At 58.7% G+C, this 85,297-nt stretch carries 74 protein-coding genes and 1 pseudogene; 45 read left to right on the forward strand and 30 right to left on the reverse strand.

Features of this window, described 5'->3' with window-relative positions; all coding sequences use genetic code 11:
- Positions 1-126: 126 nt before the first annotated feature.
- The 9 genes from waaC (at position 127) to PHQ58_RS16555 (ending at position 11,691) form a co-directional block, all read left to right on the forward strand.
- A complete protein-coding gene (gene waaC / locus PHQ58_RS16515) occupies positions 127-1,137 on the forward strand; it encodes a lipopolysaccharide heptosyltransferase I (RefSeq protein ID WP_300112865.1) in 1,011 nt (336 codons plus the stop codon).
- 9 nt (positions 1,138-1,146) lie between these two features.
- A complete protein-coding gene (locus tag PHQ58_RS16520; protein WP_300112868.1) occupies positions 1,147-2,538 on the forward strand; it encodes a 3-deoxy-D-manno-octulosonic acid transferase in 1,392 nt (463 codons plus the stop codon).
- Between the two features lie 41 nt (positions 2,539-2,579).
- Complete coding sequence (locus tag PHQ58_RS16525; protein WP_300112870.1) at positions 2,580-2,756, forward strand: hypothetical protein; 177 nt, start codon at positions 2,580-2,582, stop codon at positions 2,754-2,756.
- A gap of 149 nt (positions 2,757-2,905) precedes the next feature.
- Positions 2,906-4,207, forward strand: a complete 1,302-nt coding sequence (locus PHQ58_RS16530) for a cytochrome c3 family protein (protein WP_300112872.1) — start codon at positions 2,906-2,908, stop codon at positions 4,205-4,207.
- A gap of 12 nt (positions 4,208-4,219) precedes the next feature.
- A complete protein-coding gene (locus PHQ58_RS16535) occupies positions 4,220-4,852 on the forward strand; it encodes a cytochrome b/b6 domain-containing protein (protein ID WP_300112874.1) in 633 nt (210 codons plus the stop codon).
- Between the two features lie 141 nt (positions 4,853-4,993).
- A complete protein-coding gene (locus tag PHQ58_RS16540; RefSeq protein WP_300112876.1) occupies positions 4,994-5,338 on the forward strand; it encodes a c-type cytochrome in 345 nt (114 codons plus the stop codon).
- A gap of 539 nt (positions 5,339-5,877) precedes the next feature.
- The gene (locus tag PHQ58_RS16545; RefSeq protein WP_300112879.1) at positions 5,878-8,406 is read left to right on the forward strand and encodes an OmcA/MtrC family decaheme c-type cytochrome; all 2,529 of its coding nucleotides are present in this window, start codon (positions 5,878-5,880) and stop codon (positions 8,404-8,406) included.
- Positions 8,407-8,522: 116 nt separating this feature from the next.
- On the forward strand, positions 8,523-9,497 hold the full coding sequence (locus PHQ58_RS16550; protein WP_300112882.1) for a DmsE family decaheme c-type cytochrome: 975 nt from the start codon (positions 8,523-8,525) through the stop codon (positions 9,495-9,497).
- Between the two features lie 16 nt (positions 9,498-9,513).
- Positions 9,514-11,691 carry an MtrB/PioB family decaheme-associated outer membrane protein gene (locus tag PHQ58_RS16555; protein ID WP_300112884.1) on the forward strand — a complete coding sequence of 726 codons (2,178 nt, stop codon included), beginning with the start codon at positions 9,514-9,516 and terminating at the stop codon, positions 11,689-11,691.
- Between the two features lie 60 nt (positions 11,692-11,751).
- On the opposite strand, the gene PHQ58_RS16560 is transcribed toward PHQ58_RS16555, so the two are convergent.
- The 6 genes from PHQ58_RS16560 to PHQ58_RS16585 all read right to left on the reverse strand — a co-directional run bounded on the left by PHQ58_RS16560 (position 11,752) and on the right by PHQ58_RS16585 (position 19,231).
- A complete protein-coding gene (locus tag PHQ58_RS16560) occupies positions 11,752-13,071 on the reverse strand; it encodes a TolC family outer membrane protein (RefSeq protein ID WP_300113060.1) in 1,320 nt (439 codons plus the stop codon).
- Between the two features lie 63 nt (positions 13,072-13,134).
- Entirely contained in the window at positions 13,135-13,476 is a 342-nt protein-coding gene (locus tag PHQ58_RS16565) for a rhodanese-like domain-containing protein (protein ID WP_300112887.1), read from the reverse strand.
- 2 nt (positions 13,477-13,478) lie between these two features.
- Positions 13,479-14,141: a protein-L-isoaspartate O-methyltransferase gene (locus PHQ58_RS16570; RefSeq protein WP_300112891.1), complete on the reverse strand. Its 663-nt coding sequence runs from the start codon at positions 14,139-14,141 to the stop codon at positions 13,479-13,481.
- Positions 14,142-14,183: 42 nt separating this feature from the next.
- On the reverse strand, positions 14,184-17,390 hold the full coding sequence (locus PHQ58_RS16575; RefSeq protein ID WP_300112893.1) for an efflux RND transporter permease subunit: 3,207 nt from the start codon (positions 17,388-17,390) through the stop codon (positions 14,184-14,186).
- Complete coding sequence (locus tag PHQ58_RS16580) at positions 17,391-18,521, reverse strand: efflux RND transporter periplasmic adaptor subunit (RefSeq protein WP_300112895.1); 1,131 nt, start codon at positions 18,519-18,521, stop codon at positions 17,391-17,393.
- An 8-nt stretch (positions 18,522-18,529) separates the two neighbouring features.
- Positions 18,530-19,231 carry a TetR/AcrR family transcriptional regulator gene (locus tag PHQ58_RS16585; RefSeq protein WP_300112898.1) on the reverse strand — a complete coding sequence of 234 codons (702 nt, stop codon included), beginning with the start codon at positions 19,229-19,231 and terminating at the stop codon, positions 18,530-18,532.
- Between the two features lie 244 nt (positions 19,232-19,475).
- Here PHQ58_RS16585 and msrA point away from each other — a divergent pair, with 244 nt between their 5' ends.
- A complete protein-coding gene (gene msrA, locus PHQ58_RS16590) occupies positions 19,476-20,018 on the forward strand; it encodes a peptide-methionine (S)-S-oxide reductase MsrA (RefSeq protein WP_300112901.1) in 543 nt (180 codons plus the stop codon).
- Positions 20,019-20,036: 18 nt separating this feature from the next.
- On the opposite strand, the gene PHQ58_RS16595 is transcribed toward msrA, so the two are convergent.
- On the reverse strand, positions 20,037-22,307 hold the full coding sequence (locus PHQ58_RS16595) for a DUF3141 domain-containing protein (RefSeq protein WP_300112905.1): 2,271 nt from the start codon (positions 22,305-22,307) through the stop codon (positions 20,037-20,039).
- Between the two features lie 195 nt (positions 22,308-22,502).
- Between PHQ58_RS16595 and PHQ58_RS16600 the strand changes: the two genes are divergently transcribed.
- Positions 22,503-23,363, forward strand: a complete 861-nt coding sequence (locus PHQ58_RS16600) for an HDOD domain-containing protein (RefSeq protein WP_300112907.1) — start codon at positions 22,503-22,505, stop codon at positions 23,361-23,363.
- Positions 23,364-23,522: 159 nt separating this feature from the next.
- Positions 23,523-24,791, forward strand: coding sequence for a diguanylate cyclase (locus PHQ58_RS16605; protein ID WP_300112910.1), 1,269 nt, complete (start codon positions 23,523-23,525; stop codon positions 24,789-24,791).
- Between the two features lie 55 nt (positions 24,792-24,846).
- On the opposite strand, the gene PHQ58_RS23665 is transcribed toward PHQ58_RS16605, so the two are convergent.
- The 7 genes and pseudogenes from PHQ58_RS23665 to PHQ58_RS16640 form a co-directional block, all read right to left on the reverse strand.
- Positions 24,847-25,005, reverse strand: a complete 159-nt coding sequence (locus PHQ58_RS23665; protein ID WP_367187334.1) for a hypothetical protein — start codon at positions 25,003-25,005, stop codon at positions 24,847-24,849.
- Positions 25,006-25,100: 95 nt separating this feature from the next.
- Positions 25,101-25,253, reverse strand: coding sequence for a GTP-binding protein (locus PHQ58_RS16615; RefSeq protein ID WP_367187335.1), 153 nt, complete (start codon positions 25,251-25,253; stop codon positions 25,101-25,103).
- A gap of 41 nt (positions 25,254-25,294) precedes the next feature.
- Positions 25,295-25,450: pseudogene (locus tag PHQ58_RS16620) on the reverse strand (GTP-binding protein); the annotation flags it as partial.
- Positions 25,451-25,638: 188 nt separating this feature from the next.
- Positions 25,639-26,556, reverse strand: a complete 918-nt coding sequence (locus tag PHQ58_RS16625; RefSeq protein ID WP_300112916.1) for a metal ABC transporter substrate-binding protein — start codon at positions 26,554-26,556, stop codon at positions 25,639-25,641.
- A 26-nt stretch (positions 26,557-26,582) separates the two neighbouring features.
- Positions 26,583-27,467, reverse strand: a complete 885-nt coding sequence (locus PHQ58_RS16630; RefSeq protein WP_300112918.1) for a metal ABC transporter permease — start codon at positions 27,465-27,467, stop codon at positions 26,583-26,585.
- The gene (locus tag PHQ58_RS16635) at positions 27,464-28,201 is read right to left on the reverse strand and encodes a metal ABC transporter ATP-binding protein (RefSeq protein ID WP_300112920.1); all 738 of its coding nucleotides are present in this window, start codon (positions 28,199-28,201) and stop codon (positions 27,464-27,466) included. Before PHQ58_RS16635 ends, PHQ58_RS16630 begins: the two co-directional genes overlap by 4 nt.
- Complete coding sequence (locus tag PHQ58_RS16640) at positions 28,195-28,410, reverse strand: hypothetical protein (protein WP_300112923.1); 216 nt, start codon at positions 28,408-28,410, stop codon at positions 28,195-28,197. Before PHQ58_RS16640 ends, PHQ58_RS16635 begins: the two co-directional genes overlap by 7 nt.
- 137 nt (positions 28,411-28,547) lie before the next feature.
- On the opposite strand from PHQ58_RS16640, the gene PHQ58_RS16645 reads away from it, so the two are divergent.
- The 7 genes from PHQ58_RS16645 (at position 28,548) to PHQ58_RS16675 (ending at position 33,444) form a co-directional block, all read left to right on the forward strand.
- On the forward strand, positions 28,548-29,195 hold the full coding sequence (locus tag PHQ58_RS16645) for a Fur family transcriptional regulator (protein WP_300112927.1): 648 nt from the start codon (positions 28,548-28,550) through the stop codon (positions 29,193-29,195).
- The gene (locus tag PHQ58_RS16650; protein ID WP_300112930.1) at positions 29,192-29,845 is read left to right on the forward strand and encodes an ABC transporter ATP-binding protein; all 654 of its coding nucleotides are present in this window, start codon (positions 29,192-29,194) and stop codon (positions 29,843-29,845) included. The genes PHQ58_RS16645 and PHQ58_RS16650 overlap by 4 nt, the downstream gene beginning before the upstream one ends.
- 128 nt (positions 29,846-29,973) lie before the next feature.
- Positions 29,974-31,176, forward strand: a complete 1,203-nt coding sequence (locus tag PHQ58_RS16655) for an FtsX-like permease family protein (protein ID WP_300112933.1) — start codon at positions 29,974-29,976, stop codon at positions 31,174-31,176.
- Positions 31,177-31,181: 5 nt separating this feature from the next.
- Positions 31,182-31,430, forward strand: coding sequence for a hypothetical protein (locus PHQ58_RS16660; protein ID WP_300112936.1), 249 nt, complete (start codon positions 31,182-31,184; stop codon positions 31,428-31,430).
- A gap of 26 nt (positions 31,431-31,456) precedes the next feature.
- A complete protein-coding gene (locus PHQ58_RS16665; protein WP_300112939.1) occupies positions 31,457-32,020 on the forward strand; it encodes a DUF3299 domain-containing protein in 564 nt (187 codons plus the stop codon).
- A gap of 143 nt (positions 32,021-32,163) precedes the next feature.
- Positions 32,164-32,307 carry a DUF3149 domain-containing protein gene (locus tag PHQ58_RS16670; protein WP_300112941.1) on the forward strand — a complete coding sequence of 48 codons (144 nt, stop codon included), beginning with the start codon at positions 32,164-32,166 and terminating at the stop codon, positions 32,305-32,307.
- 177 nt (positions 32,308-32,484) lie between these two features.
- Positions 32,485-33,444, forward strand: a complete 960-nt coding sequence (locus tag PHQ58_RS16675; RefSeq protein ID WP_300112943.1) for an AEC family transporter — start codon at positions 32,485-32,487, stop codon at positions 33,442-33,444.
- On the opposite strand, the gene pdxH is transcribed toward PHQ58_RS16675, so the two are convergent.
- Positions 33,441-34,091 (reverse strand): pyridoxamine 5'-phosphate oxidase, encoded by a 651-nt coding sequence (gene pdxH, locus PHQ58_RS16680; RefSeq protein WP_300112945.1) that lies wholly within the window; start codon positions 34,089-34,091, stop codon positions 33,441-33,443. The two genes, PHQ58_RS16675 and pdxH, sit on opposite strands and share 4 nt — an antisense overlap.
- A gap of 119 nt (positions 34,092-34,210) precedes the next feature.
- On the opposite strand from pdxH, the gene PHQ58_RS16685 reads away from it, so the two are divergent.
- The 3 genes from PHQ58_RS16685 (at position 34,211) to eda (ending at position 37,455) form a co-directional block, all read left to right on the forward strand.
- Entirely contained in the window at positions 34,211-34,705 is a 495-nt protein-coding gene (locus PHQ58_RS16685) for an OmpA family protein (RefSeq protein WP_300112947.1), read from the forward strand.
- A gap of 191 nt (positions 34,706-34,896) precedes the next feature.
- Entirely contained in the window at positions 34,897-36,738 is a 1,842-nt protein-coding gene (gene edd / locus PHQ58_RS16690; protein ID WP_300112950.1) for a phosphogluconate dehydratase, read from the forward strand.
- A gap of 66 nt (positions 36,739-36,804) precedes the next feature.
- Positions 36,805-37,455, forward strand: coding sequence for a bifunctional 4-hydroxy-2-oxoglutarate aldolase/2-dehydro-3-deoxy-phosphogluconate aldolase (gene eda, locus PHQ58_RS16695; RefSeq protein ID WP_300112953.1), 651 nt, complete (start codon positions 36,805-36,807; stop codon positions 37,453-37,455).
- 50 nt (positions 37,456-37,505) lie between these two features.
- Here the strand turns inward: eda and gloA are convergent, their stop codons facing one another.
- A complete protein-coding gene (gene gloA, locus PHQ58_RS16700; RefSeq protein ID WP_300112956.1) occupies positions 37,506-37,916 on the reverse strand; it encodes a lactoylglutathione lyase in 411 nt (136 codons plus the stop codon).
- 118 nt (positions 37,917-38,034) lie between these two features.
- Here gloA and PHQ58_RS16705 point away from each other — a divergent pair, with 118 nt between their 5' ends.
- The gene (locus tag PHQ58_RS16705) at positions 38,035-38,418 is read left to right on the forward strand and encodes a hypothetical protein (protein ID WP_300112958.1); all 384 of its coding nucleotides are present in this window, start codon (positions 38,035-38,037) and stop codon (positions 38,416-38,418) included.
- A gap of 147 nt (positions 38,419-38,565) precedes the next feature.
- Here the strand turns inward: PHQ58_RS16705 and PHQ58_RS16710 are convergent, their stop codons facing one another.
- On the reverse strand, positions 38,566-40,404 hold the full coding sequence (locus PHQ58_RS16710) for a DEAD/DEAH box helicase (protein WP_300112961.1): 1,839 nt from the start codon (positions 40,402-40,404) through the stop codon (positions 38,566-38,568).
- A gap of 266 nt (positions 40,405-40,670) precedes the next feature.
- On the opposite strand from PHQ58_RS16710, the gene ettA reads away from it, so the two are divergent.
- Complete coding sequence (ettA, locus tag PHQ58_RS16715; protein WP_300112964.1) at positions 40,671-42,332, forward strand: energy-dependent translational throttle protein EttA; 1,662 nt, start codon at positions 40,671-40,673, stop codon at positions 42,330-42,332.
- 24 nt (positions 42,333-42,356) lie between these two features.
- Complete coding sequence (locus PHQ58_RS16720; RefSeq protein WP_300112967.1) at positions 42,357-44,651, forward strand: DUF1631 family protein; 2,295 nt, start codon at positions 42,357-42,359, stop codon at positions 44,649-44,651.
- On the opposite strand, the gene PHQ58_RS16725 is transcribed toward PHQ58_RS16720, so the two are convergent.
- The 11 genes from PHQ58_RS16725 to PHQ58_RS16775 all read right to left on the reverse strand — a co-directional run bounded on the left by PHQ58_RS16725 (position 44,638) and on the right by PHQ58_RS16775 (position 58,026).
- Positions 44,638-45,948, reverse strand: coding sequence for a TAXI family TRAP transporter solute-binding subunit (locus PHQ58_RS16725; protein ID WP_300112970.1), 1,311 nt, complete (start codon positions 45,946-45,948; stop codon positions 44,638-44,640). The genes PHQ58_RS16720 and PHQ58_RS16725 overlap by 14 nt on opposite strands.
- A 22-nt stretch (positions 45,949-45,970) precedes the next feature.
- Positions 45,971-46,417: a GatB/YqeY domain-containing protein gene (locus tag PHQ58_RS16730; RefSeq protein ID WP_300112973.1), complete on the reverse strand. Its 447-nt coding sequence runs from the start codon at positions 46,415-46,417 to the stop codon at positions 45,971-45,973.
- 140 nt (positions 46,418-46,557) lie between these two features.
- The gene (gene rpsU, locus PHQ58_RS16735) at positions 46,558-46,770 is read right to left on the reverse strand and encodes a 30S ribosomal protein S21 (RefSeq protein ID WP_075586606.1); all 213 of its coding nucleotides are present in this window, start codon (positions 46,768-46,770) and stop codon (positions 46,558-46,560) included.
- Positions 46,771-46,906: 136 nt separating this feature from the next.
- A complete protein-coding gene (gene ybiB, locus PHQ58_RS16740) occupies positions 46,907-47,836 on the reverse strand; it encodes a DNA-binding protein YbiB (protein ID WP_300112976.1) in 930 nt (309 codons plus the stop codon).
- Between the two features lie 76 nt (positions 47,837-47,912).
- Positions 47,913-50,825 (reverse strand): nitrate reductase, encoded by a 2,913-nt coding sequence (locus PHQ58_RS16745; protein ID WP_300112979.1) that lies wholly within the window; start codon positions 50,823-50,825, stop codon positions 47,913-47,915.
- 47 nt (positions 50,826-50,872) lie between these two features.
- Entirely contained in the window at positions 50,873-51,256 is a 384-nt protein-coding gene (gene nirD, locus PHQ58_RS16750; RefSeq protein WP_300112982.1) for a nitrite reductase small subunit NirD, read from the reverse strand.
- Positions 51,257-51,351: 95 nt separating this feature from the next.
- Positions 51,352-53,973: a nitrite reductase large subunit NirB gene (gene nirB / locus PHQ58_RS16755; protein ID WP_300112985.1), complete on the reverse strand. Its 2,622-nt coding sequence runs from the start codon at positions 53,971-53,973 to the stop codon at positions 51,352-51,354.
- 31 nt (positions 53,974-54,004) lie between these two features.
- A complete protein-coding gene (locus PHQ58_RS16760; RefSeq protein WP_300112988.1) occupies positions 54,005-54,841 on the reverse strand; it encodes an ABC transporter ATP-binding protein in 837 nt (278 codons plus the stop codon).
- A complete protein-coding gene (gene ntrB / locus PHQ58_RS16765; protein ID WP_300112992.1) occupies positions 54,838-55,770 on the reverse strand; it encodes a nitrate ABC transporter permease in 933 nt (310 codons plus the stop codon). Before ntrB ends, PHQ58_RS16760 begins: the two co-directional genes overlap by 4 nt.
- 32 nt (positions 55,771-55,802) lie before the next feature.
- Complete coding sequence (locus PHQ58_RS16770) at positions 55,803-57,047, reverse strand: CmpA/NrtA family ABC transporter substrate-binding protein (RefSeq protein ID WP_300112995.1); 1,245 nt, start codon at positions 57,045-57,047, stop codon at positions 55,803-55,805.
- Between the two features lie 331 nt (positions 57,048-57,378).
- Positions 57,379-58,026, reverse strand: a complete 648-nt coding sequence (locus PHQ58_RS16775) for an ANTAR domain-containing response regulator (RefSeq protein WP_300112998.1) — start codon at positions 58,024-58,026, stop codon at positions 57,379-57,381.
- Between the two features lie 82 nt (positions 58,027-58,108).
- Here PHQ58_RS16775 and PHQ58_RS16780 point away from each other — a divergent pair, with 82 nt between their 5' ends.
- From PHQ58_RS16780 to PHQ58_RS16875, 20 genes are all read left to right on the forward strand, one after another.
- Complete coding sequence (locus PHQ58_RS16780) at positions 58,109-59,200, forward strand: response regulator (RefSeq protein ID WP_300113001.1); 1,092 nt, start codon at positions 58,109-58,111, stop codon at positions 59,198-59,200.
- A complete protein-coding gene (locus tag PHQ58_RS16785) occupies positions 59,197-59,844 on the forward strand; it encodes a response regulator transcription factor (protein WP_300113004.1) in 648 nt (215 codons plus the stop codon). Before PHQ58_RS16780 ends, PHQ58_RS16785 begins: the two co-directional genes overlap by 4 nt.
- Positions 59,845-59,898: 54 nt before the next feature.
- Positions 59,899-62,049, forward strand: coding sequence for an EAL domain-containing protein (locus tag PHQ58_RS16790; RefSeq protein WP_300113007.1), 2,151 nt, complete (start codon positions 59,899-59,901; stop codon positions 62,047-62,049).
- Between the two features lie 137 nt (positions 62,050-62,186).
- Positions 62,187-64,463, forward strand: a complete 2,277-nt coding sequence (locus PHQ58_RS16795) for a transporter substrate-binding domain-containing protein (RefSeq protein WP_300113010.1) — start codon at positions 62,187-62,189, stop codon at positions 64,461-64,463.
- A gap of 180 nt (positions 64,464-64,643) precedes the next feature.
- Positions 64,644-65,075: a response regulator transcription factor gene (locus PHQ58_RS16800; RefSeq protein WP_300113013.1), complete on the forward strand. Its 432-nt coding sequence runs from the start codon at positions 64,644-64,646 to the stop codon at positions 65,073-65,075.
- Positions 65,072-66,220: a methyl-accepting chemotaxis protein gene (locus PHQ58_RS16805; protein WP_300113016.1), complete on the forward strand. Its 1,149-nt coding sequence runs from the start codon at positions 65,072-65,074 to the stop codon at positions 66,218-66,220. The genes PHQ58_RS16800 and PHQ58_RS16805 overlap by 4 nt, the downstream gene beginning before the upstream one ends.
- A gap of 12 nt (positions 66,221-66,232) precedes the next feature.
- Complete coding sequence (locus PHQ58_RS16810) at positions 66,233-66,601, forward strand: response regulator (RefSeq protein ID WP_300113019.1); 369 nt, start codon at positions 66,233-66,235, stop codon at positions 66,599-66,601.
- The gene (locus tag PHQ58_RS16815) at positions 66,598-66,906 is read left to right on the forward strand and encodes a lipid asymmetry maintenance protein MlaB (RefSeq protein WP_300113022.1); all 309 of its coding nucleotides are present in this window, start codon (positions 66,598-66,600) and stop codon (positions 66,904-66,906) included. The genes PHQ58_RS16810 and PHQ58_RS16815 overlap by 4 nt, the downstream gene beginning before the upstream one ends.
- A 7-nt stretch (positions 66,907-66,913) precedes the next feature.
- On the forward strand, positions 66,914-69,085 hold the full coding sequence (locus PHQ58_RS16820) for a chemotaxis protein CheA (RefSeq protein ID WP_300113062.1): 2,172 nt from the start codon (positions 66,914-66,916) through the stop codon (positions 69,083-69,085).
- Between the two features lie 67 nt (positions 69,086-69,152).
- Positions 69,153-70,811 (forward strand): methyl-accepting chemotaxis protein, encoded by a 1,659-nt coding sequence (locus PHQ58_RS16825; RefSeq protein ID WP_300113025.1) that lies wholly within the window; start codon positions 69,153-69,155, stop codon positions 70,809-70,811.
- 12 nt (positions 70,812-70,823) lie between these two features.
- Positions 70,824-71,387: a chemotaxis protein CheW gene (locus tag PHQ58_RS16830; RefSeq protein ID WP_300113026.1), complete on the forward strand. Its 564-nt coding sequence runs from the start codon at positions 70,824-70,826 to the stop codon at positions 71,385-71,387.
- Positions 71,388-71,479: 92 nt separating this feature from the next.
- A complete protein-coding gene (locus PHQ58_RS16835; RefSeq protein WP_300113029.1) occupies positions 71,480-73,282 on the forward strand; it encodes a methyl-accepting chemotaxis protein in 1,803 nt (600 codons plus the stop codon).
- A gap of 11 nt (positions 73,283-73,293) precedes the next feature.
- Entirely contained in the window at positions 73,294-73,848 is a 555-nt protein-coding gene (locus PHQ58_RS16840; protein WP_300113032.1) for a chemotaxis protein CheW, read from the forward strand.
- 33 nt (positions 73,849-73,881) lie between these two features.
- A complete protein-coding gene (locus tag PHQ58_RS16845) occupies positions 73,882-75,741 on the forward strand; it encodes a methyl-accepting chemotaxis protein (RefSeq protein ID WP_300113035.1) in 1,860 nt (619 codons plus the stop codon).
- 70 nt (positions 75,742-75,811) lie between these two features.
- Positions 75,812-76,621, forward strand: a complete 810-nt coding sequence (locus tag PHQ58_RS16850) for a protein-glutamate O-methyltransferase CheR (RefSeq protein WP_300113038.1) — start codon at positions 75,812-75,814, stop codon at positions 76,619-76,621.
- 1 nt (position 76,622) lies between these two features.
- Positions 76,623-77,153 carry a chemotaxis protein CheD gene (locus tag PHQ58_RS16855; protein WP_300113041.1) on the forward strand — a complete coding sequence of 177 codons (531 nt, stop codon included), beginning with the start codon at positions 76,623-76,625 and terminating at the stop codon, positions 77,151-77,153.
- The gene (locus tag PHQ58_RS16860) at positions 77,150-78,217 is read left to right on the forward strand and encodes a chemotaxis response regulator protein-glutamate methylesterase (protein ID WP_300113044.1); all 1,068 of its coding nucleotides are present in this window, start codon (positions 77,150-77,152) and stop codon (positions 78,215-78,217) included. Before PHQ58_RS16855 ends, PHQ58_RS16860 begins: the two co-directional genes overlap by 4 nt.
- Before the next feature lie 25 nt (positions 78,218-78,242).
- Positions 78,243-78,629, forward strand: a complete 387-nt coding sequence (locus PHQ58_RS16865) for a hemerythrin family protein (protein WP_300113047.1) — start codon at positions 78,243-78,245, stop codon at positions 78,627-78,629.
- Between the two features lie 167 nt (positions 78,630-78,796).
- Complete coding sequence (locus tag PHQ58_RS16870) at positions 78,797-80,242, forward strand: permease (RefSeq protein ID WP_300113050.1); 1,446 nt, start codon at positions 78,797-78,799, stop codon at positions 80,240-80,242.
- 29 nt (positions 80,243-80,271) lie between these two features.
- Positions 80,272-80,511, forward strand: a complete 240-nt coding sequence (locus PHQ58_RS16875) for a thioredoxin family protein (protein ID WP_300113053.1) — start codon at positions 80,272-80,274, stop codon at positions 80,509-80,511.
- Positions 80,512-80,523: 12 nt separating this feature from the next.
- Here the strand turns inward: PHQ58_RS16875 and PHQ58_RS16880 are convergent, their stop codons facing one another.
- Positions 80,524-81,981, reverse strand: a complete 1,458-nt coding sequence (locus PHQ58_RS16880) for an efflux transporter outer membrane subunit (RefSeq protein ID WP_300113056.1) — start codon at positions 81,979-81,981, stop codon at positions 80,524-80,526.
- A complete protein-coding gene (locus PHQ58_RS16885; protein WP_300113058.1) occupies positions 81,974-85,129 on the reverse strand; it encodes an efflux RND transporter permease subunit in 3,156 nt (1,051 codons plus the stop codon). Before PHQ58_RS16885 ends, PHQ58_RS16880 begins: the two co-directional genes overlap by 8 nt.
- Positions 85,130-85,297: the final 168 nt, after the last annotated feature.

Below are 85,297 nucleotides of genomic sequence, written 5' to 3' on the forward strand. Positions count from 1 at the left end.
CACCACGCCGGTGCTGGTGCTGCGCTTTGAAGGCCACACGCCTGAAGCGTTGACACGCATCCAAACCGCCATGATGGCGCTGCTGCACCAGGTGCTGCCCGGCGCTGTCACCGACGAGGCGGCACATTGAAGGTATTGATCGTCAAGCTATCCTCGCTTGGCGACGTAGTGCACGCCATGCCCGCCGTGCAAGACATCATGGGCGCGTTGCCCGGTGCGCAGATTGACTGGGTGGTAGAGCGCGGTTTTGTGCCCCTGGCGCGGCGCTGCAATGGCGTGCACCGGGTCATTGCGAGCGACATGCGGGGTTGGCGCAAAGCGCCTTTTAGCGCCGAAACGCGCCGCGCCTGGCACCTTTTCAAGGCAGAACTTCAGCAAGACACCTACGACGCGGTGATCGATTTGCAAGGCTTGACCAAATCTGCCCTGATTTCCTGGCTGGCCCGGTTAACGGTCACAGGCAAGCGCTACGGCTTGGCCAACCAGACCGAAGGTTCCAGCTTTGAAGCCCCGGCGCGTTGGGTGGCCGATGTGGCCGTGACCCTGCCAGCACACAGCCATGCCGTGACGCGTTCGCGCGAGTTATGCGCACAGGCGCTGCATTACACCTTGCCATTTTTTATGAGTTTTGGGCTTATAGCCCATACGGATAAAGCGCAAACAGCTATTAAAAATGTAGCATTCAAGCGCGGCCTTCGTGGCATGGTGGCGCTGGTGCATGGCACCTCGCGGGCCGACAAGCAGTGGCCCCTGGCGCATTGGCGTGATCTGGCCCAGCGGCTCAATGCGCAAGGTTTTGGCGTCGCCTTGCCGCATGGCAACCCGGCCGAGGCGCAAATGTCAAAAGAGATTGCGCAAGATCTGGAACATGCCCAGATTTGGCCCGGCATGTCGCTGGACGCGTTGACCGATGCATTGGCCACCTGTGCTGGTGTGATTGGTGTCGACAGCGGCCTGAGCCACATTGCCGTGGCGCTTGACTTGCCGCATGTGCAGCTTTACAACTTCGACACCGCTTGGCGCACCGGGCCGTTGGCGGCACAAGATGCGGCACCACGCCAAATTAGTGTGTTTGCCCAGCCGACGCCGACTGTTGATGCAGTCTGGCAAGCTTGGCAAGATGTGTTGCACGCCTGATTTTTTGCCATGATCCGCGGGCTTTATTCGGCGCTCATGTGGCTGGCGCAGCCCTTGCTTAAACGCAAGCTGTTGCGCCGCAGCCAGCAAGAGCCGGGTTACGGGCAGTTCATGGACGAGCGCTTTGGCCATTTCGCCAAGCCCGTGCCTGCGCACCAAGGCCCTATGGTCTGGATTCACGCCGTGTCGCTAGGCGAGACCCGCGCGGCTGCGGTGCTGGTGGCAACACTTCGCCAACAGTTGCCTCACATGCGTTTGTTGCTCACCCACGGCACCGCCACGGGGCGCGCTGAAGGCTTGAAAATTCTAGGCGACGGCGATTTGCAAGCCTGGCAGCCTTGGGACACGCCGGGTGCCGTGCAGCGCTTTCTGACGAACTTCAAGCCCGACCTGGGCATTCTGATGGAGACGGAGGTCTGGCCAAATCTGGTGTTTGGTTGCCAGCAAATGGGCGTCCCGCTGGTGCTGGCCAATGCGCGACTCAGTGACAAATCCTTACGGCAAGCAAAGCGCCTGGCCTGGCTGGCGCGCCCGGCATTTGCGGCGTTGACGGCGGTGTGGGCGCAAACGCCATTGGACGCAGAGCGTTTGCAGTCCATGGGTGCCAAGGTGCATGGTGTGTTGGGCAACCTCAAGTTTGATGCTGCGCCTGATGCCGATCAACTGGCGCTGGGCAGGACTTGGCGCGCGCAACTGGCCCAGCCCGTGGTCATGTTCGCCAGTTCGCGTGAGGGCGAAGAACTGGCCTTGTTGCAAATTCTTAAGCATTTTGAGCCTCTAGCCCTTATGGATAAAGCGCAAGTGGCTATTAAAAAAGTAGCAACTGGGGCGCACTGGCTGATCGTGCCCCGGCACCCACAACGCTTTGACGCGGTGGCCACGTTGATCGAATCGCAAGGCTTTGCCGTGCAACGGCGCAGCAGTTGGGGACCGGACGGGCCAATGGGGTCGGTCGCCTCGGCCGCTGATGCGCCTGCGAGTCCCACGGTTCCTTTACCCGCGAGTGCGCCGCCCACCATCTGGCTGGGCGACTCATTGGGTGAGATGGCGCTGTATTACGGCTTGGCCGACGTGGCCTTGTTAGGCGGCAGTTTTGAGCCGCTGGGTGGGCAAAACCTGATTGAAGCCGCAGCCTGTGGCTGCCCTGTGGTGATGGGCCCGCACACGTTTAATTTTGCGGCAGTGGCGCAACACGCTGAGCAAGTTGGCGCCGCGCTGAGGGCGCCGCACCTTTCGGATGCCATCCGGCAGGCCGCGGAGCTAGTGACAGATGTCGAGCGATTGGCAGCGGCCCGGCAGGTGGCAGAGTCATTTGCCCGATCGCATGGGGGTGCATCGGCGCAACTGGCTGGCGCAATAAAACAAATGCTGAATAAAAAGCCTACCTGTTGTAGGGTTTAGAATTCACGTCAGGCACAAAACTTTGATCAGGATCAATCGCCATGAGTGAATTACCGCAAGATGTGGCCATGTCAAACCCAAACAAAAACAGCAAATTAAAAAATATTGCGCTGTTCTTTGCGTCACCCTTTATTGGTCTTGTGTACGCAGTCTTGCTTCCAGGCAAGGTGTTCCAGATTGCCATGCGTGAGCTGAAAGCCAACTCTAAAAGTCAGTAATTTCGCGGTTTCCACTGAACTGTGGGTTGCGTGCGTCGTCGGTGAATGACTCGGATGCAGTTCTGCCGCTTGACAACCAGAAAGCCATGCCAATGAAGAATGTCTTAAAAACAAGCAAATGGACGCTGTCGTCTGTCAAGAACAGCTTGATGGGTTTAATCCTTATCTGTCTGGCGTTCGCTTTCATGGGGTCTGCGGCACATGCAGCTGAGGCTGCGCCTGAACTTGGTTCGGAAGACAAGGCGTGTCAGAAGTGTCATGACAGCGAAGACATCAAACCTAAGGTCACCGAAGCCGGTGAATCACTTTCTTTGAGAATTTCCACCCCGGAACTCCTGGCGTCCATGCACAACGAGACCAGTTGCACGGATTGCCACGAGGATGCCGATGGCAAAGACCACGGCAAAGTGTCTGTGCCCATGAAGAGCAAGCGTGACTACAGGCTCTCATTTCAGGATGCCTGCACCACTTGTCATAAAAAGAATGTGGCTGACTTCAAAGACAGTGTGCACGCCATTCTGGTCAAGGAGGGCAGCGACAAGGCGCCTACCTGCTCTGATTGCCACAACTCCCACACGGTGCGCTCGGTCAAGCTGGTAGAGCCCATTGCCAATGTGCCGTGCGCCAATTGCCACAAAGATATTTTCAAAGCGTACTCTGGTGATGTGCATGGGCTTGAGCGCGTTGCCAAGGGCAAGTCCGCCCCCTTGTGTGCTGACTGTCATAAGTCGCATGCGATTCAGGCCGCCACGCTGGGTGACGGTATTCGAGACGCTTGCCTGAACTGCCATAAGGACGCTGCCGTCAAACATGAAGTCTGGTTGCCTAATTCCAAGCTGCATTTCCAGGCCATCGAGTGCCAGGTGTGCCACGCGCCCAACGCCCAGCGGCGCGTTAACCTGCGTATGGTAGACGGCGTGGGTGGCAAACAGCTGGTCGAGAAAAAAGGTGTGCCGCAATTTGACCGTCTGCGCAAAGCGGCCGATGGCACGGCTCAGGGCTTTGATGAAAGCGAAATGCGCAGCTTTCTCAAGGCCTTCAATCTTGAGAGTACGGGGAACAAAGCCATTCTGAGTGGCCGTCTGGAACTGCGCTCCGGGCTGGAAGCTCACCAACTCAGCACCAAAGACAAGGCACTCAAGGACTGTAAGGTTTGTCACGAAAACGGCGCTGTGCCTTTTCAGAGTGTGGTGCTCACCATGGCGGGGCCAGATGGCCGCGCGTTGCGCCAGGGTGTCGAGAAAGAGGTCTTGACGTCAGTCACCTCTTTGGGCTCGCTGCGCGGGTTTTATGCCATCGGCAGCACCCGCATCAAGTTGCTGGACTACTTGCTGGTGCTGGTGATTCTGGGTGTGTTGGTTGTACCGATTGCCCACCTGAGCGCGCATCGCTTGTTCAAGGCCAAGCGCGACAAACTGCTGGCTGAGCGGACGTCGTCATCAACTAAATAACAAGTAGCAGCCATGAAAAAAATCTACATTCATCCGCTTCCTGTGCGCATCTGGCATTGGCTCAACGCGCTGGGTTTTCTGGCGCTGATTGCCACGGGCGTGCAAATTCGCTACCTGGACATGTTTGAGTTGCTCTCATTCAGAACGGCTGTGGTGGCACACAACTACATTGGCTTCGCACTGATTGCCAATTATTTTCTGTGGTTGGGTTTTTACTTGTTTACCGACAAGATCACCGTCTACTTGCCAGAAATGAATGCCAAAAAGTATTTTGAGGATTCATGGCGGCAACTCAAATTTTATGGATATGGCATTTTTCTTGGAGAAGAGAACCCTCACCATCCCACGATCTACCATAAGTTCAACCCGTTACAAATCATGATGTACCAGATCATCATGCTGCTGTGCATGCCCATTTTGTTTGTGTCTGGTTTGTTGTTATGGGATGTTCAGCAGTTTGCAAGCCTTGTGAACATGGTCGGTGGGGTGCGCGTGGTGGCGACCGTGCATGTGATGATGTTCATCGTGTTTGTTGGTTTCTTGCTCATGCATCTGTACTTGATCACGTTAGGTCACTCGCGGTTTGCGCACATCAAGGCCATGATCACTGGTTTTGAAGAGGTTCACGACAAGGCAAAACCATAGGGGTGTTGCGTCTGATGGTATTTTTGATTGATTTAGATCAAACGATGGGCAGTTTCACGCGATGGCCCTTGACTTGATCTAGCGCAAGTCCTCCAATCACAGTCACCGTTCCAAATAGCGAATTTTCAAAGGAATTTTCAAATGTTTAAATTTTCATTGTCAGCACTGACTGCTTCTGTTTTGTTTGCACTGAGTGCAGTTGCTCCGGCTCACGCAGCCATCGACGTGGACGCAGCCAAAGCGCTCGCTAAAAGCAACGATTGCCTCAAATGTCACGCTGCGGACAAAGACAAAAAAGGCCCTTCTATGAAGAAGATTGCCGCCAAGTACAAGGGCAAGCCTGACGGGCAAGAAAAAGCCATCAAGAACATGACCGAAGGTCAAATGGTCAAACTGACCGACGGCACCGAAGAAAAACACAAGATCATCGACACCAAAGACCCGAAAGAGTTGAAAAACATTGCGGATTGGTATTTGTCGCATTAATGACTGAGTAGATCCACGCCACTTTTCATGGCGATGCGACCTTTGGATGTGAGAATTTCCAAGAGCCCGGTAAAGACATCCTCCTGGGGGCTGGTGTGGCTTATCGTTTTGGGATGCAATTTCGCCAGCCCGGGCGGCCAATCTTGATGGAAGTCAGTTGTCGACAAGTGGTGATGTAAAACGATTGGTAGAAGGTTTTACCAGTCCATTTGGCTTGCTGCAGTCAAATCCGCTGTTGTGTTGTTCCAAGGGTCAGCCGATCTTTCTGAGTCCAATTCTGAGGTTCGATTGGGTTCATTGCCCTTTCGGGCAGAGCCGCGTTCGAAAGTTCTTTTGTGTAGCGGTTGTTGATATAAATTTCGGCTTATATATCAATTCAAAAAATTTCAAATAAATTGACTGTCGCATCCCATTTGACTTTTAGGGGTATAACATTCAAGGGGCTCGTGTTGTAAAGCCCAGGTAAATTTTTGTTAATGGGTTTCTGGACAACGGATGGTGCGATGCGTAGGCATATACAGTTGAAAAGGATTGTGAAAATGAAATCTTCAATATTTCGGTGGGGTACGGCGCTGATGGCATCATTGGTCATCGTGGGTTGCGGCGGTGGCGGTGGTGGTACAGCTGTGGTGATACAGCCGCCGACTGGCACATCGGTCAACGCAGCCATCACAACAGCTGCCGCAACTGCGGTGAATGACACGGCAACAAATCCCACGGCCGCCTTTACAGTGTTGCAGGCGGCAGGTGTTCCGGCTGTCACCATCAATAGCCCACCCGTGGTGAATTTCACAGTGTTTTCTGACGGTGCCGTCAAAACCGGGCTGGTTTTGTCGAATGTGCGCTTCGCCCTAGCCAAACTGGTGCCCGGCACCAATGGCAATCCGGATGAATGGAAAAGCTACATCAGCGTGAGTAAGACCGCTGCGGCAGGCATTGGGCCTGGTGGCGCAGCCTCTCCACGTGCAGTGGCCAAGCAGGCCACCACCGACGGATCAATGTCACTTGAAGAGGTGGCTGCAGCCAATCTGGTGGGTCAGCTGACCTACAACCCAGACGGCTACTATTCCTATGCCTTCAAGACAGATATCAAGGACATCACCAAGACCAGCGGTGTGACTTATGAGCCGTCGCTGACGCATCGCGTGGCGATCCAGCTGAGTTACAAGAACGCTGCTGGCGCAACCGTTCTCGTCAATCCATACTTTGACTTCACCATTGTGGATGGCAAGGCGGTGCAAGTTGCTGCCAGCAAGACACGCAAGATGGCTGACGTGGCCTCTTGCAACAGTTGCCATGAGAAATTGGCACTGCACGGTGGCGGTCGCGTGGACACGCAATATTGTGTGATGTGCCACAACCCTGGCACGGTGGACCCTGAAAGCGGTAACAGCCTTGACATGGCCAGCATGACGCACAGCATTCACGCGGGTCGCAGAATCAAGGCAAGCACAGGTGATGACTACACCATTTGGGGTTACGGCAACGCAAAGCACGATTACGCTGAAGTCGGCTTCCCACAAGACCTGCGTAACTGCACCAAGTGCCATTCAGGCGCTAATCCAGCCACACCGCAGGGTGACAACTGGAAAACTGCCGTCAGTACAAAGGCTTGCCTGACCTGCCATACACCCAAAGCCGGCGGCGCATGGGAAACCACGCACAAGGTTTATGCGGGCACATTGGTGGGCGCTGGCGCAGCTGCCTCTAGCTTGACCAATGCACAATGCGTGACTTGCCACAAGGCTGGGTCCAACATCTCTCCTGAAGTCGTGCATTGGAACCAGAATGAAGAAAATTCTGCCAAGTACAAGATGAACATCGAGAGTGCGACTTATGACGCAGCAACCCGCAAAGTCACTGTCAAGTATTTCCTGGCTGACACAACCAATGGTAATGCGGCACACAATTTGGTGACAACTGATTGCACAGCCGGCCCCACGTGTGCCACCACGACCAAGTTTGGTAACCTGCGTTTCTACGTGGCTTACCAATCCATGGTCGGGCAGACAACGGCCGTGACAGATTTCTCGTCGTACAACAACGGTGGCAGCGGAGCCAACCAGTATGCTTACAAGGGCACTAACGATGGCACCAACCATTACACGGTCGACATCGCGTTGCCTGCGGACACTGCCACGTCAGTCGCCACCGGAACTGCACGTGTACTGAGCATTGGACAAGTCAAAGAGCCACAGTTGATTCTTAAATCGATTGATCCACGCCCAGCAGTCGTACCTGCTGCACTGGTGAATGTGGTTGTGCAAAACACCCACAAGGATGTGGTCTTGACAGGCGTCATGAATCCGCGCCGTCAAGTGGTGTCTAACGACAAGTGCAATGCGTGCCATGGTTCGCTCGGGTCTACATCAGGTTCCAATACGCTTGCAGAGGCTTTCCACTCTGGCGCTCGCAACACGGTTGAAGCTTGTTCTTTGTGTCACGATGCAAATCGTGCCTCATCGACGGTCATGACCAATGGGTTGGCAATGAATGAGTCGTACCAGTTCAACCGCATGATTCACGGCATTCACGGCAACTCGAAGCGCGTCAGTCCGTTTACACATGGCAACAAGGTGGTGGCCGCATTCTGTAACCCAACCGGCACCACCGTGGCGGCCATCGATTTGTGCAAGACAAACGCACCCTTGGGAATTGTTGCGGGCTTGGAGAACTACGCTGCCGAGGTTGCTTATCCAGGTGTTGGCCTGAACTGCAACGCTTGTCACGTGAACAACTCGTACAAGAATGATCAGGGAACCTTGGGTGCTGTCGTCCTTAAGGGGCCTGCGACTGTGTCTGCCGCGGGTGCTTTGACGGTAACTGCCGATACAAATCCGAGTAACTGGCTGGTGATTTCACCAAAAGCTGCCAGCTGCACGGCTTGCCACGACTCCAGCGCCGCCATTGGCCACGTGACAGCATTCGGCGGTTCATCGTTCGGCAATCTGAAGCAAGGTGCAGTCGCAGGTCTGACGGGTTCTGCCGCCGCACCTCGCGAGACATGCAACGACTGCCACGCCAGCGGTGGTTTCAAAGGCGTTGACATCGTCCACGGCCAGCAATAGTCGCTGCAACGGTTAGAGCAAGCGGGAGGGTTTTCACGGGCCCTCCCGTTTTTTCATGACCAATGGCAAAGTGTCGTAGTGGAAATTTTCAAAATCGGACCTGCAGGGGAATTGGGATGCGTATTAAAGATGCCTTGGTTTTTGTCAGTGTTTGCCTTTTCGGCGCACTGGGTGTGGCGGGGGCAGCGGAGCCTGAACCGACAGGTGCGGCGTTTTGCGTCACCTGCCATGACTCCGAAGACCTGACAGACATGAGTCGGTCAGCACACGGCTTTGTCGCCGACAAGCGCGCGCCTGACTGCATCAGTTGCCATGGACCCAGCACGAAGCACGCATACGACAAGACGGGTTCTAGCCCGTTGCCCAAAGTTGATGTGTCCTTTGGCAAAGTCTTTGGCAAGCTCAGTACCAATGATGCGCATACCCGCAGCCAGGCTTGCCAGAGCTGCCATGACAAAGACCACAAGCGTGCGCTTTGGTCTGGTAGCCAACACGAGGCAGCCAATGTTGCTTGTGATAGTTGTCATAAAACACACGTCAACAAGGACAAAGTGATGACCAAAGCCGGTCAAACCGAGGTGTGCTACAGCTGCCATGCCGAGACGCGCAGTCAATTGGCCAAACCATCGCATCACCCTATCCCTGAAGGCAAGATGGCGTGTTCTGATTGCCACAACACGCATGGCTCTGCTGGCCCCAAGCTGATGAAGCGTGACAGCATCAACGACACCTGCTACACCTGCCATGCTGAAAAGCGCGGTCCGTTTGTGCAGCAGCATGCACCAGTGGCCGAGAATTGCGCCAGCTGCCATAACTCGCATGGCAGTGTGGTCGCCGGTATGCTCACAGCGCGGCCCCCTGTGCTCTGCCAGCAATGCCACACACCTCACGTCTCAGGTGCCGTGGGCGCGTTGGGCGGACAAAGTGGTGTGTTTGGACCGGCCGCTGCCGGCCAGGCGATTCCCCAGATCACCAACATGACAAACGGAAAAAATGTGATCAACATGTGGCAAGGACGCAGTTGCATGAACTGCCACACGCAGGTTCATGGTTCCAACAGCCCGTCCATCTCCAACCCATTGATGCGCTGAAGCACGGAGACACATCATGACCAAGCCAATTTCATTGATCCAATTTCAACGGTCTGCACTCGCCTTGGCGGTCTGTGCAGCATTTTTGCCGGCACAGGCGCAGTCCGACTTTGTCGAGACCACCATTTCGGCCGGTGTCGGAGTGGTCGACGGTTCGCGCAGTGACCGCGCCTTGTTTGACCAATACAGCGGCCTGCCAAAAGACCGCAGTGTGGCCGGTATGCTGGGCATAGATTACAGCCTGCGCAAGGAAGACACTGCCACCTGGGTGGAACTGCACGGCTCTGACCTACTAGGAGACACGCGTGAATTGAACCTGGTCTGGAAGAAGGCGGGTGACTGGAAGTTCACCGCAGACTACAGCGGCCTGGTTCACAATGACCTTCATGAAGTGAATACCGGCCTGATCAACCCGGGCTCTGCGATGCCGACGGTTGCGGCATTGACGGGCGGCGCAGGGACCGGTGCCATTTTTGATTTGCAGACCAAGCGTAGCCAAATGGGCGTGGGCTACACCAAAATCATCAACCCACGGATGCAGTGGTCGGTCAACCTGAAAAGCGAAAACAAGACAGGCTCACGGCTTTTTGGCATCGGCATGAACTGCCCCACAGCTTACGACCCTGCTTGCCTGGGCACCACCGGCATCAGTGTGGGTTGGGCCACCCTGATGTTGCCTGAACCGATTGACTCAAACCACAGTCAGATCGATGCGCGGCTGAGTTATGCGCTGGAAAAGCTGCGTTTGAGCGTGGGGTATTACGGTTCGTTCTATCGCAACGCCAACTCGGCCATGTACCCCAATGTGGCGGGCAATTTGTACAACCCGGTGGGCTCTCTTTTTCCGGCAAGCCCTGGTTTGCTTGGGTATCTGAACCAGGCGGTGTCTTTGCCGCCAGACAGTCAGGCACATCAACTGGACCTGACCGGCAACTATGCCTTTACAGATAAGACGCGCGGCACATTCAAGCTTGCCTACGCCACGGCCACACAGGATGACCAATTTGCTGGGGTGAGTCGCACGGGCTTGACGAGTTTGGGTGGGCGCGCGAACACCGCGCTTGTACAATTTGGCGTCACGTCCCGCCCCATCCCAAAACTGGCGCTGTCGGCAGACGTTCGGTATTTCAACAAGGAAGACGACACCCCCATTGCTGCTTACAACATCGCAGGGGTCACGCCTTATACGAATCAAAACCTTTCCAGCCGAAAGACCAACGCTAAATTGCAGGCAAGTTGGCAGTTCAACAGCGACTACCGGGGTACTTTGGGCGCTGACTACGAGTTGATTGACCGCGCTGCATTCACAGCTACAAGCGCCGCTGCAGGCATCACAGCACTGCGCGAAAACACTGACGAAACCGGCCTGCGGGCCGAACTGCGTCGCCGCATGTCGGACACTTTGAGTGGTGCCGTCAGTGTCTCAAGCAGTCGACGAAGTGGTTCTGCCTGGCTCAAAGACAACAGTGGTTTGGGCGTGTCGCCAGTGTCAGACTTTGCTGACCCGGCGATTGTCAATGGCATCTTCATGCCGACTCTGGCAGATCGTCAGCGCGACAAGGTCAAAATCTATGCGGATTGGATGCCCACAAAAGACTGGTCAGTTCAGTTCAGCGCGGAAGATGGCACCGATAAGTACAGTTCGCCAAGTGTCTATGGCTTGCGCGATGCCGGTTTGAATCAATTTTCTGTGGATTGGTCATACGCGGTTTCCTTCAGGTTGCAACTGAATGGCTATGCGTCCACGGGGACGCAAAGCTTCAACCAGTCGCGCCAAGCGGGTTATGTCACGGCGTTTGATAACCGCAACACCAGCTTTGGGGTGGGTTTTGCCGCCAAGCCAACCGGTCAACTCGAATTGGGTGGCGGTTTGTCTTATGTGGACGATGTCAGTAAATATGCCCAAACCCTCAATACCTCAGCGGATGCGTACACCATTGCGTCGCTGGCGGCCAGTGGTGGGCTGCCGGACATCATGTTCAGGCAAACTGCCTTGAAATTGTTCGGCAAATACGCGCTCGACAAGAAGTCCGCCGTACGTGTTGATTTTGTTCATCAAAAATCAACTTACAACGACTGGGCCTGGGGTTACAACGGGGTGCCCTACACCTATTCCGATGGCACAACTCTGGGTCAAAAAACAGATCAAAGCGTGAATTTCATTGGTATTACTTACGTTTACCAACTGCCATGAAAAACTGATTTTTCGTGTTTGGCACTGCGATGGGCCAGCCGCTCGCAGTGCAAAGGCAGCTTATTTGGCTAGAACGGCGTTGATCGTTGCCAAGTCGTCGGCAGCCAATGAACCACTGGCTTGACGCAGCTTCAAGCGGGCCAGCAATAAGTCGTAGCGCGCTTTGGCCAGTTTGGCCTTGGTGTCGAACAGCGCGGTTTGGGCGTTCAGCACATCAATGTTGATGCGTACACCCACCTGATAGCCGAGTTTGGTGGCATCTAGCGCACTTTGGCTTGAGGCCTCAGCGGCTTCCAGCGCCTTGACTTGACTTAAAAGCGAATCCACACCAAAAAATGCGGTGCGCGTGGCTTGCGCGACGCTGCGGCTTGCGGCATCCAGGTCGCTGCGGGCCTTGTCTTCCAGGGCCAGCGTTTCCTTGATACGATTCTGCGTAGCGAAGCCAGCAAACAGAGGCAGGTTAAAACTCAACCCGACCGAAGCCGCATTCGCGCGGTAGTCCAGTGCGGAACTTGTCGATCCATTGTTTTGGGTGACGTTATAGCTGCCAACCAAATCCAGCGTGGGCTTGTGGCCGGCCTGGGCTTTTTGGGTTTCGAGTTTGGCCACTTCCAACCCCAGTTTGGCTTGACGCACAGCCGGGTTTAATTCTTCGGATTGCGTGACCCAGAGGTTCACATCGTCTGGCGTGATGGGCGCTATCACCAGCGGTACCAGCAATGGCCTGGGAGTCGCCATGTTTTTGCCAGTGAGCTGATCTAGGGCAATTTTCTTCACGCGTAAGTCGTTTTCAACCGCAATTTCCTGCGCCACTGTCAGGTCAAAGCGGGCCTGGGCCTCACGCGTGTCTGTGATGGTTGAGGTGCCGACTTCAAACGTGCGTTTGGCGGATGCCAGTTGCTCAGACACGGCAGATTTTTGGGCTTTGACAAAGTTCAGATTGTCCTCTGCGGCCAATACGTCAAAATAGGCTTGGCTCACACGGAGGATCAGGTCTTGGTCAGCTATCCGCAATTGCGCTTGTGCAAGATCGACCGATTTTTTACCTTGCTCGGCAGTCGCCCAGTTGGCAGGACGGTACAGCGGCTGACTTGCGCTAAGGGTGGCGCCTTGGTTGCCGTAGGTACGCTCAAACGTTGCCACATCACTGGTGATGTTGGTGCGGTTCACGCCCATAGCCAATCCGACATTGGGTAACAAGCCGGCTTTCGCCTGCTCGGCCTTGTAAACATTGGCGTCATACAAGGATTTGGCCGACTGGTAACTGGCATCGAAGCTGCGAGCAGCGTCATACAACTCCACCAGACTTTGGGCCTGCGCGGGCAGCGTAAAGGCGGCAGTGAGGGCCAGAGCAAGGGGAAGTTGACGCAAGTTCATCATGATGTGCCTGAGGTAATTTGCCAAAAAGGAGGTGGGCAGGGGGCGCGATTGTCGTGCGCTGAATTAGTAGCGTGGCACGCTCGGGTCAACTTCAGAAGACCAGGCGTTGATACCACCTGCCACATTCGCCACATGTTTGAAGCCACGTGCCTTCAGAAAATTAGCCACTTGCATGCTGCGACCACCGTGATGGCACAAGCAGGCCACGGGCTGATTGGGGTCAAGCTCATTCAGGCGAGGCGGAATCACGCCCATCGGGATGGTAATGAGCTCAAACCCATCGGCCTTGATGCTGGCGGTGCGCAACTCATGGGGTTCGCGCACGTCGAGCACCACAGGGTTGCCATGGCCACGAACGGCCTCTAACCAGTCTTTGAGTTGAATGGGGCGAACGTGTTTAACCATGTTTAAAACTTGAAGGCGTTGGGTTGGGGAAAGTTGACCAAACGTGGGGCGTTGTCGTCCCACTTGTCGGTAGCTGTGAAATTGGTTTCGCTAGTGCGGGTGATGGTCTGGGCGTGCATGATGGGCTCTTCGCCCACGATGGCTACCAGGCGGCCGCCCACTTTGAGTTGCGACAGCAGTGCCTGCGGCACCTCAAAGACTGAGCCGCCGAGCACAATCACGTCAAACGGTGCGTCAGCCGGGGCGCCCTTACTGCCATCAGCTTGACGTACTTCGGCGTTGTGGATGCCCTCGCGTTGCAGGTTGGCACGGGCCATGTCGGCAATCTCGGGGTTGATCTCCAGCGAGATGACACGTTGGGCCTGGTGCGCCAGAAGTGCCGTCATGTAGCCGGAACCAGTGCCGATCTCCAGCACTTTGTCGGTGGGGCTGACGGCGGCATCTTGCATCAGCCGTGCTTGCACCCGTGGGGGCAACATGCTTTGGCCACCTGGCAGGGCTACGGCCATGTCGGCGAAAGCCAGAGATTTTTGTGCCAGCGGCATAAATTCTTCGCGTTTCACGGTGGCCAGCAGGTCCAGCACCGCAGCATCAGACACATCCCACGGACGAATCTGTTGCTCGATCATGTAAAAGCGGGCTTGTTCAATGTTTGACAAATTCATATGAGTACTCCGGGGGGTATGTTAATGCAATCTTTTTTGATTTTAGCGGGCAGGCTCGTCAATAGCCTTGCTGGACGCCGGAGATACAGCGGGTTTACGCCAAAATTTGGCCAGCCATTGCGCCAAATCATCCAAGTAGCAGTAGACCACGGGCACCACCACCAGTGTCAGCAATGACGAGGTGATGACGCCGCCAATCACGGCTTGGCCCATGGGGGCGCGCATCTCGGACCCTTCAGACAGCGCAAAGGCCAGCGGCACCATGCCGAAAATCATTGCCAGGGTGGTCATCAGGATCGGGCGCAGCCGCACGCGGGCCGCCATCAGCAGGGCATCGTGGCGACCCATACCCGCAATTGGCTGGCCAGCAGCACCCATAGAGGGCTCGCGGGCGCGAATGGCAAAGTCGACCAGCAAAATGGCGTTTTTGGTCACCAGGCCCATCAACATCACAACGCCAATCACAGAGAACATTGACAGCGTCGAGTTGAACAGCATCAGCGCCAGCACCACCCCAATCAGGGTCAACGGCAGCGCAGTCATCAGTGCCAGGGGTTGCAGAAAGCTCTTGAACTGGCTGGCCAACACCATGTAGATGAAGATCACCGCCATCGCCAGAGCCGAGAGTGCGTAGCCAAAAGCTTCAGCCATGTCTTTCACCGAACCACTGAATTTGTAGCTGTAACCTGGCGGCATGGCAATGCTGTCCATGGCGGTCCTGATGTCGGCAGACACCTCACCGGCAGAGCGACCCGACACATTGCCGGTGATGGCCACTTCGCGTGTCAGGTCACGTCTGTTGATCTGGTTGCTGCCGGTGGACTCAAGCACGGTGGCCACCTGGTCGAGCCGAACTACACGGGCGCTGCCGTCGGCCTGCTGAACCACCGTGAAGGGCAGGGCGTTCAAGTCTTCGGGCTGGTTGCGCGATTGGGGTGACAGGCGCACGTTCACGTCGTAGGTCTGGTCATCTGGCGCACGCCAGTTGCCTACGGTTTGGCCCGCGACCAGGATGCGCAAGGCAGTGCCAATTTGCGCCACACTCAAGCCCAGATCGGAGGCGATGTCGCGCTTGACTTGCACGTCCAGCGTGGGCTTGTCAGGTTTCAGGCTGGAGTCCACATCCACCAAACCAGGCACAGCGCGAATTTTTTCCAGCGCCAGCGTGTTCAAGCGCGACAGTTCACCCATGTCCGCGCCCTGGATCGAGAAAGAAATCTGCTTTTGTCCTCCCACCGGGTCCAGCAACCCGACGTGGGTCACGGTGATGCCTGGCACCTCGCGCAGGCGCTGGCGCAGCACGGTGGACATGTCGTCCACCCCCCGCGTGCGTTGCTTGCGATCCACCAGTCGGATGTAAATGCTGGCGTACATCTTGCCCTGCGCGTTGCCGGTGTTGATGGTGGTCAGGGTGTAGTTGACTTCAGGGAAGGACCGCAGAATACCTTCCACTTGCCGGGCACGTGCCTCAGTGACTTCCAGCGAGGAGCCAACCGGCGTGTTGAAGGTGAGGTTGGTTTCAGAAAAATCCGACTTGGGCACAAACTCGGTGCCCAAAAGCGGCACCATGAAAATGCTGCTGACAAAGACGACCAGCGCCAGCACCACGGTGCTGAGCTTGTGCTCAAGCGCCCAGCGCAGGATGTTTTGGTACACATCGACCAGCGCGTCGGTGCCGAAGTCAAACAGGGCGGTGACGCGGCCAATGGTTTTGTCGTACCAGTTTCGGGGTGCATGATGCTTGCCATGGGCTTCAATGCTGGGGTCGTGCCAGATGCTTGAGAGCATGGGGTCGAGCGTGAAGCTGACAAACATCGAGATCAACACCGCCGCCACAATCGTCAGGCCGAATTCGTGGAAAAACTTGCCGATGATGCCGCCCATGAAGCCAATAGGCAAAAACACCGCCACGATTGACAGCGTGGTTGCAAACACCGCCAGGCCAATTTCACGCGTGCCGTCCATCGCCGCATCAAACGTGCCTTTGCCCATTTGCACGTGGCGCACAATGTTTTCACGCACCACGATCGCATCGTCAATCAGCAGTCCCACGCACAAACTCAGCGCCATCATGGTGATCATGTTGATGGTGAAACCCAACAGGTTCATGAAGAAGAAAGTGCCAATCAGGGCAATCGGCAACGTCAGGCCGGTAATCACCGTTGAGCGCCACGAGTTCAAGAACAAAAACACAATAAGCACAGTGAGCAGAGCGCCTTCAAACAAGGTTTGTCGCACATTGGCCACCGACACGCGGATTTGCCGTGAGCCATCGGTGATTTGCGCCAGCTTGACACCCGGCGGGAGCTGTTTCTGCAACTCGACCAGTGTTTTGTTGAGCCCATCCACCACGGCGATGGTGTTTTCATCTTGCGACTTTTGAATGTTTAAAAGCAGCGTGCGCTGGCCGTTGTAAAGCGCCAGGCTCTCAATTTCTTGCGCCCCGTCACTGATCTGGGCCACCTGGTCAACCCTCACGGGCGCACCATTTTTGCGGGTGATGATGATGCGGCCAAAGTCCTCCGGGCGCTGCACACGGGCGGCAATCTGGATCACCCGGTCTTGGCGTATTGAGCGGATGCTGCCCACCGGGTAGTCCTGATTTTCGTTGCGCACGGCGCCGGCCACTTGCTCCGGTGTGATGCCAAACGCCGCTAGCGCCTGCGGGTTCAGGTAAATATTGATCTCGCGCTTGTTGCCGCCAACCAACGCCACTGAGCCGACACCGCGCACGTTTTCCAAGCGCTTTTTCAGCGTTTGCTCGGCCCAGTTGGTAAGCTCCACCGCGTTCAGCGCCTGACCCGCGCTGGCATCGGGCAGCACAGCCACCGACCAGATGGCGCGGCTCGATGGGTCAAAACGCATCACGCGCGGCTCTTTGACCTCAGTGCGCAGGGTGGGGCGGATCGCGGCCACTTTTTCACGTACGTCGTCGGCGGCTTTACGCCCATCAATGTGCAGACCAAATTCGATGATCACCACCGACTGGCCTTCATACGAGCGCGAGGTCAAGGCGTTGATGCCGGCGATTGAATTCACACCTTCTTCGATTTTCTTGGTGACTTCACTCTCAATGATCTCGGGCGAGGCACCGGGGTAGTCGGTGCTGATCACCACCACCGGAAAGTCGACATTGGGAAACTGGTCGACCTGCAGTCGCTGCATTGAAAACAGCCCCAACACCACCAGGGCCAGCATGACCATGGTGGCAAACACCGGGTTGTTCAGGCTGACGCGGGTAAACCACATCTACTTGGTTCCTGGTGCAGGCGCTGCAGTTGTTACCAATGTGCCCGCGCGCAGGCTGCCCACAGCGCCGTCAATGACCACGCTGCCTTCAGGCACGCCCGTCACGGCCACCATGGCCACACCGGCCAGTTCGCCGCGTGCGCCCAGTGTCACGTTCACATGCTGCACCTGTTTCTGGCTGATCAATTGGACGTACGGCTGGGGTTTGTCAGTGCGCACGGCGCTCAAGGGCAGCGCCAGGGCCTTGACGTTGCCGATGTTCAGTTCGCCCTGAGCGAACAAGCCGTGGCGCAGATTGGTACTGGGTGCGAGCGCCAGATAGACCAGCACGGCGCGACTGCCCACCACCGCGCTGGGGTTGATTCGCACCACCTTGGCTTGAAGGGCCTGCGCCGTGCCGTCAAGTTGCAATTGGGCGCTTTGCCCTACTTTGACTTGCAGCGAGTCGGCGGCGTTCAGGCTGGCTTCCAGTTCGAGTTGGCGGTTGTCGACAATTTCCACAACACGCGCCTCAACCGCCACCCGCTCACCGGTTTGTGCCAGACGCTGGGAAATCTGGCCTGTGATGGGTGCGCGCAGCACGGTGTCATCCAGCGCCTTGGCGGCCAGGTCGGCACCTGATTGTGCGGCGGCATAGTTGGCCTGGGCACTTGCCAGATTGGCTTGTGATGATTCAAGCGCCGTGCTGGAGATAAAACCCTGCGTCACCAAAGCGCGGTTGTTGTCAAAACTGCGTTGGGCAATATCGACCTGGGCCTTGGCAGCAGCCGCTTGCTGGCGCGCTTGACGCACCCGGGCGTCTGACTCGGTCGGGTCAATGCGGGCCAGCACCTGCCCGGCGCGCACGCTGTCGCCCTCACGCACCGTCAAATCACGTAACTCGCCGGGCACCCGGGCTTTGACCCAGGCGGTGTTGACCGCTCTGATGGGGCCTGAGATGGCCACGTTTTGCGTCAGCTCAAGTGCCTTGACCTGGACCAGATCGGCAACGGCCAAATCAATGCTGACTTGTATTTTTTGGGCGGCTTGTTGCGCCTCAAGCGCGCTTTGACGGGCTTTGCGGGCGGACAGGGTACGCACAGTGCCTGCTGCCAACAGGGTAAGCACCAAGCCTATGGCAGCCCATTTCATCCAGGGTCTCATGTGGGTACGTGCTCCGTGGGGGCAGAGGGTTGACGCGCCGGCGCCGTGAAGCCTTGCAGCAGCATGTCAAGTTGGGCGTTCAGGTATTTTTGTGGGTCAAGTTGCGCCTGAGTGCTGCAACAAGTGCCCAGTGAATGCTGCCACATGGCCAGAAACAGCATGGGTGCCAGCACCAGATACGCACCGTAAGTGATGTCCATGGCGCGAAATTCGCCACGCGCCACGCCGCGCTGCAAGATGCGCTCAATCAGGCTGTTGCCGGGCTGCATCACCTCGGCTTGGTAGAAGCTGGCCAGTTCGGGGAAGTTTCGCGCCTCGCTCATCATCAGTTTGGGGATGCCGCTGGCCTTGGTGGAGCCAAGGCGCTCCCACCAGCTGAACAAACAGTAACGCAGCATGTCCGGGGTTGAGCCCTCAAATTGGTCAAACTCGGCATTCCATTCGGCAAAACGGCCCGATATGTTTTCGCGAACCACGGCTTTGAAGAGTTCTTCCTTGCTGGCGAAATACAAAAACAGCGTGCCTTTTGACACGCCAGCGCGTTGCGCCACCTCGTCGACACGCGTAGCTGCAAAACCTTTTTCAACAAACAAATCCAGTGCCGCCGCCAGCAACTCGCCAGGGCGTGCCTCTTTGCGACGCGCGTGACGTGTTGGCGCGCTGGGCAAAGGGGGGGCGATGGGGGTAGAACGTGGCATGAAGTTAATGACTGGGTGGTTATTAATATAGCTTTCGAGCCCCGCATTGTCAATCCAAAGTGCCATGCAGCTGCCGATCCGGCGCTCAACCGCCACTCGGTCGTCATGGAGCGGCAGTGCCTGTGCAATGGCCTTGCATGTTCCGGGTAAAGACCTCTGGGCATCAGGTTTACAGCTTTATGGCTAGCATGCAAGCACTACTTGCGTGACAGGCTATTTCGTACATTTTTCAAGGAATCAAGACATGAACCCAAACCTGCAAACCCTCACCCTCGGAGGCGGCTGCTTCTGGTGCACCGAGGCGGTGTTTGTGCGTGTCAAGGGCGTGGTGGATGTCGAGTCTGGCTACTGCAACGGTCAGGCGCTTGAGCCTACTTATGAGGAGGTGTGCAGTGGCCGCACCGGCCACGCCGAGGTGGTCAAGCTGGTGTATGACCCGGCACAAATCAGCACGCGCGAGCTTCTGGAAATTTTCTTTGTGATCCATGACCCGACCACGCTCGACGCGCAAGGCAATGACCATGGCACCCAGTACCGCAGCGGCATTTACTTCAGCACGCCAGAGCAGCAGCAGGTGGCGTTGGCGATGCTTGAAGAGCTAAATCAAAGCGGCGTGTATCCACGCCCCGTGGTTACCGAAGTGCAGGCGCAAACCAACTATTGGCCAGCAGAGGCTTACCATCAAGATTTCTTTGAGAACAACCCGGATCAAGGTTATTGCATGGCGGTGGCCGCGCCCAAGGTGGCCAAGTTCCGCAAGACCTTTGCGCTTTTGGTGCGCGATTGATCACCTTTCAGGAATAAATCAAACCTTGCGCTTTTTGGCAGCCGGTTTGGCTTTTGTAGCGGCTGCAATCGGCTGTGTCGGTTGAATGCCTTCTTTGGGCGTGTCCAGTGCTTCCGTAAGCTCACGCGCCAAGCCAATCACCCGCTCCGGGTCTGCGCCCAGTGTGTTCATTAAAAACTCGATGATTTCCGAGCGCGGGTTGGTCAGCGTGGGTTCGATCATCATCACGGCGGCGGACACCGCCAGCGCGTTTTCCCGGCTGGCCGGTGTGGGCAGCAGTTGCTCCAGCGCGTTGAGTGCTTCGATGGGGGCCACGGCCGTGATGCAGGCCTGCGCCTTGAGCAGCGCAATCCAGTTGACCTGCTCGGTGCCGCTGCGCACGTTGGCGGGCAATTGCGCCAGCAAGCGCGCCAGGCGCAAACTGCGCCGCTCAAACGCACCAATCGACACCATGCCGGCCAGCACAATGCGGCACACCGCCTCGGGAAAACCACCTTCGGTGATGTGTGCAAGGGCCACCTCACGAAAGCTGGCCAGCTCAAGCAAGGCCCGCGCATGGGCAATGTCAGCATCCGGCACGTCTGGTTTGATGAATGCCCCGAGACCCTGAGGACCAAACATTTGCCGGGTTGATTTCACCGTGTCGGCATCACGTTGGTCACGGTATTTGTTCAGGGTCTCGTTGATCTGGCCCGAGATTTTCTTTTCCAACAGTTTGAGCGGGTGCTCATCAGCCACCGCCACACGGTGCTGGCGCGCCTGTTCGGCCTGTTGCCGGATCAGGCCCGCCAGCGGGAAGTTGTCAGAAAACAGCTGGCGTTGCAGCCGCATGCTGTTGAGTTTGCCCATGGCGTCACTCACCGGGCGCGTGGCCATGAGTTTGACCCACGGCCTGACCCAGTTTTTGTAGAACTGGGCATTGGCTTCAGACACCTTGCTAATGGTCGAAAACATGGCCTCTTCGTCGCGCCCTTCCGGGTTCAATGCCACGATGTCGGCCATGGTGCGGTATTCGTAATGCACGGTGTAGTCGCCGGGCTCCAGTTGGTCCCAGCGTTGCTCGTCCAGGCCGGCCTTTGCGGTCAGCTTCATTTCATACAGGCCCGGCGGCAGGCTTTCAATCACGTCCAGCGACGTCACCAACTGGTCATGCTCTTTGCGCGCCACATCACCGCCGACAAAAATACCCAGGTGCCCCACGCTTTCATGCAGCACGTAAATGATGGTGCGCCCGGCAGCCGCAATGGCGCGCTCGTCGCCCCAAGTGTCAATGATCCAGTTCAGAGCCTGCGGTGGCGGCGTGATGTTGTCGCCCCAGGACGCAAACACCACAATGGGTGCGGTGATCTGGCGCAGGTCAATGGCCTGGCCGTCTGCCATGACGGTGCCGCGCGCGAGCTTGTTGCCGACAAACAGGTTTTCGACAATCGACTCGATCTCTGTGCCAGTCATGCGGAAGTAGCCACCCCACCAGCGCTCGAATTCCAGAAAGCGCTCGGCCTCGGTGTCAACCTGGCTCCACAAGTTGTAATACTTGTTCCACCAGGTGTTGGCCGGGTTCAGTTTTTCAAAATTTTCCACCAAATGCACACCGTCAAAGCGGTCGGCGCCCATGTCACCAGCCAGCGAGGCCATCCATGAGCCGCCAAGTGAGGCCCCGGCATAGCGCATCGGGTTGAGTTTGGAGCTGCCGGCCCAGTAGGACACGGGTGCACCCATGATCATCAGCGGGCCAAACAATTCGGGGCGGGTGGCATTCAGGGCCATCATGGCCCAGCCGGCCTGGCAGTTGCCAATGACCACCGGTTTGGCCTTGCTTTGCGGGTGGCGGGCAATCACTGCTTCAAGAAAGCGCGCCTCGGCATGCATCACCGTGATCAAGGTTTGCCCGTCTTCAGGCTCTGGTCTGAAGGTGACAAAGTAAACCGTGTGGCCAGCGCGCATCGCCATGCCCACTTCAGAGTCCAGCTTGAAGCCGCCAATGCCGGGGCCATGCCCGGCGCGTGGGTCAACCACCACCACCGGGCGCGCCTGTGGGTTGACGGCGTACTCGGGCGGCGGCACCAGCCGCAACAAGGCGTAGTTGCAAGGCTCAGCCAGCGTGGCGCCGTCCAGCACCACCTCGTGCTCGAATTTCAACAGCGGTGGTGTGCCCTGGTCCAGATGCTCCAGGTAATTGTTGCCCCGGTTGAGCATGGTTTCCATGAACAACACGGTGCGCTGTGCGGCATCGGTCAAGTAGTCCTGGGTGGACGCCGTTGGGACTGTTTCGGTGGTGCGGTCGGTCATGGTGTTTACCTGAAGCAAAGTATGTCGGACAGGCTATCCATAATAGGCCAGAGCGCCGCCTTGGTTCATGTGGCTGGATTTCAATTTCACCAAATCTTGATGTAAGACAAGTTCCGGTGCAACAGCAGGGCTGGCTGGCAAAGCGCACTGCCATAATGAAATTTCCTTTTCCAAAATAGCGCAAGCGCCCCTCTCATGGACCTTAAAACCCTGATCGACCAACCCGGTAAGCTGCCCACCATTCCCAAAGTGGCCCAGCAATTGATCACCAGTTTCAGCTCTGAAGACGTGTCGGTCACCGAGATTGCCAACCAGCTCACCGCCGACCCGGCATTGAGCGCCAAGCTGTTGCGTTTGGCCAATTCAGCGTATTTTCATGTGTCGCGCAGCATCGGTACGGTGGATGCCGCCCTGCAAATGCTGGGCTTTGTGATGGTGCGTAACCTGGTGCTGGGCAACAGCGTGGCGGCTGCTTTCAAACAAGTGCAGGGCATCGACCTGAAACAGTTTTGGCGCTACAACCTGTACACCGCGTGTTCGGCGCGCTGGCTGGCGCACCGAGCTGATTTCAACTCTGATCTGGTTTTTACGCTGGGCCTGATGCACGGCATTGGCCAGTTGCAAATGCACGCCGTGATGCCCCAGGCGGTTGCACCGCTTGACAAACAAATGAGCGTGCTGGACGCAGAGCGCACCGCGCTTGAGGTGCAAATCTTTGGCTTCCACCATGTGCAGGTGTCAGCCGAGTTAGCCCGCATCTGGAACTTTCCGCAGCCGCTGATTGATGCACTGTGCCAAGTGGCCAATCCGCTGGCTGAGCCTGAGTTTTCAGAAGCCGCTGCCTGGGTGCACATGGGTGCCTGGCGTGCCCGCGCCGAGGTGTTGGGTTTGAGTCGTGAGGCTCAGGCCGCGAGTTACCCGGTGGAGGTAGCCAGACGTCTGCATCTGGATTCGGGCTGGACCGGCGCGCTGGCCAACCAACTGCCACAAGACGATTCCACCCTGATGCCGCCGTTGCCAGAGTTGACCGAAGGGCTTGAAGCAATGTTTGAGTAGTTATAAGTGTTTTAAGCCTCTAGCCCTTGTTAAATAAGCGCAAGTAGCTATCAGAATTGATTATTAGGCTACCGGACATGGTGACGCTTATGGCTGTTGTGTTTGGACGAAAAACCAGGGAGCAAAATACGTGTTCCCCGATCTTGAAAAGCAGAAAAAATGTCCTCTTCAGTCCAAATTTGCGCTGCCATTTTTGCCTCGCTTCCAGATGCGGTTTTTTTGATTGACCCAGAGACATCGTTTATTCTTGATTGCAATGAAGCTGCATTGAAACAGGTCGGCATGCCGCGTGAAGAGGTTTTGAACCATTCTGTGCTGACGTTGCAAAAAGATGTGGTGGGCATTGACCAATGGGCGAGCATTGCACAGGCCATTTGGGCCAGCGATGGGTTTGTATTCATTGGCCAGCATCGCCACGCCAGCGGGGCAGAAATGCCTGTGGAAATCAACACCAGCCACTTTGTTCATGACGGCAAAGCCTATTTTTTGTCGATTGCCCGCAATATCAACCAGCGTCTGGCCCTGGAGCAAGACCTGAGCAACCGTGACGCGCAATTACGCTTTGCGCTGACCGAAGGTTCTGACGGGATTTGGGATTGGAACCTGCGTACCGACGAAGTCTTTTTCAGTCCCCAGTTGGCGCGCATGATGGGCTATGGTCCACATGAAATGAAGCCGACGCTGGCAACCTGGACCGACAACATCCACCCCGACGACAACCAGCGCGTGCACAGTGTGCTGCAAGCCCATATTGCTGGCTTGCGTGAGCGCTACGACGCGCAGTACCGCTTGCGTAACCGCAATGGTCACTACCTGTGGGTGCATGACCGTGGCCGTGTCTGTGAGCATGACGCTCAAGGCAGACCGAGCCGTGTGGTGGGCATGGTTAACAACATCACCGATGAAAAGGCCAGAGAGCTCGCCTTGCTGAAGATCGCTTCTCACGACGCGCTCACCGGACTCCTGAACCGGCGCGAGTGCGACACGGTGCTGGAGCGACAAATTCAGCTTTGCCGTCGTTTGCAGGTCCCGCTGGGATTGTGCTTTTTTGATCTGGACCATTTCAAGCAGATCAATGACACCTTGGGTCACGCGGTGGGTGACCGTGTGTTGCAACACCTGTGCCGGGTGATTGAAGGAGAAATCCGCAACACCGATTATTTTTTCAGATGGGGAGGTGAAGAATTTTTGATACTTTGCACCGACACGCCGTTGGCTGATTTGCTGGCGTTAGCTGAAAAACTGCGTCGACGAGTTGAGCTGATCGACTGGAGTGGCATCGCCTTAATTGATCGTGTGACGTGCTGTTTCGGCATCGCCGGCATGCCCGCGCATGGTGTTGATGCATCAAGTCTTTTTATTGCTGCCGATGCGGCGCTTTATGCGGCCAAGGCCAATGGTCGCAATCGGGTTGAAATGGCAAGCTGAGGTTTGCTGAAGGGCTTGCCAGAGGCAACTTTTGCAGAGGGTCGAGAAGCGGCGCTCAGGTTGGCTCAGCGCAATCCCGAAATTGACCGTACAAGGTGAGCTCGTGGCCGTCCACCACGAAACCATCCGGGGCGAGTTGTTTCAAGTGCCCGGGACAACCAGGCTGACGAGCATCTAGGCCAATGACGGGTTTGTAGATGGGGGTCAGTTCCATCGGAATCCTCCAGTTGAATGTTTCGCACAAGAACCATCTCGTCATAGTCACCAGCTTCCTCAAACATGATCAAAACTGCTTGAGGCCTTGGGCCCTCATGTCGCCTTGCTCTTAATCGCGCCGAATATGCACTGGGCTAAGCCTTTTTCAAGAAGTTCCTGTGGCAGGTCTTTGCCGATAAACACCATCTTGGAGTTGCGTGTTTCGTCCTTCTTCCAATCACTTCCCAGCTCAGCGCCCATTAGCATGTGCACGCCCTGAAAGACGATGCGCTGGTTTTGCCCCTGTCCACCAGTGAGGCATCAATGTTGACCTCACTCATGTCATTGACGATGACAGCCACCCGCAAGCCGTCGCGGTTGGCCAGAATGTGGTTGAGCAGGGTGGTCTTGCCAGCGCCCAAAAAGCCGGAAAGTACGGTCACAGGCAGGCGGGTGTTTTGCATGGTGTTACCCCATAAATTTTAGAAAAAATAAGCCTACAACCCTTGTCATACAAGCGCTTGATGCTATGAAAGATTTTTCTGGTTTTCGAGGCAGCGTTGCTTAGTGATGCACACCCCGTGAGTCACACCAGCCGGGTTTTTTGGGTTAAAACCCAACTTGGCGGGGTGGTCTCACCGTTTCAAAGGCTTTAGTTCAGCTTCATGCCTGAGATCAATTGCGTCAGGTTGTGGTTCATCATCTTCAGGTAGGTGGGTGCCGGGCCACTGGCTTCTGACAAGGCATCTGAGTACAGCGTGGCACCCACGCTCACGCCTGCGTCTTTGCTGAGTTGCGCCATCAGTTTGGGATTGCTCATGTTTTCGACAAAGACGGCCTTGATTTTTTCACGCTTGATTTGGCGGATCAACTCGGCCACATGCTTGGCACTGGGTTCGCTGTCGGTGTTCACGCCCTCTGGCGAGAGCAGGGTGATACCGTACCGCGCACCCATGTAGCCAAACGCATCGTGCGAGGTGATCACCTTGCGTTTGACTGTTGCAATGGCGTCAAACTGCGCCTTGGCTTGCGCATCGAAGTCTTTCAGCTGCTTGGCATAAGCCTCAGCATTGGCTTGGTAAGTGGCTGCACCCGTGGGGTCGGCCTTGGCCAAACCGGCGGCAATGTTGTTCACAAATTGCACCACGTTGAGCGGGTTTTGCCAGGCGTGGGGGTCTGTCTCGGCGTGACCCTTGTCATGGCCGGCTTCGGCCGCCATTTGGCGCGGTTTCACGCCCTTGGAAGCCACCACGGTTTCGCCCTTGTAACCCGCGGATTTGGCCAACTTCTGCGCCCAAGGCTCAAAGCTCAGGCCATTGACCACAAACACGCGCGCGCCCAGCACGGCTTTGGCATCCGCTGGGCTGGGGGTGAATTCGTGCGCGTCGGCGTCAGGTCCGGCCAGGGTGGTGACCTTAACCCGGTCGCCACCCACCACCTGCACCAGATCACCCAAAATGCTGAACGAGGCCACCACGGGCATTGGCTCTGCGGCGTTGGCTTGGGCGGTAAAGAGGCCGCTGGCAGCCAGTGCGGACAGGGCGAAAATTTTGAGGGTTGTGCGTTTCATGAGTTTCCTTATGGAGGGTTTAAAAACTAGGCGACCCGGTGCGGGCGTTTAAGGATTTGCGGAAGCCATCCACCGGGTGAAATCAGCAGAGAAGTGACATACAACGCCCCGGCGCAGACAATGATGGTCGGGCCGCTGGGTGTATCAAGGTGGTACGAGATCAGCAACCCGGCCACACTTGCCAGTGCTGCTTGCACGCTGGCATTGACCAGTTGTGCCGCCAGACTTTCATGCCAGAGCCGGGCCGACACGGCGGGCAGCATCATCAAGCCGACAGCCATCATCGTGCCCAGGGTTTGAAAACCCGCCACCAGGTTCACCACCACCAGCATCAGAAAGATTTGTTGCCACAGCCAGGGCCGGCTGCTGGCTGAAGCGGACGCAGCCGCTAAAAACATGGGGTCAAACGTTTCCAGCACAAAGCCGCGGTAACACGTGGCCAAGGTCAACACGCTGACGCTGGCCACACCCGCCACCAGCAGCAAACCCTGCTCATCCACCCCGAGCGCACTGCCAAACAAGATGTGCAGCAGGTCCAACTGGCTTCCTTGGCGCGAGATCAGTGTCACACCCACGGCCAGTGCCAGCAAATACATGGCGGCCAAGCTGGCGTCTTCTTTGAGCGCCGTCGCGCGGCTGACCACGCCCGCCATCGCAGCCACCAACAAACCCGCCACCACCCCCCCCAGCGCCATGGCTGGCAGCGACAAACCAAACAGCATGAACCCCACCGCCACCCCTGGCAGCACGGCATGGGTCAACGCATCGCCCAGCAAACTCATGCGCCGCAGCGTCAAAAATACGCCCAAGGGTGCGGCACTGACTGCCAGCGCCAGTGTGGCCACCAGGGCGCGGCGCATGAAAGCGAATTCGGCAAAGGGTCCGACCAACACATCCCACAGTCCGGTCATACCGCGGCCTCATCGGTGTGGCAAATCTCGGCGTTGTCGTCCCAGGCCTCGGCCAAGGCGCGGGCGCGTTGCAGGTTGGGGTCCGTCAACACCTGTGCGGTCGGCCCCCATGCCACCAGTTCACGCGCCAAAAGCACAGTTTGCTCAAAGTGGGCCGCGACTTGTGCGTCGTCATGCAGCACGGCAATCACGGTGCGGCCCTGCGTGTGCCATTGATGAACCAGTGCCAGCAGGGCAGCGGTGGTGCGTGAATCCATGGCGTTAAACGGCTCGTCCAGCAAGATCAGCTGGGCGTCTTGCACCAGCAGGCGGGCAAACAACACGCGCTGAAACTGCCCGCTTGAGAGCGACCCCACGGCGCGATGCTCAAAACCCTCCAGCCCGACGGTGCGAATGGCTGCATCGGCGCGGCTTTGCATGCTGCGACTGATGCCACCCCATACCCCCACTGAACTCCAGCAACCCAACAACACGCAGTCGCGCACTTGCATGGGAAAAGTCCGTTCAATCTCGGTGAGTTGTGGCAGGTAAGCAATATGTTGGCGTGGCGTGGTGGTGCGCACTTCGCCACCCGCAGGCTTGAGCAGCCCCATGATGCTTTTGAGCAGTGTGCTTTTACCCGAACCGTTTGGGCCGATCACTGCGCTAAGAGAGCCAGCTGCAAAAGTGCCGCTGATATGGTGCAATGCCGGGTGCTGGCGGTAACTTACCGTCAGGTTGTCGACCGTCACCACAGGGCGGCTCCTTCATTGGCCCACAGCACGGCCAGCCACAGCAGCAGCACCATCGGCAACACCGCCAGCGCGCGCAACCAGGCTGGCCAGGCCAGCACGCTGCGGCGTGGCTTGGGAAGGAAGGGGGCCCGCAGGGGCTGACTGTGCGACGGGCCATGCGTATGCGAATGGCTTGACGCATGGGAGTGTTGCGGTGAATTGGTAGACATAGGTGATGCAAAAATGGGGTTGCGAACAAAGTGCAACTGAACTGCGGTATAGTTTACTGCAACTGGATTGCGTTAGAGTTTATCGCAACTCAATTGCACTAAGCCTTAAGCTGAAAAATTATTCACCCATCAACGCCATGTCCACCCCTCTGATCCCTCTTGCGCCAGATCCGATTGATGCCTTGCTGTCGGCCCACGGTTTGCGCCGCACGGCGGCTTCGCGGCGCGTGTTGGGCTGGCTGCTGGCGCACCCCGACACTAGCTACACCCATGCCCAATTGCAAAGCGCGTTGCAAGCTGATAGCGGTGAACCTGTTGCCAATCTCGCTGGGGCCAACCCGCAGTGGGTGAGCGATTCTGCTGGCGCGGGCCCTGTGGCGCTGGACCGCGTCACGCTCTACCGCCTGATTGACCGCCTGACACAAGTGGGCCTGCTGTTGTGCCGGGTCGATGCCAACCGGGTGCGCCGTTACCAGGCCATGCCGGCCAGTGTGCACGCCTTGCCGCACTTTGAGTGCCAAAGCTGCCACCGTGACCAGCCCCTGCAAGGCACGTTACAAGGCAGTGCGCTGGATCTGGAAGTGGCGGCGCAAAGCGCGCTGCAAGCCTTGAAAGCTTTGGGTTACCAGGGCCTGAGCCTGGATTTGGCAGTGCGCGGTGTGTGCGTGGACTGCGCCACCGCCACCACAGCGCCTGCTGGACAAAGAACAGCGCCCCTCACCGAGGCAAAGCCGGCCAAAAAGACAGCGCCGGTTGACAGGTCCACCCAGGGTGCCGGGCAATGATCTGCACCCAGAGCCTGGGCTACAGCTACCCGCAGGGCCCAACGCTTGTTTTTCCCGATGTGGATGTGCCGCAAGGCGCGGTGCTGCTGCTCAGTGGCCCATCCGGCTGTGGCAAGTCAACCTGGCTGGCGCTGGTGGCCGCGCTGGTGGCGCCCACAAAGGGCACGCTCACGGTTGCTGACCAGTCCTTAAATGATCTTGAAAATGTAGCTGCTGACGCATGGAGGGCAGGTGCTATCGGCTTTTTGCCTCAAAAATTGCACCTGAGCGGTGCACTCACTGTGGCGCAAAACCTGGCGCTGGCGCAATGGGCCAGTGGCACGCCTGAAGACCAAGCTGCCATTCAGGTGGCGCTGTCGGCCTTGGGCGTGGCAGAGTTGGCGCTGCGCTTGCCGGCCCAACTCTCGGGTGGCCAGGCGCAACGTGTGGCGCTGGCGCGCGCCGTGCTGCTCAGGCCGCAAGTGATTCTGGCCGACGAGCCCACCGCCAGTCTGGACGACGAGGCCGCGGCCGATGCCGTTGGCCTGCTGCTTGCCACCGCCCAAGCGCAAGGTGCCACGCTGGTCATTGCCACCCATGACGCGAGGGTGGCAGCGCTCATGCCCGCTGGTGTGGACGCTTGTAGGGTTGGGTTCAGCCGACCTGGTTGACCGAAGTCAGCCCTGCGAAGTCATGACCCTGGCATAGTCGAGGCAGTTCATTTCTTACATTAAATCAGCCTCTAGCCCCCATAAATAGTGCGAAGACAGCTATTAAAAAGTAGTATTTACCGTTACACATGAAAACCCTCACACTGGCTTGGACCTACCTTTGGTCGCGCCCATTGGGTGCTGCGCTCAACCTGCTGCTGCTCAGCCTGGGCCTGGCCTCAATCACTTTTTTGCTGCTGGTGTCCAGTCAGTTGAGCAAAGCCTTTGAGCGCGACCTGCAAGGCATTGACGTGGTGGTGGGCGCCAAAGGCAGCCCGATGCAGCTGATCTTGTCGGGCGTGTTTCACATCGACGTGCCACCCGGCAACGTGCCCCTGAAAGCGGTGCAGGCGCTGCAACAGCACCCGATGGTGGCGCAGGTGATCCCGATCAGCCTGGGCGACAGTCTGCGCGGCTTTCGCATCGTGGGTACTTCTACCGACTACATCAGCCATTACCAGGCCAAGTTAGCGCAAGGGCAGTTGTGGACAGAGCCCATGCAGGTGGTGTTGGGTGCCACGGCTGCGCGCAAGCTGGGGCTGGCGCTGGGCAACACTTTTGTCGGTACGCACGGCTTGGGCGAAGGAGGCCACGCACACGGGGACAGCACCTATGTTGTGGTCGGCCTCCTCGCGCCTAGTGGCAGTGTGCTCGACAGGTTAATCCTGACCGACACCGCCTCGGTCTGGAAGGTGCATGAAGACTACACCGCCGTGGACGACGAAGACCGCCAGATCATGATGGACGAGCGCGAAGTCACCATGGCCTTGATCACCTACAAGTCGCCACTGGCAGCGGTGAGCTTCCCGCGCTATATCAACACCAGCACCGAGATGCAGGCCGCCGCGCCCGCGCTTGAAATCACCCGGCTCTTGAGCATGCTCGGTTTGGGCACTGATGTGTTGCGCGCTTTTGCCGGGGTGCTGCTGTTGACCGCAGGCCTGAGCGTTTTCATCGCCCTGTGGAGTGCTGTGCGTGAGCGTCGCGGTGATTTGGCGCTGCTGCGCATGCTGGGCGCGCCACCCCGAAAAGTGGCGATCCTGTTGGTGCTAGAAGCCCTGTGGCTGGGGCTGGTGGCCGCCGTGTTGGGCGTATTGGCCGGCCAGGCCATGGCGGCGGGCTTGGCCTGGCTGCTGCAACTCGATCACTCGTTGCTCATTGGCGGTATGGCCTGGCCAGCCGAGTTGTGGGTGGTGCCCGCAGTGGCGCTTGGGGTGTCGCTGGTGGCTGCCATTTTGCCGGCACTGGCGGCTTATCGTGTTGGTGTGCTTGAACTTCTACAAGGAAAGTGATTTATATGAGAAATTTGACTCTAGCCCTTATTTTGATTGCGTCAGCAGCTATTTTTTCAGTAGCGTCTGCGGCCGAGCTGGACAAGGCTGCCAAAGAAGACATTGCGCGTCACCGGGTCATGGCCACGGCGCATGAAAACGCAGCCAAGTGCCTGGAAGCTGGCAAATCTGATGAGGTGTGCGAGAAGCAGTTGCAGCTGGAATGCAAGGGTGTTGCCATCGGCAAGTTCTGCGGCATGAAGCACCAGCATTAACATGGCGGGCTTCTTGAGGACCTTGTATGAAGCCATTTGAATTTCTTCGCCAGAAGCCCCGGGAACCAGCCGGTGGCGCCAAATCAGCCGCGTTGGCTCTGGTGTTGTCGGCTTGCCTGTTGCCATTGGGCAGCTTGGCGCAATTAAGTTCGCCTATTGCTGGCGGTGCGCCCGCTGGCACTGGCCCCGGCGTGCACAGCCCCAACAGCCCGTTTGCTCCCTTGCCGCAGCGCGCAGACGTGTTGCCTTGGTCGGTGTTGACCGATGTGAAAACCCGTGTGGTCAACAAGCGGCTGTTGCCCAGCTATTCAGCCGATGTGCAAGCCCTGAACGACAAGCCACAGCGCATTCAGGGCTTCATGATGCCGTTGGAGCCGGGGGAGAAGCAAAAACACTTTTTGCTCACCTCGGTGCCGCTCACCTGTTCGTTTTGCACCCCCGGTGGGCCCGAGAGCATGGTCGAGGTATTCACCAAAACCCCCGTCAAATACACCATGGAGCCGGTGGTGGTGGACGGCCGCCTGAGTGTGCTGGCCGACGACCCTTATGGCCTTTACTACCGCATCAAGGACGCTGTGCTGGTGAAATAGCCCCATCTGAGTGCGGGCCTTGGGGGAGGCATCTTATTTTTGAGTAATTTGATATATGTCAGCTTTGAAAATGCGGGCCTGTTGCATAGTTCGGTCACGGATTATTTTTGACTCTGTGATTTATCTTTTTAAGGACGCACGACATGAAAGCATTACAAGACCTTTTCTCGACTGACTACGGCGTGATGAGCATCGTCGGCATCGTCATGATGATTGTGGGCATGGGTTGGGCATATGTGGCGCTGAAATCAAAAATGGCCGAGAGCGAAAGAAAAGCCGGTAAGTAAGGTTTTTCCGGAGCTCAAGCAGTTCCAGTGAGGTCATGGCCCGTGTGCTCAGTGGGCCGTGAACTTTCCCCATCATACGGAGTTGGTTGTTTGATGCGCTTCGCACGGTTGTGAGCGTCATCGCAATCCGGTCTGGGCTTTCCTGTGAAAATCAGGGCAATTTTTTGATTGCCGCCTGTGAACAACCCCGTTCTTTCCTCCCTGCTCCCTGTTGTTTTACTGATTGCTATCGGCTTTATAGCTGGTCGCGTAGGTTGGGTAAGGGCTGAGGCCACAAAAGACTTGTCAAACCTGGTCTTTGTGGTGCTCACGCCGGCCTTGCTGTTTCGAGCCATGAGCTCGGTCCACATTGAACAACTGAACTTCAAACCGGTCGCCCTGTATTTTGTGGCCATCGGCATCCTGTACGCGGTGGTCTTCGTGTCGCAGGGGCGTAGCACGCGCGCCGCGGTGGTCGGTCTGGCGGCTACTTTCAGCAACACCGTGATGATTGGCATCCCGCTCATTGGCCTGGCTTACGGCCAAGCTGCGTTGGTGATGCTGCTGACGCTGATCTCGGTGCATGCGCTGATCTTGCTGACGGCAGTGACCATCGTGCTGGAAGTCATGGAAGCACGCCAACTCAGCGCCGCCCAGGCCACGGCTGGTGCGCCACCGCGCCACATCGCACAAACGGTACTGATGGCCATCAAGAACGGCATCATTCACCCGGTGCCCTTGCCAATCATTTTGGGTTTGTTGTTTGCCCAAACCAGCTTGGTGATTCCCGAGGTGGTGGACCGTCCGCTGCAGTTGTTGGGCAATGCCTTTGGCCCAATGGCGCTGCTGCTGGTTGGCGCCACATTGACCCAAGTGCGGGTGGGGCCACATTTGCGCGCGGCACTCGGCATCACCCTGCTGAAAAACCTGGTGTTGCCGCTGCTGGTAGCGCTGGTGTGCTGGTTGTCGGGCTTGCGCGGCTTGAATCTAACCGTGATGATCGTGGCCGCATCCCTGCCCATGGGCGCCAACGTATTTTTATTTGCGCAGCGTTATCAGGTGGCGCAAGAGTTGGTGACGGCCAGCATGGCGGTGTCGACCGCGCTGGGGCTGGCCACCATCACGTTGGTGATGTCGCTGGTAAGTCTTCTGGCCTAAGGCGCCAGACGCTCACGAATCCATAGCACATCAGCGCCCAAGGTGTCTGCAAGGCGGTACCGCAACCTGTCATGCAGACGGCTTTTGCGCCCTTGCCAGAACTGCCAGTTGTCGGGTTTAAGTCGGTAACCGCCCCAATGCGGTGGCCGTGGTGGGTTCAATAGAAACTGGGCACCGTAGCGGGCGGCGTTGGCCACCAGCACGCCGCGACCTGAAATCACTTGGCTTTGCGGGCTGGCCCAGGCGCCAATGCGTGAATCCAGCGGGCGGCTGCGGTAATAAGCGTCACTTTCTTCGTCGCTGACTTTTTCCACCAGGCCTTCAATGCGCACCACGCGCTCCAGCTCAACCCAGTGGAATTGCAGCGCCGCATAGGGGTTGCCCGCCAGTTCGTGGCCCTTTTGGCTTTCAAAATTGGTGTACCAGACGATGCCACGCTCGTCAAAACCCTTGATCAGCACCACGCGCGTGCTCGGGCGCAGATTGTTGCCGACGGTGGCCACGGTCATGGCGTTGGGCTCTGGCACCTCGGCTGAGATGGCTTCGTTCAACCAGTGCTCAAATTGTTTCAGGGGGTCAGCGTGTGAAGCGTCTTCATTGAGCTCGGCACGTTCGTAACTTTTACGTAGGTCAGCAATATTTGTCATGCAACAAGTATAAAGATGGGGCCCGTGCCAGGCCGGGTCAGCCGCAGTTGGCCTTTGTCAGTTGAGCCTCATGATGGGGTTATAAAATGCGCCCACTTTTTTTTACCAAAGGGAAATACATGTCTTCTCAAGCTGATGAAAACCAGGGCGTTGTTCTGGGCGTTGTTTTTGGTCTGATTGCCTTGGTGGTCGCGCTACTGATTGGTTTGACGGTGCATCAGGTTAACAAGCGTCATGCCGCTGTGGCTGCTGCAGCGCCTGTCTTGGCAGCTGGCACCAGCGCGGACGCCGCCTCGGTGGTGGTCGAAAACGGAGTGGTCAAGTTTTACTTTGCCTCAGGCAAGGCTGAGCTTGCAGCCGGTGCCAATGAGGCCCTGGCAGCCGTGGTCTCTGGCGCTGCCAGTGGCAAGAAGGTGTTGGTTAGCGGCTTTCATGATGCAACGGGTGATGCCGCCGTGAACGCCGAGCTGGCCAAACAACGCGCCTTTGCAGTGCGCGATGCACTGCTGCATCTGGGTGTGGCGCAAGACCATGTTGAGCTGAAAAAGCCCGAAGAGTCTCTGGCCTCTGGCCCCAGCGCACAGGCCCGCCGGGTGGAAGTAGCGTTTGAGTAGTTGCCCGCTCTGAACCCCAAAAAGCCCGATGTGTTCGGGCTTTTTTGCGTCTGGACCGATGGGGATAAGTTGGGATTGTGGTAGAGGTGTGGCCTGAATTGGTAACCCATTGGTAACCCGGCGGGCAGCCCTGCAGGCAAAACACGGTTACCATTGTTCATGTAATTTAGTTACCAAAACAGATTGGACCCATGAAACTTCATGACACCGTGGCCAAGGTCACCCAGCGCATCATCCAGCGCAGCCAAACCACCCGTACCGCCTATCTGGCTCGCCTAGATGAGGCGCTAAAACGCCCGCCGGGCGCTCAGCGCCTGGGCTGCGCCAATGTGGCGCACGCTTTTGCTGCGCTGCCGGGCAACGACAAGCTGCGGGTGGTCGCAGAAAAAGCCCCCAACATTGGCATCGTCACCGCCTTCAACGACATGCTGTCGGCGCACGCGCCACTCGAACACTACCCTGACCTGATCAAGGCCGAGGCACGCAAGCTGGGTGCTACCTCGCAGGTGGCTGGTGGTGTGCCTGCCATGTGCGACGGCGTCACGCAGGGCACAGCGGGCATGGAACTGAGTTTGTTTTCGCGCGATGTGATCGCCATGGCCACGGCTGTCGCCTTGAGCCATGACGTGTTTGCCGGTGCATTGATGCTGGGCGTGTGCGACAAGATCGTGCCAGGGCTGTTGATTGGTGCGTTGCAATTTGGCCATTTGCCAACCGTGTTTGTGCCCGCCGGGCCCATGACCACCGGCCTGTCCAACGACAAAAAATCCAAGGTACGTGAGCAGGCCGCGCAAGGCTTGGTGGGCCGCTCGGAGCTGCTGGCCGCTGAATCTGCGGCCTACCACAGCCCGGGCACCTGTACCTTTTATGGCACCGCCAACAGCAATCAAATGTTGTTGGAGGCCATGGGCCTGCATGTGCCGGGCACGGCCTTCATCAACCCTGGTGCCGCGGTGCGTGATGAGTTGACGCGTGAAGCCTTGCGCACGGTGCTCGGCAAGCAGACTGGCGGCGCGGCCCAAGACGTGAAGGGTACTTGCCCGCCGATAGGCCGGGTGGTGGACGAGCGCTGCATCGTTAACGCCATGGTGGCCTTGCTGGCCACGGGCGGCTCCACCAACCACCTGATTCATTGGGTGGCTGTGGCGCGGGCGGCCGGCATCGTGATTGACTGGAATGATTTCTCGGACCTGTCCGACGTAGTGCCGCTGTTGAGCCGCGTGTACCCCAACGGCAGTGCCGATGTCAACCAGTTTCAGGCGGCCGGTGGGCCGGGTTTTGTGATTCGCGAGCTGCTCGACGGCGGTTTCATGCATGCCGATGTGCTCACTGACCGGGCCGGTGGCCTGCGCGAGTACACCGGTATCCCGCACGCCGCTGATGACGGCAGCCTGCAATGGGTCACAGCGGAAGCCAGCCAGGACGAAGCGGTGGTGCGCCCGGCGAGCGCGCCGTTCAGCGCCAGTGGCGGCCTGAAGCTTTTGACTGGCAATTTGGGACGCAGCGTGATCAAGATCTCCGCCGTGCCGGATGACCGCCATGTGATTGAAGCGCCTTGTCGGGTCTTTGACTCGCAAGAGGCGTTGCACATTGCTTTTTCCGCCGATGAACTCAATCACGACCTGATTTGTGTGGTGCGCTGGCAGGGCCCGCAAGCCAACGGCATGCCCGAGCTGCACAAGCTCACGCCGCCGCTGGCCGTGTTGCAGGGAAAAGGGTTCAGGGTGGCGTTGGTCACCGATGGCCGCATGAGCGGCGCGTCTGGCAAAGTGCCTGCGGCCATCCATGTGTCGCCCGAAGCCGCTGCCGGTGGCCCGCTGGCACGTGTCCGCGACGGCGATGTGATTCGTCTGGATGCCAATACAGGCACGCTGCAAGTGCTGGTGCCCGAGTCCGAGTGGGCCGCGCGCGAGGTTTTGCCGATGCCCGACACCTTGCGCCAGGCAAACGGCGTGGGCATGGGCCGTGAATTGTTTGCCAACATGCGCCGCAATGCCCTGACCGCCGAAGAAGGCGCTTGCAGCTGGCTGTAACCTGACCGTCATTTCCAATGCTGTGACGACCTTGCAGATTTTTAACCTCGGTTTTTGAAAGACACCATGACGACTCCAACCCCTTTGACCGCTTTGCAGGTGATGCAAGACGCCCCGGTGATTCCGGTGATTGTGTTGAACGACGTGGCACATGCCGTGCCCATGGCCCGCGCGCTGCTGGCGGGCGGTATTCGCATGCTGGAAGTCACGCTGCGCACACCGCAAGCGCTGGCCTGTATCGAAGCCATTGCCCGCGACGTGCCCGAAGCCGTGGTGGGTGCCGGCACGGTGCGTTGCCGTGCTGATGCGCAAGCGGCCGCCAACGCTGGCGCGCGTTTTGCAGTCAGCCCGGGCTACACCTCAGCGGTCGGGCAGGCCTGCCGTGATGTGGGTCTGGCCTTGCTGCCCGGCGTGGCCACCGGCGGTGAAATCATGGCTGCCTGCGAAGATGGCTTGACCGAATTGAAGTTTTTCCCGGCTGTGCAAGCCGGTGGCGTGGCGATGCTGAAGGCCTGGGCCGGGCCGTTTTTTGATGTGAAGTTTTGCCCCACCGGCGGCATCACGCTGCAAAACGCACCGGACTTTTTGGCGCTGAGCAATGTGGTCTGTGTGGGCGGCTCCTGGTTGGTGCCGGTGCGTACCGCTGAAGAAGGTGACTGGGGCCGCGTGACCCGGCTCGCCAGTGAAACCAAAAATTTAAGAAATTTAGGCCGCTAGCCCATGTATTTAAAGCGTAGTACGCTATAAATAAAGTAGCATTGTCTGCGTTAACGCAGCCCAGCATCAGACGCGGTGTCTTTGCGCTCGATCAGCTCAATCTTGTAACCATCGGGGTCGGTGACGAATGCAATCACCGTGCTGCCACCCTTGACTGCGCCGGCCTCGCGTGTCACGTTGCCGCCAGCGGCGCGAATCTTGTCGCAAGCCGCTTTGGCATCCGGCACGGCCAGCGCAATGTGGCCGTAAGCGGTGCCCAGGTCGTAATGGTCTACGCCGTAGTTGTAGGTGAGCTCAAGCTCGGCGTGGTCTGGGTTGCTGCCATAACCAACAAAGGCCAGGGTGTACTTGTATTCCGGGTTGTCCGAGGTGCGCAGCAGGGTCATGCCCAGCACCTGGGTGTAGAAATCGATCGAGCGTTGAAGCTTGCCAACGCGCAGCATGGTGTGGAGGATTCTCATGACGCGCATTGTCGTCGCGCCGCCAAACCGCGCAAGCGGTAGGGAATAATCAAGCAGCAGAACGGTTAGAAAATTGTGCTGTCACTGGTTTTAAAAAAACATGCCCTAGGAAATCCCCATGCCCCACGTCACCAAAGTTGTTTTATTCACTGATACCGATGGCTTCGCCCGTTTCAAAGAAGAACCGGTGGTGCTGGACCAGGGTTCGCCGCAGAGCGCCTTGTCGACCCTGATGCCTTCAGGGGGGTTTCAGTTGCGCACCAGCCCGGTGGGGTTTCGCAGCATGCCGCATTGCACCACCGACCCACAATGGGTGTTCATCCTGGGCGGGCAAATGGAGATTGGCCTGCAGGACGGCAGCTCCCGCATTTTTAAACCGGGTGAGCATTTTTATTCGGCAGACCTGCTGCCAAATGCTGAGGCATTTGATGCACAGCGACATGGCCATTGGAGCCGCCAGGTAGGTAGTGACCCCCTAGTGACACTGTTTGTGCGTGGCTGAAGTCGCTTAACGGACGCGTGTGAGCGAGTCAACGCAATAAAAAAGCTGCTATTTATAAAATAGCAGCTCGCGCTTTATTTACAAGGGCTAGAGCCCAGAAATTCATATAAAACGAAGTTCAGGGCGCCAGGCGCAGAGCATGCTGGGTCAGCGTGGGCCGCCCGATCCGCTTGGGCCACCTGAGCGGCCGCGGCTACCTGAACGGTTGCCGCCACCGGTGCGGCCGGGGCCACCACCAAAGCCGGCACCGGGCGCGCCGGCGTTGCGGTTGCCGCCGCCAAAGCTGTTGCGGCGTGGGCCGCGGTCAGCCATCATGTCAACGCTGGTGCGCATCGGGTCGGGTTGGCCACCGGCACCTGAGCGTGAGGGGCCTGAACCCGGGTTGACCGGTCCACCATAGCCGCCACCGTTGCCACCGCCATAACCGCGCGCCGGGCGCTGACCTGGGCCACGAACGGCTTGCTCAGCGGCTGACAAGTGGCTGCGTGGCTCAGCCTCGCGGCCACCACCGTAGCTGTCACCGCCAGCGTTGGCGTTGCGGCCTTCGCCACCGTAGCCAGCACCGCTGTTACCAGCTTGACCGCCTGCAGCGCCTCGACCGCCACGGCTGCCACCGCGACCGCCTGGTGCCGGGCCTCTGCCACCACTTGGCGCAGGGCCTCGACCGCCACCACCATTGCCGCTGCGTGCTGCACCTGGCCCTTTGCTTTCACGAACACGGGTCAGCATTTCGGTCCGAGCTGATTTTGCCGCGGCCATCATCACTTCGCGGCTTGGCGGCTTGCCCGCACCGCCCCAAATGGTCTGGCGACCCATGGCAATCGGCTCGGCGTGTTCACCAGCCTCAGGCATGAATTCAGCGATGATTTCCACCGGAATGTCTTGCTTGGTGTAGCGCTCGATGGCTTGCATGAAGCCTTCTTCGTCCAGGCTCACCAGATTCACGGCGGTGCCGTCGGCACCCGCGCGGCCGGTGCGGCCAATGCGGTGCACATAGTCTTCACAGACATTCGGAATGTCGTAGTTCACCACGTGTGGCAGGTCGTCGATGTCAATGCCGCGGGCAGCAATGTCAGTGGCCACCAGAGCGCGCATCTCGCCGCTTTTAAAGCCGGCCAGCGCTTGCGTGCGGGCTGATTGGCTTTTGTTGCCGTGCAGGGCCATGGCAGTGATGCCGTTCTTTTCCAGGAACTCGGCCACATTGTTGGCGCCGAATTTGGTGCGGGTAAACACCAGCACTTGGCTCCAGCTTTTCGCTTCGATGATGTGGGCCAGCAAGGCCTTCTTTTTGCCGCGACCCACCGGGTGAATCAGCTGCGTGATGCGCTGCACCGTGGTGTTGCGCGGGGTCACTTGCACGCTCTGCGGGTCTTTCAGCAGGGTGGCAGCCAGTTCGCGGATTTCTTCGCTGAAAGTGGCTGAGAACAGCAGGCTCTGTTTGGCCTTGGGCACCGCAGCCAGCACCTTTTTCACGTCATGGATAAAGCCCATGTCGAGCATGCGGTCGGCTTCGTCGAGCACCAGAATCTGCACTTGGCTCAAGTCCATCATGCCTTGCTGCATCAGATCCAGCAGGCGACCCGGTGTGGCCACCAGGATGTCCACGCCTTTTTTCATGCGGCTGATTTGCGGGTTCATACCGACACCACCAAAAATGGCGGCGGAACTTAGTTCCAGGTACTTGCCGTAGGTTTTGACAGATTCTTCAACTTGCGCTGCCAGTTCGCGGGTTGGGGTGAGCACCAGGGCTCGAATGGCAACGCCACCGAACTTGCTGCGAGGTGCTTCCGTAGCGCTGAGTTTGTTCAGCATGGGCAGCACAAAAGCAGCCGTTTTGCCAGTGCCGGTTTGCGCGCCGCCAAGCAGGTCATGACCTGCCAGCACCAGCGGAATGGCTTGTGCCTGAATCGGCGTGGGGGTTTCGTAGCCTTGCTCAAGCACGGCTTTGATGATGGCCGGAGCCAGGTTTAGTTCTTCAAATTTCATTTAGTGGTGCACCCCGTCCAGGGCGCTAGGGCATCGGCCTGTTCTGGCGCTGTTCGCGTCAGTTCAGTCAAAGGCTGATGGGATCAAAAACAGAACCGCAGTGTCACTTGGGTTCCCAGCAAGGTGCTGACGTTGCAGGCAACTGAAGCCCCGCAACAGACCGTATTGTCGCATGGTCCGCGGGATCGGGTTGAGGCGGCGGGCAAGGGGCATGTGCAGAGCGTCGATAATGACGCCTTTCTATATCGCTGGATTGAACAAGACCCATGGCTCAATACGTATTTTCAATGAACCACCTCGGCAAGATCGTGCCGCCGAAAAAGTTCATTCTCAAAGACATTTCCCTCAGTTTCTTCCCGGGTGCCAAGATCGGCGTGCTGGGTACCAACGGCTCTGGCAAGTCCACCTTGCTCAAGATCATGGCCGGTGTGGACAAGGAGTTTGAGGGCGAAGCCATTCCCATGGCTGGCCTGAACATTGGCTATTTGCCGCAAGAACCACAGCTTGACCCCGATCAGACCGTGCGTGAAAGCGTGGAAGCGGGCATGGGCGATGTGTTCACAGCCAAAGCCCGGCTGGAAGAAATCTACACCGCTTACGGTGAAGAAGACGCCGACTTTGACGCACTGGCTGAAGAACAGGCCAAGATGGAAGCCATCATCGGCAGTGCCGGGACAGATTCCGAGCACCAGCTTGAGATTGCTGCCGATGCCTTGCGCCTGCCGCCGTGGGACGCCAAGGTGGGTGTGCTGTCAGGTGGCGAGAAACGCCGCGTGGCGCTGTGCCGCCTGCTGCTGTCCAAGCCCGACATGCTGCTGCTTGATGAGCCGACCAATCACTTGGATGCCGAATCAGTCGACTGGCTGGAACAGTTCCTGAAGCGCTACCCCGGCACTGTGGTGGCCATCACCCACGATCGTTACTTTTTGGATAACGCTGCCGAGTGGATTCTGGAGCTCGACCGTGGCAATGGCATGCCCTACAAAGGCAACTACAGTTCATGGCTGGAGCAAAAGCAGGCACGTCTGGAGCAAGAGCAAAAGGGTGAAGAATCCCGCGCCAAGGCCCTGAAGAAAGAGCTGGAATGGTCGCGCCAGAATCCCAAGGCACGCCAGGCCAAGAGCAAGGCGCGACTGGCGCGTTTTGAAGAGTTGTCTGATTTTGAATACCAGAGACGCAACGAGACGAACGAAATCTTCATCCCCGTGGCTGAGCGCCTGGGCCAAGAAGTGATTGAGTTTGTCAACGTCACCAAGTCCTTTGGCGACCGGGTGCTGATCGATAACCTGAGCTTCAAGGTGCCCCCGGGTGCCATCGTCGGCATCATCGGCCCTAACGGCGCCGGTAAATCCACACTGTTCAAGATGATTGCCGGGCGCGAAAAGCCCGATTCCGGCGAAGTCAAGATCGGCCAGACCGTCAAAATGGCCTTTGTCGACCAAAGTCGCGATGACCTGGCCAACGATAAAACCGTTTGGGAAGACGTGTCGGGCGGCCTTGACATGTTGAACGTCGGCAAATTTCAGATGGCCAGTCGCGCTTACTGCGGCCGCTTCAATTTCAACGGTGCAGACCAGCAAAAACGTGTCGGCACGTTGTCGGGTGGCGAGCGTGGTCGCTTGCACCTGGCCAAAACATTGATCGCAGGCGGCAACGTGCTGATGCTCGATGAGCCATCGAACGATCTGGACGTTGAAACTTTGCGTGCGCTGGAAGACGCGTTGCTTGAGTTCGCCGGCTCTATCATGGTCATCAGCCATGACCGCTGGTTTTTGGACCGCATTGCCACCCACATTCTGGCCTGTGAGGGCGACAGCCAGTGGTTCTTCTATGACGGTAACTACCAGGAATACGAAGCCGACAAGAAGAAGCGTCTGGGCGAGGAAGGTGCCAAGCCGCACCGCATGCGCTTCAAGGCACTGAAGTAAGGCTTAAAAGAAGCCGCTCTCGCCGTGTCTAGCCCTGTCTTGCCTGGGTCAAGTCGCTCGCTGTACCGTGATTTGCTGGCGCAGGCAAGCGCTGGCAGTGCGGCCATGTTGTCGCGTGCGCTGGCGCAGGCGCGTCAGTCGATGCGCGACGAGGCCACACGCGCGCAGGGTTTGCTGGCGCGCGACCATCTGGCGCTGAGTGTCAAGCTGCTGGACGCGCACGCGTCACAGTTGTGCATGCGGTACCCCCAAGCGCTTGACGACGCTTTTCGCCGCCATGATGCGCCTGAGTCCCGCCTTGGCGTGGTCGCCACCCAGGGCTTGCGGCTGGATCAACTTGAGTTGATGGATGAATCCCAGGTGCACGAGCGAGTCGAGACGGCCCGGGCTATCCAGCACATGCTGTTGATCTCCGAAAGTGCGCTGACAGAGTTCAACACCTATGTGTGTGCGTTGCAGGGACACAAACAGGTCACTGCGTCACGCAATCCCCTGCGGCCGGATGCCTATGTGGCAGCGCTGCAAGAGGTGATGGATGAGATAGGTTTGCCGTTACGGGTGCGTACTGCCTGGGTGCAGCATGTGTCAGGCGCACTGGGTGCTGCACTCAATGCCGAATATGCCAGTTGGGTAGCGCAACTGCGGGGGCAGGGTGTGCAACCGGCCGTGTTTTCGGTGCGTCGCACAGCCGAGACATCTACGCCCCAGCATGTGACGGCTAGCCGCGGCGCACGTGCGCCCTGGAGTCCGCAACATCGCCAGACGGTGCTGACGCTTGACCGATTGCGTCGTTTGATGGCGGGCGAACTGGCGGCTGAGCCGTGCGATCCCAAGGAGGCGTTTGCGCGCCAGTTTGCCCAGGAGTTTGAGGTGTCCAGCGATCAGCCGCCTGTGGATACCGGCTTTGAGGCGACCGTGCCGGCCGCCCTTGAAGCGCTGCAAGACATGCAGCAGGTGGATCATCTGGTGAGCCGCATGGCGCAGCGCCCGGGTTTTACTCTGGCGCCAAAGGGTGTACCCAACGCGGAATTGCCGGTGCGCGAGCAACTCATGCGTCAAGCTCAGGCTCAGGGCATGGCCCAAGTCTTGAGCCTGGAGGTGGTGGCCCTGATGGTGGACAACCTGGTGCAAGACAGCCGTTTGTTGCTGCCCATCCGGGACCTGATCTCACGCCTGGAGCCCGCCTTGCTGCGCCTGGTGTTGGTGGATGCGCGCTTTTTCAGTGACCGGCAGCATCCCGCACGGCGTTTGTTGCAAGAGATTGCACAAAAGGGTTTGGCTTTTGGCTCGGTTGATGATGCCCATTTCAACGTGTTTCTGGTGGCGTTGCAGCGCTTTGTCAGTCCGCTGGCGTCCATGCAAATTGACAGCGCTGAGCCGTTTGAATTGGCGCTCAAGAGTTTGACAACTGAGTGGAGCCAAGCAGCAGCACGTACCGATGTTTCCAGCCAAATGGACACCGCAGTGGCTGCGCTTGAGTTTGCCGAGTCGCGAAATCTGCTGGCTGACAAAATGGTCGCTGGCATGCAGTCGATGGCAGAGTTGCAGCAGGTTCCCCAGAGTTTGCTGGATTTTTTGTTTGGCCCCTGGGCGCAGGTCATGGCCTGTGCCCAGCTCAATGACCAGTCGCATGCCGACGATCCGGGGGGCTACAAGGCGCTGGTTCACACCTTGCTGTGGAGCGCTCAGCCAGAACTCACCCGCAAGAACATCGACAAGCTCACCAGGCTGGTGCCGCGGCTGTTGCCCACCTTGCGCGCGGGCCTGCGTCTGATTGACTATCCCGCAACCAAGACCAGCGTGTTTTTTGATGTGCTGATGCAACTGCACCAGCAAGCCTTTCGGCCTGTGCAAGCCAAGCCTGCGACGCAAGAGCGGCCTGATTTGGCGGCAAGCCTGCTGGGTGATCAGGCGCACTGGGTAGCGCCGGCAGAAGCCAAGGCCTCAGGTTTCATGGACCTGCCCGACGATTTTGCTGGCCCGCAAGAGCCGGTAGCGGTTGAGAAATCTGCTGCTTTGCTTGAAATGGCGGCACCGGGGTACGGTGAACTGGGTGCCTTGTCGGTCGGGACTTGGATCGAACTTCTGACCAACGACATCTGGAGCCGCACGCAACTGTCGTGGATCAGCCCACAACGCACCATGTACCTGTTTACCAGCGTTCAGGGTAAAACCCAGTCGATGACGCAGCGCATGCTGGAGCGCTTGCACGGCAGCGGAAGGCTGCGCGTGTTGTCAGAGCAGTCCATGGTGGACGGCGCGCTCGATGCGGTGGTGCAAACCGCCATGCTCAACAGCCTCGACCTCAGGGTTGTTTGAGTCTTTGTTGTGCCAGGTGGATGTGATTGCGCAGGGCGTACAACTCGTCGGCGTAAGACAGCGGTACCGTGATTTTCTGCACCCGCGTCTCCAGCCTGGCGAGTTCATTCAAGAGTGACTCAATGGGCTCGGTGCTTTGGCTGGCGCGCGCTTCAATGTCGCGCAGCTGGCCATACCAGCGAAACACCCGTGAGCGAATTCTGAATTGGTACAGCGGCGGCACGATGCGGCTCAAGGGCAGCAGCACCGCCAAAATCACGCCAAAGGCAAGCCACATGCGCTCGATCAGGTTGGCGTAGGCAAACGGCAGGTAGCGCTGCAGCAGCGGGATGCCGTTGCTGATGACCCGTTGCGCCTCGTCTGACACTTTAAATTCTGTGTGCGACGCATTGGGGAACTCACGCGTGCGGCTAAACCAGCCGGCCTGCCCATGCAGGGTCAAGGCGGCCTGGGAGAAAAGTTGCAGCAGGGCCGGGTGCACACCCGGGCGCGCCAGCAGCGTGGTGGTGGTGGCCACCAGCTTGATGTCCTGCGCCGGAATGTCACTGGCCAGATCGACCACACCGCGGGGAAGCGTGACCGAGGTCAGGTATGAAAAGCGCCTCGAATAGGCTTCGCTCTGGGAAAAGTTCATCAGTCGCACACCTGGTGTTTGCAGCAGCATCTGCACCATCGGTGACTCTGGGGCCGAGGCAAACAGCAGGGCGTCAAGCTCACCGTCAAGGAATGCCACGGTGGCCGGGGTCTGCGACAGATGCGCCAGGTGCAGGGATGCTGGCTCCATGCGGTTAAGTTCAAACAAATGGTCCATCAGGCGCGGCACGCCACTGCCGGTGGTGCCAACATTCACGCGCAGGTGACGCACATCGGTCAATGCCTTGAGCGGTTTGTCGCTGCGGTAAAAAAGCCACAAGGGTTCCACGAACAAACTGCCCAGTGACATCAGTTCAGGCGAATTCTGGGTGGTGGTTTGGGTTGTGGCTTGCGCGTTGCCACCTTGGACAAAACCCAGATCGACCTTGCCCTCGGTGAGCCACTGCAGGTTTTGCGCTGCACCCTCAGAGGGCAACAGTTTGACCTCAATGCCAAAAGCTTTGAGCGCGGTGGTGTAGCGCTTGCCAAACTCGTCGTAGGCACTCTGCGCCGGACCGGTGGCCAAGGTGACCTGCTTGGGCGGGGTCGGGTCAAGCCACACATAGGCCAGGAGTAGCAGGCCGGCCGCCAGCGCCAGCAAGGGCCCGGCGGACACGAGCAGTTCACGCAGCGAAAGCAGTGTGTCGCGCAGCGGCTGACGCATGTCGGGCTGTCCGGTTTTGGTGTCAGCCTGCCAGGGCGGCCTTGACGGCTTGTGACACCTGTGCCATGTCGGCCTTGCCGGCCAATTGAGCCTTGACGGCGCCCATGACCTTGCCCATGTCGCCCGGGCCTGTGGCACCGAGGCTGGTGACAATGGCTTGCACGGCGGCGGTGACCTCGTCGGCGCTCAGGCGTTGCGGCAGGTAGGCTTCAAGCACCTTGATCTCGGCGCTTTCCTTGTCGGCCAGGTCCATGCGCTGGGCCAGCGTGAAAGCGGCAACCGAGTCTTTGCGCTGCTTGATGAGCTTGTCCACGATGGCAATCATGGCGGCATCGTCAAGCACCACGCGCTCATCGACCTCTTTTTGTTTGGCTGCAGCCAGCAGCAGGCGGATGGTGCCCAGGCGCTCGCTGTCTTTGGCGCGCATGGCGGTCTTCATGTCTTCGGTGACTTGGTCTTTCAATGTCATTTTTTACTCCTATGAATGTTTTTGGGCAAAAAAAAGCCCGCCTGAGCGTCCCCGGCGAGCATTTTTTGAGGCTGCAGAGCCTCGATCAGCTGAGGACAGAGCAAATTTGCTGCGCAAATATTGGTCTGTCCCGCAAGTGATCAGAACAGCTTCTTGGGCAACTGCATGGCGCGGATGCGCTTGTAGTTGCGCTTGACGGCGGCTGCCTTCTTGCGCTTGCGCTCAGCGGTGGGTTTTTCATAGAACTCACGGGCACGCAAGTCAGTCAGAAGACCGAGCTTTTCAATGGTGCGTTTGAAGCGGCGCAGAGCGACGTCGAAGGGTTCGTTTTCTTTTACACGGATCGTTGTCATTACGTAATGTTGTCCAGAATATGCAGACTTCTATCAAAGGGAGATCGAGCCATTTGACGAACATCATGCGATTTTTCCCCACTTTAAAGTTGATCAGGCAGTGGGGGTTTGCCAGCAAAGCCTCGGATTATAGCGATTAGCTTTGGCACTGTGATGCGTTTACCCACGTTTTTTCAACCAGGCCCATGATATGCGCCACCTGTTGGGCCATGGGGACGGGCACGGGCCTCTGGCCGTTCAGCACTTCTTGCGTCCAGCGGGCGGTGCTGTCGGCGTCCAGTGCAGGCAGGTCTGGCAGCTGGGCCAATGGGCCGGTTTGGGGCTCTTGCACCCGGGTGCATTGGCCCAGTTGAATGGCGTCCATGGCGGGAATGCGGCGTGGGTCGGCGACCGGTTCGCCCTCGGTGCCCCGCAGCAACAGCGCCGTGGCGTTCATCAATTTCAGGGTTTCCGTCATGGACACGGCGTATTCCGGGTGGGTGTAGCTGCCCACGATCACGGCCGGGCCGTCGCATGGGTTCATCAGCTTGACCAAGCTGTGGGCCGAGTTACGCAAGCCGACCACGCGGCGCACGTCCAGCAGGCGCGCCAGGCCTGGGCAGAGAAGTGCAGTGGGCACAAACCGGACCTCGCCAATTGCTATATCAGTAATAGCTGCTTGCGCTTGTATTCCAAGGGCTACAAGCACATTTTGTGTAGAAATACGGCTGTCTTCAGAGGCGCTGCCATGCACCATCACTGCCACGCCCTGACGCGCCAGCAACAGTGCAAGCAAAGGCGTGAGCACCGGCAACTTGCGTGCACCGTTGTAGCTGGGCAGCACCACCGTGGGGCAGCCGTTCGTGGGCACCGCGTGTAGCCGCGTCTGCGTGGCGTCCAGAAAGCCGGCCATTTCCTCAGGTGTTTCGCCCTTGATGCGCATGGCCAGGCAAAACGCGCCAACCTCCAGGTCGCAGGCTGTGCCGTCAAGCAATTGGCCAAACAAGTCGGCTGCCTGCGCACGGTCGAGGTGGCGCGCGCCGTCTTTGCCACGCCCGATGTCTTTGATGTATTTGCTGATGCTCATAGCGCCGGATTGTCCGTGATGGCTGCGGACATTTTTTAGCCGGACCTTTGTGCCTTTGAGCCTGCGAGGCAGCCGATCAGGCCAAGGCGGCGGTCGATGTGGCGTGTTGCCGCACCATGCGTTGCAGTTGGGGCACGCATGAGCCGCAGTTGGTGCCACATTTCAGGCTGCTTTGCAGCGAGGCCAGCCAAGCGTCAGGCGCGCCATTGCAGGCGCGCAGGTGCTCGGCGACAGCCACATCGGTCACGTTGAAGCAGGCGCACACCTGCTGGCCGCGCGACACCACTGGCACCGGCGGTGTGGCGCCTGGCACCAGCAGCGCCCGGCCATACGAGTGGGCCGGCAGGGCCTCTTTGAGCAGGGTGGTGATCCAGCTTTGCGCGCTGGTGTCGCCGGCTAGCAAAAAACCGTCGAGCGAGGTCTGTGAGTCGGTTTCCAAAAGTCGGGCCGCGCGGCGCTGGCCACGCTTGGGGTCTGAATAGCGCAGCACGTCCGGGCCTTGCAGGTGCATGAGCGCTTCGACTTGCACCAGCACGCTGGCCTCAGGCGCTACATGGCAGGCGGCCCGAAACAGCAGTCCGCTGCGTTCACCGCCATTGGAAAACGGCACACAGGTGGCAAAGTCAAATTGCGCCATCAAGTTTTGCAAGGCATGGCGGGCACTGAGCAGTTGAGACTCAGGCAGCCAGGCCACAGCCAACAGTTGCCATGGCATGTCAGCTTTCAGGATTTTGACGGCGGTGTGTTTGAACTCGGGCTGCTTCGAGTCAGGGCAAAACACGCCGCTGGTCAAGGCGTTGACACCGGCCAGTCGCTCACCCTGGGCGCTTTGGCCGCTGATGAATTCCTCGCCCCAGTGCATCGCCATGAAGGCTTGACTCGAACCGACCTCGTGGCTGGCCTGCACCTGCACCAGCAGTGAGCCACGTGGGCTGGTGAGGTGCACCAGATCGCCGTCCTTGAGTTGGCGCTGTTGCATGTCTTGTGGGTGCAGTTGCACATGGGGCTCGCTGACATGGCCAAACAAACGGCCCAGCGTGCCGGTGCGGCTCATGCCGTGCCACTGGTCGCGCAGGCGCCCGGTGGTTAGCGCAAACGGGTAGCGTGCGCTGCGTGGCTCGGCGACGGGTTGGTAGGCGGCGCTGATGAAATGGGCTTTGCCGTCAAAGCTGGGGAAGATGCCGTCTTCATAGAGCCTGACTTTGCCCTGGCTTTGGCCTTCGGGCAGGGGCCATTGCTGGGGAGAATGGTCCAGCTGGGCGTAGCTCAGGCCGGTGATGTCGAGGTCGCGGCCGCGGGTGGACTCGCGGTGTTCGTTCCAGATGGATTCTGGGTTTTTGTAGGGGAACAACGTGGTTGCACCGGTCATCGGGGTCAGAGCCATGGACTCGGGGTTTTGCCCAATTTGTGCTGTGTCAGTGGTTTTTGACGGCGATTCTGCCCCGCATTCGGGGCCGACCCCCATGGCTGGCGCTCGTTGTTGGGCAAGAAGAACTTCCAGCCGTCGGGCGAAATCGGTGGCAATTTGCCAGTCGTGGCGGGCAACCCCTGCGGCTGGCACGGCGGCGCGCACGCGGCTGATGCGGCGTTCGCTGTTGGTGACGGTGCCTTCCTTTTCACCCCAAGTGGTGGCAGGCAACAACAGATCAGCAAAGCGACAAGTGGCTGTGGTGGCAAAAGCCTCTTGCACCACCACGAATTCGGCGCGTTGCAGCGCCCGGCGCACCGTGGCTTGGTCTGGCATGCTTTGCGCGGGGTTGGTGCAGGCGATCCACAAGGCCTTGATTTCGCCGTCGGCAGCAGCTTGAAACATCTCCACCGCCGTTTTGCCGGGCCTGGAGGGCACCTCTGGCAGGCCCCAAAGTGCTGCCACTTCGGCGCGGTGCGTGGGGTTGCCCAAGTCACGGTGGCCGCTGAGCAAATTGGCCATGCCGCCCACTTCGCGCCCGCCCATGGCATTGGGCTGGCCGGTCAGTGAAAACGGCCCGGCGCCAGGCTTGCCGATTTGCCCGGTGGCCAGGTGCAGGTTGATCAGCGAGGTGTTTTTGGCGCTGCCGCTGCTGGACTGGTTCAGCCCCTGGCAGTACAGGCTGAGTGTGGGTGTGCGGCCGTGCGCAGCCAAGCCGGCAAACCATTGCGCGGCTTGGATCAGGGCCTCTTTGGAGATGCCGCAGACCCGCGCCACCACCTCAGGCGTGCAATCGCGCACCAGGGTTTTCAGTGCCTCAAAGCCGCTGGTATGGGCGGCTATATAGGCCTGATCCACCCAGCCTTCCCACAGCATCAGGTGCAACATGCCGTGGTGCAGCATCACATCGGTACCGGGCTGGATTTGTAAAAACAGGTCGGCTTGTGTCGAGGTGTCGGTGCGCCGGGTGTCTACCACCACCATCTTCATTGCCGGGTTGGCGCGGCGGGCATCTTCTATGCGCCTGAACAAAATGGGGTGTGCGTAGGCGGTGTTAGAGCCCGTGATGAACAGCGTGCCAGCGAGCCCGATGTCGTCATAACAGGCAGGTGGGGCGTCCATGCCCAGCGTTTGTTTGTAGCCGGCTACCGCGCTGCTCATGCACAGGCGCGAGTTCGAGTCGATGTTGTTGGTGCCAATCAGGCCCTTGGCGAGTTTGTTGAAGACGTAATAGTCTTCAGTGAGCAACTGGCCCGAGATGTAAAAGCCCACGGCGTCCGGCCCGTGTGTCGTGACGGTGCTGGCAAAACGCTGCGCTGCCATGTCCAGCGCGTTGTCCCAGTCCATGGGCTGGGTGGCCCCGCCGCGCTGCAGGCGTTGCAGGGGTTGCAACAGGCGTGTTTGCTGGGAGATGGTTTGGCTGGCGGTGAGGTGCAGGGTCGAGCCCTTGGTGCACAGCCGCCCGAAGTTGGCCGGGTGATCAGGGTCGCCACGCACACCCGTGATTTGATGGCCCTGTGACTCAATGATCACCCCACAACCGACGCCGCAATAGGGGCAGGTGGAACGTGTGTCAGTCATGGCTTGGGTCTTTCAGGTGCGAAGGTGAGTGGGGGATACCCAGGCTGTCACGTGCAGGCGCTGTGCTTGGCTGGCCCTGCCACTGGGCGCGTCTGCGCCGTGGCGTGGCTGGCGAGCTCAGTGCTGTCCAAATACACCTGACCAGCTTCCACCTTGACGGCAAATTTAGGCGTGCAGCCTTCATCGGGCGCCGCCGCCTGGCCGGTGCACAGGCCAATGTTCCAGTTGTGCAGCGGGCAGGCCACGCTGGTGCCAAACACGATGCCCTGGCTCAAGGGGCCGCCTTTGTGCGGGCAGCGGTCGAGCAGGGCAAACACCTCGTCTTTGTCATTGCGGAAGATGGCCACGTCCATGCCCTGGGCACGCGAGACGCGGCGAGAGCCCAGCACGGGGATGTCGTCGATGTGGCAAATGGCGGTCCATTGGTTCATTTTGCTATTCCTTTTGTAGCTTCTCGCGCTTGTTTCATATTGGTTAGAGGCATTAAATGCATGTATTTACCCCGTGGAATCGGTGTCAGCAGCACTCATGCACTCAAGGCCTCAAACTGGCGGGTGTCGACGCGGGCCTTGTCAAACTCAAACCATGGGTCGGGCTCTCCGTCCAGCGCAAACTGCAGGTTTTCCCACAGTTCGGCGCGCCCGGCAGCGTCTTCCACAATGCGTTTCTTGACATAGTCCAAGCCGACACGGTTGACGTAATGCACGGTGCGCTCCAAGTACCAGCCCTCGGTGCGGTACAGCTCGCAAAAGGCACCGGTGTACTCCAGCACTTCGGCCGCTGTTTTCACTTTGACCAGAAAGTGCGCCACCTCGGTCTTGATGCCACCGTTGCCAGCCACATACATCTCCCAGCCGCTGTCGACACCAATGATGCCGACGTCTTTGATGCCCGCCTCTGCGCAGTTGCGCGGGCAGCCGCTCACGGCAAATTTGACCTTGTGCGGCGCGTACATGCGCCACATGGCACGCTCCAGGTCTTTGCCCATCTGGGTGCTGTCTTGGGTGCCCATGCGGCACCACTCGCTGCCGACACAGGTTTTCACCGTGCGCAGCGCCTTGGCATAAGCGTGGCCGCTGGGCATGCCGATGTCTTTCCAGACGTTCACCAAGTCTTCCTTCTTCACGCCGAGCAAGTCAATGCGCTGGCCGCCGGTGACTTTGACGGTGGGAATCTTGTACTTGTCCACCACGTCCGCAATGCGCCGCAATTCGCTGGCCGTGGTCTCGCCACCCCACATGCGCGGGATCACGCTGTAGGTGCCGTCTTTCTGGATATTGGCGTGAGAGCGCTCGTTGATGAAGCGGCTTTGTGGGTCGTCTTTGGCCAGCTTGGGCCAGGTGCTGATCAGGTAATAGTTCACCGCTGGGCGGCAAGACGCACAGCCGTTGGGCGTCTTCCAGTCCATGAAGTGGTAGACCTCGGCCAGCGTGAGCAGCTTGTTGGCCTTGATGGCATCACGCACCGCCTGGTGGCCGTGGTCGGTACAGCCGCACATGGCTTTGGTCTTGGGCGTGGCCGAATAGTCAGCACCGGCGGTGAACATCAGTAGCTGTTCGACCAGCCCGGTGCACGAGCCGCACGATGCGCTGGCCTTGGTGTGTTTGCGCACCTCGTCCAGCGTGAACAGGCCTTTTTCCTTGATGACCTTGCAGATGGTGCCCTTGGTGACGCCGTTGCAGCCGCACACCTCATCGCTGTCTTTCATGGCCGCAGCCTTGTTCTGGCCCTGGTGACCGACATCACCAACATTGCTTTCGCCAAACATCAGCCGGTCGCGGATGTCGGCAATCGGGCGGCCATCGCGCAGCAGCTTGAAGTACCAGCTGCCGTCCACCGTGTCGCCATACAGGCAGGCGCCTACCAGTTTGTCGTCTTTGAGTACCAGCTTTTTGTAGACGCCGCCCTTGGGGTCGCTCATGACGATTTCATCGAACCCCTCGCCACCAGAAAAGTTGCCGGCGCTGAACAAATCGATGCCGGTGACCTTGAGCTTGGTTGACGTGAGCGAGCCCACATAACGCCCAATGCCAAATTGCGCCAGGTGGTTGGCCGCCACTTTTGCTTGCTCAAACAGCGGGGCCACCAAGCCATAGGCCGTGCCCCGGTGCGCCGCACATTCACCTACTGAATAGATGCGCGCATCGGTGGTGGTTTGCAGCGTGTCGTTGACCACAATGCCCTTGTCGCAATGCAGGCGCATGCTCATCGCCAGTTCTGTGTTGGGGCGAATACCGACAGCCATCACCACCAGATCGGCGGGCACCACGCTACCATCTTTGAAGCGCACAGCGCACACCCGGTCTGGGCTAGAGGCCAATTTGGCTTGTATATCCGGCACGCAATCGGCAGCTGTATCCACGAGGAGCCTGGGCGGCAGAGCGTTCTGCTCCGTGTCCCCCGCCCGCTGCGAGGGCTCCTCCTTGACCTGCGCAGAACGCTCTGCCACCCAAGCTCCAAGGTCCGCGGGCTTGAGCAACGCCTGGGTTTGCGCGCCCATCAAGAAGTTCAGACCGCGCGCCTCCAGTGACTTTTGCAGCAGCTTGCCCGCCACCTCATCGAGCTGGCGGTCCATCAGTGTTGGCATGACGTGCACCACGCTCACTGTCATGCCGCGCAGCATCAGGCCGTTGGCGGCCTCTAGCCCAAGCAGGCCGCCGCCAATGACCACAGCGTGTTTGTATTGCGTGGCGGCGTTGATCATGGCTTGGGTGTCGGCAATGTCGCGGTAAGCAATCACCCCGGCCAGGTCTTTGCCGGGAATGGGCAGCATGAACGGGTTGGAGCCGGTGCACAGCAGCAGACGGTCGTACTCGGCACTGAGGGTTTCACCGCTGGCGCTTTGGGCGTGCACCAGGCGTTTCACGCGGTCAACCGAGGTCACGCGCCAGCCCGCATGCAGGGTGATGTGGTTGTCGCTGTACCACTCAAACGGGTTCAGGATGATCTCGTCCACGGTCTGCTCCCCGGCGAGCACCGGGCTGAGCAAAATGCGGTTGTAGTTGGGGTGCGGCTCGGCGCCGAACACCGTGATGTCGTAAAGGTCGGGGGCGATTTTGATCAGCTCTTCCAGCGTGCGGACACCGGCCATGCCGTTGCCGACCATCACGAGTTTGAGTTTGGTTTTGGGTGCTACGCGCATGTCCATGGGGTTCTCCTGTAGGTCGATGTCGGGCTTGTCATGCAGCTTTTTCTACATGCCCTTGCCGGGTGTACAAAAAGTCGATCACGGCCTTGCGGTAGTGCAGGTACTGCGCGCTGTCAGCCAGGGCCACGCGTGAACGTGGGCGCGGCAGGTCGACCGCCAGCACCTCGCCAATGGTGGCACTCGGCCCGTTGGTCATCATCACGATCTTGTCTGACAGCAACACAGCTTCATCCACGTCGTGCGTCACCATTACTACCGTGCTGTGGGTGCGCGCCACGATCTCCAACAGCTCGTCTTGTAGCTTGGCGCGGGTGAGGGCGTCCAGGGCGCCGAAGGGCTCGTCCATCAGCAGCACTTTGGGCTCCATGGCCAGCGCACGGGCAATGCCCACACGCTGTTTCATGCCACCCGAAATTTCGCCGGGGCGCTTTTGCGCGGCGGGGGTCAGGCCCACCAGCGCCAGCGCTGCATCGGTGCGCGCCATCAGTTGCGCCTTGGTTTCCGACGCCGCGCCGGTGGAGCGGTTGGCCGCGCCAAACACGCGCTCCACACCCAGGTAGACGTTCTCAAAGCAGGTGAGCCACGGCAGCAGCGAGTGGTTTTGGAACACCACCGCGCGGTCTGGCCCAGGGCCGGCGATTTCGCGGTTGGCGCACAGCAGGTGGCCCTGGGTGGGTGTGGTCAGGCCGGCAATCAGGTTCAGCAAGGTGGATTTGCCGCAACCCGAATGGCCGATGAGTGCCACAAACTCACCCTTGGCCACCGTCAGGTTGATGCCTTGCAGCGCACAAAACGGGCCTTTTTTGGTTTTGAAGGTTTGCTCAACACCGACGATGTCGATGAACTTGGTGGTTTGGTTCTCGTTCATGACTTCACCTCTTCAAATGTGAACGCGGTGGCGATTTTGATCAGGGCATATTCCAGAATCAGCCCGACGATGCCAATCACGAAGATGGCGATGATGATGTTTTTGACGTTCAGGTTGTTCCACTCGTCCCACACCCAGAAGCCAATGCCGACGCCGCCAGTCAGCATCTCGGCCGCCACAATCACCAGCCAGGCGGTGCCCACGGCCAGGCGCACACCGGTCAGCATGTAGGGCAGCACCGAGGGAAACAATATCTTGGTGACGATCTTCCACTCGCTCAAATTCAACACCCGCGCCACGTTCATGTAGTCCTGCGGCACCCGTTGCACACCCACGGCGGTGTTGATGATCATGGGCCAGATGCTGCAAATAAAGATGGTCCAGATGGCGGCCGGGTCAGCGCCCTTGAACACCAGCAAGCCAATCGGCAGCCAGGCCAGCGGCGACACCGGGCGCAGCAAGCTGATCAGCGGGTTGAACATGCGGCTTAAGAATTCAAACCGCCCCACGGCAAACCCCACCGGGATGCCCACCACAGCCGCCAACCCAAAACCCACCGCCACGCGTTGCAACGAGGCCAGAATGTTCCAGCCCACGCCCTGGTCGTTGGGGCCGTTGCTGTAAAACGGGTCGCTGAAAATCACCACCGCCTGCTTGAAGGTCTCAAGAGGCGAGGGAATGCTGCTGGCGGTGCTGATGCTGACCAGCGCCCAGATGCCCACCAGCAGCCCAAAACCCAACACCGGTGGCAACACCGCCAGCCACAGGCCACGCCAGTCGTAGGCTTGTTTTTGTAAGCTTTTTGGGGCTGTAGCCACTGTGGAGCTTGCGTGAGTAGCTACTGACTTCATAGTATTTTGAGATGCTTTGGAGGCACTCGGGTCTGTTCCCGTGGCTTCCAGGGGCGAGTGAAAAACGGCGCTAACCATGGTGGTGCTCCTGAAGTGGGTGGGTGGATGGGTTACGCCTTGACCTTGAAGCCGTCGGCGTATTTCTTCGGGTCTTTGCCGTCCCACACCACGCCGTCCATCAGTTTGCTGGTGCGCATCACGTCTTTGGGCACCGGCGTTTTGCTGGCAGTGGCGGCTTGTTTGTAGATGTCGATCTGGTTGATCTGTTTGGCCACGGCCAGGTAGTCCGGGTGGTCTTTCAGCAAGCCCCAGCGTTTGTGCTGGGTCAGAAACCACATGCCGTCGCTCAGGTAGGGGAAGTTGACCGCGCCGTCGTTGAAGAACTTCATGTGGTTGGGGTCGTCCCAGGTCTTGCCCATGCCGTTTTGGTAGCGACCCAAAATGCGCTGGTTGATGGCGTCCACGCTGGTGTTTACATAGCTCTTGGAGGCAATCGTTTCGGCCATCTTGTTTTTGTTGGCCAAGCCGGAGTCAATCCACTTGCCGGCTTCCAATATGGCGGCGGTCACGGCGCGCGCCGTGTTGGGGTATTTCTTGACAAAGTCTGCGGTGGTGCCCAGGACCTTTTCAGGGTGGTCTTTCCACACATCCTGGCTGGTGGTGGCGGTCACACCAATGCCATCAATGATGGCGCGGTGGTTCCAGGGTTCGCCCACGCTGAAGCCGTCCATGTTGCCGACACGCATGTTGGCCACCATTTGCGGTGGTGGCACGGTGATAACCTTGGCATCTTTCATCGGGTTGATGCCGTTGGCCGCCATCCAGTAATACAGCCACATCGCGTGGGTGCCGGTAGGAAAGGTCTGGGCAAAGGTGTATTCGCGCTTCTCGGCGGCCATCAGTTTGGCCAGGCTGGCGCCATCCACGGCGCCCTTGTCAGCCAGTTTTTTGCTCAGGGTGATGGCCTGGCCATTGTTGTTGAGCGTCATCAGCACGGCCATGTCCTTCTTGGCCCCACCAACGCCCAGATGCACGCCGTAGATCAGGCCGTACAACACATGGGCAAAGTCAAGTTCGCCAGTGGTGAGCTTGTCGCGCACGCCAGCCCAACTGGCTTCCTTGGTGGGAATGATCTTGACACCGTATTTTTTGTCCAACCCAAGCTCGGCCGCCATCACCACGCTGGCGCAGTCGGTCAGGGGAATAAAGCCAATCTTGACTTCGGTTTTTTCTGGAGCGTCAGAGCCGCCGGCATACACCATCGAGCGCAGGGCAGGGCTGATGCCGATGGCGCCCACGGCAGCGGTTTGCAGCACGGCGCGGCGGCTGAAGCCTGGGTTGAGGAGGTCTGTCATGGCGAGTCCTTTGGATAAGTTTCAGAAAAAACAAACAAAAAAGGCGTCCTCACAAGGCTCAAAACGTGTGACACGTGTTGAGCCTGTGGGGACGCCTTTGTCCGGGTTTAACCTGGGCCACCCGCCGTTGGATGGCTTCAGTCAAGCGACCATTGCTGGTCTTGTTTGGTTATAAGCAATCTGTGTGCCAGATATTCGTAAGATTTAGTTGCTATAAATTTAATAGTGTTTTACGCAATATAGATAAGGACTACAGCTTGATTTGGCATAAATTATTTAACGCAGACAGAAGGCACTGAAATTGTGCGGTGCACCAATTCAGCTCGTTGGCCTAGCCCAGCAGCTCTGCCACATCAAGCATGCGCTGCGCCACGTCGGCCAGCTTCAGGCCTTTGTCCATGGCGGTTTTGCGCATCTTCTTGAAGGCATCGTCTTCACTCAAACCCTGGCGTTGCATCAGCAGGCCTTTGGCGCGGTCGATCAGCTTGCGGTCACGCAGCTCAGCACTGAGCTCGTCGCGCTCACTTGTGGTGCTGGCCAAGGTTTGCAAAAGCGCTTGTTCATGCTCAAAACGGGCCAGCGCCACGTCCAGAATCGGGCGGATGCGCTCGGGTGACAGGCCCGCCACGATGTAGGCTGACACGCCCGCGGCCACCGCCTGTTTCACGTGCCGGGTGTCGTCGTCGTTGGTGAACATGACGATCGGGCGGCGTGCGTCGCGTGTCGCCATCACCACATGTTCAAGGGCATCGCGTGCATCGCTTTCGGCGTCCACAATGATCAGGTCGGGCTGCAACTGGGCAATGCGCTCGGTCAGAAACACATCGGCAGGCAGGCTGGCCACCAGGTTGAAGCCGTTCTCTAGCAAGCCAATGCGCAAACTGCGCGAGCGCTCGGCCTGGGCAATGGCGTGTTCGTCGTCTGGGTCAACAACGTCCAGATCAGGAGCAACAACGACGATTCGCAAACGTGGGTTCATGGGGCTAAATCATGCAAGATTTGAGCCATTCAACGCAAAAACATCCCGTTACACTTCAAAAATGCCAGCTCAGCAAACCCCAGTGACTCCGCCCAACGCCATGCCAAGCGTCAAACCTCGCGTTCTGGTCGTCGAAGACGAACTGGTCGTGGCGCGTGACATTGCGCAGCAGTTGCTTGATATGGGCTACAGCCCGGTGGGCACCACACACCTGGGAGAGCACGCCGTCATGCTGGCGGCCGAGTTGCTGCCGGACCTGGTGCTGATGGACATTCAACTCGCCGGTGCCATGGATGGCATTGAGGCGGCGCAGGAAATCCGCTCGCGTCTGGCCGTGCCAGTCGTTTTTTTGACCGCCTTTGCTGCAGACGATGTGTTGGCCCGCGCCAAAGTCACCGAGCCCTTTGGCTACATCCTCAAGCCTTTTTCAGAGCGCGAGCTCAGCACCGTCTTGGCCATGGCGCTGTACAAACACCAGGCTGAGGCCCGGCTGCAGGCAACCACCCGGCAGCTCAAGGCCTTGTCAAGACGGGTGCTTGAAGCGCAAGAGCAAGAGCGGCGCCGCGTGGCACTTGAGCTGCACGATGAGCTGGGGCAATTGCTCACCGCCATCAAGATCAACCTGCAGCTTGGCGAGCGTTTCAAAGACAAGGCGCCACCTGAGCTGCATACCGAAAACCTGCGCATTGTGGAAGAGGCCCTGCAACAGGTGCGCCGCCTGGCCACCGGGCTGCGCCCCTCCATGCTGGATGACCTGGGCTTGGCCCCGGCGCTGAAATGGGTGGCCGAGCAAAGCGCCAGTCGGGGTGGCTTTGAGGTGTCTTTTCACCATGAGCGCACCCAGGTGCGGCTGTCACCCGAGATCGAAACCGCGTGTTTTCGCATCGTGCAAGAGGCGCTCACCAACATCAGTCGCCACGCCCGGGCCACGCGTGTTGACATCACCCTGTGCCGCGACGGCGCCGACCTGCTGCTGACGGTGAAAGACGATGGGCAGGGTTTTGATTTGGCCGCCATGCAGGCACGCGCCGTGGCCGGGGGCAGTCTGGGTGTGCTCGGCATGCAGGAGCGCGCCACCCTGCTTGGCGGGCAGCTTGGCATTGATTCATCGCCGGGGCAGGGCTGCGCCGTGCAGCTCAGGGCACCCTGGCGCAACCTTGAGGAGCGGGTATGAGTGCGGTGCGTGTGCTGCTGGCTGACGACCACACGCTGGTGCGGGCGGGGCTGATCAAGCTGCTGGAGTCCATGCCTGACATCACGGTGGTGGGTGAGGCGGGCGACGGCCTGACACTCCTGAAGCTGGCTGAGCAATTGCAACCGCAACTGGTCCTGATGGACATTGCCATGCCCGGCCTGAACGGCATTGAGGCCACGGCCCGTCTGGCGCGCAGCTGCCCGGCCATTCGCGTGCTGATCTTGTCCATGCACCAAAATGAGGAATACGTGCGCCAGGCGCTGCGCCACGGCGCCTGCGCCTACTTGCTAAAAGATGCCGCGCCCATGGAACTGGAGCAGGCCATTGCCGCTGTGCTGCGCGGTGAGATTTACCTCAGCCCCGCCGTGTCGAGTGGTGTGGTCAGCGACTATGTGCAGCGGCTGCGCAGCGATGAGCCGGCGCAAGACCCCCTGACACCACGCCAGCGCGAGGTGCTGCAACTCATTGCCGAGGGGCAGAGCACCAAAGAAATCGCACGCCGCCTGGATTTGTCCGTCAAAACCGTGGAAACCCACCGCAGCGGGCTGATGAAGCAGCTTGACATTCACGAAGTTACCGGCCTGGTGCGCTACGCCATGCGTGCCGGCCTGGTGAGCAACTGACCTCGGGTATTTTTCCGGGGCTGGGTAGGGTGTTCACCTGATGGTGCGAGCCGCATGAAGCAGCTATCTTCTGAGCTGCGCTGTCATCAGGCCGCGCGCCTTACCCTTGTCACCAACTTCATGACGATGCCCATCAACAAGCCAAGCGCCAAGCCCAGAATTCTGGTGGTTGAAGACGAATTGTTGGTCGCGCGGGATATTTGTGAACAATTGGTGCTGCTGGGCTACGAGCCCATTGGCCACACCGCCAGCGGTGAAGAAGCTCTGCTGCTGGCCGAACAACACCACCCCGACCTGGTGCTGATGGACATCGAGCTTGCCGGTGCCATGGATGGCATTGCCGCCGCGCAGGCCTTGCGCAGCAAAATGTGTCTGCCGGTGGTGTTTTTGACGGCTTTTGATGCCGACGACACCCTGGCACGCGCCAAGCTGGCTGAGCCCTATGGCTATTTGCTTAAACCGTTTTCCGAGCGTGAACTGCGCACGGTGCTGGAAATGGCGCTCTACAAATGCCAGGCGCAAACTCGGCTGCGTGAGTCCGCTGAACGCACCCAGGCCATTCTGGACAACATGGCGGATGGCGTGGTCACCATCAACACCCAGGGTCGCATTGAAAGCTGCAACCCGGCCGCCTGCCGTATTTTTGGCTACGCTGCGCAAGCGCTGATCGGCCACAACGTAGGCATCTTGATGCCCGAACAGCACCGCAATCAGCATGACAACTACATCAACCATGACCAGCGCAATGGCCCGTTGCACGTGATTGGTGTTGCGCGTGAAGTCGAGGGCCTGCGCAAAGACGGCTCGCACTTTCCTTTGAGTGTGACTTTGTCTGAGCTGCAAAGCAGCGGGCAAACCACGTTCATTGGCATGCTGCGTGACCTGAGCCTGCAGCAGCAAAACACCCGGGAAATTCATCGGTTGGCGTTTTATGACCGTCTCACCGGCCTGCCCAACCGGCACTGGTTCAAAGAGCGGGTGGCCCAAGCCCTGGCGAATTCGGCGCGAAACGGCCAGTACGCGGCCCTGTTGCTGCTCGACCTGGATGATTTCAAACACATTAATGACACCCAGGGCCTGCTGGCCGGCGACCAGTTGCTCAAAGAAGCGGCCTTGCGGCTCAAGGCCACCGTGCGCGCCAGCGACGCCTTGGCGCGCATAGGGGGCGATGAATTTGTGTTGTTACTACCCGACTTGAGCGACCAGATGGACGCCGCCGCAAACCAGGCCGAGGCCAGTGCGCGCCACCTGCTGCACATCCTGGCGCAAGCCTACACGCTGGGCGAGCACCCTTGCCAGAGCACCGCCAGCATTGGTATTGTGGTGTTTTCGGGCGCTGCACAAAGCGTTGACGACCTGCTTAAACAAGCCGACATCGCGCTCTATCAGGCCAAAGGCGGCGGGCGCAATACCTTGCGGTTTTTTGATGCAGCCATGCAAGCCGCCGTGCTGGCCCATGCCGAGCAGCTGGCGGATTTGCGCCGTGGCCTGGCCGCCAACGAATTTGTGCTGTATTACCAGCCGCAGGTCAGCCGCCACGGCAGCATCACCGGGGCCGAAGCCCTGGTGCGCTGGCAGCACCCCACACGCGGCTTGGTGCCGCCCGGCGACTTCATTGTCCTGGCTGAAGACAGCAAATTGATTCTGCCGCTGGGCCAATGGGTGCTGGTGCAGGCCTGTGCCCAAGTGCGTGCCTGGGCCGTCAACCCGTTGACGGCGCATTGGACGATGGCGGTCAATGTCAGTGCGCTGCAATTTGCCCAGCCTGATTTTGTCGACGCGGTTGCCGCAGCGCTGCAAAGCACGGGTGCCAACCCAGCCTGCCTCAAGCTGGAGTTGACCGAAAGCATGCTGGTGCGTGATGTGCCCGCCGTGATCGCCAAGATGAAGCAAATCAAGGCGCTTGGCGTGAGTTTTTCGCTGGACGACTTTGGCACCGGTTATTCGTCGCTCTCGTACCTGAAGTTGCTGCCGCTGGACCAGCTCAAAATTGACCGGTCGTTTGTGCGTGACCTGTTGACCGACCCCAACGACAAAGCCATTGCCCACGCCGTGATTGCGCTGGGCCACAGCCTGGGCTTGAAGGTGATCGCCGAGGGGGTTGAAACGCAAGAGCAGCGCTACATGCTGGCTGAACTGCATTGCGATGCCTTTCAGGGTTACCTGTTTGGCAAGCCCATGCCGGTTGAGTTACTGACAGGCTAAACCAACCCCCCTGCCCATCCACCGATGTGTGAGACATTATCTATATGACAAATAGGCTTGTAGCTCTTATATTACAAGCGCAGATAGCTATTTTATTAATAGTATTTTCTGCGTTGGGCCTGTCGCCCCTACGGGCGGTGGCGCAAGCTGCATTGTCTGCCGTGCCAAAAACCATCACCGTGGTGCTGGACGACAACTACCCGCCCTATGTGTTTCGCGATGCGTCGGGCCAAATTCAGGGCATCCTGAAAGACACCTGGGCGCTGTGGGAGGCCCGCACTGGCGTGGCTGTCAAGCTGCAGGCGATGGACTGGGCCAACGCGCAGCAATTCATGCAAGCGGGTCGGGCTGATGTCATCGACACCCTATTCCGCACGCCAGACCGCTTGGCGATCTACGATTTCACCGCGCCGTATGCCCAGCTGGAAGTGTCCATTTTTTTTCACAAGAGCATCGGCGGCATCGTGGATACGGCTTCGCTGAAAGGCTTCACCGTGGGCGTGAAAGCGGGCGATGCCTGCCTGGCGGTGCTGACTCGCCACGGCGTTGACACCGTCAAGGCCTATCCGAGCTACGCGGCGGTGATTTCAGCGGCTGCCGAGGGCGACCTGCGGGTGTTTTGCATGGACAAGCCGCCGGCCGTGCATTTGCTCAACCAGCGCGGCGTGGAGCAAGATTTTCGGCAGTCGATTCCGCTGTACACAGGCGAATTTCACCGAGCTGTGCGCAAGGGGAATGGCGCCATGCTGCAGCTACTGGACGACGGCTTTGGGCGCATCACGCCGGCCGAGTACCAGGCCATCGAACAAAAATGGCTTGGAAAGCCCATTGAGCAGTATGCTGAAACGGTCTATGTGCGCTATGTGGGTGATGCGCTGGGCGGAGCCGCACTGCTGGCGCTGTTGCTGGGGGGCTGGAGCTATACGCTGCGCCAACGGGTTGTGGCCAAAACGGCGGCGCTGACGGCGTCGCTGACCGAACTGCGGGCCGCACAAAGCCAGCTCCAAGCCAATTCCGAGCGTTTTCAGAAAATTGCCAGCCGGCTTCCCGGCATGGTTTACCAGTTCTTGTTGCGCCCTGATGGCAGCTTTTGTTTTCCGTTTGCCAGCCCAAGTATTCGCGATATTTACCGCGTCAGCCCAGAGTCGGTGCTGGAGGATTCGGCAGCAGTGGTTGCCAATATTCATCCGGCTGACCTGGCGCGCGTGTTGGAGTCCATCCGCTTATCGGCGCAAAACCTGACACCCTGGCAACACGAGTATCGGGTGAAGTTTGACGATGGCACGGTGCGCTGGCTGTTTGGGAATTCTTTGCCCGAGCGGCTTGCAGATGGCAGCGTGTTGTGGCACGGTTTCATTACCGACATCACCGAGCGCAGAAAAGCTGATGACAAACTGCGCCAGCTGTCGCGCATCACCGAGCAGTCGCCCGTGGCCATCGTGATCACCAACCTCGCGGGCACCATTGAATATGCCAACCCGATGTTTACCGAGGTCACGGGTTACGCAGCCGACGAGCTTGATGGGTGCAATCCGCGCATCCTTCAGTCGGGTCTAACGCCACTTGAGGTGTACCGCGATATGTGGGCCAACCTGAAAGCCGGACGGGTCTGGCACGGAGAGCTGGTCAACCGCAAAAAGAGCGGTGAATTTTTTACCGAACAGGTGGTGATTGCACCGGTGGTCGGCGCCTATGGCAAGGTCACCCACTATGTTGCCCTGAAAGAAGATATCACCGAGCGAAGAAAGCTTGATCAGGCGCTGCAGGCCTCACTGCAGGAGAAAGTGGCACTGCTCAACGAGGTGCACCACCGGGTTAAGAACAACCTGCAGGTCATTACCAGCCTGCTGCGGCTGGAGGCCGGGCGCAGCAGCCAGCCCGACACCAAGGCGGTGTTGCAGGAAATGCAGGGGCGAATCCGCGCCATGGCCCTGTTGCATGAAAGCCTGTACCGCTCAGGCACCTTTGCGTCGGTGGACTTGGCCAGCTACCTCAAGCAGCTCGCCACCCAGGCTTTTCGCGCCCAAGGCAGTGGTGCGGTGCGGCTGACCTTGTTGCTGGAGCCGGTGCTGGTCAGCATGGATTTGGCCACGCCGTGTGGCCTGCTGGTCAATGAGCTGATCTCCAACGCGCTCAAACACGCTTTTCCTCCTGGGCAGGGCGGCGAGATTCAGGTGGCATTGCATGCTGTGCCAGGCGCTGTGGGCAGTTCGCCGCAGTGGTGCCTGCGCGTCAGTGACACCGGTGTGGGGTTGCCAGCCGACTTTGAGGTGCGGCGCGCCCAGTCACTGGGCATGCAACTGGCCTCAGACCTGGCACAACAACTGGGCGGTACGCTGGTCGTGGGGACCGCTCTGGCAACAGACGCCGGTGCCAGCTTTGCCATCAACTTCTCAGTGGGTGGCCAAGCATGACATCATCGCGCGCATCCGCCTTCTCAGGTGTTTCCCGGTCCAAACTAGGGTGTTGGCCTGATGGTCAAAGGGCTGGGGCAGGCCTAAAGTCTGTCTCATGTTGCAAGAAGTCTCAGCCCTAATCCGCATCGCCCGTCACCCTGCACAGGCCGTTCAGCCAAGCTCCCGGCGGGCCGCATCATGAGCCTGCGGATTTTGCTGGTGGACGACAACCACACGTTTTTGACCGCTGTGAGCCAGTGCCTGGCCATGCTGCCTGAGGCCGACGTGGTCGGGCAAGCCCACAGCGGCGCCGACGCATTGGTTCAAGCGCAAGTGCTGCAGCCCGATCTGGTGCTGCTGGACATTGTGATGCCGCACATGACTGGGTTGGAAGTGGCCGCCCAAATGCAGTCTTGGGCGCACTCGCCACTGATTCTTTTCTTGTCGTTGCACGACAACGAGTCTTACCGTGCTGCTGCGCGCGAACTGGGCACCTTGGGTTTGGTGGGCAAAGCCAACTTTGTTGCCGATCTGATGCCCATCATCACCCGCCTGGCGGCCGACCTGGCACCCTGCCAGGCAGACGCACTGGCGCAGGAGTTGTCACACATGCTTGGGGATAGGTTATGAGTTTTGTCAAAGGTCGGCAGTCTGAGTTTGCCCTCTGCGTTGGCTTGGGTTTACTGGGTGCTGGTGCCGTGCTGGTGGCTGGCGGGTTGACCGTGCTGGCTGGTGCACTGGCCGGTGTGTTGCTTGTTGCCGGGGCGTTGTTGGGCCGCAAATTGGTGGCACAACGCCAAGCCACCCAACAGGCCATTGAGGACTACCTGGCGGGCCAAACCCAGTTTGGCGAAGAGCTGGTGCCGGTCTGGCAGAACCACATTGAGTCTTCGCGTAGCCAGATGGAAACAGCCGTGAATGCCTTGTCAATGCGCTTTGGCGGCATTGTGGACAAGCTGGACGTTGCCCTGCGCACAGCCACCCAGCAAACCGACAACATTGACAACAGCGCTGGCCTGGTGGCTGTCATTGCAAAAAGTGAGCAAGACCTGGGTGCCTTGATTACCGTGCAACAAGCCGCCATGGGCAACATGGAAACCATGCTGGCCAAGGTGCAGGGGCTGGATCGGTTCATAGCCCAGCTGCAAGACATGGCCTCAGACGTGGCCCGCATTGCCCAACAAACCAATTTGCTGGCGCTCAATGCCGCCATTGAGGCCGCGCGCGCTGGTGAGCTTGGAAGAGGCTTTGCGGTGGTGGCCAAAGAGTTCCGCATGTTGTCCAACCAGTCGGGTGAGTCTGGCCGCAAGATTGCCGAAACCGTCAAGGTCATCAGCGCTGCCATTGTGGACACCTGCACTGTGGTGCGTGAATCGGTGGTGGCTGAAGACACCTCGCTGGAGGCCGCGCAGGCCACCATCAACCGGGTGATGGCCGACTTCAAGGACATCACCGAGGCTTACCAAGGCTCCAGCGACCTGCTGCAAGCCGAGAGCATGAGCATTCAGGCCGAGGTGAATCAGGCGCTGGTGCAAATGCAGTTTCAAGACCGCGTCAGCCAGATCATGACCCAGGTGAACAAGAACCTGGATCGCTTGCCGCAAGTGCTGCAAGAGCAACATCAGCAATACGCCCAAAGTCACGTCTTGCAGCCGCTGGATGCACAAGCCCTGCTGGCCGAGCTGAAGAAGACCTACGTGATGGCCGACCAGCATGTGATCCATGAAGGCGGCCAGGTGGCACAAAGCAACACCACAGACATCAGTTTTTTCTAGAGGAAACGCGCCATGGCAAAACTTATTATGGTTGTAGACGACTCCGCCTCCATGCGGCGGGTGATCGGTATTGCTCTCAAGGGAGCTGGCTACGACATCATCGAAGGCTGCGACGGCAAAGACGCCCTGGGCAAACTCACCGGGCAAAAAGTGCACATGATCATCAGCGACGTGAACATGCCGGTGATGGATGGCATTGCGTTTCTGAAAGCTGTCAAGCAAATGCCGGCCTACAAGTTCACCCCGGTCATCATGCTCACCACTGAATCTGCCGAAGAAAAAAAGCGCGAAGGCCAGGCTGCTGGCGCCCGTGCCTGGGTGGTGAAACCGTTTCAGCCTGAACAACTTGTGAACGCCGTGCAACGGCTGTGCTTGCCATGAGCCAGAACATTTTAAAAATCGAAGGCGAGCTCACCATTTTTCGCGCCATGGAGCTCAAGCCGGTCATCTTGGCAACCCCGCCAATCGCTGTCATCGACCTCTCCGGCGTCACTGATCTTGACTGCGCCGGCGTGCAATTGCTGATGTTGGCCAAGAAAACGGCTTTGGCGCAGCAGCGCGATGTCCAGCTCACCGGCCACAGCCCAGCGGTGATTGAGGTGTTTGAGCAGCTCAATGTGGCCGCCTATTTTGGCGACCATTTGGTAATGGACTCACGCACCCAAACCGCCACATCAAGGAGCTGACATGGATCTGGATCTGGACGACGCACTGGAGATGTTCATTGTTGAATGTCGTGAACTCCTCGAAGACATGGAAACCGCGCTGCTGGCAGTAGAGGGCGCCGCTGATAAATCCGAGATGGTCAACGCCATCTTTCGTGCCGCGCACACCATCAAGGGCTCTAGCGGCCTGTTCAGCCTGGACCATGTGGTGGCCTTTACCCATGTGGTGGAAAGCGTGCTCGACAAGGTGCGTGGCGGCAAGCTGGAACTGGCCGACAAGCTGGAACTGGCCGACAAGCTGGTGGTGCTGCTGCTGGCCTGCTGCGACCATATTGGTGCGCTGGTTGAAGGTGTGGCCGGTGGCGAACACGCCGGCACGCCTGAGCTGCTGGCACAGGGCGAGCCGCTCATTGCCCAGTTGCGCACCTATCTGGAGGTGCCCAAGGCCCAAGCTGCGCCAACGTCTGACGCGCGCAACGTGCCCACCGCCGACACCGAGCAGGTGCAGCGCATCAAGGGCAACATCGTGGGTGCCAACCACTGGCACATCTCGGTGCGTTTTGGGCCAGATGTGCTTCGCAATGGCATGGACCCGCTGTCGTTCATTCGTTACCTGGGCACCATGGGCCAGATTTCTGCCATTGAGACCATCGCAGATGCGCTGCCCGATGCCGAGCACATGGACCCCGAGTTGTGCTACCTGGGTTTTGAGATGGCGTTTCAGACCGAGGTGGACAAGGCGGCCATCGAGAAAGTGTTTGAGTTTGTGCGCGACGACTGCCGCCTGGTGATCTTGCCGCCGCACAGCCTGATCACTGAATACATCAGCCTGATCAACTTGCAGCAGGGTGAAGCGGCGCGCTTGGGCGACATGCTGGTGCGCTGCGGCACGCTCAGCCCGCAAGAGCTGGACATGGCGCTGGACACCCAGTCGGACACCCCCGCCAAACCCATTGGCACCATTCTGGTCGAGCAAGGCTCGGTGCAACCGGAGGTGGTAGAGGCGGCGCTGAGCAAGCAAAAGCAGGTCAAGGAAACCGGCGCGGCCGAGAGCAAGTCCATCCGCGTGGATGCCGACAAGCTTGACCAGCTGATCAATCTGGTGGGTGAGCTGATCATTGCCGGGGCCAGCGTCAACCTGATTGCGCACCGCTCAAAGGTGATTGAGCTGACCGAGTCCACCTCAAAATTAGCCACCTTGGTGGAAGAGGTGCGCGACAGTGCGCTGCAACTGCGCATGGTGCGCATTGGTGCCACCTTCAGCCGCTTCCAGCGCGTGGTACATGACGTGTCGCGCGACCTGGGCAAAGACATTTGTCTGGAGATTGACGGTGAAGACACCGAGCTTGACAAAACCGTGGTCGAGAAAATTGGCGACCCCCTGATGCACCTGGTGCGCAACAGCATGGACCACGGCATTGAGAGCGCCGAGGTGCGCGCCGCGCGTGGCAAGCCGGTGCAGGGCACTTTGAAGCTCAACGCGTTTCATGACAGTGGCGCAATTGTTATCACCGTGCAGGACGATGGCGGTGGCCTCAAGCGCGAAAAAATCCTGGCCAAAGCCATTGAGCGCGGCTTGGTCGAAGCGGGTCACCACATGAGCGATACCGAGGTTTATGCATTGATCTTCGAGCCCGGCTTTTCTACGGCAGAGAAGGTCACCAACCTCTCTGGCCGCGGTGTCGGGCTGGATGTGGTCAAGCGCAACATCACCGCCTTGCGCGGCACGGTCGGCCTGACCAGTGAAGAAGGTGTAGGTACCACGGTGACGGTGCGCCTGCCACTCACGCTGGCCATCATCGACGGCTTTTTGGTGGGCGTAGACAAATCGGTGTACGCCATTCCGCTCGACATGATCGAAGAGTGTGTGGCCTACAGCGCAGAGCCTGGCCATGACTACACCAACCTGCGCGGCGAGGTGTTGCCTTTCATCCGCATTCGTGAGTTGTTTTCGGTGCCGGGCAAGCCCGCCAAAGGCGAAAACATTGTGGTGCTCAAACATGCCGGGCAAAAAGCCGGGCTGGTGGTGGACACCTTGCTGGGCGAGTTTCAGACCGTGATCAAACCGCTGGGGCAAATGTTTGCGCAAAGCAAGTGCATCAGCGGCTCAACGATCTTGGGCAGTGGTGATGTGGCCTTGATTCTGGATGTGCCGCAGCTGGTGCGCCAGGCCATGGTGAAGACAGGGCAGCCGCAGTAACCGCGTGCGGTCATGGTTGAGATCATTATTTTTTAGATTTTTTCGTTCTATTACTAAGGGGTATGACATGTTTGCAAACATGAAGATTGGCGTCAGACTGGCCATTGGCTTTGGTGTGACCTTGTTGTTGTTGATTGTGATTGCGGTCATCAGTGTGACCCGGCTCGGGGCGCTCAACAGCGAAATCGAAAATATCATCAACGACAAGTACCCGAAAACCATTGATGCGATCGACATCATTCGGGCCATGAACCAGGTGGCCCAACTCAACCGCAACCTGCTTTTGATCACTGACCCGGCTGAAACGCAAAAGCAAATGGTGCGTATGGTTGATCAACGGAAAATCATCTCTGATAACGTCGACAAGCTGGACAAGACCATCACGTCGGATGAAGGCAAAAAGCTGCTGGGCGACATGAAAGACACCCGCACAAAATATGTCGCCGAACTTGAAAAATTCACTGGCATGGTGCAGCGCGGCGAGCGTGAGCCAGCGCTGAAACTGCTTTATGGCGAGATGCGCCCTGTGACGGACAACTACACCGGTGCCATTCGCAAGCTCGTTGACTTTCAGGATGCGCTGATGGTCAAGACTGGCAAAGACGCCGATGCGATGGCGGACTCAGCCTCAAACCTGTTGATGATTTTGTCGGTGGCTGCTGCCATCATGGCCATCTTGACCGGCTGGATCATTACCCGCAGCGTGCTCAAGCAGCTCGGTGGCGAGCCAGACTATGCCCGTGACATGGTGGTCAGACTCTCTGAGGGTGACCTGACGATGAAGCTGGAGACAAAGGCCAAGGACAATTCCAGCTTGCTGTTTGCCATGAAAACCATGGTTGAAAAACTCAACCAGGTGGTGACAGATGTCAACGGTGGTGCCCAAGCGCTGGCCAGCGCATCTGAAGAGGTGAGCGCCACCGCCCAATCTCTTAGCCAGGCCGCCAGCGAGCAGGCAGCAGGGGTGGAGGAAACCAGTGCGTCGATTGAGCAAATGACCAGCAGCATTGCGCAAAACACCGAAAACGCCAAGATCACCGACGGCATGGCCAGCAAGGCTGCCAACGACGCCGTCAGCGGTGGCGAGGCGGTGAACGCCACGGTAGAAGCCATGAAACAGATCGCCAAGAAGATCGGTATCATTGACGACATTGCCGCCCAAACCAACCTGTTGGCCTTGAACGCCGCCATTGAAGCCGCCCGCGCTGGCGAACACGGCAAGGGTTTTGCCGTGGTGGCCGCTGAAGTGCGCAAACTGGCTGAACGCAGCCAAATCGCCGCCCAAGAAATTGGTGAAGTGGCGGGCAACAGCGTCGAGTTGGCCGAGAAAGCCGGCAGATTGCTCGCCGAGATCGTGCCCAACATTCGCAAGACCAGCGACTTGGTGCAAGAAATCACGGCGGCATCCACCGAGCAGTCCAGTGGCGTGGGTCAGATCAACTCAGCCGTAGGCCAACTCAACACCACCACCCAACAAAACGCATCAAGTTCTGAAGAACTGGCGGCCACAAGTGAAGAAATGAGTAGCCAGGCCGAGCAGTTGCAACAAACCATGAGTTTCTTCAAACTTGACAATTCGGGCCATGCGGCATCCTCCGGGTTTGCAGTGCGCAAGAGCACCGCCAGTGGCAAAAAAGCCGTTGCGCCAAAGGCGCCCAAATCCAGTCTCAAAGTGACGCAAGCGGCCAGCTCGGAACTGGATGAATCCCAGTTCACCAAGTTTTAAGCGAGGTCTGCCATGAACGCACTGGTCAAATCCGACAAACAAACGTCGACCAAACAAGTGGCAACGCAGACTGCAGTGGAAGCCAAGCAGTACCTGACCTTCATGCTGGGGGGTGAAATGTTCTCCATCAGCATCCTGTGCATCAAGGAGATCATCTGGTACGCCAACCTCACGGAGGTGCCGATGATGCCCGCGTGTATTCGTGGTGTGATCAACCTGCGTGGTGCGGTGGTGCCGGTGATGGACCTGTCCAACCGTTTTGGCAAGGCCAGCACGCCGGTCATTAAAAGCAGTTGCATCGTGATTGTGGAGGTGCCTACGGCCACCGAGGGTGAACACCAGAACATGGGTGTGGTGGTGGACTCGGTGCAGGCCGTGCTTGAAATCCCCACCAGTGAGATTGAGCCCGCGCCCAGCTTCGGCGCCAAGATTCGCCCCGATTTTATTGAAGGCATAGCCAAGGTGAATGGCAAATTTGTGATTTTGCTTAACGTCGCCAAGGTGCTGTCGATGGAAGAAATCGGCCAGATGGGGCAAGTGGCCGCACAGGCTGATGTGGTGGCCAGCGCGGGTTGATGACGGTACGGGGCAGAGCATTCACGCACGTGTAAGAGCAGTTTGAGTTATCACATTACAAAGGTGGGCGACAACATCGCCCCAAAAAAAACATGAAAAATCAACTGAAACTCAAAAGCATCATTGCTTATTTTCTTATCGTTCTGGCTGTTTTTTCGGGTCTGACGCTGTGGGCCTTGCTGCGCAGTCTGGACGCACAGAGCCAGGTCAGTGCGGCCAATAGTGCGCGTTACCAGTCTTATCTGCTGGCTGACGAATTGCGGCAAAGCTCAGACGACCTGACACGCTTGGCCCGCACCTATGTGGTCACGGGTGATCCCTCGTACGAAAAACAATACTTTGAAATTCTCGACATCCGCAATGGCAAGAAGGCGCGCCCGAAAAATCCTGAACGCATCTATTGGGACTTTGTGGCGGCTGGCAACAGCAAGCCAAGTCCTGATGGGGACACCGCAGCCTTGCTGGACCTGATGAAGCAAGCCGGCTTCTCGGAACAAGAACTGGGAAAACTCCAGGAAGCCGCTGCCAATTCCGATGGCTTGGTCAAGGCTGAAACCATTGCCATGTTCGCTGTCAAAGGCTTGTATGACGACGGCACGGGCCAATTTACCAAGAAGGGCGAACCTGATCTGGAGTTGGCCCGAAAAATGACCCATGACACGGTGTATCACCAGAACAAAGCCAAGATCATGAAGCCGGTCAATGACTTTTTAGAGCAGCTTGACAACCGCACCGGTCAGGCCGTGGTGGCGGCAGAGCGTGGCGCGCAAACGGCGTTCCAGTTGACGCTTGGCATGTTGATCCTCTCGTTTGTGGTGTCGGCGCTGGCGCTTTATCTGGCTTACCGTGGTTTGATGCGCCAACTCGGTGGCGAGCCAAGTTATGCCCGTGAGATGGTGGCCCGGTTGGCTGAAGGTGACCTGACCATGAAGCTCGATATTCAAGCCAAAGACAATTCCAGCTTGCTTTACGTGATGAAGGTCATGCTGGGCAAACTCTCGCAAGTGGTCAACGACGTCAACGGCGGTGCACAGGCGCTGGCCAGTGCCTCTGAAGAGGTGAGTGCCACGGCCCAGTCCCTGAGCCAGGCCGCCAGCGAACAGGCCGCCGGGGTTGAAGAAACCAGTGCCTCCATTGAGCAAATGACCAGCAGCATTGCGCAAAACACCGAAAACGCCAAGATCACCGACGGCATGGCCAGCAAGGCTGCCATTGATGCGGTTGACGGTGGCGAGGCAGTGAACGCCACGGTAGAAGCCATGAAGCAAATTGCCAAGAAGATCGGCATCATTGACGACATTGCCGCGCAAACCAATCTGCTGGCCCTGAACGCCGCGATTGAAGCCGCCAGAGCCGGTGAACACGGCAAGGGTTTTGCCGTGGTGGCCGCTGAAGTGCGCAAACTCGCTGAGCGCAGCCAGGTGGCGGCGCAAGAAATTGGCGAAGTGGCAGGCAGCAGCGTGGCGCTGGCTGAGAAAGCGGGCCGCTTGCTGGCTGAGATCGTGCCCAACATCCGCAAGACCTCAGACCTGGTGCAAGAGATCACGGCAGCCAGCACCGAGCAAAGCAATGGTGTCGGCCAGATCAATGCCGCGGTGGGGCAGCTGAGCCAGACCACCCAGCAAAACGCCTCGGCTTCCGAGGAACTGGCGGCAACCTCGGAAGAGATGAGCGGCCAGGCCGAGCAGCTGCAGCAAACCATGAGCTTCTTCAAGCTTGACGGCACGGGGCAGGGCAGCAGCGGTAGCTTTGCCATACACAAGAGTTCAGCCAGCAGCAAAAAACCGGTCACCGCCAAGGCAGCCACCAGCAAGCCAGCCACCAGCAAGCCAGCGGCTAGGCTGGCGCAACATTCAGGCACTGACCTGGATGAGTCACAGTTCACCAAGTTTTGAAGGGGCAGGACATGAATGCACTGGTAAAAACTGACGCGCAGGCATCGCTTGCGCAACTGGCCGGAGCGGCCGCTGTCGAAAACAGGCAGTACCTGACCTTCAATCTGGGGGGCGAGATGTTCTCCATCAGCATTCTGTGTATCAAGGAAATCATCTGGTACGCCAACCTGACAGAAGTGCCGATGATGCCCGCGTGTATACGTGGTGTCATCAACCTGCGCGGTGCAGTAGTGCCGGTGCTGGACTTGTCCAACCGCTTTGGCAAGCCCAGCACGCCAGTCATCAAAAGCAGCTGTATCGTGATTGTGGAAGTGCCCACGGCCATTGAGGGTGAACACCAGAACATGGGTGTGGTGGTGGACTCGGTGCAGGCCGTGCTTGAAATCCCCACCAGTGAGATCGAGCCCGCGCCCAGTTTTGGCGCCAAGATCCGCAGTGAGTTCATCGAAGGCATAGCCAAGGTGAATGGCAAATTTGTGATTTTGCTCAACGTCGCCCGGGTGTTGTCGATGGAAGAGATCGGGCAAATGGGGCAGTTGGGCGCAGTGGCCGAATCGGTGGCCTAGCCACACCCGGCCCAATACAACAGGGGAAACACCATGAATTTTCTGAAGTCCATTGTCAGCAGACTGCTGCTGCTGGTGTCACTCCCCTTGCTGGCCTTGTTGGTGGCCGCTGGTTTGGGCTCTGCCAATGAATGGGGCAAGTACAAGAGTGCGAACGAGACCGCGTTGCTGATGCCAATGGCCGTGGCCTTGAGCGACGTGGTGCACAACCTGCAAATTGAGCGCGGCAGCAGCACCGGCTTTAGCACCTCGGGCGGCACAAAATTTGGCGACGTGGTGAGCAAACGCCGCGAAGTCACCGACAGCAGCATTGGGGTGTTGAAAAACGCCGCCCAGGCCGCACCAACTCTGGTGGCGCCGGCGCTGCAGCGCCTGGCAGACCTGGCCACCGCGCGGGCTGACATTTCGGCCCTGAAAAAAACCGGGCCACAAACCGCCTTGTATTACACCGAGACCATCACGGCCTTGCTCAAATCGTTGGCAGCCATCAGCGTGCAAGACGTTGACCCATCGGTGGCGCGCAAGATGACGGCATTTTTTGCGCTGATCAAAGGCAAGGAATGGGCCGGCCAGGAGCGGGCTTTTTTAACCGGCATTTTTGTGTCTGACACCATCAACATGGCCCAGATGCAGGGGTTTATGGCGCGTTTGTACAAACAGGACACTAATTTTGAGGTGTTCCAGACCTACGCCACTGAGGCTGAGAAGCAGGCGTTTCAAGCCGTTGACCGGCAGCCTCACTCGAAAGAAGTGGGCCGAATGCGCCAACTGGTGTTGGAGAAAAACATGGCCGGCCAATACGGTGTGGCCAGCGAGGCCTGGTTTGACCAGTCGACCCAGCGCATTGATGCCATTCGTTACATTGAGCAAGGCCTTTCAGGCGACATTTTGAAAACGGCGCAGGGTGGCGCGGTCAAGGCGTACCAAAATTTCCTCATCTATTTGGCCGCCACCTTGTTCTTTGTGGTCTTGACGTTGGTGTTTTCGTTTTTGATCATTCGTAACCTGTTGCGCGAACTCGGTGGTGAGCCCACCTACGCCACAGCGATTGCCCAAGAGGTAGCGGCTGGGAACCTGACGCTGATGATTGCCATCAAACCCAACGACCAGAGCAGCTTGTTGTTTGCCCTGAAGTCGATGGTGGGCAAGTTGTCGCATGTGGTGAACGATGTGAACAGTGGTGCGCAAGCGCTGGCCAGCGCGTCGGATCAGATCAGCGCCACCGCGCAGTCTTTGAGCCAGGCCGCTAGCGAGCAGGCCGCCGGGGTTGAAGAAACCAGCGCCAGCATGGAGCAGATGACGGCAAGCATTGCCCAAAACACCGAAAACGCCAAAATGACCGACGGCATGGCCAGCAAGGCCGCCAAAGACGCGGTAGATGGTGGGCTGGCCGTTGCCGCCACTGTGGAAGCCATGAAACAAATCGCCAAGAAGATCGGCATCATTGATGACATTGCGGCACAAACCAATCTGCTGGCCTTGAACGCCGCCATTGAAGCCGCCAGAGCCGGTGAGCACGGCAAGGGCTTCGCGGTGGTGGCAGCAGAAGTGCGCAAACTGGCCGAGCGCAGCCAGGTGGCTGCCCAGGAGATTAGTGAAGTGGCAGGCAGCAGCGTGGCGCTGGCTGAAAAGGCGGGCAAATTGCTGGCTGACATTGTGCCCAACATCCGTAAAACATCTGATTTGGTGCAAGAGATCACAGCCGCTTCCACCGAGCAAACCAGCGGTGTCAGCCAGATCAATGCCGCGGTGGGACAGTTGAGCCAGACCACCCAGCAGAACGCCTCGGCGTCAGAGGAGTTGGCGGCAACCTCTGAAGAGATGAGTGGCCAGGCCGAGCAGTTGCAGCAGACCATGCGATTCTTCAGGATTGGCAGATCAGGTACTACTTAAAGCATAGCTACTAGCGCTTGTTTCATAAGGGCTAGAGGCATAAAATGCATATAAAACTCAAGGACACACATTGCAGGCCAATCCCATCACCGACGCTGAATTTGCGCAGTTTCAGCGTTTCATTTTTGACGCAGCAGGCATTTCGATGGCTGATGCCAAAAAGGCCCTGGTCACCGGGCGTTTGGGCAAGCGGTTGGCCGCGCACGGGCTTGACACCTTTGGCGCGTATTTCAAACTGCTCTCGGGCGGCCAGCACCCTGAAGAGGTGCAGATCGCTGTCGACTTGCTGACCACCAACGAGACCTATTTTTTCAGGGAAATCAAGCACTTTGAATTCATGCGTACGCAGGTTTTGGCGGCGCGCAGCCGCACACAACCGTATCGGGTGTGGAGTGCTGCCAGCTCTAGCGGTGAAGAGGCTTACAGCATGGCCATGGTGTTGGCGGACTGCATGCAGACCACGCCGTGGGAAATTTTGGGCACCGACATCAGCACCCGGGTGATTGAGGGCGCGCGCCGTGCGCTGTATTCCATGGAGCGTGGCCGCCACATTCCGCCTGACTATTTGCGCCGCTTTTGTCGCAAGGGTGGTGGGCAGTATGAAGGGCACTTGTTGGTTGACGGCATGCTGCGCAACAAGGTGATGTTTCGCCACCTCAACCTCAACACGCCGTTGCCGCAGCTTGGCCAGTTCGACATGGTATTTTTGCGCAATGTGATGATTTATTTCAACAATGAGACCAAGCGCGAGGTGGTGGCGCGGGTGATCTCGACCATCAAGCCGGGCGGCTACTTTTGTATTGGGCATTCCGAGAGCTTGAATGACATCAGCTCGGCGGTGCAAATGGTGGCGCCTTCCATTTACCAAAAGCCGCTCTGACATGGCCAAGCTGAGCCATTTGCTGGACATCTTTTTGCAGCCGGGTGAGCTGTTTGTGGCGGATGCCGGGTTTCAGATTCGCACCATTCTGGGCTCGTGCGTGTCCATCACGCTATGGCACCCAGAGACTTGCCTGGGCGGCATGTCCCACTTTTTGTTGCCCACGCGCGGCCATGCCGTCAAACGCAGCGAGCTCGATGGCCGCTACGGTGACGAAGCCCTGCAGCTGATGATTGACGACCTGAGCGCCCGCGGCGTGGAGCCGCAAGAGTGCCAGGCCAAGATTTTTGGCGGCAGCAACATGTTTCCGGGCCAAGGTCACGCCAATGGCATCAAGGTGGGGCAGCGCAATGGGATGGCCGCACGCGAGCTGCTGCATTTGCGCGGTATCAAGGTGACCAAAGAGAACCTGTTTGGCTTTGGCCACAGGCAAATCATTTTTGATTTGAGCAAGGGTGACGTGTGGTCACGCCAGGTCAAGCCCTCGGCGCTGGAGCTTGATGCCCAGCCCGCAGAAGGATGTAAATCATGAGTCGAATCAAGGTGTTGGTGGTGGACGACTCGGCGGTGGTCCGTCAGGTGGTGACCAGCCAGCTGGCACAAGACCCCGAGATTGAGGTGATGGCCGCCGTGGCCGACCCGATTCTGGCGATTGCCCGCATGAAGGTGCAGTGGCCTGATGTGATCGTGCTCGATATTGAAATGCCGCGCATGGATGGCATCACCTTCCTGAAGTTGGTGATGGCTGAGAAGCCGACGCCGGTGGTGATTTGCTCCACGCTGGCCGAAGCCGGTGCACAAACCTCCATGCTGGCGCTGGCTGCCGGGGCAGTCGCCATCATCACCAAGCCCAAAATCGGCTTAAAGCAGTTTCTGGAAGATGCGTCTGAAGACTTGGTGACTGCCGTCAAGGCAGCGGCCAAGGCGAACATGAAGGTGCTGCACGCAACGGCCAAAAACACCGCTGACGTGATCATGCCCGCGGCTGGCAAACACAGCGCCATGATCCAGACCACTGAGCGGGTGGTCGCCTTAGGCACGTCTACCGGCGGCACCCAGGCGCTTGAAGTGGTGTTGACCAGCCTGCCACGTGTGACGCCGGGCATTGTCATCGTGCAGCACATGCCTGAGAAATTCACCGCAGCCTTTGCCGAGCGTCTGAACAGCTTGTGCCAGATTGAAGTGAAAGAAGCGCAAAACAACGACCGCGTGGTGAACAGCCGGGCGCTCATTGCGCCGGGTGGCAAGCACATGCTGCTGCGGCGCACGGGCGCGCAGTATTACGTGGAGGTGATGGACGGCCCGCTGGTGAACCGCCACCGCCCGTCAGTGGATGTGTTGTTCCGGTCGGTGGCCAAATGCGCCGGCGCCAATGCGCTGGGCGTGATCATGACCGGCATGGGCGATGACGGCGCGGCAGGCCTGATGGAAATGCGCAAGGCCGGCGCCCGCACGGTGGCACAAGACGAAGCCAGTTGTGTCGTCTATGGCATGCCCAAAGAAGCTGTCAAGCGTGGCGGGGTTGAAAAGACCGTGCCCTTGACCGCCATTGGCCGCGAGATCATGCAGCAGTTGTCAGGCGTGATGGTGCGATAAAAGATTATTTTTTGGAGAAAATCCCATGAAGTTGGAATGGAAAGACACCTACAAAATTGGCCAAAGTGACATTGATGCCCAACACCAGCATTTGTTTGAACTGACCACCTTGGTGATCGAGGCAGCAGGTGAGTCGCCCGCACTGCGCAAGGCGCTTATGCTGCTTTACAAGCACACCCGTGAGCATTTTGAGCACGAAGAAGCGTTGATGCGCAGTGTCAACTTCCCGGGTGCCAAGGCCCACGTCGATTACCACAACAGCCTGCTGTCACGGCTCAACCTGATCAGCCAGGATGTTGGTCGAGGGCAGGTGAACCAGGCTGCCATTGAGAACCTGATGGCTGACTGGGCCATACGCCACATTCCCCATGACGATGCCGCCATTGCCGCGTTCATTGCCAAGCAGGGTTGATACCATGCCGAGCCAGAGCCGCGTCATTTTCTGGCCAGACTGACTGTTGAATGCCTGCGCCAAAGTGCGCCAAAAATGGGTGACAAACAGCAGAGTCATGCGATAAATCATTGCCATCGCCCCACCAATTGCGCAGAATAAACGTGAATTTTGGTGGGGGTGTCGGCATGGAACTGACCTGGAAGATGCTCAACGGAGGTGCCGCAAGCCTGGCCTCTTATCTGGCGGCCCATGTGCTGCTGTGTCTGTTGCCTGCTTTTTTTATTGCGGGCGCCATGACTGCGCTGATTCCCAAGGCCAGCATCACACGCTGGCTTGGGCGCAACACGCCTCCTTATGTGTCGTACCCGGCTGCGGCACTGGCGGGCTCTTTGATTGCGGTGTGCTCCTGCACCATCGTTCCGCTGTTTGCAGGTATTTACAAAAAGGGCGCGGGTATTGGCCCGGCCATGACCTTCTTGTTTTTTGCGCCCGCAGGCAACATCATGGCGCTGGCCTACACCGGCAGCATTCTGGGGCCTGAGTTTGCGGTGGCGCGGCTGCTGCTGTGCCTGTTGTTTGGCGTTGGCATTGGGCTGTTGATGGCCATGATTTTTTGGCGTGATGATGCCAGCCACGACGCACAAACCGACACCTTGTTTGCCCAGCAGGCCAGCATGGCACCCGCGGCGTTGGGCGTTTTGCTGTCGCTGGTGGGGTTGCTCCTGGCGGGCACCCTTAAGCTGTGGCCGCTGACGGCTGCGGCCTTCACCCTGGATATGCCGCTGCCCTGGGCGCAGCCATGGCAGGCGACCCTGATGCGCTGGGTGCCGTTTGATGCCGCCAAAGGTGAAGAAGGTGTGAATTTTCAGGGGTCGGTGTTGATAGGCTTGCTGCTGCTGATTGGCGTGACGGCCTGGAAGGGGCTGGAAAACATTGTTGAAGGCGCCAATCGGTGGACTTGGGTGGCCATGGGTTTGGCCGCAACCACCTTGCTGGTAGCTTCCATGCGCCTGAGTCCGGTGCCTGGGATGCTGGAGGTTGGGCTGACCGGGCGCGTGTTTGGCATGGCGCTGGCCTTGTGGGCGGTATGGCATTTTGCCCGGCAACTGAGCGGTGACGACTGGCATGCCTGGCTGTGGGAAACCTGGCGCTTTGTGAAGCAGATTTTTGTCCTGCTGGTGGCGGGTGTGTTCATTGTGGGCATGGTGCGCCAGGTGATCCGCCCGGAATGGATCGAGAGCCTGGCGGGCAGCAACACCGCGCTGGCCAACCTGGTGGCCGTGGGCTTTGGCGTGTTCATGTATTTCCCCACGTTGGTTGAGGTGCCGGTGGCGCGCATGTTTCTTGACTTGGGCATGCACCCCGGCCCGCTGCTCGCTTACCTGATGGCCGACCCCGAACTCAGCCTGCAAAGCATGTTGATGGTGGCGGTTGTCATTGGCCACACCAAAACCGCTGCCTATGTGTTGCTGGTGGCGCTGTTCAGCACCTGCGCAGGTCTGCTTTATGGCGCCTGGGTGGATGGCTTGGGCTGGGTGCCAATGGCCTTGGCCTTGACCCTGTGGCTGCTGCTGTTGGCAACTGCGCTGGGGTGGATGAAAAGACGCCAAACCGCGCAGGCAGCGGCCTGAATGTACTCACGCTTTCAAGGAGAAAATGAATGCTCACGATCAAAATTCTCGGCCCCGGGTGTGCCAATTGCCGCAAACTTGAAGCGGTGGCACGAGACGCGGTTGCGGCCGCCAATCTGCAAGCTGACTTTGTCAAGGTGTCTGACATGGCGCAGATCATGGGTTATGACCTGTTGTCGACACCGGGACTGGTCATCAATGAGAAGCTGGTGAGCAGCGGGCGCATCCCTACCGTGGCTGAAGTGCAGAAGTGGTTGGCCGTTGATTGACGCTTGGCGGTGTCAATCGGCCGCGCTGGCCGCAGGCACTGGCGCGTTGGCTCCACCGCCCAGCGTCTTGAACAGCGCAATCTGGTTTTGGAGGTAGGCCAGTCGGGTTTGCACCAGCGCTTGCTGGGCGGCAAACAGGCTGCGTTTGGCATCCAGCCAGTCAAGCTGGTTGGCAGCGCCGTTGTCCAGCCGAAGTTGTGTCAGGCTGCTGCGCGAGGTTTCTGCGTCCAGCAGCGCCTGGCTGGCTTGCAGTTGTTGCGCCAGTGTGGCGCGGCTGGCCAGGGCATCAGCCACTTCACGGAAGGCACTCTGGATGGATTTTTCATACTGCGCCACGGCAATGTCGCGCCCAGCCCGGGAGGCGTCCAGGTTGGCCTGATTGCGCCCGGCGTCAAAAATCGGCAGCACCAGTTGCGGTGCCAGCGTCCAGCCCCAGGAGCCGTTTTTGAACAAACCAGAGAGCTCCGAACTGGCTGATCCGGCTCCGGCAGTGAGGCTGATGCGCGGGAAAAATGCCGCACGGGCCGCACCGATGTTGGCGTTGCTGGCAATAAGGTTTTGCTCGGCCTGGCGGATGTCGGGGCGGCGTGTGAGCAGGTCTGAAGGCAGCCCGGCGGGCAACTCGGCCAATTGCATCTGGCCCAAGTTTTGCCGTGCCAATTGCACACGGGTGGCGTCATTGAGCGGTTGGCCCAGCAGCAGCACCAGGGCGTTTTCGTCCAGAGCGCGCTGGCGCGTTTGCTGAGCCAGCGTGACACGGTTGCTTTCCAGCAGGGTTTGTGCGCCGCGCAACTCGAAATCAGACGCCGCACCGTGCTTGATTTTGAGTTCCACCAGCTTGAGTGATTCCTCGCGGGACCCCATGGTTTGCCGGGACACCGCCAGCAGTTCTTCGTCTGCCAGCAGGCTTAGCCAACTCTGCGCAACCGTGGCAATCAGGCTGATTTGCGCGGTTTGTGCGGCCTCTGCTGTGGCCAAGTATTGGCTCAGCGCCTGTTCCTTCAGGCTGGCCACACGGCCAAAAAAGTCAAGCTCGTAGGCTGTGACGGTCAGCCCCGCGGTGTAAGCACTTTTGATGGCGCCATTGTTGTCCGGGGTGCGTGATCCGGTGACCCCTGCGCTGAGCGTGGGGAGCTGGTCGGCGCGACGGATGCCGAGCTGTGCTTTGGCCTGCTCAATGTTGAGCATGGCCACACGCAGGTCGCGGTTGTTGGCCAGCGCCGTGTCAATGAGCTGGCGCAGGGTAGGGTCGGTAAAGTAATCCTGCCAGGCCAGTGGTGTCGCGCTGGCAGCTGTGCTGGTCGCTGTGGCGCCGGCATTCACGCTGGCTGACGCGGGCCACTGTGCTGGCACTGGTGCGCCGGGGCGTTCGTAGGTTGGCATGAGGGAGCAACCTGCTATAAATAGTGCAGCTGCTTGCGTAACACCCATAAGGGATAGAGGCCTAAAAGTCATAAATTTCTTATTCATGCGAATGCACTCCCATGTGTTCGGCTTGTGCCGCATGCACCTGCTGTTGACGGGCGCTGTCTTTGAACAGGCTGCGCACCACCACAAAAAAGATCGGTACAAACACCACGGCCAGGGTGGTGCCGGTCAGAATGCCGCCAATCACGCCAGTGCCAATAGCGCGCTGGCTGGCAGAACCCGCGCCAGACGACAAAGCCAGCGGCAACACGCCAAGCGTGAAGGCCATCGAGGTCATCAAAATCGGCCGAAACCGCAGGTGCGCGGCTTCCAGCGCCGCAGCCACCACGCTCTTGCCTTGGGCTTGCAGGTCTTTGGCGAACTCGATGATCAGAATCGCGTTCTTGGCGGACAGGCCGATGATGGTGATCAGGCCGACCTGGAAGTACACGTCGTTTGAATAAGCGCGCAGCAGGGTTGCCACGATCACACCCAGCACACCCAGCGGCACCACCAGAATGACCGAAAGCGGAATCGTCCAGCTCTCATACAAGGCCGCCAGGCACAAAAACACAGACAAAATTGCAAAGGCGTACAGTATCATGGCTTGGGAGCCGCCCAGTTTTTCCTCGCGCGAGGTGCCGCTCCACTCAAACCCAAAGCCCGGGGGCAACTGGCTGGCCAGCGCCTCCATTTCAGTCAGTGCGGCACCGGTGCTGAAGCCGGGGGCGGCGGTGCCGCTGATGCGCATGGCAGGGTAGCCGTTGTAGCGCACAGTCTGCATGGCGCCCGTAACCCAGCGGGTGCTGGCAAAGGCTGACAGGGGCACCATCTGGCCCTTGTTGTTGGCCACGTTGAGTTTGAGCAAATCATCGGGCTGCATGCGCGCCGGTGCATCCGCTTGCACCATGACCCGCTGCAATCGTCCGTTGTTGGGGAAGTCGTTCGCGTAAGTTGAACCCAACGCGGTGGAAATGGTGGCATTGATGGCATCGAAGCCCACGCCCAGCGCGCTGGCTCGGTCGCGGTCAATGTCCAGCTGCAACTGCGGTGCGTCTTCCAGGCCATCGGGGCGCACCTGGGTCAGCACTTTGCTTTTGGATGCCATGCCCAGCAGCTGGTTGCGCGCGCCCAGCAGGGCCTCATGGCCCAAGCCCGCGCGGTCTTGCAGCCGGAAGCTGAATCCGCTTGAGGAACCCAGCTCGGGAATCGGCGGTGGGCTCAAGGGGAAGATGAATGCGTCACGAATGCCTGACAGGGCCCCAAAAGCGCGCCCCGCCAAGGCCTGCGCCGAACTGTTCGGCCCGGTGCGCTCAGACCAGTCTTTCAGCGTGACAAACGCCAACGCGGCGTTTTGCCCCTGGCCTGAGAAACTGAAGCCCAGCACGCTGACCATGCCTTGCACTTCGGGCTGTTTCAAAAGAAAACCTTCTACCTGTTGCATTACCGCCAGCGTGCGCTCCTGCGTGGCGCCGGGTGGCAACTGCACGTTCACCAGCATCGTGCCCTGGTCTTCGTTGGGCAAAAACGAGGTGGGTAGGCGCTGGTACATCCAGGCGGCACCGGCCACGATGGCCAGGTAGATCACCAAGTAGCGCGCCGCGTGCGGCAGCAGCTTGGCCACGCCGCCTTCGTAGGTTTTTGCGGTTTTGGCAAAGCCCCGGTTGAACCAGCCAAAAAATCCGCTCTTGGCATGGTGGTGACCCGCCTCAACCGGCTTGAGCAGTGTGCCGCACAAGGCTGGCGTGAGTGACAGTGCCAAAAATGCCGAGAACGCAATCGACACGCCCATCACCGCCGCAAACTGGCGGTAGATGTTGCCAATGGAGCCGCTGAAAAACGCCAGTGGCACAAACACCGAGATCAGCACCACGGTCACGCCGATGATGGCGCCAGAGATTTGCCCCATGGCCTTGCGTGTGGCCTCCACTGGCGACAAGCCTTCTTCGCTCATGATGCGCTCGACGTTTTCGACCACCACAATCGCATCGTCCACCACAATGCCGATCACCAGCACCATCGCAAACATGGTGAGCACGTTGATCGAGAAACCCATGGCCAGCAGCGTGGCAAACGTGCCCAGCAGCGCCACTGGAACCACCAGCGTGGGAATGAGGGTGTAGCGCCAGTCCTGCAGAAACAAAAACATCACCAGAAACACCAGTACGATGGCTTCCACCAACGTCTCGGCGACCTGGCGCAGCGAGGTTTCAATGAAACGCGAGCTGTCGTACGGAATCGCCCAGGTCATGCCCTTGGGAAAGAATTTTTCCAGTTCGGCCATGCGAACACGAACGGCTTTGGCTGTTGCCAGCGCGTTGCCGCTGGGCGACAACTGAACACCAATGCCAGTGGACGGCTTGCCGTTAAGGCGCGCTGAAGTGGCGTACGCCTGGGCACCAAGTTCAATGCGTGCCACGTCTTTCAGCCGCACAGCAGAGCCGTCGGTGTTGGCCCGCAGCACCACGTTGCCAAACTCGGCCACGCTGCTGAGCTGGCCGCCCACGATGACAGTGGCGGCAATGCCCTGGCCAGCCACATTGGGCAAGCTGCCAATTTCACCAGCGGAAACCTGGGCGTTTTGGGCGCGGATGGCAGCGGTGACCTCAGCCGCTGACAGGTTGAAGCCTTGCAGTTTGGCCGGGTCAATCCAGATGCGCATGGCGCGCTCCGTGCCAAACAATTGCACTTGGCCTACGCCGGGTAGGCGTTGAATCTCGGGCACGATGCTGCGCGAGGCGTAGTCACCCAGCGCCACCGGGTCCAGCTTGGGGTCGTCGCTGGAAAGAATGGCAAACAACAAAAAGTTGCTGCGTGCCTTGTCTACGCGTACACCTTGTTGGGTAACGGCTGAGGGCAGGCGCGGGCTGGCGCGGCTGAGGCGGTTTTGCACGTCCACTTGCGCCAGGTCGGCGTTGGTGCCGGGCTGAAAGCTCAGCGTGATTGAGCCGGTGCCGTTGGCTTGGGCTACGGACTCCATGTAGATCAGGCCGGGCGAGCCGTTCATTTCCTGCTCAACGATGGACAGCACGCTGTCTTCCAACGTTTGCGCTGATGCGCCTGGGTAGCTGGCGGAGATGACGATGGACGGTGGTGCCACCGGCGGGTACTGGGCAACGGGAAGCTGGGTGATGGCCACCGAGCCCATGACGATGATGAACAGCGCAATGACCCACGCGAAGATGGGGCGGTCAATAAAAAACTTTGCCATGGCAGTAGTTCCTTAGCGCGTGGCGCTTGACGCAGCGCTAGCCTGAAGTTCCCCTTCAAAAAAGCCGCATTTTCCCAATGAAACCCGCATGATTTTTGGTTCCAGGTTCTGACTACGGTTTGATCTTGCTGATCAATACTAGGGCGTGTTTTTGTTTCTCGTTGGACG

Source organism: Rhodoferax sp. (assembly GCF_028688795.1).
Lineage (GTDB): Bacteria > Pseudomonadota > Gammaproteobacteria > Burkholderiales > Burkholderiaceae_C > Rhodoferax.

Coding starts and splice junctions, on each gene's coding strand:
- PHQ58_RS16520 (WP_300112868.1), top strand. CDS start 1,147: ATGATCCGCGGGCTTTATTCGGCGCTCATGTGGCTGGCGCAGCCCTTG.
- PHQ58_RS16525 (WP_300112870.1), top strand. CDS start 2,580: ATGAGTGAATTACCGCAAGATGTGGCCATGTCAAACCCAAACAAAAAC.
- PHQ58_RS16530 (WP_300112872.1), top strand. CDS start 2,906: ATGGGTTTAATCCTTATCTGTCTGGCGTTCGCTTTCATGGGGTCTGCG.
- PHQ58_RS16535 (WP_300112874.1), top strand. CDS start 4,220: ATGAAAAAAATCTACATTCATCCGCTTCCTGTGCGCATCTGGCATTGG.
- PHQ58_RS16540 (WP_300112876.1), top strand. CDS start 4,994: ATGTTTAAATTTTCATTGTCAGCACTGACTGCTTCTGTTTTGTTTGCA.
- PHQ58_RS16545 (WP_300112879.1), top strand. CDS start 5,878: ATGAAATCTTCAATATTTCGGTGGGGTACGGCGCTGATGGCATCATTG.
- PHQ58_RS16550 (WP_300112882.1), top strand. CDS start 8,523: ATGCGTATTAAAGATGCCTTGGTTTTTGTCAGTGTTTGCCTTTTCGGC.
- PHQ58_RS16555 (WP_300112884.1), top strand. CDS start 9,514: ATGACCAAGCCAATTTCATTGATCCAATTTCAACGGTCTGCACTCGCC.
- PHQ58_RS16560 (WP_300113060.1), bottom strand. CDS start 13,071: ATGATGAACTTGCGTCAACTTCCCCTTGCTCTGGCCCTCACTGCCGCC.
- PHQ58_RS16565 (WP_300112887.1), bottom strand. CDS start 13,476: ATGGTTAAACACGTTCGCCCCATTCAACTCAAAGACTGGTTAGAGGCC.
- PHQ58_RS16570 (WP_300112891.1), bottom strand. CDS start 14,141: ATGAATTTGTCAAACATTGAACAAGCCCGCTTTTACATGATCGAGCAA.
- PHQ58_RS16575 (WP_300112893.1), bottom strand. CDS start 17,390: ATGTGGTTTACCCGCGTCAGCCTGAACAACCCGGTGTTTGCCACCATG.
- PHQ58_RS16580 (WP_300112895.1), bottom strand. CDS start 18,521: ATGAAATGGGCTGCCATAGGCTTGGTGCTTACCCTGTTGGCAGCAGGC.
- PHQ58_RS16585 (WP_300112898.1), bottom strand. CDS start 19,231: ATGCCACGTTCTACCCCCATCGCCCCCCCTTTGCCCAGCGCGCCAACA.
- msrA (WP_300112901.1), top strand. CDS start 19,476: ATGAACCCAAACCTGCAAACCCTCACCCTCGGAGGCGGCTGCTTCTGG.
- PHQ58_RS16595 (WP_300112905.1), bottom strand. CDS start 22,307: ATGACCGACCGCACCACCGAAACAGTCCCAACGGCGTCCACCCAGGAC.
- PHQ58_RS16600 (WP_300112907.1), top strand. CDS start 22,503: ATGGACCTTAAAACCCTGATCGACCAACCCGGTAAGCTGCCCACCATT.
- PHQ58_RS16605 (WP_300112910.1), top strand. CDS start 23,523: ATGTCCTCTTCAGTCCAAATTTGCGCTGCCATTTTTGCCTCGCTTCCA.
- PHQ58_RS23665 (WP_367187334.1), bottom strand. CDS start 25,005: ATGGAACTGACCCCCATCTACAAACCCGTCATTGGCCTAGATGCTCGT.
- PHQ58_RS16615 (WP_367187335.1), bottom strand. CDS start 25,253: ATGCTAATGGGCGCTGAGCTGGGAAGTGATTGGAAGAAGGACGAAACA.
- PHQ58_RS16625 (WP_300112916.1), bottom strand. CDS start 26,556: ATGAAACGCACAACCCTCAAAATTTTCGCCCTGTCCGCACTGGCTGCC.
- PHQ58_RS16630 (WP_300112918.1), bottom strand. CDS start 27,467: ATGACCGGACTGTGGGATGTGTTGGTCGGACCCTTTGCCGAATTCGCT.
- PHQ58_RS16640 (WP_300112923.1), bottom strand. CDS start 28,410: ATGTCTACCAATTCACCGCAACACTCCCATGCGTCAAGCCATTCGCAT.
- PHQ58_RS16645 (WP_300112927.1), top strand. CDS start 28,548: ATGTCCACCCCTCTGATCCCTCTTGCGCCAGATCCGATTGATGCCTTG.
- PHQ58_RS16650 (WP_300112930.1), top strand. CDS start 29,192: ATGATCTGCACCCAGAGCCTGGGCTACAGCTACCCGCAGGGCCCAACG.
- PHQ58_RS16655 (WP_300112933.1), top strand. CDS start 29,974: ATGAAAACCCTCACACTGGCTTGGACCTACCTTTGGTCGCGCCCATTG.
- PHQ58_RS16660 (WP_300112936.1), top strand. CDS start 31,182: ATGAGAAATTTGACTCTAGCCCTTATTTTGATTGCGTCAGCAGCTATT.
- PHQ58_RS16665 (WP_300112939.1), top strand. CDS start 31,457: ATGAAGCCATTTGAATTTCTTCGCCAGAAGCCCCGGGAACCAGCCGGT.
- PHQ58_RS16670 (WP_300112941.1), top strand. CDS start 32,164: ATGAAAGCATTACAAGACCTTTTCTCGACTGACTACGGCGTGATGAGC.
- pdxH (WP_300112945.1), bottom strand. CDS start 34,091: ATGACAAATATTGCTGACCTACGTAAAAGTTACGAACGTGCCGAGCTC.
- PHQ58_RS16685 (WP_300112947.1), top strand. CDS start 34,211: ATGTCTTCTCAAGCTGATGAAAACCAGGGCGTTGTTCTGGGCGTTGTT.
- edd (WP_300112950.1), top strand. CDS start 34,897: ATGAAACTTCATGACACCGTGGCCAAGGTCACCCAGCGCATCATCCAG.
- eda (WP_300112953.1), top strand. CDS start 36,805: ATGACGACTCCAACCCCTTTGACCGCTTTGCAGGTGATGCAAGACGCC.
- gloA (WP_300112956.1), bottom strand. CDS start 37,916: ATGAGAATCCTCCACACCATGCTGCGCGTTGGCAAGCTTCAACGCTCG.
- PHQ58_RS16705 (WP_300112958.1), top strand. CDS start 38,035: ATGCCCCACGTCACCAAAGTTGTTTTATTCACTGATACCGATGGCTTC.
- PHQ58_RS16710 (WP_300112961.1), bottom strand. CDS start 40,404: ATGAAATTTGAAGAACTAAACCTGGCTCCGGCCATCATCAAAGCCGTG.
- ettA (WP_300112964.1), top strand. CDS start 40,671: ATGGCTCAATACGTATTTTCAATGAACCACCTCGGCAAGATCGTGCCG.
- PHQ58_RS16725 (WP_300112970.1), bottom strand. CDS start 45,948: ATGCGTCAGCCGCTGCGCGACACACTGCTTTCGCTGCGTGAACTGCTC.
- PHQ58_RS16730 (WP_300112973.1), bottom strand. CDS start 46,417: ATGACATTGAAAGACCAAGTCACCGAAGACATGAAGACCGCCATGCGC.
- rpsU (WP_075586606.1), bottom strand. CDS start 46,770: ATGACAACGATCCGTGTAAAAGAAAACGAACCCTTCGACGTCGCTCTG.
- ybiB (WP_300112976.1), bottom strand. CDS start 47,836: ATGAGCATCAGCAAATACATCAAAGACATCGGGCGTGGCAAAGACGGC.
- PHQ58_RS16745 (WP_300112979.1), bottom strand. CDS start 50,825: ATGACTGACACACGTTCCACCTGCCCCTATTGCGGCGTCGGTTGTGGG.
- nirD (WP_300112982.1), bottom strand. CDS start 51,256: ATGAACCAATGGACCGCCATTTGCCACATCGACGACATCCCCGTGCTG.
- nirB (WP_300112985.1), bottom strand. CDS start 53,973: ATGGACATGCGCGTAGCACCCAAAACCAAACTCAAACTCGTGATGGTC.
- PHQ58_RS16760 (WP_300112988.1), bottom strand. CDS start 54,841: ATGAACGAGAACCAAACCACCAAGTTCATCGACATCGTCGGTGTTGAG.
- ntrB (WP_300112992.1), bottom strand. CDS start 55,770: ATGGTTAGCGCCGTTTTTCACTCGCCCCTGGAAGCCACGGGAACAGAC.
- PHQ58_RS16770 (WP_300112995.1), bottom strand. CDS start 57,047: ATGACAGACCTCCTCAACCCAGGCTTCAGCCGCCGCGCCGTGCTGCAA.
- PHQ58_RS16775 (WP_300112998.1), bottom strand. CDS start 58,026: ATGAACCCACGTTTGCGAATCGTCGTTGTTGCTCCTGATCTGGACGTT.
- PHQ58_RS16785 (WP_300113004.1), top strand. CDS start 59,197: ATGAGTGCGGTGCGTGTGCTGCTGGCTGACGACCACACGCTGGTGCGG.
- PHQ58_RS16790 (WP_300113007.1), top strand. CDS start 59,899: ATGAAGCAGCTATCTTCTGAGCTGCGCTGTCATCAGGCCGCGCGCCTT.
- PHQ58_RS16800 (WP_300113013.1), top strand. CDS start 64,644: ATGAGCCTGCGGATTTTGCTGGTGGACGACAACCACACGTTTTTGACC.
- PHQ58_RS16805 (WP_300113016.1), top strand. CDS start 65,072: ATGAGTTTTGTCAAAGGTCGGCAGTCTGAGTTTGCCCTCTGCGTTGGC.
- PHQ58_RS16810 (WP_300113019.1), top strand. CDS start 66,233: ATGGCAAAACTTATTATGGTTGTAGACGACTCCGCCTCCATGCGGCGG.
- PHQ58_RS16815 (WP_300113022.1), top strand. CDS start 66,598: ATGAGCCAGAACATTTTAAAAATCGAAGGCGAGCTCACCATTTTTCGC.
- PHQ58_RS16825 (WP_300113025.1), top strand. CDS start 69,153: ATGTTTGCAAACATGAAGATTGGCGTCAGACTGGCCATTGGCTTTGGT.
- PHQ58_RS16830 (WP_300113026.1), top strand. CDS start 70,824: ATGAACGCACTGGTCAAATCCGACAAACAAACGTCGACCAAACAAGTG.
- PHQ58_RS16835 (WP_300113029.1), top strand. CDS start 71,480: ATGAAAAATCAACTGAAACTCAAAAGCATCATTGCTTATTTTCTTATC.
- PHQ58_RS16840 (WP_300113032.1), top strand. CDS start 73,294: ATGAATGCACTGGTAAAAACTGACGCGCAGGCATCGCTTGCGCAACTG.
- PHQ58_RS16845 (WP_300113035.1), top strand. CDS start 73,882: ATGAATTTTCTGAAGTCCATTGTCAGCAGACTGCTGCTGCTGGTGTCA.
- PHQ58_RS16855 (WP_300113041.1), top strand. CDS start 76,623: ATGGCCAAGCTGAGCCATTTGCTGGACATCTTTTTGCAGCCGGGTGAG.
- PHQ58_RS16860 (WP_300113044.1), top strand. CDS start 77,150: ATGAGTCGAATCAAGGTGTTGGTGGTGGACGACTCGGCGGTGGTCCGT.
- PHQ58_RS16865 (WP_300113047.1), top strand. CDS start 78,243: ATGAAGTTGGAATGGAAAGACACCTACAAAATTGGCCAAAGTGACATT.
- PHQ58_RS16870 (WP_300113050.1), top strand. CDS start 78,797: ATGGAACTGACCTGGAAGATGCTCAACGGAGGTGCCGCAAGCCTGGCC.
- PHQ58_RS16875 (WP_300113053.1), top strand. CDS start 80,272: ATGCTCACGATCAAAATTCTCGGCCCCGGGTGTGCCAATTGCCGCAAA.
- PHQ58_RS16880 (WP_300113056.1), bottom strand. CDS start 81,981: ATGAATAAGAAATTTATGACTTTTAGGCCTCTATCCCTTATGGGTGTT.
- PHQ58_RS16885 (WP_300113058.1), bottom strand. CDS start 85,129: ATGGCAAAGTTTTTTATTGACCGCCCCATCTTCGCGTGGGTCATTGCG.